115 protein-coding genes, 1 tRNA gene and 1 other annotated feature (2 of these 117 cut by a window edge) are annotated in these 114,536 nt (G+C 56.0%); of the genes, 11 read left to right on the top strand and 105 right to left on the bottom strand.

Going from position 1 to position 114,536, the window contains the following annotated elements:
* Both BLR08_RS04940 and glgB read right to left on the bottom strand, forming a co-directional pair.
* On the bottom strand, nucleotides 1–450 hold the beginning of the coding sequence (locus BLR08_RS04940; RefSeq protein ID WP_072327605.1) for a glucose-1-phosphate adenylyltransferase. 720 nt of this gene lie to the left of the window's left edge; only the first 450 of its 1,170 coding nucleotides appear in the window; the start codon lies at nucleotides 448–450; the stop codon falls past the left edge of the window.
* Nucleotides 443–2,386, bottom strand: a complete 1,944-nt coding sequence (glgB, locus tag BLR08_RS04935) for a 1,4-alpha-glucan branching protein GlgB (protein ID WP_176835440.1) — start codon at nucleotides 2,384–2,386, stop codon at nucleotides 443–445. Before glgB ends, BLR08_RS04940 begins: the two co-directional genes overlap by 8 nt.
* A 214-nt stretch (nucleotides 2,387–2,600) precedes the next feature.
* Between glgB and BLR08_RS04930 the strand changes: the two genes are divergently transcribed.
* The 3 genes from BLR08_RS04930 to BLR08_RS04920 all read left to right on the top strand — a co-directional run bounded on the left by BLR08_RS04930 (nucleotide 2,601) and on the right by BLR08_RS04920 (nucleotide 5,418).
* Nucleotides 2,601–3,737 (top strand): peptidylprolyl isomerase, encoded by a 1,137-nt coding sequence (locus tag BLR08_RS04930; RefSeq protein ID WP_072327607.1) that lies wholly within the window; start codon nucleotides 2,601–2,603, stop codon nucleotides 3,735–3,737.
* A 114-nt stretch (nucleotides 3,738–3,851) separates the two neighbouring features.
* Entirely contained in the window at nucleotides 3,852–4,715 is an 864-nt protein-coding gene (locus BLR08_RS04925) for a class I SAM-dependent methyltransferase (protein WP_072327608.1), read from the top strand.
* Nucleotides 4,716–4,719: 4 nt separating this feature from the next.
* Entirely contained in the window at nucleotides 4,720–5,418 is a 699-nt protein-coding gene (locus tag BLR08_RS04920) for an RluA family pseudouridine synthase (RefSeq protein ID WP_072327609.1), read from the top strand.
* A gap of 98 nt (nucleotides 5,419–5,516) precedes the next feature.
* On the opposite strand, the gene BLR08_RS04915 is transcribed toward BLR08_RS04920, so the two are convergent.
* Nucleotides 5,517–5,930 (bottom strand): MarR family winged helix-turn-helix transcriptional regulator, encoded by a 414-nt coding sequence (locus BLR08_RS04915; RefSeq protein ID WP_072327610.1) that lies wholly within the window; start codon nucleotides 5,928–5,930, stop codon nucleotides 5,517–5,519.
* A gap of 193 nt (nucleotides 5,931–6,123) precedes the next feature.
* Between BLR08_RS04915 and BLR08_RS30995 the strand changes: the two genes are divergently transcribed.
* Nucleotides 6,124–6,291 carry a hypothetical protein gene (locus BLR08_RS30995; RefSeq protein ID WP_176835413.1) on the top strand — a complete coding sequence of 56 codons (168 nt, stop codon included), beginning with the start codon at nucleotides 6,124–6,126 and terminating at the stop codon, nucleotides 6,289–6,291.
* Nucleotides 6,292–6,294: 3 nt separating this feature from the next.
* On the opposite strand, the gene gyrA is transcribed toward BLR08_RS30995, so the two are convergent.
* The 5 genes from gyrA to BLR08_RS04890 all read right to left on the bottom strand — a co-directional run bounded on the left by gyrA (nucleotide 6,295) and on the right by BLR08_RS04890 (nucleotide 13,746).
* Nucleotides 6,295–8,733: a DNA gyrase subunit A gene (gyrA, locus tag BLR08_RS04910; protein ID WP_072327611.1), complete on the bottom strand. Its 2,439-nt coding sequence runs from the start codon at nucleotides 8,731–8,733 to the stop codon at nucleotides 6,295–6,297.
* Nucleotides 8,734–8,746: 13 nt separating this feature from the next.
* On the bottom strand, nucleotides 8,747–10,723 hold the full coding sequence (parE, locus tag BLR08_RS04905) for a DNA topoisomerase IV subunit B (protein ID WP_072327612.1): 1,977 nt from the start codon (nucleotides 10,721–10,723) through the stop codon (nucleotides 8,747–8,749).
* 65 nt (nucleotides 10,724–10,788) lie between these two features.
* A complete protein-coding gene (locus BLR08_RS04900; RefSeq protein WP_072327613.1) occupies nucleotides 10,789–11,781 on the bottom strand; it encodes an ABC transporter permease in 993 nt (330 codons plus the stop codon).
* Nucleotides 11,774–12,754 (bottom strand): ABC transporter ATP-binding protein, encoded by a 981-nt coding sequence (locus BLR08_RS04895; protein WP_072327614.1) that lies wholly within the window; start codon nucleotides 12,752–12,754, stop codon nucleotides 11,774–11,776. The genes BLR08_RS04900 and BLR08_RS04895 overlap by 8 nt, the downstream gene beginning before the upstream one ends.
* A gap of 23 nt (nucleotides 12,755–12,777) precedes the next feature.
* The gene (locus BLR08_RS04890) at nucleotides 12,778–13,746 is read right to left on the bottom strand and encodes a GDSL-type esterase/lipase family protein (RefSeq protein WP_083536590.1); all 969 of its coding nucleotides are present in this window, start codon (nucleotides 13,744–13,746) and stop codon (nucleotides 12,778–12,780) included.
* Nucleotides 13,747–14,016: 270 nt separating this feature from the next.
* Between BLR08_RS04890 and BLR08_RS04885 the strand changes: the two genes are divergently transcribed.
* Entirely contained in the window at nucleotides 14,017–14,193 is a 177-nt protein-coding gene (locus BLR08_RS04885; protein ID WP_072327615.1) for a YjfB family protein, read from the top strand.
* Between the two features lie 19 nt (nucleotides 14,194–14,212).
* Here BLR08_RS04885 and BLR08_RS04880 read toward each other — a convergent pair whose 3' ends face one another.
* The 13 genes from BLR08_RS04880 to BLR08_RS04820 all read right to left on the bottom strand — a co-directional run bounded on the left by BLR08_RS04880 (nucleotide 14,213) and on the right by BLR08_RS04820 (nucleotide 34,874).
* Nucleotides 14,213–15,679, bottom strand: coding sequence for a M23 family metallopeptidase (locus BLR08_RS04880; RefSeq protein ID WP_072327616.1), 1,467 nt, complete (start codon nucleotides 15,677–15,679; stop codon nucleotides 14,213–14,215).
* A gap of 179 nt (nucleotides 15,680–15,858) precedes the next feature.
* Nucleotides 15,859–17,703, bottom strand: a complete 1,845-nt coding sequence (locus tag BLR08_RS04875) for an ABC transporter ATP-binding protein (RefSeq protein ID WP_072327617.1) — start codon at nucleotides 17,701–17,703, stop codon at nucleotides 15,859–15,861.
* Nucleotides 17,700–19,586 carry an ABC transporter ATP-binding protein gene (locus BLR08_RS04870; protein ID WP_072327618.1) on the bottom strand — a complete coding sequence of 629 codons (1,887 nt, stop codon included), beginning with the start codon at nucleotides 19,584–19,586 and terminating at the stop codon, nucleotides 17,700–17,702. The genes BLR08_RS04875 and BLR08_RS04870 overlap by 4 nt, the downstream gene beginning before the upstream one ends.
* A gap of 736 nt (nucleotides 19,587–20,322) precedes the next feature.
* The gene (locus tag BLR08_RS04865) at nucleotides 20,323–24,024 is read right to left on the bottom strand and encodes a dynamin family protein (protein WP_083536592.1); all 3,702 of its coding nucleotides are present in this window, start codon (nucleotides 24,022–24,024) and stop codon (nucleotides 20,323–20,325) included.
* 81 nt (nucleotides 24,025–24,105) lie between these two features.
* The gene (locus tag BLR08_RS04860; protein ID WP_072327619.1) at nucleotides 24,106–24,378 is read right to left on the bottom strand and encodes an NAD/NADP transhydrogenase alpha subunit; all 273 of its coding nucleotides are present in this window, start codon (nucleotides 24,376–24,378) and stop codon (nucleotides 24,106–24,108) included.
* Nucleotide 24,379: 1 nt separating this feature from the next.
* Entirely contained in the window at nucleotides 24,380–25,099 is a 720-nt protein-coding gene (gene nth / locus BLR08_RS04855) for an endonuclease III (protein ID WP_072327802.1), read from the bottom strand.
* A gap of 443 nt (nucleotides 25,100–25,542) precedes the next feature.
* Nucleotides 25,543–28,314, bottom strand: coding sequence for an S-layer homology domain-containing protein (locus BLR08_RS04850; RefSeq protein ID WP_072327620.1), 2,772 nt, complete (start codon nucleotides 28,312–28,314; stop codon nucleotides 25,543–25,545).
* A gap of 46 nt (nucleotides 28,315–28,360) precedes the next feature.
* Complete coding sequence (locus tag BLR08_RS04845) at nucleotides 28,361–28,942, bottom strand: GerMN domain-containing protein (protein WP_072327621.1); 582 nt, start codon at nucleotides 28,940–28,942, stop codon at nucleotides 28,361–28,363.
* Nucleotides 28,943–28,954: 12 nt separating this feature from the next.
* Nucleotides 28,955–30,628, bottom strand: coding sequence for an N-acetylmuramoyl-L-alanine amidase family protein (locus BLR08_RS04840; protein ID WP_072327622.1), 1,674 nt, complete (start codon nucleotides 30,626–30,628; stop codon nucleotides 28,955–28,957).
* A gap of 158 nt (nucleotides 30,629–30,786) precedes the next feature.
* The gene (locus BLR08_RS04835) at nucleotides 30,787–32,283 is read right to left on the bottom strand and encodes an AAA family ATPase (RefSeq protein WP_090585899.1); all 1,497 of its coding nucleotides are present in this window, start codon (nucleotides 32,281–32,283) and stop codon (nucleotides 30,787–30,789) included.
* Nucleotides 32,276–32,815: a hypothetical protein gene (locus tag BLR08_RS04830; RefSeq protein WP_072327624.1), complete on the bottom strand. Its 540-nt coding sequence runs from the start codon at nucleotides 32,813–32,815 to the stop codon at nucleotides 32,276–32,278. The genes BLR08_RS04835 and BLR08_RS04830 overlap by 8 nt, the downstream gene beginning before the upstream one ends.
* A 232-nt stretch (nucleotides 32,816–33,047) precedes the next feature.
* The gene (locus BLR08_RS04825) at nucleotides 33,048–33,548 is read right to left on the bottom strand and encodes a cell wall elongation regulator TseB-like domain-containing protein (protein WP_072327625.1); all 501 of its coding nucleotides are present in this window, start codon (nucleotides 33,546–33,548) and stop codon (nucleotides 33,048–33,050) included.
* A gap of 27 nt (nucleotides 33,549–33,575) precedes the next feature.
* Nucleotides 33,576–34,874, bottom strand: coding sequence for an amidohydrolase (locus tag BLR08_RS04820; RefSeq protein ID WP_072327626.1), 1,299 nt, complete (start codon nucleotides 34,872–34,874; stop codon nucleotides 33,576–33,578).
* A gap of 259 nt (nucleotides 34,875–35,133) precedes the next feature.
* Between BLR08_RS04820 and BLR08_RS04815 the strand changes: the two genes are divergently transcribed.
* Nucleotides 35,134–35,754, top strand: a complete 621-nt coding sequence (locus BLR08_RS04815) for a DUF47 domain-containing protein (protein ID WP_072327627.1) — start codon at nucleotides 35,134–35,136, stop codon at nucleotides 35,752–35,754.
* Between the two features lie 58 nt (nucleotides 35,755–35,812).
* Nucleotides 35,813–36,814, top strand: a complete 1,002-nt coding sequence (locus tag BLR08_RS04810; protein ID WP_072327628.1) for an inorganic phosphate transporter — start codon at nucleotides 35,813–35,815, stop codon at nucleotides 36,812–36,814.
* Between the two features lie 105 nt (nucleotides 36,815–36,919).
* Here the strand turns inward: BLR08_RS04810 and BLR08_RS04805 are convergent, their stop codons facing one another.
* From BLR08_RS04805 to BLR08_RS04740, 14 genes are all read right to left on the bottom strand, one after another.
* On the bottom strand, nucleotides 36,920–37,540 hold the full coding sequence (locus BLR08_RS04805; protein ID WP_072327629.1) for a redox-sensing transcriptional repressor Rex: 621 nt from the start codon (nucleotides 37,538–37,540) through the stop codon (nucleotides 36,920–36,922).
* A complete protein-coding gene (dinG, locus tag BLR08_RS04800) occupies nucleotides 37,537–40,398 on the bottom strand; it encodes an ATP-dependent DNA helicase DinG (protein ID WP_072327630.1) in 2,862 nt (953 codons plus the stop codon). The genes BLR08_RS04805 and dinG overlap by 4 nt, the downstream gene beginning before the upstream one ends.
* 104 nt (nucleotides 40,399–40,502) lie before the next feature.
* On the bottom strand, nucleotides 40,503–41,156 hold the full coding sequence (locus BLR08_RS04795) for a tetratricopeptide repeat protein (RefSeq protein ID WP_072327631.1): 654 nt from the start codon (nucleotides 41,154–41,156) through the stop codon (nucleotides 40,503–40,505).
* A 73-nt stretch (nucleotides 41,157–41,229) separates the two neighbouring features.
* The gene (panD, locus tag BLR08_RS04790) at nucleotides 41,230–41,613 is read right to left on the bottom strand and encodes an aspartate 1-decarboxylase (RefSeq protein ID WP_072327632.1); all 384 of its coding nucleotides are present in this window, start codon (nucleotides 41,611–41,613) and stop codon (nucleotides 41,230–41,232) included.
* 13 nt (nucleotides 41,614–41,626) lie between these two features.
* The gene (gene panC, locus BLR08_RS04785; protein WP_072327633.1) at nucleotides 41,627–42,496 is read right to left on the bottom strand and encodes a pantoate--beta-alanine ligase; all 870 of its coding nucleotides are present in this window, start codon (nucleotides 42,494–42,496) and stop codon (nucleotides 41,627–41,629) included.
* A complete protein-coding gene (gene panB, locus BLR08_RS04780; RefSeq protein ID WP_072327634.1) occupies nucleotides 42,496–43,353 on the bottom strand; it encodes a 3-methyl-2-oxobutanoate hydroxymethyltransferase in 858 nt (285 codons plus the stop codon). The genes panC and panB overlap by 1 nt, the downstream gene beginning before the upstream one ends.
* Nucleotides 43,354–43,688: 335 nt before the next feature.
* Nucleotides 43,689–44,657, bottom strand: a complete 969-nt coding sequence (locus BLR08_RS04775; protein WP_072327635.1) for a biotin--[acetyl-CoA-carboxylase] ligase — start codon at nucleotides 44,655–44,657, stop codon at nucleotides 43,689–43,691.
* Nucleotides 44,658–44,659: 2 nt separating this feature from the next.
* Entirely contained in the window at nucleotides 44,660–45,982 is a 1,323-nt protein-coding gene (locus BLR08_RS04770) for a CCA tRNA nucleotidyltransferase (protein WP_072327636.1), read from the bottom strand.
* A gap of 12 nt (nucleotides 45,983–45,994) precedes the next feature.
* Complete coding sequence (gene bshA / locus BLR08_RS04765; RefSeq protein ID WP_072327637.1) at nucleotides 45,995–47,161, bottom strand: N-acetyl-alpha-D-glucosaminyl L-malate synthase BshA; 1,167 nt, start codon at nucleotides 47,159–47,161, stop codon at nucleotides 45,995–45,997.
* A gap of 51 nt (nucleotides 47,162–47,212) precedes the next feature.
* Nucleotides 47,213–47,908, bottom strand: a complete 696-nt coding sequence (gene bshB1, locus BLR08_RS04760) for a bacillithiol biosynthesis deacetylase BshB1 (protein WP_072327638.1) — start codon at nucleotides 47,906–47,908, stop codon at nucleotides 47,213–47,215.
* Nucleotides 47,905–48,324, bottom strand: coding sequence for a methylglyoxal synthase (locus BLR08_RS04755; protein ID WP_176835438.1), 420 nt, complete (start codon nucleotides 48,322–48,324; stop codon nucleotides 47,905–47,907). The genes bshB1 and BLR08_RS04755 overlap by 4 nt, the downstream gene beginning before the upstream one ends.
* Before the next feature lie 114 nt (nucleotides 48,325–48,438).
* Nucleotides 48,439–49,245 (bottom strand): 4-hydroxy-tetrahydrodipicolinate reductase, encoded by an 807-nt coding sequence (gene dapB / locus BLR08_RS04750; RefSeq protein ID WP_072327640.1) that lies wholly within the window; start codon nucleotides 49,243–49,245, stop codon nucleotides 48,439–48,441.
* The gene (locus tag BLR08_RS04745; protein ID WP_072327641.1) at nucleotides 49,226–49,798 is read right to left on the bottom strand and encodes a tetratricopeptide repeat protein; all 573 of its coding nucleotides are present in this window, start codon (nucleotides 49,796–49,798) and stop codon (nucleotides 49,226–49,228) included. The genes dapB and BLR08_RS04745 overlap by 20 nt, the downstream gene beginning before the upstream one ends.
* Nucleotides 49,799–49,889: 91 nt before the next feature.
* Complete coding sequence (locus BLR08_RS04740) at nucleotides 49,890–50,231, bottom strand: nucleotide pyrophosphohydrolase (RefSeq protein WP_072327803.1); 342 nt, start codon at nucleotides 50,229–50,231, stop codon at nucleotides 49,890–49,892.
* Between the two features lie 148 nt (nucleotides 50,232–50,379).
* Here BLR08_RS04740 and BLR08_RS04735 point away from each other — a divergent pair, with 148 nt between their 5' ends.
* Nucleotides 50,380–51,252 (top strand): YitT family protein, encoded by an 873-nt coding sequence (locus BLR08_RS04735; RefSeq protein WP_371117099.1) that lies wholly within the window; start codon nucleotides 50,380–50,382, stop codon nucleotides 51,250–51,252.
* An 8-nt stretch (nucleotides 51,253–51,260) separates the two neighbouring features.
* Here the strand turns inward: BLR08_RS04735 and BLR08_RS04730 are convergent, their stop codons facing one another.
* The 64 genes from BLR08_RS04730 to BLR08_RS04420 form a co-directional block, all read right to left on the bottom strand.
* The gene (locus tag BLR08_RS04730; RefSeq protein ID WP_090585894.1) at nucleotides 51,261–52,154 is read right to left on the bottom strand and encodes a sporulation protein YpjB; all 894 of its coding nucleotides are present in this window, start codon (nucleotides 52,152–52,154) and stop codon (nucleotides 51,261–51,263) included.
* Between the two features lie 79 nt (nucleotides 52,155–52,233).
* A complete protein-coding gene (locus tag BLR08_RS04725) occupies nucleotides 52,234–52,893 on the bottom strand; it encodes a DUF1405 domain-containing protein (protein WP_256257350.1) in 660 nt (219 codons plus the stop codon).
* Between the two features lie 65 nt (nucleotides 52,894–52,958).
* Nucleotides 52,959–53,843, bottom strand: coding sequence for a menaquinol-cytochrome c reductase cytochrome b/c subunit (locus tag BLR08_RS04720; protein ID WP_072327643.1), 885 nt, complete (start codon nucleotides 53,841–53,843; stop codon nucleotides 52,959–52,961).
* A gap of 80 nt (nucleotides 53,844–53,923) precedes the next feature.
* Nucleotides 53,924–54,595, bottom strand: coding sequence for a menaquinol-cytochrome c reductase cytochrome b subunit (qcrB, locus tag BLR08_RS04715; RefSeq protein WP_072327644.1), 672 nt, complete (start codon nucleotides 54,593–54,595; stop codon nucleotides 53,924–53,926).
* Between the two features lie 19 nt (nucleotides 54,596–54,614).
* A complete protein-coding gene (locus BLR08_RS04710; protein ID WP_072327645.1) occupies nucleotides 54,615–55,160 on the bottom strand; it encodes a QcrA and Rieske domain-containing protein in 546 nt (181 codons plus the stop codon).
* Between the two features lie 240 nt (nucleotides 55,161–55,400).
* Nucleotides 55,401–55,859 (bottom strand): DUF2487 family protein, encoded by a 459-nt coding sequence (locus BLR08_RS04705; RefSeq protein ID WP_072327646.1) that lies wholly within the window; start codon nucleotides 55,857–55,859, stop codon nucleotides 55,401–55,403.
* A gap of 86 nt (nucleotides 55,860–55,945) precedes the next feature.
* Entirely contained in the window at nucleotides 55,946–56,179 is a 234-nt protein-coding gene (locus tag BLR08_RS04700; protein WP_072327647.1) for an IDEAL domain-containing protein, read from the bottom strand.
* A 55-nt stretch (nucleotides 56,180–56,234) separates the two neighbouring features.
* Nucleotides 56,235–56,747 (bottom strand): gamma carbonic anhydrase family protein, encoded by a 513-nt coding sequence (locus BLR08_RS04695; RefSeq protein ID WP_072327648.1) that lies wholly within the window; start codon nucleotides 56,745–56,747, stop codon nucleotides 56,235–56,237.
* A gap of 47 nt (nucleotides 56,748–56,794) precedes the next feature.
* Entirely contained in the window at nucleotides 56,795–57,928 is a 1,134-nt protein-coding gene (locus BLR08_RS04690) for a hypothetical protein (protein ID WP_072327649.1), read from the bottom strand.
* Between the two features lie 159 nt (nucleotides 57,929–58,087).
* Nucleotides 58,088–58,696, bottom strand: a complete 609-nt coding sequence (locus BLR08_RS04685) for a histidine phosphatase family protein (RefSeq protein WP_072327650.1) — start codon at nucleotides 58,694–58,696, stop codon at nucleotides 58,088–58,090.
* A 24-nt stretch (nucleotides 58,697–58,720) separates the two neighbouring features.
* Nucleotides 58,721–59,347: an anti-sigma factor family protein gene (locus BLR08_RS04680; protein ID WP_072327651.1), complete on the bottom strand. Its 627-nt coding sequence runs from the start codon at nucleotides 59,345–59,347 to the stop codon at nucleotides 58,721–58,723.
* Nucleotides 59,344–59,937, bottom strand: a complete 594-nt coding sequence (locus BLR08_RS04675; protein ID WP_072327652.1) for an RNA polymerase sigma factor — start codon at nucleotides 59,935–59,937, stop codon at nucleotides 59,344–59,346. Before BLR08_RS04675 ends, BLR08_RS04680 begins: the two co-directional genes overlap by 4 nt.
* 338 nt (nucleotides 59,938–60,275) lie before the next feature.
* Nucleotides 60,276–61,922 carry an extracellular solute-binding protein gene (locus BLR08_RS04670; RefSeq protein WP_072327653.1) on the bottom strand — a complete coding sequence of 549 codons (1,647 nt, stop codon included), beginning with the start codon at nucleotides 61,920–61,922 and terminating at the stop codon, nucleotides 60,276–60,278.
* On the bottom strand, nucleotides 61,912–63,030 hold the full coding sequence (locus BLR08_RS04665; RefSeq protein ID WP_072327654.1) for a response regulator: 1,119 nt from the start codon (nucleotides 63,028–63,030) through the stop codon (nucleotides 61,912–61,914). Before BLR08_RS04665 ends, BLR08_RS04670 begins: the two co-directional genes overlap by 11 nt.
* On the bottom strand, nucleotides 63,005–64,765 hold the full coding sequence (locus tag BLR08_RS04660; RefSeq protein WP_072327655.1) for a sensor histidine kinase: 1,761 nt from the start codon (nucleotides 64,763–64,765) through the stop codon (nucleotides 63,005–63,007). Before BLR08_RS04660 ends, BLR08_RS04665 begins: the two co-directional genes overlap by 26 nt.
* Before the next feature lie 262 nt (nucleotides 64,766–65,027).
* Complete coding sequence (locus tag BLR08_RS04655; protein WP_072327656.1) at nucleotides 65,028–66,116, bottom strand: prephenate dehydrogenase; 1,089 nt, start codon at nucleotides 66,114–66,116, stop codon at nucleotides 65,028–65,030.
* Nucleotides 66,113–67,213: a histidinol-phosphate transaminase gene (gene hisC / locus BLR08_RS04650; RefSeq protein ID WP_072327657.1), complete on the bottom strand. Its 1,101-nt coding sequence runs from the start codon at nucleotides 67,211–67,213 to the stop codon at nucleotides 66,113–66,115. The genes BLR08_RS04655 and hisC overlap by 4 nt, the downstream gene beginning before the upstream one ends.
* 220 nt (nucleotides 67,214–67,433) lie before the next feature.
* Nucleotides 67,434–68,243 carry a tryptophan synthase subunit alpha gene (gene trpA, locus BLR08_RS04645; protein WP_072327806.1) on the bottom strand — a complete coding sequence of 270 codons (810 nt, stop codon included), beginning with the start codon at nucleotides 68,241–68,243 and terminating at the stop codon, nucleotides 67,434–67,436.
* Between the two features lies 1 nt (nucleotide 68,244).
* Complete coding sequence (trpB, locus tag BLR08_RS04640; protein ID WP_072327658.1) at nucleotides 68,245–69,450, bottom strand: tryptophan synthase subunit beta; 1,206 nt, start codon at nucleotides 69,448–69,450, stop codon at nucleotides 68,245–68,247.
* Entirely contained in the window at nucleotides 69,443–70,234 is a 792-nt protein-coding gene (locus BLR08_RS04635; protein WP_083536597.1) for a phosphoribosylanthranilate isomerase, read from the bottom strand. Before BLR08_RS04635 ends, trpB begins: the two co-directional genes overlap by 8 nt.
* Nucleotide 70,235: 1 nt before the next feature.
* A complete protein-coding gene (gene trpC, locus BLR08_RS04630) occupies nucleotides 70,236–71,069 on the bottom strand; it encodes an indole-3-glycerol phosphate synthase TrpC (protein WP_072327659.1) in 834 nt (277 codons plus the stop codon).
* Nucleotides 71,059–72,105: an anthranilate phosphoribosyltransferase gene (gene trpD / locus BLR08_RS04625; RefSeq protein WP_072327660.1), complete on the bottom strand. Its 1,047-nt coding sequence runs from the start codon at nucleotides 72,103–72,105 to the stop codon at nucleotides 71,059–71,061. Before trpD ends, trpC begins: the two co-directional genes overlap by 11 nt.
* A gap of 50 nt (nucleotides 72,106–72,155) precedes the next feature.
* Nucleotides 72,156–73,697, bottom strand: coding sequence for an anthranilate synthase component I (gene trpE, locus BLR08_RS04620; RefSeq protein WP_072327661.1), 1,542 nt, complete (start codon nucleotides 73,695–73,697; stop codon nucleotides 72,156–72,158).
* A 333-nt stretch (nucleotides 73,698–74,030) separates the two neighbouring features.
* On the bottom strand, nucleotides 74,031–74,408 hold the full coding sequence (aroH, locus tag BLR08_RS04615; protein WP_072327662.1) for a chorismate mutase: 378 nt from the start codon (nucleotides 74,406–74,408) through the stop codon (nucleotides 74,031–74,033).
* A 3-nt stretch (nucleotides 74,409–74,411) separates the two neighbouring features.
* Nucleotides 74,412–75,509: a 3-dehydroquinate synthase gene (aroB, locus tag BLR08_RS04610; RefSeq protein ID WP_072327663.1), complete on the bottom strand. Its 1,098-nt coding sequence runs from the start codon at nucleotides 75,507–75,509 to the stop codon at nucleotides 74,412–74,414.
* Between the two features lie 22 nt (nucleotides 75,510–75,531).
* The gene (gene aroC / locus BLR08_RS04605) at nucleotides 75,532–76,695 is read right to left on the bottom strand and encodes a chorismate synthase (RefSeq protein WP_072327664.1); all 1,164 of its coding nucleotides are present in this window, start codon (nucleotides 76,693–76,695) and stop codon (nucleotides 75,532–75,534) included.
* A 282-nt stretch (nucleotides 76,696–76,977) separates the two neighbouring features.
* Nucleotides 76,978–77,142 (bottom strand): hypothetical protein, encoded by a 165-nt coding sequence (locus BLR08_RS30990; RefSeq protein WP_176835412.1) that lies wholly within the window; start codon nucleotides 77,140–77,142, stop codon nucleotides 76,978–76,980.
* A 95-nt stretch (nucleotides 77,143–77,237) separates the two neighbouring features.
* Entirely contained in the window at nucleotides 77,238–78,014 is a 777-nt protein-coding gene (locus BLR08_RS04600) for a CheR family methyltransferase (protein WP_072327665.1), read from the bottom strand.
* A gap of 51 nt (nucleotides 78,015–78,065) precedes the next feature.
* A complete protein-coding gene (gene ndk / locus BLR08_RS04595; protein ID WP_072327666.1) occupies nucleotides 78,066–78,509 on the bottom strand; it encodes a nucleoside-diphosphate kinase in 444 nt (147 codons plus the stop codon).
* 54 nt (nucleotides 78,510–78,563) lie between these two features.
* The gene (locus tag BLR08_RS04590) at nucleotides 78,564–79,538 is read right to left on the bottom strand and encodes a polyprenyl synthetase family protein (RefSeq protein WP_072327667.1); all 975 of its coding nucleotides are present in this window, start codon (nucleotides 79,536–79,538) and stop codon (nucleotides 78,564–78,566) included.
* On the bottom strand, nucleotides 79,535–80,398 hold the full coding sequence (locus tag BLR08_RS04585; protein WP_072327668.1) for a menaquinone biosynthesis protein: 864 nt from the start codon (nucleotides 80,396–80,398) through the stop codon (nucleotides 79,535–79,537). The genes BLR08_RS04590 and BLR08_RS04585 overlap by 4 nt, the downstream gene beginning before the upstream one ends.
* On the bottom strand, nucleotides 80,358–80,990 hold the full coding sequence (locus BLR08_RS04580; protein ID WP_072327669.1) for a UbiX family flavin prenyltransferase: 633 nt from the start codon (nucleotides 80,988–80,990) through the stop codon (nucleotides 80,358–80,360). The genes BLR08_RS04585 and BLR08_RS04580 overlap by 41 nt, the downstream gene beginning before the upstream one ends.
* Nucleotides 80,987–81,859 (bottom strand): UbiA-like polyprenyltransferase, encoded by an 873-nt coding sequence (locus tag BLR08_RS04575; RefSeq protein WP_072327670.1) that lies wholly within the window; start codon nucleotides 81,857–81,859, stop codon nucleotides 80,987–80,989. Before BLR08_RS04575 ends, BLR08_RS04580 begins: the two co-directional genes overlap by 4 nt.
* Before the next feature lie 22 nt (nucleotides 81,860–81,881).
* A complete protein-coding gene (locus tag BLR08_RS04570; protein ID WP_072327671.1) occupies nucleotides 81,882–82,616 on the bottom strand; it encodes a demethylmenaquinone methyltransferase in 735 nt (244 codons plus the stop codon).
* A gap of 13 nt (nucleotides 82,617–82,629) precedes the next feature.
* Nucleotides 82,630–83,508 (bottom strand): heptaprenyl diphosphate synthase component 1, encoded by an 879-nt coding sequence (locus tag BLR08_RS04565; RefSeq protein ID WP_072327672.1) that lies wholly within the window; start codon nucleotides 83,506–83,508, stop codon nucleotides 82,630–82,632.
* A 98-nt stretch (nucleotides 83,509–83,606) separates the two neighbouring features.
* On the bottom strand, nucleotides 83,607–84,137 hold the full coding sequence (locus BLR08_RS04560; protein WP_072327673.1) for a hypothetical protein: 531 nt from the start codon (nucleotides 84,135–84,137) through the stop codon (nucleotides 83,607–83,609).
* Between the two features lie 171 nt (nucleotides 84,138–84,308).
* On the bottom strand, nucleotides 84,309–84,530 hold the full coding sequence (mtrB, locus tag BLR08_RS04555; protein ID WP_072327674.1) for a trp RNA-binding attenuation protein MtrB: 222 nt from the start codon (nucleotides 84,528–84,530) through the stop codon (nucleotides 84,309–84,311).
* Nucleotides 84,531–84,667: 137 nt separating this feature from the next.
* Nucleotides 84,668–84,741, bottom strand: a tRNA-Pro gene (locus BLR08_RS04550).
* A gap of 187 nt (nucleotides 84,742–84,928) precedes the next feature.
* On the bottom strand, nucleotides 84,929–85,201 hold the full coding sequence (locus tag BLR08_RS04545) for an HU family DNA-binding protein (RefSeq protein ID WP_072327675.1): 273 nt from the start codon (nucleotides 85,199–85,201) through the stop codon (nucleotides 84,929–84,931).
* A gap of 193 nt (nucleotides 85,202–85,394) precedes the next feature.
* Nucleotides 85,395–86,873, bottom strand: a complete 1,479-nt coding sequence (gene spoIVA / locus BLR08_RS04540) for a stage IV sporulation protein A (protein ID WP_072327676.1) — start codon at nucleotides 86,871–86,873, stop codon at nucleotides 85,395–85,397.
* A 276-nt stretch (nucleotides 86,874–87,149) separates the two neighbouring features.
* The gene (locus BLR08_RS04535) at nucleotides 87,150–87,872 is read right to left on the bottom strand and encodes a hypothetical protein (RefSeq protein ID WP_072327677.1); all 723 of its coding nucleotides are present in this window, start codon (nucleotides 87,870–87,872) and stop codon (nucleotides 87,150–87,152) included.
* On the bottom strand, nucleotides 87,869–88,222 hold the full coding sequence (locus tag BLR08_RS04530; RefSeq protein WP_072327678.1) for a 2Fe-2S iron-sulfur cluster-binding protein: 354 nt from the start codon (nucleotides 88,220–88,222) through the stop codon (nucleotides 87,869–87,871). Before BLR08_RS04530 ends, BLR08_RS04535 begins: the two co-directional genes overlap by 4 nt.
* Nucleotides 88,212–88,865, bottom strand: coding sequence for a nucleotidyltransferase family protein (locus BLR08_RS04525; protein ID WP_072327807.1), 654 nt, complete (start codon nucleotides 88,863–88,865; stop codon nucleotides 88,212–88,214). The genes BLR08_RS04530 and BLR08_RS04525 overlap by 11 nt, the downstream gene beginning before the upstream one ends.
* A 105-nt stretch (nucleotides 88,866–88,970) precedes the next feature.
* Entirely contained in the window at nucleotides 88,971–89,264 is a 294-nt protein-coding gene (locus BLR08_RS04520) for a 2Fe-2S iron-sulfur cluster-binding protein (RefSeq protein WP_072327679.1), read from the bottom strand.
* A 17-nt stretch (nucleotides 89,265–89,281) separates the two neighbouring features.
* Nucleotides 89,282–89,461: a DUF2768 family protein gene (locus BLR08_RS04515; RefSeq protein WP_072327680.1), complete on the bottom strand. Its 180-nt coding sequence runs from the start codon at nucleotides 89,459–89,461 to the stop codon at nucleotides 89,282–89,284.
* Nucleotides 89,462–89,566: 105 nt separating this feature from the next.
* Nucleotides 89,567–89,830: a stage VI sporulation protein F gene (locus BLR08_RS04510; protein WP_072327808.1), complete on the bottom strand. Its 264-nt coding sequence runs from the start codon at nucleotides 89,828–89,830 to the stop codon at nucleotides 89,567–89,569.
* A gap of 121 nt (nucleotides 89,831–89,951) precedes the next feature.
* Entirely contained in the window at nucleotides 89,952–91,001 is a 1,050-nt protein-coding gene (locus BLR08_RS04505; RefSeq protein WP_072327681.1) for an NAD(P)H-dependent glycerol-3-phosphate dehydrogenase, read from the bottom strand.
* Between the two features lie 33 nt (nucleotides 91,002–91,034).
* Nucleotides 91,035–91,634, bottom strand: a complete 600-nt coding sequence (plsY, locus tag BLR08_RS04500) for a glycerol-3-phosphate 1-O-acyltransferase PlsY (RefSeq protein ID WP_083536602.1) — start codon at nucleotides 91,632–91,634, stop codon at nucleotides 91,035–91,037.
* Between the two features lie 14 nt (nucleotides 91,635–91,648).
* Nucleotides 91,649–92,971 carry a ribosome biogenesis GTPase Der gene (der, locus tag BLR08_RS04495; RefSeq protein ID WP_072327682.1) on the bottom strand — a complete coding sequence of 441 codons (1,323 nt, stop codon included), beginning with the start codon at nucleotides 92,969–92,971 and terminating at the stop codon, nucleotides 91,649–91,651.
* Nucleotides 92,972–93,112: 141 nt separating this feature from the next.
* The gene (locus BLR08_RS04490; protein ID WP_072327683.1) at nucleotides 93,113–93,304 is read right to left on the bottom strand and encodes a capping complex subunit for YIEGIA; all 192 of its coding nucleotides are present in this window, start codon (nucleotides 93,302–93,304) and stop codon (nucleotides 93,113–93,115) included.
* Nucleotide 93,305: 1 nt separating this feature from the next.
* Entirely contained in the window at nucleotides 93,306–94,223 is a 918-nt protein-coding gene (locus tag BLR08_RS04485) for a YIEGIA family protein (protein ID WP_072327684.1), read from the bottom strand.
* 41 nt (nucleotides 94,224–94,264) lie between these two features.
* Entirely contained in the window at nucleotides 94,265–94,891 is a 627-nt protein-coding gene (locus BLR08_RS04480) for a YphA family membrane protein (RefSeq protein ID WP_083536605.1), read from the bottom strand.
* Nucleotides 94,892–94,968: 77 nt separating this feature from the next.
* The gene (gene fni / locus BLR08_RS04475; RefSeq protein WP_176835437.1) at nucleotides 94,969–96,036 is read right to left on the bottom strand and encodes a type 2 isopentenyl-diphosphate Delta-isomerase; all 1,068 of its coding nucleotides are present in this window, start codon (nucleotides 96,034–96,036) and stop codon (nucleotides 94,969–94,971) included.
* 45 nt (nucleotides 96,037–96,081) lie between these two features.
* Nucleotides 96,082–97,314 (bottom strand): 30S ribosomal protein S1, encoded by a 1,233-nt coding sequence (gene rpsA, locus BLR08_RS04470; RefSeq protein WP_072327686.1) that lies wholly within the window; start codon nucleotides 97,312–97,314, stop codon nucleotides 96,082–96,084.
* Nucleotides 97,315–97,408: 94 nt separating this feature from the next.
* Nucleotides 97,409–97,993: a lysophospholipid acyltransferase family protein gene (locus BLR08_RS04465; protein WP_072327687.1), complete on the bottom strand. Its 585-nt coding sequence runs from the start codon at nucleotides 97,991–97,993 to the stop codon at nucleotides 97,409–97,411.
* A 3-nt stretch (nucleotides 97,994–97,996) separates the two neighbouring features.
* The gene (cmk, locus tag BLR08_RS04460; protein WP_072327688.1) at nucleotides 97,997–98,677 is read right to left on the bottom strand and encodes a (d)CMP kinase; all 681 of its coding nucleotides are present in this window, start codon (nucleotides 98,675–98,677) and stop codon (nucleotides 97,997–97,999) included.
* A gap of 123 nt (nucleotides 98,678–98,800) precedes the next feature.
* On the bottom strand, nucleotides 98,801–99,040 hold the full coding sequence (locus BLR08_RS04455; RefSeq protein WP_072327689.1) for a hypothetical protein: 240 nt from the start codon (nucleotides 99,038–99,040) through the stop codon (nucleotides 98,801–98,803).
* Nucleotides 99,041–99,106: 66 nt separating this feature from the next.
* A complete protein-coding gene (locus BLR08_RS04450; RefSeq protein ID WP_072327690.1) occupies nucleotides 99,107–99,760 on the bottom strand; it encodes a flagellar brake protein in 654 nt (217 codons plus the stop codon).
* 223 nt (nucleotides 99,761–99,983) lie between these two features.
* On the bottom strand, nucleotides 99,984–101,348 hold the full coding sequence (gene ypeB, locus BLR08_RS04445) for a germination protein YpeB (protein WP_072327691.1): 1,365 nt from the start codon (nucleotides 101,346–101,348) through the stop codon (nucleotides 99,984–99,986).
* A gap of 652 nt (nucleotides 101,349–102,000) precedes the next feature.
* Nucleotides 102,001–102,165: a hypothetical protein gene (locus BLR08_RS30985; protein ID WP_176835411.1), complete on the bottom strand. Its 165-nt coding sequence runs from the start codon at nucleotides 102,163–102,165 to the stop codon at nucleotides 102,001–102,003.
* 56 nt (nucleotides 102,166–102,221) lie between these two features.
* Nucleotides 102,222–102,914 (bottom strand): glutamic-type intramembrane protease PrsW, encoded by a 693-nt coding sequence (gene prsW / locus BLR08_RS04435; RefSeq protein WP_072327693.1) that lies wholly within the window; start codon nucleotides 102,912–102,914, stop codon nucleotides 102,222–102,224.
* A 93-nt stretch (nucleotides 102,915–103,007) separates the two neighbouring features.
* Nucleotides 103,008–104,561 (bottom strand): DnaB-like helicase C-terminal domain-containing protein, encoded by a 1,554-nt coding sequence (locus tag BLR08_RS04430; protein WP_072327694.1) that lies wholly within the window; start codon nucleotides 104,559–104,561, stop codon nucleotides 103,008–103,010.
* A gap of 196 nt (nucleotides 104,562–104,757) precedes the next feature.
* A complete protein-coding gene (locus BLR08_RS04425; RefSeq protein ID WP_072327695.1) occupies nucleotides 104,758–105,363 on the bottom strand; it encodes a genetic competence negative regulator in 606 nt (201 codons plus the stop codon).
* A gap of 318 nt (nucleotides 105,364–105,681) precedes the next feature.
* On the bottom strand, nucleotides 105,682–106,068 hold the full coding sequence (locus BLR08_RS04420; RefSeq protein WP_256257354.1) for a hypothetical protein: 387 nt from the start codon (nucleotides 106,066–106,068) through the stop codon (nucleotides 105,682–105,684).
* Nucleotides 106,069–106,192: 124 nt separating this feature from the next.
* Here BLR08_RS04420 and BLR08_RS04415 point away from each other — a divergent pair, with 124 nt between their 5' ends.
* Nucleotides 106,193–107,107, top strand: coding sequence for a polysaccharide deacetylase family protein (locus BLR08_RS04415; RefSeq protein WP_072327696.1), 915 nt, complete (start codon nucleotides 106,193–106,195; stop codon nucleotides 107,105–107,107).
* Here the strand turns inward: BLR08_RS04415 and BLR08_RS04410 are convergent.
* Together BLR08_RS04410 and BLR08_RS04405 are read right to left on the bottom strand one after the other, a co-directional pair.
* Nucleotides 107,064–107,282, bottom strand: coding sequence for a hypothetical protein (locus BLR08_RS04410; protein WP_072327697.1), 219 nt, complete (start codon nucleotides 107,280–107,282; stop codon nucleotides 107,064–107,066). The two genes, BLR08_RS04415 and BLR08_RS04410, sit on opposite strands and share 44 nt — an antisense overlap.
* Entirely contained in the window at nucleotides 107,283–107,876 is a 594-nt protein-coding gene (locus BLR08_RS04405; RefSeq protein ID WP_072327698.1) for a type II CAAX endopeptidase family protein, read from the bottom strand.
* 68 nt (nucleotides 107,877–107,944) lie between these two features.
* Between BLR08_RS04405 and BLR08_RS04400 the strand changes: the two genes are divergently transcribed.
* Nucleotides 107,945–108,856: a hypothetical protein gene (locus BLR08_RS04400; RefSeq protein ID WP_072327699.1), complete on the top strand. Its 912-nt coding sequence runs from the start codon at nucleotides 107,945–107,947 to the stop codon at nucleotides 108,854–108,856.
* 63 nt (nucleotides 108,857–108,919) lie between these two features.
* On the opposite strand, the gene BLR08_RS04395 is transcribed toward BLR08_RS04400, so the two are convergent.
* The gene (locus BLR08_RS04395; protein ID WP_072327700.1) at nucleotides 108,920–109,243 is read right to left on the bottom strand and encodes a rhodanese-like domain-containing protein; all 324 of its coding nucleotides are present in this window, start codon (nucleotides 109,241–109,243) and stop codon (nucleotides 108,920–108,922) included.
* A gap of 160 nt (nucleotides 109,244–109,403) precedes the next feature.
* Nucleotides 109,404–109,653, top strand: a binding site (T-box leader).
* A gap of 69 nt (nucleotides 109,654–109,722) precedes the next feature.
* Between BLR08_RS04395 and serA the strand changes: the two genes are divergently transcribed.
* Nucleotides 109,723–111,306, top strand: coding sequence for a phosphoglycerate dehydrogenase (gene serA / locus BLR08_RS04390; RefSeq protein ID WP_072327701.1), 1,584 nt, complete (start codon nucleotides 109,723–109,725; stop codon nucleotides 111,304–111,306).
* A gap of 148 nt (nucleotides 111,307–111,454) precedes the next feature.
* Here serA and BLR08_RS04385 read toward each other — a convergent pair whose 3' ends face one another.
* The 3 genes in view from BLR08_RS04385 to ccsA are tightly spaced (at most 40 nt apart) and all read right to left on the bottom strand, a layout consistent with a single transcriptional unit that may run on beyond the window.
* A complete protein-coding gene (locus BLR08_RS04385; protein ID WP_072327702.1) occupies nucleotides 111,455–113,311 on the bottom strand; it encodes an ATP-binding protein in 1,857 nt (618 codons plus the stop codon).
* A gap of 1 nt (nucleotide 113,312) precedes the next feature.
* Nucleotides 113,313–114,029: a response regulator transcription factor gene (locus BLR08_RS04380; protein ID WP_072327703.1), complete on the bottom strand. Its 717-nt coding sequence runs from the start codon at nucleotides 114,027–114,029 to the stop codon at nucleotides 113,313–113,315.
* Between the two features lie 40 nt (nucleotides 114,030–114,069).
* On the bottom strand, nucleotides 114,070–114,536 hold the 3' end of the coding sequence (gene ccsA, locus BLR08_RS04375) for a cytochrome c biogenesis protein CcsA (protein WP_072327704.1). Its footprint extends 781 nt past the window's final position; the window shows 467 of its 1,248 coding nt (coding positions 782–1,248); its start codon lies beyond the right edge, outside the window — the gene reads right to left on this strand; it ends in the stop codon at nucleotides 114,070–114,072.

Raw genomic sequence — 114,536 nt, 5'->3', positions numbered from 1 at the left:
GGAAGCGTCGGCGCCGTTTTTCTTATGGAAATCAAGCATCCGGTCATAGTCCATTTTGTAGATATGATCGCCGGAAATGACCAGCACATACTCCGGGTCATACTGGTCGACGAACGGAATATTGCGGTAGATCGCGTTGGCCGTGCCCTTGTACCAATCCCCTCCGCTTTGTTCCATGTAAGGGGGGAGCACGGTGACGCCGCCATGCTTGCGGTCCAGATCCCACGGTGTGCCGATGCCGATATACGTATTCAGCACGAGCGGCTGATATTGGGTCAGCACGCCGACCGTATCGATCCCCGAGTTGGTGCAATTGCTTAATGTGAAGTCGATGATCCGGTATTTGCCGCCAAAATGTACGGCGGGCTTGGCGAGCTGTTTGGTCAGCACGCCCAGACGCCTTCCTTCGCCTCCTGCCAGCAGCATGGCGACGCACTCTTTTTTACGCATCGGCTTTGCCCCTTCCTCGCTTCGCTTTGGTTGCCTTTGGTTGCGCGATCCGGATCGGTTTGAAGATGACCGTCGCGAGCGGCGGCAGCGATACGTGCAGACTGTCGGGGCGCTCATGCCACGGCAGTCCTTCCGTCTTAAGCTTGCCCTCGTTCAGCTTCCCGGACCCCCCATACTCGCCGGCATCGCCGTTCAGCAGCTCCACGTACTCGCCGGAGAACGGGACGCCGACCCGGTAATGCTCGTAATACACCGGAGTAAAATTCGTTACGATCACAAGCACATCCTCGGGGTTGCGCGATCGGCGCAGGAAGCTGGCGACGCTTTGGCCCGCATCATGCGGATCGATCCACTCGAAGCCCTCGGGGCTATGATCCAGCTCCCATAAGGCCGGCTCCCGCAAATAAAGATGATTCAGCTCGCGGACATAACGCTGCATGCTGCGGTGACTGTCGTATCCGAGCATTTCCCAGTCCAGATCCTCCAAGTCTTTCCATTCGTCAAACTGACCGAATTCTCCTCCCATGAACAGCAGCTTTTTTCCGGGATGCCCCAGCATATAGCCGTAAAGCGCCCGCAGATTGGCGAATTTCTGCCAGTAATCGCCCGGCATTTTGTTCAGCAGCGACTTTTTCCCGTGTACGACCTCGTCGTGGGAGAGCGGCAGCACATAGTTTTCGGAGAAGGCGTACATGAAGCTGAACGTCAGCAGCCCGTGGCTGCCGCTTCGGAAGTACGGGTCGGTTTCCATATATTTCAGCATATCGTTCATCCAGCCCATATTCCACTTGTAGTTGAAGCCCAGCCCCCCCTCATGCACCGGAGCGGTGACGAGCGGCCATGCGCTGGAGTCCTCCGCCATCATCAGAGCCTCGGGATGATAGCCGAACACGGTCTGGTTCAGCTTCTTGATGAACTCGATCGCCTCCAGATACTCCTCGCCGCCATGAGCGTTTTTCACCCACATATGACGCGGTTTGCCAAAATTCAAATATAACAGGCTGGCCACGGCGTCAACCCGCAGCCCGTCGATATGATAAACGTCCATCCAGAACAAAGCATTCGAAATTAAATAATTGATGACCTCTTTCTTGGAGAAGTCGAAAGCCAGAGTCCCCCATTCGGGCTTCTCGGCCATGTTGGGGTCGGCATGCTCATACAGGGCCCGTCCGTCGAACTGCCGCAGTCCGTGCTCGTCCTTCACGAAATGTCCGGGCACCCAATCCATGATGACCCCAAGACCCGCACGATGGCAGCAATCGACGAAATACATAAAGTCATGCGGCGTTCCGAAACGGCTCGTGACGGAATAATAGCCCGTAGCCTGGTAGCCCCAGGACCTGTCATAAGGATGCTCGGCCAGCGGCAGCAGCTCCAGATGGGTGTAACCCATCTCCTTGACATACGGAATAAGCTCCTCGGCCAGTTCGCGATACGAATAGTAGGAGCCGTCCTGCTTTTTCTTCCAGGTACCAAGATGGACTTCATAGATATTGAGCGGAGACTCGTAAACGGAGCTTTTCGCTTGCCGCTCTCTCCACTCCTGATCCGACCAGGAGTAACCCGAGAGGTCAAACACCCGCGAAGCCGTCCCCGGCTTCAGCTCGGACCAGAATGCGTAAGGATCGGCTTTATAGACCAAGGTACCGTCCTGGGTAAGAATCTCATACTTGTAATACTCGCCCGTGCAAACGCCGGGCACAAACACGGACCAGACGCCCCAAACGCTCCGCTTGACCAGCGAATGGCGGCTGCCGTTCCATTCATTGAAATCGCCTACTACGCGGACTTCCTTCGCATGCGGGGCCCAGACGGCGAAACGCACGCCTGGCAAGCCGTCCTCTTCGGCAGGATGCGCGCCAAGCATCCGGTAGCTCCGGTGCAGGTTGCCCTCATGAAACAGATACAAATCCTCGGGACCGGGGATCACACTCATCACTTGCTGACATCCCCCTTTATTTTTAGTATTCTGCCACTATTACACAAATACTACACGATCGACGCAAAATCCTCTCCGGCTGTTGTAAAAACTTATTGAATTTTGCCGAGAGCCTGTTTAACCGCATAATGGCAGGATTTTCGCCCCTCCGTGTGGAAGTAGTGATGCTTAGGCTGAACGACTGACAAGCCGGGAGAGGATGACTGCATTGATGAAGGATAAATTCAAAGGGCTGGTGCTCGGACTTTCGCTCGGGGCCATGCTGACGGGGACCGCCGCTTATGCGAGCGGAACTCAAATCGAGGTGTACTTCCGCGAGCTGAAATACATGTTCGACGGCATCGAGAAGAAACCGTCCGCCGAACAGGGCGCCGGCTTCATCCACAACGGAACTACCTATGTCCCGCTCCGCTTTGTCAGCGAAGCGCTTGGCAAGGAAGTCGGCTTCGACGAGGAGACCTCCACGATCTGGGTCGGCAAGCGGATCGATATGAACCATCCGGTCGCCCTGTACAAGGGCGGGCAAATCATTATGCAGGAGCTGCAAAACCGGCTGGCGCTGGACCGGGCATTCAGCTACGGGGTTGGCCAGGCGGATGAGGATGTCGAATATCAGCACTATTTGCTCGAAGAGATGATCGGCTACCGGGTTCTGGCCGCCAAACTGAGCGATGCGGAGAAAACCGCTCTGGCGCCGGACGTGGAGAAAGAGTTCGCCCTGCTCGTCTCCGAAATTACCCGCTCGGCGCCTGACAGTGCGGATGCCGCTTCCAAGCTGGCTCAGTACGGGTTGTCGGAAAAGTATCTGCACAGCTTTGCCGAGCAAACGACCTATGTCCGCAAAGCGTTGACAAACGCAGTGACCGATGCCCAGCTCAAGTCGCGTTACGAAGAGCTGGCCGCCGCCGGAGAGTATCATCGTGCCAGTGTGCGCCACATCCTGATCGGTTTCGAGGATGCCTCAGGCAAGGCGCGCACCAAGGCGGATGCCAAGGCCAAAGCGCAGCAGCTCGCTGACAAGCTGCGCCAAGGAGCTGATTTCGCGGAGCTGGCCAAACAGGAGTCCGATGACCCGGGCTCCAAGGAAGACGGCGGTCTGTATGAAGACGCTCCGGTGAACGGCTGGGTCGAGCCCTTCAAGAAGGCTACGATGGAGCTGAAGCTGAACGAAATCTCCGAACCGGTGGAGACGGAATACGGGTATCATCTTATCCGTGTGGAGGCGCGCACCGTATCAAGCTTTGAGGACGAGAAAGAAAATTTGCTCGGCGAAGCGATGGGCGATCGGTACGCGGCGTTTATCGAGAAAGAGCTGCCCGGCCTGATCGAAAAGATCGATCTCCCGTAATGCCGTGAGTGGATTAGCCGGCTTAATTCATGTAAAATAAACAGAATGACTGCGGCTGGAGTTACGACTGGCCGGCCGCAGGCGACTAAGAGAGCAGAAGGATGGACTGAACGCATGTTTCAAGCAACGGATTGGAAAGATTACGAATTGCTCGATACGGGAGATGGCGATAAGCTGGAGCGCTGGGGAGATATCGTGCTGCGCCGGCCCGATCCCCAGATCATCTGGCCGATCGCCCGGACAACGGCCGATTGGCGGGGCGCGGATGCGCATTATCACCGGAGCTCCAGCGGAGGCGGCCAGTGGGAGTACAAGAAGCAGCTTCCGGAGAGATGGACGATCGGATACCGCGATCTGTCATTCCATATTAAGCCGACCAGCTTCAAGCATACCGGCCTGTTCCCGGAGCAAGCGGTGAACTGGGCGTGGATGATGGATAAAATCCAGGGAGCAGGCCGCAAAATACGCGTCCTGAATTTATTCGCCTACACCGGCGGAGCCTCGGTTGCCTGCGCTTACGCCGGGGCCGAGGTTTGCCATGTGGATGCTTCCAAAGGCGTCGTCACCTGGGCCAAGGAAAACCTCCAGCTGTCGGGGCTCGCTGACCGGCCGGTCCGGTTCATAACGGATGATGTGTTCAAGTTCGTCCAGCGGGAGATGCGCCGGGGCAGTAAATACGATGCGATCATTATGGACCCGCCTTCCTACGGCCGCGGACCGAACGGCGAGACATGGAAGCTCGAGACGAACCTGTATCCGTTCGTCGAATCCTGCATGAGCATCATGACCGACAAGCCTTTGTTCATGCTGATCAACTCCTATACGACCGGCATCTCCGCGTCTGTGCTCAAGAATGTGTTATCCCTCTCGCTTGGCCGCTCCTATGGCGGGCAGATTACCTGCGGCGAGATCGGATTGCCGATCACAGCGTCAGGTCTGTCGCTGCCCTGCGGCATCCTGGGGCGCTGGGAGGCTTGAGGCGATGAGCGGCGGAGCCCCTGCTGTACCCGTGCTGTACGAGGATAATCATATTATCGTAGTGGTCAAGCCCCCTAATGTCCCTACCCAGGAGGACGAGTCGCGCGACCTTGATCTGCTTACGCTGATCAAGGCCGACCTCAAGCATCGCCACGGCAAGCCTGGCAATGTGTATCTCGGCCTCGTCCACCGGCTCGACCGGCCGGTCGGCGGCGTCATGGTGTTCGCCAAGACGTCGAAGGCCGCCTCCCGGCTATCCGACGCCGTCCGCACGCGCGCCATCCGCAAGCAATATCAGGCCGTTGTCTACGGGAAGCCGACGGCCGCAACCGGCACGCTGAGGCATCATCTACTGAAGGACACGCGCACGAACATGGTAGCCGTCGTACCTGCCGATCGGACCGGCGCCAAGGAAGCGATCTTGGACTATCGGGTGCTGTCCGCGCAGGAAGGAATGTCGCTCGTCGAGATCGAGCTGCATACCGGCCGGCCGCATCAGATTCGCGTCCAGTTCGCGGCGATCGGCTGTCCGCTCGTCGGCGACCAGCGCTACGGGGGCAGCCGGGCCGTGCCCGGGCAGCAGATCGCGCTTTGGTCTACCTCGCTCAGCTTCGAGCATCCGGTCGGCAAGGAGCAGCTTCGCTTTCAATCCCGGCCCCCCGCAGCCTACCCATGGCTGCTCTGGGGAACGGCCATTACGTAGCGTATGTCGGCAGCACTTTCTAAAAATAACAGCCTGAAGCCAATGCGGCCTCAGGCTGTTTAAGTTACGTATGACAGCGCGGCGCTAGTCGGCGCCGCTCAAGCGTTGGCAACTTTGCCGAGCAAATAGACGAGCAGCTGCTGGTTATGGGAGGAGATCCGACCCAAGTACTGCTGCAGAAACTGCTCCCGTATATCCATCCCTCGCGCGCACTCCGCTCTTCCCCTCTCGGTGACCCGCACCCAGACGATGCGCCGGTCCTTCGCGTCGCGCTCCCGCTCGATCAGACCGTTTTTCTCCATCCGATCCAGTAAAGTCGTAATCGCTGCGGGCGTAGTCGTCAAATATTCGATGAAATCAGAGGGCTTCATCTTGGGCGCGCCGGAGTACATGAGCAGCTCCAGCACAGTCAGCTGACCTTCCGTCAGCCCCGGGGAAAGCTCTGTTTCCATATGCGTGCGCAGATCCTTGGACAACTTCCACCACAGCTTGGCAAAATCTTGAGTTACCATAGTCATCCTCCCGAGCATCCTTTGTTTCCCTAATTATAACATTCCTCTCGCTCCTTTTAAAGGTTAATGACATAAATATTTTAAGACATCAAACGATAAAATGAGGTACCTTTTGACGGGCTTCAACATATATTGCAGACAGGATATTCGCCTAACGGCGCAGCTTGTCAATCCGTGTAAAGGAGTGGGTGACGTGGAGGACTGGAAGCAAAAAATCGGGGAGCGGGCTTTGCAAAAAGGCATCATCAAAGACCCCTACTTGCTCGATCGCCTGGACGAACCGATGCCGGTATGGGCCGTACTGGAGATGATGCTGGAGCTGCTCGAGCGGCAGGAGCCGCCCTACTCCAGCTATGATTAACAATTAAGTAAGCTTCAACAAATCAACGACGCCATTGGTTTTGCCGGCCGCAGGCACAAGCGCCTTACCCTTGGATTTGCGGTCCTCCAGCGGCGCGAGCTCCGTCGAAAAACTCGCCTTCTCGCCGTTCTTGAGAATAACGATCACATCGAAGGGGTCCTTTACGGTGAAAGCGCCGCGCAGCTCCGAGCCGTTCGGCTTGACGCCCTTGCCCTCCTTGAACTCGAAGGTGATGATGCCCTTGCCTCCGCGTCCCTGAAGCTGGTAATCCGCAACGAGCGAGCGTTTGGCATAGCCCAGATCCGTAACAACGACCACTTCCCCTTCGTAGCCTTCGATCAGCTCGGCGGATACAATCTCGTCATCCTCCTTCAACGTCATGCCGCGAACGCCCGCGGCGACTCTGCCCATAGCGTTGACCTCCTCTTCCTTAAAGCGGATGGCCATCGCCTGTTTGCTGACGAGAAGAATATCCGACTGGCCGGAGCTGAGCAGCACCTGCATAACCGCGTCCTGTTCGCCTACCTTGCAGGCGACGATACCGCTTGAGCGGTTGGTCGCATATTCCTTCAGATCCGTCCGCTTCACCTGCCCCTTGCGGGTGACGAAGAGAAGCGATTTGCCCGGGTCATCGAAATCCTTCAGCGGAATGACATTGACAATCCGGTCGTCCTTCGGAATCGGGATGACATTGACGATAGCCGTTCCGTTGTCCTTCCACTTGTACTCCGGAATTTGATGGACCGGCAGCAGGAAATATTGTCCCTTCTGCGTGAAGATCAGCAGATTCTCCAGCGTGTTCACATCCAGCAAATACCGCAGGTAGTCGCCTTCCTTCAGACCGGTCTTGTCGATTTCCCCGCCTGAGCGAATGAAGGAGAGCTTGCCTGTACGCTTGATATAGCCTTCGTTCGACAGCGTGACGAACACATCCTCCGCCGTCACCATCACCTGAAGGTTAACCTTCAGCTCCTCCACCTCGTCCTGGATGCCGGAGCGGCGGGCGATGGCGTATTTATCCCGGAGCTGCGAGATCTCTTCCTTGATGACCGCCAGCAGCTTCTTTTCGCTGCCCAGAATGCCGCGCAGATAAGCGATATTCTTCTGCACATCCTTCAGATCTTTCTCCAGCGAATGAATCTCCAGATTCGTGAGCCTGTAGAGCTGGAGCGTCAAAATCGCGTCGGCCTGCCGCTCGGTGAACCCGAACTTGGCCACGAGGTTGTTCTGGGCGTCCTGTCTGTTCTTCGACGCCTTGATGGCGGCGATAACCTCGTCCAAAATATTAAGCGCCTTGACCAGTCCCTCGAGCACGTGGGCGCGGTCCTCCGCTTTCTCCAGCTCGTACCGCGAACGGAAAGTGACAACTTCCTTCTGATGCGCGATATAGGCATGCAGCATATCGAGCAAGCCGAGCTGCTTGGGCGTCTTGTTGACGATGGCGACCATATTGAAGTTATAGGCTACCTGAAGGTCCGTCTTCTTGAACAAGTAAGCGAGCACGCCTTGGGCATCCGCTTCCTTCTTCAATTCGACGACGATCCGCAGTCCTTCCCGACCGCTCTCATCGCGAACCTCGGCAATTCCTTCGATCTTCTTCTCCAGCCGGATGTTCTCCATCGCCGTAACCAGACGGGATTTCACGACCTGATACGGAATTTCCGTAATGACGATCTGCTGCCGGCCTCCGCGCATATCTTCGATGGCAGTTCTGGAGCGCAGGTAAATCCGCCCCCGGCCTGTCCGGTACGCGTCGCGTATCCCTTCCGAGCCCATAATAATGCCGCCCGTCGGGAAATCAGGACCTTTGACGACCGTCATAATCTCTTCAAGCGGGCTGTCAGGACGGTCGATCAGCGCGATGCAGGCATCGATGACCTCACGCAGGTTATGCGGCGGAATCTCCGTCGCGAAGCCTGAAGAAATTCCGCTTACGCCGTTCACAAGCAGATTCGGGAAGCGGGCCGGCAGCACGACGGGCTCCTTGGTCGTATTGTCGAAGTTGTCCTTGAACTGGACCGTCCGCTTCTCGATGTCGCGCAGCAGCTCCAAGGCGATCTCGGACAAGCGCGCTTCCGTATACCGCATGGCCGCAGCCGGGTCATCGTCCATCGAACCCCAGTTGCCGTGCCCGTCCACCAGCACATGTCCCATCTTCCAGGGCTGCGCCATCCGCACCATGCCTTCATAGATAGAAGAATCGCCATGCGGATGATAGTTGCCCATCACATCGCCGACCGTTTTCGCCGACTTGCGGTACGGCTTGTCCGGCGTATTGCCTGCATCGTACATCGCGTACAAAATACGCCGCTGCACAGGCTTCAATCCGTCGCGCACATCGGGAATGGCGCGGTCTTGAATAATATATTTGGAATACCGGCCAAAACGGTCGCCCACAACCTCTTCCAGAAAGGCCGGCAAAAAGTTTTCAAGTATGCTCACTTATGGCCCTCCGTTATTCTTCATATTCCGTAAAGTCAACATTTTCGATAATCCAGCGCTTGCGCGGATCGACCTTGTCGCCCATCAGCGTCGATACCCGGCGCTCTGCCTTGGCCGCATCCTCGATCTGCACCTGCAGCAGCGTGCGCGTAGCCGGGTCCATCGTCGTCTCCCACAGCTGATCCGGATTCATTTCGCCGAGTCCTTTATACCGCTGCAGCTCCAGATTTTTGCCCAGCTTCTTCGTCAGCTCGGCCAGCTGCTCGTCGGTCCATGCATAATTCACCGTGCTCGCCTTGCCCGACTTCTTGGTCACTTTGAACAGCGGCGGCTGGGCGATATAGATCCGGCCCGAGTCGATTAGCGGCTTCATGTACCTGTAGAAGAACGTCAGCAGCAGCACCTGAATATGAGCGCCATCCGTATCGGCATCGGTCATAATAATAATTTTGGCATAATTGCTCTCCGACACCTCGAACTCCGGCCCCACTCCCGCTCCGATCGCCGAGATGATTGCCTTGTATTCGTCGTTTTTCATAATATCGAGCAGCTTGGCTTTCTCCGGGTTCATCGGCTTGCCCTTCAGCGGCAGGATCGCCTGATGCTTGGAATCGCGTCCCTGCTTGGCCGAGCCTCCGGCCGAATCCCCTTCGACGATAAACAGCTCGTTGCGGCTGGCGTCCTTCGATTGCGCCGGCGTCAGCTTGCCGCCGAGATTCGAGCTCTCGCTTTTGCCCTTCTTGCCGCTGCGTACTTCTTCACGCGCCTTGCGGGCAGCTTCGCGCGCTTTGGCCGACTGAATGGCCTTCTTCATCACCATCTGGGCCGTCTGCGGGTTTTCTTCCAGAAAGACGGACATTTTGTCCGCGACGATCGAATCCACTGCGCTTCGCGCCGAGGCGCTGCCGAGCTGATCCTTCGTCTGGCCGACGAATTCGACCTCGCCCATCTTGATATTGATGACCGCCATCAGCCCTTCGCGCAGGTCCTGGCCGTCCAGATTTTTTTCCTTCTCCTTCAGCAGTCCCATCTTGCGGGCATATTCGTTCATCGCCCGGGTGTAAGCCGTCTTGAAGCCGGTCTCGTGCGTACCGCCGCCGCGGGTCGGGATCGAGTTGACGAACGATACGATCGTCTCCGTATAGCCGTCATTATACTGCAGAGCAATCTCGACCTCGATGTCGTCCTTCTCCGCAGCGAAATGAATGACGTCATGCAGCACGCCCTTTTCTTCGTTCAGAAATTGCACGAACTGACTGGCGCCGCCTTCATACTGGAACACTTCTTCCTTGTCGCTGCGCTGATCGGTCAGGACGACCTTCAGCCCGGAGTTCAGAAAGGCGATCTCCTGCAGCCTCTCCGCCAGCGTATCGTAGCTGATCGTCGTCCCGCCTTGAAATACGCGTTTATCCGGCTTGAACGTGATCTTGGAGCCCGTTTTGCGGGTGTTTCCGATAATCTCCAGTCCTGTTACCGGCTCGCCGACATGCTCCTTGCCCGCTTCGTCCACCCAATATTCGAACCGCTGGCGATGCACCTTGCCGTCACGGTAAATTTCAACCTCAAGCCACTCGGACAGCGCATTGGTCACCGAAGCCCCGACGCCGTGAAGACCGCCGGACTTCTTGTATCCTCCGCCGCCGAACTTGCCCCCCGCATGCAGCATTGTAAAGACGACCTGCGGCGTCGGAACTCCCGTCTTGTGCATGCCCGTCGGTATGCCGCGGCCATTGTCCTGCACCGTTACGGACTGGTCCTTGTGAATCGTCACGTCGATTTGGGAGCAGTGCTTGGCAAGATGCTCGTCCACCGCATTATCTACGATTTCCCAGACCAGGTGATGCAAGCCCGATGAGCTGGTGCTGCCGATATACATCCCCGGACGCTTGCGGACCGCAACGAGCCCTTCGAGCACCTGAATATCGTCCGCCCCGTAGTCGGCAGCCGCCTTTGTCTGTGTATTTTCAATCAAATCGAGTTGATCCGTCATCGAAAGCCTCCTAAAACCTGTTAAGTCAACCATTCAACTATGAAGCATTATATCATTTGAACGGATTAGTTCAACACATCTTTTTTCGTAAATACGGCAAAAGATACGAAGACCGACAGCAGGACCCAGATGCTTAAGACGGTCAACGAGAACGGAAGATCCATGCCTTGAATGGGAGGAAGCCCCCCCGATAAATAGGTGGTCAGATTCAAATTCACCATAAAAAAGTACTTGGCTGTCTCCCACGAAGATACCATATTTGTCAGAATCGTCCCCGAAATAAGCAGGGCCAGCATGATCCCCATCCCCGCCGCCGTCGAGCGCACGAGCACCGATACCATCAAAGTCATCAGCGCCACCGACACGGCCGCGAACCAGACAAGCCCCAGCTCCAGAAGCAGATAAAACCACTGCTGCACGACATGCACACGGGAGAAATCGACATCGGTGCCGGAGACCGAGAAACCAAGCAGCCTCGGCATATCCCATCCGCCGTAGCCGAAGAAAAGGCCCGAGATGAGATAGCTAAGCACCGCCGTAGCGACCACGACAACCGACGTAAACAGCACCAGGCAGATCAGCTTGCTGAGCAGCACCCTTCGCCTCGGAACAGGTCTGGTCAGCAGCAGCTTGATGGTGCCGCCCGTATGCTCCCCCGATACGATATCCGCGGCAATGACCATCACCATCAGCGGAATAAACAAGCCGACCGCGTTCTCCACGAATTCTACTGTAAAGGTTACCCCGTTCGGCGATGCGGGATTCACATCTTTATCCAGATAATATTGCGCGATCTTGACCTCAACCTGCACCCGCTGCTTCCATTCGTCGGGCAGCCGGGCGCTGCTCAGTCTTCGGGTGAAGTCCGTGATTTTCTGGCGCTGCTCCGCTCTCCAGTCCGTTGTGCCGAATTGCTTCAGCGTATTTTGGGACACTTTCATCTGCGCGTATGTGAACATCGGGATGATCGCCGCGAGAATAAGCAGGACGACAAGCAGCCGCTTTTTCTTGACCATCTTGATGCTTTCGTTCATAACAAGGTTGTACAAGCTAGCCAATGCGTTCGCCCTCCGTCAGCTGCAAAAATAAATCCTCAAGCGTCGGATTCCGCCGTTCGATGCCATGCAGCTCCACCCCGGCCTCGATCAGCCGCCGGGACAGCAGCGGGATCACCGAATCCGCGAGCTGCATGACAATACGCGCCGCGCCGCTTGCGGTCCCTTCCTCCGCCGCCCGGTCCCAGGCAGGCTCCTGCCCCTGAGCATGCTCCGACGACTTCAGCACCTGCCAAGCCAGATCCGGCGGACTGACAGTCCACACGACCGTGGCATGCCCCGAGTCGACAAGCGCATCGACCTCGCCGACCTGAATCACTTCGCCGCGGCTGATGATCGCCACCCGGTCGCACAGCTGCTGAATCTCGCTCAGCAGATGGCTGGAGACGAACAGACTGAGCCCGGTCTCCGACAGCCGGCGGATGAAATCCCGCAGCTCCTTGATCCCCTGCGGGTCCAGCCCGTTCGTCGGCTCGTCCAAAATAAGCAGCTTCGGATCGTTTAACAGCGCCTGCGCGATGCCCAGCCGCTGCCGCATGCCCAGCGAATAGGTCTTGACACGGTCATGAATGCGCGCATCCATCCCGACGATATCGACCACCTCGCGGATGCGGCGTTCGCCTACGCCAGGCAGCATTCTGGCGAATTGCTCCAGGTTTTCCCATCCGGTCAAGTACGGATACAGCTCCGGATTCTCGACGATGCAGCCGACGTACTGAAGCGCTTCCTCATGCTGCTTGAACACATTGTAGCCGCATATATGAATCATACCCTCCGTCGGAGCGATAAGACCGACGAGCATCCGGATCGTCGTCGTCTTGCCCGAGCCGTTGGGGCCCAGGAAGCCGAAAATTTCCCCTGCGCGCACATCGAATGAAATGCCTTTAATGATCAGCCGCTTCCCGATTCTCTTCTTCACGCCTTCCACCGACAAGACGATATCGGCGTCTCTGCCCTTGCGTGCCGCCTGCTTCATGCCGCCTTCTCCCTCCGCATTCCTTATTGCAAAATATCCGTGATCCTCTCGGCTATCCGTTCGTAGCCCTGCTGGTTCGGGTGAAAATGATCCGTGTATAAAAATCGGGTCCCCTGCAGCGCAAACAAGTCATAGGTCGGCACGAACGTTATGTTCGGATAACGGCTGGCGATGTTGAACGCTTCCGTATTCCAGCGCTGGACGATCGGCGCTCCTGCCCGGTCCGGGTCCATATCCAGAAACGGGTGATACAAGCCGATATACAGAACGCGCGCATCCGGATTGGCCCGGCTGATCTTGTCGAACAGCTCGCCCAGCCGCTTGGCCGCTTCCGGAATGCGGTCGGCGGCCGCCTGCGGATTAAAGCCCTCGCCAAACTGTATGCCTCCCGGAGTCTGGGCCTCGGCCTGCGCCGGCGTCTGATCGGGCGCCGCCTGCCCGCCCTGGGCCGTTCCGCCCCCGGCGCCCGGGCTGGCCGCTGGCTGATTGCCGCTTGCACCGAATAAACCTTGTCCGCTCAGAAATAAATCATTGCCGCCCGCCGTCAGCAGGATCAGATCGGCCTCTGCCATTGACTTGGCGATATCCGGCTTGGCCTCCCAATCCCCAAGCAGATCGCTTGTCCGATAGCCGGGAATCGCAAAATTATTGTACACAAACACGGGCTTGCCGAGCTGCGCTTCCAGCTTGTCACGGACTCCCCGGACATATCCTCTGCCCGTAAGATCGCCCGTCCCCGCCGTCAGCGAGTCCCCCCAGGCAACAATCCGGATCTGTTCCTTCGCCCCCCAGCCCGCGTCAGCCGCCTGGCCCTTGCCTGACTCCGGTTTTGTCGGAGTTTGAGGCTCATTTATTGCCACTCCGGCATCGAAAGAGCCCGGCTTCGGGTACATAATATGATTCACGGCATAGGCGAAGCCTGCCGCACAGACCACAGTCGATACGACTGCGCTCAATCCGGCCGTCCGCCACAGCCAGCGCGTAGAACTCATCTTCCGTCCCCCTCTGTCATATTGCCTCTGTTTCAGCAAATTCGCTTACATTTTAGAGTAGCGGTTCGCCGCCTGATTTGCAAATTCAGGCGGAGCTAATCCGGGCTTTTTTTACGAAAACGGCCAATAAACCTGACCGGTGGCCAGGCTCGATGAGCCGGATAAGCGATAAGAGACGGCTCGCGGCAAATTTTTCATTCCCCTCCTCTCATACACCAAGCCTATTCTTCCGATATATGAACCATTGACCATAAGAGGAGGATAAAGCATTTGGATATCGCACAACTTTCAATGAACATGTCTCAGGCTAATTTAATGCAGCAGGTAAGCATTCATGTATTAAATATGACCAAGCACACAGCAGCAACACAAGCACAATCCTTAATTAAGGCCATGGAACTAAGCGTTCAACCGAATCTTGGCGGAAATATTGACTTTAAAGCTTGAATGATCGCAATCCATACCGTCAGCTTAAAAACTTCAGCGGGTTTTTCTGCGCGCCATCCTGGATAATCTCGAAATGCAGATGAACCCCTGTCGAGTTCCCCGTGCTGCCCATAACCCCGATTTTTTCTCCTTTGGCGACCGGATCGCCTTTCTTCACCCCAATCTTGCTTAAGTGGCCGTATAATGTCTCATACCCGTTCTTATGATCGATAATGATGCAGTTTCCGTAGCCGCTTTTCCACCCGGCGAACGTGACGGAGCCGCTGTCCGAAGCCATGATGCTCCGCTGCTCGGATACAAAATCAGTGCCCTTATGCGTTTTCCCCCAGCGCAAACCGAACTGGCTCGTCACTTCGCCGCGCAGCACGGGCATGGCGAATTGGCCCGTGCCGGCGCCGGGCGCTTTGCGAGTGCCTTGCTTGACCACAGTTTGTACGGGCGTCTCCAGCAGCTCCTCCTCCACAATCCGCTCTTCGGCAAGCTCGCCATTGACATGTACCGATTGGATCGTCACCTGCTTCAGACCGGGCTTGCCTTGAGCGACGATTTGAATGACGCCGGCTTTGAGACTGTCGTCCTTCTCATATACGACGCCGCTCGGCACCTTCGACTGCTCGGTTCTAAGCACGGTGCTCTTCACCGACAACAGCGGCTGCTGGCGGGCGATATGCAGCTGCTCCCCGATCCGGATCAAATTCCCCCGGAGCTGCGGATTATTCGCGCGAAGCGTCTCCAGCGAAATCTGATGCTTCTGGGCGATGACGGACAAGCAGTCGCCGGCCTGTACCGTATAGGTCCGAGCCTGCTCCTTGCCTGCCCGGATCCGCTCCAGGATAGCGGAGGCGGACTCGACTTGACCCGGTCCGGCGGTCGTTTCGATCAGATGAACCTCTTCCACAAATGCAATTTCCGTCCGCACAGTACTCGTATCTTTCTCCATGCGAGACTTGTTATCGGCAGCCAGCGCATGGACTTCTTTGCGTTTACCGCTCCCCGGGACCCTAGCGCCCAAGCCGGCAGACACGCCGACATCCCCGGCTATATAAGCGTCCTTGATCTGCTCCAGCAGCTCGGCAGCCGTGCCCGTATCTTTGACGTAGCCGATTGTTCCCCCGTCGATTCGTATTTCCGTGGCGAATAAATAATACTCGATATGAGAGCTCAGCAGCGCCAGCACCGCTTCATTATCGACGGCGCCGGAATTGCGGGTATGTACGAAGTGAAGCTTTTCCAAATTGGATGTAACCCGGGCTTCCGCGTATTCCCGCTCCAGCTCCCGGTATTTCTCCGATTTCCATTGTTTGACGACATCGGGATCGCTCACCGTCCCGAGCAGCTGATCGTCCAGAAAGACATCGAACCGGCTTACCGCTTGGGCTTTGACGAACCAGCGCCCCGACAGCACGACGGCGGCAATGACCGCAAAGGCCGTGACCCACTGAATGGTTCCTAACGTTTTCTTCCACCTGCTTGAAGGGTTTTTCAACGTTATCTCCCCCTTGTTCGTGTTCGGCCCCCCTTACGCCCACTCCCCCCTTGCTGACGCCCTCCTCATGTATATGACGCTTGCGCCCGAATAAGACAAAAACGCGCAAAAAACACCCCCCGACCGCCTTATTCCAAGGCAAATCGGGGGGCTATGCCCGCCTTCGCGTCCAGGTTTCCTCAGCCTGTTTCCTGAAGAAAACGGTACTGCGCCTGAATCAATCCGTAGTAGACGCCTTGCTTCGCAATCAGCTCTTCGTGGCTGCCCTGCTCCTTGATTTCGCCGTGATCCAGCACAACGATCTGGTCGGCATGGCGAATCGTGGACAACCGGTGAGCGATAATGAATGACGTCCGCCCGGCCAGCAGAATTTGCAGCGCCTCCTGGATTTTGACTTCCGTCTCCGTATCGATGCTGGCCGTAGCCTCATCCAATATGAGCACTTGCGGGTCAGCCAGCAGCGCTCTGGCGAACGACAGCAGCTGCCGTTGTCCCATGGACAGCACATTGCCCCGCTCTTGAACTTCGGTATCGTAGCCAAGCGGAAGATCGACGATAAAATCATGCGCACGGACTGCTTTCGCCGCGGCCTCCACTTCTTCGTCGGTCGCATCCAGACGTCCGAAGCGTATATTGTCGCGAATCGTGCCCGAGAAAATAAACGTATCCTGCAGCACGATGCCGATCTGGGAACGCAAGCTGTGCAGCGTCACATCCCGGATATCATGGCCGTCGACTTCGATGCTCCCTGCCGTCACGTCATAGAAGCGGCAGAGCAAGTTAATGATCGTGCTTTTGCCGGAGCCCGTATGTCCGACCAGAGCGATCGAGGAGCCGGCCTTGACGCTAAGATCGATGCGCTTCAGCGCGTGGCGGCCCGGCTCATATTCGAACTCGATTCCCCGAAACTCAATATTGCCCTGGATCGGCGGCAGATCGCGGGCATTGGGCCGCTCCGCCACGTTCGGCTGCTCGTCGATGAATTCAAATATCCGCTCGGAGGAAGCCATGGCGATCAGCATCTGCGAATACATCTGGCCGAGCCGGTTGATCGGCTCCCAGAACTGGCTGATGTACGCGCCGAAGGCAACCAGAATCCCGACCGTAATCTCGCCCTTCATCACTAGATAAGCGCCGAAGATGAAGAGGATAAAATAGCCGATCGCCCCCGTCACCTCGATAATCGGGTTGAACGATTGGTTCAAGGTCGAAGCCTTGTTCCAGGCGCGATGGTTGTCCTTGTTCATGTCGTCGAAATAAGCCATGTTCGCCTTCTCTTGCGCATAAGCCTGAGTCACCTTGATCCCCTGAATGCATTCGTTCAAGTGGGAGTTGATGCGCGACGTTTTCAGCTGGACAACCTGCCATGCGCGGCGAATTTTCAGGCGCACCTTCGTCGAGATGAGAAACATAATCGGCACCGTCACCATAATAGCGAGACCCAGCTTCCAGTTGTAGACCAGCAGAATAACGATGATCCCGATCAGCTGCACGCAGTCGATCATCAGGTTGACTACGCCGTTGGTCAGCAGGTCTTGAAGCGAGTTTACGTAGTTCACGATGCGAACAAGTATCGAGCCAGCCGGCCGCTTGTCGAAGAAGCGGAACGACAGCTGCTGGATATGGCTGAACAAATCGTCGCGCAGGTCGTAGATCACCCGTTGTCCGATCATATTCGTGTAGCGGATGCGGTAATTATTGGCCAGCCATTGCACGATGTACAGCCCCAGCATGCCGAGCACGACATACCCGAGCTGCGCGCTGTTTTTGTCCTTGATCGCATGGTCGATAGCGAATGCCAGCAGCATCGGATTGAGCAGCTTCGTGATGGCGCCGACCACCATCATGACCAGAATAATCGGCACCATCTGCTTGGCATACGGCCGCATATATTTCCCGACCCGCTTTACTTGAACCCAGTCAAAGCCTTTATCCATATCCTCGTCGTCCTGGTAGACAAATCTTGAACTTACTTTTTCTTCGGCTTCCGCCGATTTGCCTTTAGTAGTCGATGTCCTGCTCACGTGGCCAGTCCCCTCCGTTTCGTGTACGCGCTGGAGGCGGCGGATTCCCGCATAGCCTGCCGTTCTTCAGCCTCTGCCTCCTGCTGCGCAGGCATGCCGGATGGAGACGTTTTGCCGATGGCGGCAGGTTCCGTATCCACCGCCAGCACAGGCTGATCGGAGAACTGAATGTTGTAGGTGTCGAGGTAAGGGCCGGGCACTTGCATGAGCTGCTCGTGAGTTCCTCTCTGCACGACTTTTCCGTGATCCAGCACGATAATTTCATCCGCATGCTTGAGCGAAGAAATCCGGTGGGCAATGATAAACGTCGTTCTGTTCTTCATAACCTCCTGGAAGCCCTGCTGAATCTCGTGCTCGGTTTCCATATCGACGGCGCTTGTCGCGTCATCTAGTATAAGCACCTTCGGATTCAGGAGCAGTGCCCGGGCGATCGCGATCCTTTGTTTTTGTCCCCCGGACAGTCCCAGTCCCCGCTCTCCCACGACTGTGTCGTAACCTAGCGGCAGCTCCATGATAAAGTCATGCGCCTTCGACAACCTTGCCGCCTGCTCGATCTGCTCCTGGGTCACATCCCCTACGCCATAAGCGATGTTGTTGCGGATCGTGGAGGAGAACAGAAACGTCTCCTGAAACACGACGGCCATCTGGCTTCGCAAGCTTTCCAGCGTAATATCGCGGATGTCCTGTCCATCTAGCAAGATGCGTCCCTCCTTGGCCTGATAAGCGCGGAACAGCAGCTGAATAACGGTTGACTTGCCTGAGCCCGTTCCGCCGAGCAGACCGATTACGGAGCCTGGAGGGGCATCGAGATTGAAATCCTCGACGGCCGGTTTTTGCGATTCGCCGTAAGCGAATGTCACGCCTTCAAAGCGGATATGCCCTTGGACGGTATCCGGAGTCAATACGCGCGCATTTTCTTTGTTTTTCACATGCACATATTGATGCAGAATCTCCAGCAGCCGTTCGCCTGCCGCTTTCGACTGGGTAAAGTTATTGATATGGAAGCCGATGCCCCACATGGGCTGAATAATATAGCCGATCAGGCTGTAGAACGCGACCAGCTCGCCCAATGTAATTTTGTCCTGAATCGCCATCCAGCCGCCCGCTCCGAGCAGCAGCACGATGCTGAGATTGGCGAACAGCTCCATCAGCGGGAAAAACTTGGCCCATATGCCTGAAGTGACGACGTTGTTATCCTTGTAGTCCGTATTGCGCTCCGCGAACTTCTCGATCTCGTGGGGCTCGCGAGCGAATGATTTGACAGTGCGCACTCCCGTAATGTTTTCCTGCACCGTTGTCGTCATGCTGCTCATCGATTTCCGGATCAGCCGGAAAGCCGGGTGGATGCGTCCTTCAAAGCGGACAGCCGTGAACACGAGAAACGGCATCGTAGCCAGCGTAATGAGCGTAAGCTGCCAGTTGATCGACATCATCATGATCATGCCGAAAGTAAACATCATGAACACGTTGATGATCTGGACAAACCCAAAGCCGATAAAATCCCGCACAGCCTGCAAGTCTGCGGTAAGCCTGGACATCAGGTCCCCCGTCCTGGCCTTATCGTAGTACTGGAATGACAGAAACTGCAGCTTGCGATACAGCGCTTCCCGCAAATTAAAGGCGGTCTGATTGCCCAATCTGGCGCTGAACGCCCCGTGCAGGAATTGGAAAGTGGCCTTCAAAGCCATGACGCCAAAGACGGCGGCAGCCAGCAGCGGCACTTCCTCATAGCGGCCGTTTGCGATCACGCTGTCGATCAGATACCGGAACAGATTCGGGTACACGAGCCCCAAGCCTGTAACCGTAATCAAACAGAGCATCGAAATGACAAAAAACCTTCGTTCCGACCAGTAATACTCCCTTAGCTGTTTAAATACATTCATCTTCCCTGCTCCTCCTCCTGTGCGCCCGTCTATGTATAGGTGAAGCAGACGGAGCCGCCCCTGATAACCGTCGATTTCCTGCACATGCCGTCAAGCTCTATGATGTCTGAATGGCCCAAAGCCGATTGATCGGCTTCGCAGCGCGTATTGCCTCCTTAGAGATGATTTCACACTGTAAATCGATAAAGCATAAGGCGATTAACGCAGGGGAAATAACCTGCGCTTAGCGGTGCAGTCCTCCGCTGCGCAGCTTCGGTTCGGAAGCCACTGATAAAACGGCTGACGGCATCTTGCAGGCGCCGTGCGTTAGTCAAGAACTCGAGCCGCTTCTCCGGGCAGCCATTTGCCCTTTTTACCCCTGTTGACTTGGCTTTTGCAAGCTTGAAATAAAGTAGATCGTTCTCCCCCTTGCCGAAAGTGTGACAAAAATCGTAAGGTTTTGCTTTGTTGTTAGGAGTTTACCATCATCGATGGGAAGCGGCAACAAGGTTCCTCTGCGTAAAGTTGCGTAAGTCCGGGAAAAACCCCAAATGCAGAGGTTTAGGGGAAGGAATCCATCTTTTTCTCCCGAATGATACCGATTCATGCCAATGAAAGCCCTTTCAAGAAAACAGCGTTTTTTCGTGATTTTTACGCTTCGGCGCAAGCCATTTTCTTGCCTGTGAAACAGAAAATGCGCGCAAGCCGGATCATCCCGGCCTGGCGCATTTCTCTCTTCCTAGTGTCTGATCTCCGATCAGGAAGAAGCCAAAAACGTAAGCAGACGTTCATGCTTCTGCTGCATTACCTTCAGATCAAGCTTCATGTCGAGCGCCTCCAACAGACCGGCCGCATGCTCCTGCAGATCCGTCTTCCACTGCTCCGCCAGCTCCGTCATGACGCTGCGCAGCTGATCCGTGTAAGCCGCCTCCAGCTCGGCCGCCTGCATGTCGGCGAAGCGGGTCATCGGCTGCACCAGCTTGGCTTCGAGATCGCGTCTGAGCTGGGCCTTGCCCTCTCCTTCGAAAAACTGCTTGGCGTTCTTGAAATAGGAGGTCAGCCATTTCATCTGAACTTCCTCGGCCTGCAGCGTGCCGCCAAGCTCCGGCGTTGCAAGCTTGAACGCCTCGAAGCCCGCAGGCTCGAAGGATGGGATTTCCTCTCTCAATCTGGCTGTCCATTCGTCCGCAGCCAGCCGCGCCATCTGGTTGATCTTGTTCTCCACGCGCAAAGTCGTGGCGAGCACTTCCTGAGACAGATCGAAGGCGATCATCCGTCTCAGCTCCTCCCAAGCCGATTGCAGCACAGCCTTGCTGTCGCGCGGATCGTCATTAAACATGGAAGGATTGAACGCCACATTAAACAGATCGCCGAAGCGGTAAGTCGCCCGCTGCTTCACGTAGTACAGAAGCTCCTGAATCTCCTTGGCCAGCTCACGGGTATCCGCTTCGCGGGAAGAACGCTCCAGCCTCTCCAGGCCGCTCTGCAGAGCGGCGCGCAGCGCATCGCTTTGCTTAGCCCGCTCAGCCGCATCGGAGCGGGCGCTGTCCGTCCAGCGCTGCAGCGTCTCGGCCGCGCGCCGGATGTCCGACTTGCCGGCTCTGACCGCCATCTCGGTCAGCTCCTCGAAGGTAAACCGGACAAAATCCCGCTCGAAAGCGGTGACGCCCGACTGGCCGGCTAGCGCCTCATCCCCCTTCAGCTTGCCCTCCAGCGCATAATAGCTGGATAGCGGGTAAATCCGAGGATGCCGGATGCCGTGCTGCAGCAGATTGCTTTCCACATGGCCGACCACCCCTTCGAGCTCTTCGGCAGAGGAGGCCAGATCCGCAGCGTTGACGATGAAAAACATTTTATCCAGCTCGAAGCTTTCCTTCACCCGGCCGAGCTGCAGAAGAAACTGCTTGTCGGCATGCGAGAACGCATGATTGTAATAAGTGACGAACAAAATGGCATCGGCATTTTTGATATAATCAAAGGCTACGCCCGTATGCCGGGCATTGATGGAATCCGCTCCCGGCGTATCGACCAGCACCATCCCCTGCTCGGTCAGCGGATTCGCATAGTAGAGCTCGATCAGCTCCACGAAGCATGATTTTGTCTCCTCGGCCGCATAGGCACCGAACTGCTCGGAGGAAATTTTCAGCTCCTGGCCGAGCAGCCCGTTCATCTCGTTCCAGCCTTGCTGCACCGCGCGAAGAAAGGCGTAATGCGGCTTTCCTTTGCCGGGAATCCGATCGGCCTTCAAGCCGTCGATTGCCTTCAGCGCCTGCTCGATTGTCGCTGCCTGAACGCCCAGCGCCTCCAGCGAGTAGAGCGCATCGGCAATCAGCCGCTCCCGGCTTTTCATCCGCACCTTGGCTGTACCGTGCGGCCAGCCGGCCTCCGGCTCGGGCGGCATGATCTTGTTGATCGCCGCCGTCGTCGGATTCGGCGACACCGGAAGGATGCGTTCGCCGATCAAGGCATTGGCGAACGACGACTTGCCCGCGCTGAACGCGCCGAACAGCGCGATCGTAAACCGGTTGCCGGCCAGGCGCTCGGCCTTCTCCAGCAGCGAGCGGCGCACCGACTGCAGCGCCGCCAGGCCGTCAAGCTCGCCGGCAGCCGCTTCCAGCTGCGCCGCCGTCTCGCGCAGCCGGCCGCGGTGACCGCTGGCCGCCAGCGTCGGCGCTTCGCCGCCTGCGGTGTCCGCGCCTTCGGCCAGCCAAGACAACGCGGGCGCCGCCTCGGCTGGCGACCCGGACTGCTGCGCTGCGCCGGAGCCGGCGTTCGCCGCAGGCGCCGCCGCAAGCGGCGGCAGCTCGGGCGCCTCGCTGACGGGCAGCTGCGCCAGCAGCCCGTCGCGGTACGCCGCCTCGGCCTGCTCCATCCGCTCCAGCTCGCGGTATGCGCCGAGCCGCGTATCCAGCTCGGCCAGCTGAGCGGCCAGCGCCTGCCGTCTGCCGGCCAGCGCCGCATCCAGCTCCGCGGTCAGCCGCTCGGCCGCAGCTATCGCGCGCTTGCGGTAAGCGGCCTTGATCTCGGCTGCGATCTGCCGCGAATAGGTCAGCGTATACTCCCCGCCGAAGACAGCGGCGTCATTGACCTGGGCGGCCAGCCACTCGGGCGTAACCTCGCACACAATGCTTGCCGCCGCCTCGTCGATATGCTCCAGCGGCAGTCCCTGTCCTTCCAGACGCTGCTTAACCGTCTGCTGCACATGCCGGGCAATCTGTGTCTGAACCTGCCCGGCGAAATCCTTCGCCAGCGCTTGCAGACGCTGGTCCCGCTCTGCCGCCGTCTTCGCCGCCGAGCCCAGCCAGCCGACCTTGAAGCCGGGCCTCCGGCTGTCCAGATACGCATGCGCCAGGTCGCGGGTCACGGCCGGCGTTACGTTTGCATTGTCCAGCAGCGCGTTAAGCTCCCCGCGCAGCTGCGACAGGAGCTGGGCAGGCAGCGTCTCCAGCCTGCGCAGCTCGCCGCTGGCTTCGGCATATTCCGCCTGCGCCGAACCGGCCGAGGCATCCTCGCTCAGCCGCAGCCGCAGCGCTTCCTTGGCAGGCTCCGCCTCCTCGGCCTGCTTGGCTGCATGGGCCAGCGCCAGCGCGCGGGCCGACTTCTCCAGACTTTGGCGGACAAGCGCCTCGCGGCGATCGATCAGTCCTCCGATCAGCCAATCGAGCTTTGCCCACTCGCTGGCCGGATGATCGGGCGCCTTGACCGACGTATACAGGATGCCGTCGGGATAAACGCCCCAGCTGGCGAATGCTTCCTGTACGCCTCGTTGATACGCCTCCAGCGTCACTTCCTGCTCTCTATGCTTGTCGATCATATTGACGATCAGGTACAGCGGTTTGCCCCATTCCGTCATTTTTTTCGTAAAGCCCAGGTTGACCTCGGACAGCACATGGTTGTAATCCATGACGTAGAATACGACATCCGCCAGATGCAGCGCCGATTCCGTGGACAGCTGATGGGCATCGTCGGTCGAGTCGATGCCGGGGGTATCAAGCAGCGCCGCTTGCTCACGCAGCAGCGGGATCGGATAAGTGATCTCGATCGTCCTGACGGCTTCCCCGTTCCGGCAATGCTCAGCCAGCTGCTCCAGAGGCACCCGCTCGGAACGGGGCTCCCCGCTTTCCGTTGTCCGGTGATACCAGACGGTAGCTCCGGCCTCCCCGCTTGCTATGCTCACAATATTGGCGCTTGTCGGAATCGGACTGGAAGGCAGCAGCTGATGTGCGCACAGCCGATTGATCAGACTGGATTTCCCTGCCGAAAAATGACCGCAGAACGCCAGATGCAGCCGTCCGCTATCCGCCTTGGCCAATAGCTCGGCAACCTTCTCCGCATGGTCCGGGTCCCCGGCCTGACTCATGCGCTCGCGCAATACGCGAATAGCCTCCGTCGTCTTCGCAGACTGAGCTTCTCCGCCTTGCTGCTGCGGTTCTAAAGTTGGTGTAAGTATGCTTCTCATCCTTCTCCCCTACCTGCCCTCTCTATATCCATGCTGATTCCAATCCCATGACAAAAAGAAAAAACCGAATTGCTTCGGTTTTTAGTGTACCACATTTTCTTTCTCGGGGATAAATATTTCAAATACGTCGCGATGCTGCAAAATGGTGATATCCTTGTCCTTGACCTTCATCACGACAACCTCGGGACGCTGCTTCATGCGAGTCAAGTAGTTCTCGGGCACGCTGCCGGACTCCGATACGACGACGCCTTCCACTTGCATCTCTTCGTTTTCCTGGAGAGGGGTTTGGAGGATTCTCTCGTAAATGTCCGAGAACACCTCAAAATCATTTGTATAAACGGATATGCATTTCATTTCATCCTATCCTTTCTTCACTCGAATCCTTAAGCGTTGCTTTAGCTTTTTCGCCCTTTGGTATAGGTTTCCTTTTGGAGCCGGTTTTCATACGTTTTTTGCCTTCCGGGCACATGCCGATCAGCGGACAAATCTCGCACTTCGGCGATTGTGCCTTGCAGTGGTACCGTCCGAAAAAGATAAGACGATGATGCGTATCCGTCCACTCCTCCCGGGGAACGAGCTTCATCAGCTTCTTCTCGACCTCCAGGACGGAATCGTCTGCTCCTGCAATCCCGAGCCGTTTCGATACTCTTTCCACATGAGTATCAACTGCGATCGCCGGAACGCCAAAAGCATTGGACATGACCACATTCGCCGTTTTACGACCGACTCCGGGCAATTCGATCAGCTTCTCATGCTCCTTGGGCACTTCGCCGCCGAACTTGTCCAACAAAAGCGCACACAGGGCCTGGATATTTTTGGCTTTGTTGCGAAACAGCCCGATGCGGCGTATATCCTGCTCCAATTCATCAAGCGGAACGGCTAAATAATCTTCCGGCCGCTTGTACTTCTGAAACAAAGTCGCCGTTACTTTGTTGACCGTCTCGTCCGTACATTGGGCTGACAGCAAGACAGCGATCGTCAGCTCAAAGGGGTTGGAATGATTCAGCTCGCAGTGAGCGTCGGGAAACATGCCAGCGATGGTCTCAAGTATCGTTCGAACCTTAGCTCGATTCACATGCAGCCCGCCTCTCATCACGCTTATGTTCCTTAGTTTACCGAATCGGAGAAGCCGAATCAATGAAATATGTCTGTAATTTGCGAATTTTTTCCGAAATCCTCGCAAATCGCCGAGAAAAGCCTAGCAAGCGGCAAGGTTCTTGAAGATCTCCGCGTGAGTCTCCCTGCTTGGGTGCGTGGGGGGGAATGCATATACGGTTCCAATCGCTCTTGAAGTCGTGTCCAATTGAAATTTATGTATGAGGTGAGGACACGACTTCAAAGGCGGACGCTTTCGCTTTTCCACCGCATATCCATTCCTTGTCATCTACTCCGTGCTTCTTTCGACTTCTCTAACCAGCGCTTATTCGCTCTGAAATTTCAAAAAAAACCGCCTCAGCAGCGGCAATCTGCGCACTACTAAGACGGCTTGGCCAAGCGAAAAGTTGCATGTTTTATAGATTAGGGCTGTTCGATTTCATAAATTTTATCTTCCAACACGTAAATGGTCACTTCGTTGTTCTCGGCTAAGCTGGATGCGTTGACAACTTGTGTTCCCTTATGCACATAAACGCGTCCGAACAAAGCGTAACGGTCCTTGCTGTTCGTGCCGGCAGGCTTTAACAGCAGATGGCCAAGAATCGTATCGTAGGAGGCCACCGTCCGCTTGTGCGCAGCAGCCTGATGGATGATCGTTTTTTCCGTTGCGTCTTTAAGCAATTGGACACGATCTCCTGCTTTGAGCTCTGTGAGCGAGGAGGACAACGTCCCATCCGCTTTTTTGACCGTAAAGTTTTGTCCGAGAGGCAGCACATGAATCCCGCCTTGGAAATCCTGTACGGTGAGGGTGCCGAGCGACGCATCCACGGTGTTGACTTTGCCGCGGATCGTATTCACGATGGAAACCATCTCCATCTTGTTGCCGATAAAGCTCGCTTTGACGTATTCGTCAACCAGCAAATCCTCGAATGCGGCAGTAGCCTTGTTCGGGTTATAGAGCTTGTCCAGCGAGTCGATGGTAAATGTAAACGTCGCCGAACCGTTCTCTTCCTTCACGGTTACCTGCTTAGTCGAAGGCGTGACGACAAGTATCTTGAACACGCCCGATTTCTTCACGGCAAATGAGCTGAACATATCTTGTGTGAAGATCAGATTCGCCCGCACCGAATCGCCTACCTTCAAATCCGCGAGTACGCCGTTCGTTTTATTCTGCAGCTCGACAGCAGCGCCCGGCGCTTTAAGCGTCAAGCTTTTGCCGCCCGTCGTCCGCAGCGTAACCTCGCTTAGCGTCGAGTTGATTTGCGATACGACGCCGTCCAGCGACTGCGTCATCTCGATCGAGATGATTTTGTCCTTGGAAACCTTCATATTTACTTTTTTGTTCCGATCGGTGTTGGTAGCGCCTGCCTGCGTGCCGAGAAACGAGGTTTGGAAGTTGGCTACCGGAATCGTCGTCCCCGCATATTTGATCACAGTCGCATCCGTAATCTGGTAAGCGCCGAACCCGCCGTTATCTTTGGCCACTGTAAGCACCTTGGAGGTTGATTCATAGTTCACGATACTGGCAAACTCGTAGTTTTCAATCTGGCGGTTGTTTACCGTAACCTTCACGATCTTGTCGTTCAGTAGATCAAGGGTCACTTCATCGCCCTTCTCCAGATCGTACATACTCGCCATTGACGTGCCGCCGATGGAAACAAGCGCATTATCATTCACATAATAGGAAGACAGGGAGCTGCCTCCGCTTGGCGTAATCGTCAGAATCCGGGAATCCTTGCTCACTTCCGTCGTCAGCGTGCCCTGGATCGTGGTGACTACATCCGCCTGCTTTTTCACGGTAACCGAGTTCAGCTTATTGGCTTTGATCTCGTAGCTGACGGCGTCGCCGATATGCAGCTTCGACAGCTCGGACACGGTTCCGTCCTGCAGCTTGACCGCTATTCCTTCCGCCGTCGAGTACGTTTCGCCCTGGCCGCTTGACGCCTCCAGGAAGCTGATCTGATTCTGCGCCGTATCGATGTTCGTTATCGTGCCTTCCGCCGTTTTGCTAATCGGAGCCTGCTTCACGACGATGTGCGTAATCTTCGTCTCCTTAAGCAGCGTGTTGCGCTTGAGCTGAACGATGCTGCCGAGCGGGATGGAGCCGATGCTTTGCCCGCGGCCCTCGTTGTCGGTTACCGCCACATTGGCCGCGATTTCCATCAGACGGCGCGTTCCGCCAACTTGCACGGATACTCGCATCTCGTCGAGGAACACGTCGTTCAGCGTCCCTTCGGTTACTTCCATTTTCTCCTCTTCATTCGTCAGCTCGATGTAGAGGGCGTTGTTCAAGTTCTGAATCACATAAACTTCATTGGTCAGCTTGATCTGGCTGAGCGGAATCCGGCTGTCGTCCTTTGCGCTGTACAATACCGTGTCCGCCGAAAGATTGTATGTAGTTGTATCGCCCTTTGCATTCAATACGCTGATCTTCTTGTCCGTCAGCTCCATCACATACCCGATATCGACGCGGCTGGAACGGGTGGTCAGTTCCTTGTCCGCCCGGCTGAGGAAGGTCGCCATCTGCGCGCGCGTCACCTTGCCCGACGGTCTGAACGTATCATCCTCGAAGCCTTGCACGATGCCGAGCATAACTGCAGCATTGATATAGCCTTTGGCCCAGGAAGAGAAGCTTTCCGCATCATTGAAGCTGGAGGCCGAAGCCGCCTGCTGCGAAGCCAGCGAATTTTTGCCGATCGCGCGGATGACCAGCTTGGCCACCCACTCCCGGGCAGCGTCGCGGGAGCCCCACGCCGTCTTAGCCGATGCGTTTTCGACTTCTTCCGCCGCCGTAATCAATCCGCGATCGAATGCATAAGCCACATAAGGCTTCGCATAATCGCTCACCTGGACAGGGAGAACCGTTTCCGCCTTGTTGGCCAGCGCCTCCGTTTCCAATCCCATCATCCGGATCGCCATAACGATAACATCCTGCTGGGACACCGTATTGTCAGGCCGGAATTCATTTTTCTCATACCCTTGGATAATGCCGAGGGCTGCAAGCTTCGTTACGTGCTTGATCGACCAGTGAGCGCCGTCGACGTCCGAGAAGCGCAGCACAAGATTTCCTGCCGCCGAAGTCGAGGTTGTATTAGGAGCAGTCTCCGCCGCGAAGGCGGAGCCGCTGAATGCAAGTGTAAGCGCCAGTGCGGCTGCTGTCATCTTGCGAACTTGCTTCTGTCTCTTTCTCTTCATGTATTTGCATACTCCTCTCGGTCTCTTTCGATGTGTTTGCCTGCCGTTAGCGCTTGAAAGGATGCTGCAGCTCCATATGCCCCATCAGACTTTCGACTTGTTTGCCTTCGAGCAGGATTTCAAGCGTCTTGACCTCTTCGAATTGAAAAGCGGTTTTCTGAAGAGCCGTCAGCAGCATTTCCTCGCCGCCCGCTCCAAGCCTCGCTTCCGCAGGCATGACCAGATCAAGCGTAAGCTGACCGTCTTTCAACGTCGCAGACTTGAAGGTCAGATTTTTGGCCAGCGATACGGACTTGTCGTCAGGCGTTTTCTTCAGTTCCTGAAAGGCTGCCAAGTATTTGTCCTTATCTGCCGTAAATTCGATTGTGGTTTCTCTCTCCAGCAGCTTCTCCAGATTCGCGTCCGCATAATAAGACTTCACGGACTTCGATTGCTTGGAAGGCTGAACGGGCTGAACCGGCTGTCCAGCTTGTCCGCTCGACCCGCCGCTGCCGCTTGCCTGGCCGGTCGATTGGGGAGTTTCAGGGGCCGGCGTATTCGGCTGGACGGCGGGCTTCTGTCCGCAGCCCGACGCTACCAGCGCGAAAAGCGCGGCTGCGGTCAACATTTTGCACCAATGGGTTTGCATCAGAAACACTCCTTATTCCAGATTAAGCTGCGTCTTGATGCCTGCTACGATGGATGCGGCTACCTGGTCTTGAAAAGCTTCTTGAAACATCTGACTTTCTTCCGCGCGATTGCTCATAAACCCGATTTCCAGCAGCACGGAAGGCATGGTTGTATTGCGAATGACATGGAATGCGCTCTTCTTTACCTTGCGGTCGGGGAAGCCGGTGCCTTGCAGCAGTGCCGCATGCATCGTTTTGGCAAAGTCGACGCTTTGATCCGTGTAGTAATACGTCTCGGTACCGCGAATCGTTTCTTTATCCGCCGAATTGGCATGGATGGACACGAACAGATCCGCATCGGCCTGATTAGCCAGCGCTACGCGTTCAGCAAGCTCCAGGAAGGTATCGTCTCCCCGCGTCATCCTGACCTGGATCTTTTTCTCCTTCTCCAGCAGCGCAGCTACCTTCTTGCCCAAGGCAAGAACAAAGGTTTTTTCGTAGCGGCCCGTATGCCTGGACACGGCTCCGCTGTCCTTTGCGCCATGGCCGGGATCGATATACACCAGATACTCCGATCTCGGAGGTGTGATGCGCAAGGCGAATTGTCCCGGGGTTTCGCCGGGAACAAGCATGAACTGGGCTTTTTGCGCCAAGTCTATTACTATTCTAACGATAGATTCTTCTTTTGAAAATAGCGAGTATCTGATTTTCGCAATATTGCCGTTCGAAATAGGGAGCGTTCCTTCGGTTAGGCTGCCCATATGATCGGCCAAGGCAGTGTCCAGCTGGACGCCCGGGATGTCGACCACCAGACGTTCAGGATTGCTTAAACGAAACACTTTCGGTTCGAGCTGATCCGTTCGCGACGTCTTGACGATTACCGCTTCATTATCCAGGGTAATAGAATACAAAGAGTTGATCAGCGGAGGCATCGTCGGCGTGGGAATACCCGTCTCGCCCGCCTTGATCGGAGGAGCCGTTCCGCCTTTTCCCGCTGAAGCTCCCGCGCCTGCCGACCCTTCACCGCCCGCCGTTCCGCCTACCGGTATCGCTTGACCCTGGTTCTTGTCCTTCGGCGAAGTGGAGGTTTGCAAGCTTTCGGAAGGCTTGCCGTTATTGCCCGCCACCTTGCCCGGCGTCTCCGATGTCTTGTCTCCCGGCTTGCCGGTGCCGCCGGCGTCCGTCTTGCCTTCTCCTGATGCGGGCGGAGCCGCGGGATCATTCGGGGACGGCTTCTCTTCGCCCCCGACGGCTACGCCAGAAGTCGAGTCATCTTGCGGCTTTTTCTGGTACATAAATACCGACTGCGTAAGGCCGTCCCACTCGACTTCCGTATTCAGTTGTTCAACCACAAAGCGCAGCGGCAGCATCGTATTCCCGTCGATAATGACAGGAGCCGCTTCCAGCGTGTAAGCCTTTCCATTGACAGTGGCGGACGTTTTGTCGATAAACAATTGAATGCTGGTGGAACCCTGGTTCACGCTGACTTTGCGCTGCTTCGGATCCCAGGAGACTTTCGAGCCGACCGCTTCGGCAATGATGCGCACGGGCACTATCGTGTTGCCTTTTACAATCTGCGGAGGCACCTCGGGAATTAACTGCTTGCCGTTCATAAACAACTGGATCGACGACGTTTCGGCAAAGGCGACCGGAATCAACAACAGCGACAGTAATAAACATGTGAACCAAGCCGTTATAAACCTCATCTTACACCTCGAAACTCAAAAATTTGACAAAATCTATCACTCTATTAGACTATACTGCGGCCAAAAAGTTGCAGCATTTGCGATATTTTTTGAGATTCGCCGGCAAATAGGAAAAAAGAGAGCAATCCGCCAGGATTACTCTCTTCGGCTTAACGCCCTTATGCGATTTGCGGCTGCTCAAGCCGCAGGAGAAGCTCGCGGAACTGCTCGCCCGACAACACTTCCTCTGCGATCAGAATATCCAGCGACTGCTCGAATACGCGACGGTGCCGCTCCAGCAGCGTGCGGGTCGAATTCGTGATCTCATCAAGAATTGCGGCGTTTTCTTTCATCAGTTCCTGCTTGGTTACCATGTTCCGGTCGATGATCCCAAGGCGCGTCAGTCCGGAATCCATCATCGTCCGCACCATCTGCAGCGCCTGCTCGAAATCGTTACGCGAGCCGGTGCTGCGCCCGCCGTAAAACATTTCCTCGGCGACAGAGCCGCCAAGCGCGATCATAATCTGCTCTTCGATCTGCTTTTTCGTGTACAGGTACTGGTCGGCCTGCGGGTTATGACGCACGAAGCCGAGCGCTTTGCCGCGGGGACTGAGCGACACCTGCGAGACGGAGCCGGGGCGCACCCGCTCCGCCACGATAGCATGTCCGAGCTCGTGCAGTGCGACGCGCTCGCGCTCCTCCTTCGTCGATTCGCGGTCCGTTTTCTCGCCCAGCATAACTTTATCCACGGCAAGCGACAAATGCTGCTGTCCGATCGTGCTGGACTCCTCGCGCATCGCATAGATCGCCGCTTCGTTCATTACGCTTTCCAGCTGCGCGCCGGAGAACTGGAACGTTTCCTTCGCGATAGCTTCCAGATCAATTCCTTCCGCCAGCGGTCTGCCTTTGGCATGAATATTCAGGATGTGCAGCCGGCCCTTCTTGTCCGGCAGATCGACATCGATATGACGGTCGAAGCGACCCGGACGCAGCAGCGCGCTGTCCAGCATTTCCTTGCGGTTCGTAGCAGCCATGATCAGAACGCGAGGGCTTTCGCTCGTATGAATCCCGTCCATCTCCGTCAGCAGCTGATTCAGCGTCTGGTCGTATTCGCGATGCTGTCCGCCGTCCCGCTTTCCGCCGATCACATCAATCTCATCGATAAAGATGATCGCGCTGTCCTTTTTCTCCTTCGCGGCGCGGGCTCTCGCTTCTTTGAACAAGTCGCGGATACGGCTTGCGCCGACGCCAACGTACATTTCTACAAACTCACTGCCTGAGGCTGCCATAAATACCGAATTGGTGTAATGAGCCGCGGCTTTCGCCATCAGCGTTTTGCCCGTTCCGGGAGGTCCCGTCAGCAAAATGCCTTTGAGCGGTCTGATGCCCAGACGTTTAATATCCTCATACCGGATCAGGAAATCGAGCGCTTCTTTCAGCTCCCGCTTCGCTCTGTCCTGCCCGCCGATATCGTCGAAGGTCATGAAGCTCGGAGCTTTTGCCTTGGACTTGCCCGCGCTGGCGCTCATGCCGTTGCGCGTACGATTCATATAAAAGAAGGCCCCGAGAATCGCAGCCATAAACATGACCGGAATAATATTCACACCGAGAAAGTACAGAAATACGATGACGACCGGAGCCGCACCGAGCAAAATCTCTTTGCCGTATTTACTCATTCGGCCACACTCCCATCTTAACCGGCGTTCTAGGCAGCATCACGTACTTGCTGGCTTGTCCGTCCGTCAGCGTAATATAGACGAAGCGATCATCCATCTCCGTAATCGCGCGAATCTCAGACGCCGGGTCTGCTTTCGTACGGACTTCCAAAGTAGCCGGTATCTGGGCATATTGCTTGGTCTCCATTGCCTGCGCGACCTCGAACAAGGTGGACGCCCACCAGTCATCCAGCTTGGCCGAAGGCTCTTCCACAATCTTGAGGCGCAGCTCGCGGCTTCCGATGACCTGACGGCCTTCGCTTTGGATACGCTGATACACTTCACGCACGCTTTTGCCGGATGCGAGCTTGACTTGAACCTCCGCACCGTCAGAGCTCAAATGAGTGGACACCAGCTCGACGCCTTCAATCCCCGAAACGACCTTCTGAAGCGGACTCTCCATGGCGTAGCTCTGATAAGCGAAATAACCGCCGAATAGGAGCGCTGCTGTAATGACTAAGCTGAGCAGTACCGGGAAAAGACGTATTTTCATATCTATAACTTCACCCTCTCCATCATTGTGATATCCAAGGAAAATAAACGATGCACGAAACATTCTCAACAAATATACTATACAGTATATCAACTAATCTGTATAGAAAGTATATCACATAATATATACGAAATGACAATGAAATGTGTGGCAGCTTTGCGAACAAAACAAAAAACACCCCGAAATGCGCCTGTTTCGCCATTTCGGAGTGTTTCAAAATCCCGGTGCTTGTTTATTGGATGGACAATCTCCATGTATCGATCCACGCACCGTCATAAAATTGATAATAATCGTAGAAATGCTGTTCCTGCTTCTGGCCCTCAGGCGTATACTTATAAAAAATCTCCCACACGGGCTTGTCGTTCTGTATCCCCGGCGTCACCCTCAATATTTCCGCTCCGGCATGCTTCGCCTTCACCTGCTCGGCCAAAGCTTGGCCGTCCACTCCGCTTGCCGCCATCTCCGAGCGAAGCTCGCCTTCGCCGCCAACCCACACATACAAAGGCCGTCCCAGCTTGTCTTCACCCGAGATGACGGTATAAGTCTTGTCGCCGACAAAGCGCTCGACCCAGTTGGTCTTGGTCAAAGCCGTTTTCTCGTAGGCAACGGCCACCGCGGCGCGCTGGATGTCCCACTCGTCCCTGGAGACGGCATGATATATCCAGTTTACTGCCACGAGGGCCAGGATCAGCGCTGCCGCGGCGCCAATACTGTATTTCCATATCTTCCGCACGGCAGTTTCCCCTCTCTCCCTGTAGCGCTAGGCTCCTGTCAGCCTCTCGAAGCTCCGCTGCGCGTCGTACATGATCCGTTCTTCGTCCAGCGTCAGACACTCGCCGCCCCGCACGATCCAGCGTCCGTCGACGCACACATCCGTCACATCCCTGGAGCTGCCTGAGTAAACGATGTGAGAGATCAGATTTGTCCGCGGATAATAATGCGCCTGCTCTATATCGAGCGCAATAAAGTCCGCCTTCATGCCCGGAGCGAGCGCTCCCACCTCGTCCAGCCATATCGATTTCGCGCCGTCCAAAGTACCCATGCGCAGCGCATCCGCTGCGGCAACCGCAACCGGGTCTCCGCTGACGCCTTTATGAATCAGCGCGGCCAGACGGATTTCCTCCAGCATATCCAGGTTGTTGTTGCTGGCCGCCCCGTCGGTTCCCAGTGACACGAGCACACCCGCCTGCAGAAGGTCCGGCACCCGGGCTACGCCGCTCGCCAGCTTCAGATTGCTGCCCGGATTATGCGATACCCGCACATCATACTGCTTGAGAATCGCAATCTCTTCGTCGGTCAGATGAACGCCATGGGCGATCAGGGTCGGCCGGCCGAATACGCCCAGCTTCTCCAGATGCTGAACCGGACGCAGTCCGTATTGGTCCACATTGTCCTGAACCTCCCGCGCCGTCTCGGACATATGGATATGTACCGGCAAATTCAGATCATGAGCGGCTCCGACGATTCTTTCAATATAGTCGGGCGGGCATGTATAGGGACCATGCGGCGACATCATCGTCGTGATGCGGCCATCGGCCGCGCCATGCCAATCTTTGGCGAATGCGACAGCCTCCGCAAGCTTCGCGTCCTGAACCTCGCGCGGACAAAGCCCGATGACGCCCCGGGTCAAGCACCCGCGTATCCCGCTTTCCTCAGTCGCCTTGGCCACTTCATTCATATGATCGTACATATCAACGAAGGTCGTCGTTCCGCCCTTCACCATCTCAAGAATGGACAGGCGAGTGCCTACCGCTACATCCGCAGCCGTAAACTTAGCCTCCATCGGCCACATTTTATCCTGAAGCCATACCTGCAGCGCCATATCGTCGCCATAACCGCGAAGCAGCGACATCGCCGCATGGCCATGCGTATTGACGAAGCCGGGCAGAAACAGCTTGCCGCGTCCGTCAAACCTCTCGTCGAATGTTTCCTCTGCGGCCGGCTCTCCTTCAGCCACACGAATAATGCGGTTTCCTTCCATTACCATATGTCCTTGAACCCATGGAGTCCCAGCTTCCATTGTGACAAATGTACCATTGGCAATCAGCGTTTTTTTCACGGCTTTCGTTCCTTTCCATTGACATGCAAGTCCAACCTTCAATGTACAATTTCACCGCCCGGAAATCAAGCGGGCCAATTGCCGCCGCTGCGAATGTTCACCAATCGAATGGTTAAACTAACTTTACTCAAACTAGCATTGCATGGGGCGTTCGGTTATGTTATTTTTAATTTTGTGTGAATTTGCTCCATTTTTCTACATATTTCTACGTGTTTAATGAAGAATTTGTAAATTAAAGATATAATAGGAGGCGAAAGCCATGCTGTTTACGAAAAAAAATGATACCGATTTTCTGCTGCTGCTGATCAAGGCATCGGAGAACACCCTGCAGGCAGCACAAACGTTCCGCACTGCGATGATGGGCAATGAGCCGCCCGCTACGTTTTACCCCCAGCTCCGCGATCTGGAGCATGCCGGCGACCAAATCACACACCAAATTTTCAAAGGGCTGAATAAAGTATTTATAACCCCGATCGACCGCGAAGATATAATGGAACTTGCCTCCAAAATCGATGACGTGCTTGACGGCATCGAGGCCTCCATCGCCCGCTTCGACTACATGAACATAACGTTTACCGATAAATATATGAAAGAGTTTTCCGCCGTGCTTGTCGCCAGCTGTCAGCATATTCTGGATGCGGTCAAGCTGCTGTCCAAGAAAAAATATATGCAGCTGACCGAGCATACCGTGCAAATCAACAGCTTGGAGAACGAAGCCGACCGGCTGATGCGCGAAGGGATTCGCGAGGTGTTCACCAATCCGAAGGAGCCTTACCATGACTTCAAATTAAAGGAACTGTACGAACGCCTCGAACAGACAACGGATGCCTGTGAGGACGTTGCCAACATCCTGGAAAGCGTTGTGCTGCGATACTCGTAAGCCGATTTTCCTATTACTTATCGCTTATGAGATCCGCATGGAAATTTAGGAGGAATTTATGTTAACCACCTTAATTATAGTTGTGGCCCTGGCGCTAATTTTCGACTTTATCAACGGCTTTCACGATACGGCCAACGCCATAGCTACGTCCATTTCCACCAAAGCCTTGTCCCCGAGGTTTGCCATCTTGTTCGCGGCCGTATTGAACTTCATTGGGGCTTTGTATTCTTCCGAGGTGGCCAAGACGGTCGGCGGCAGCGTCGCAAACCCGGCTACCATCGAAAACGGTATTTATGTCGTCGTAGCCGCACTAATATCCGCTATATTCTGGAACCTGCTTACCTGGTATTACGGGATTCCTTCCTCGTCCTCGCACACGCTGATCGGATCGCTCGCCGGAGCCGTTATCGCCAGCGCGGGAATGGGCGCGCTCAATTGGTCGGGTTTCGGCGAGATTATTCTTATTCTCATCTTGTCGCCGATCGTTGCCTTTGGCTCAGGTTTCATCATTATGTGGATTCTCAAAAGGATCATCCTGGCGAGCGGCAACCAGTCGCGCACGAAGATGAACCGCACATTCCGCTCGTTTCAGGTGCTGTCGGCCGGCCTGCTTTCGTTCTCCCATGGCGGCAACGATGCGCAGAAGGCAATGGGTATTATCGTGTTCGCTCTCGTCACCCTGGATATTCAAAGCACGCTTGATGTCCCACTGTGGGTCAAGCTTTCCGCCGCTACGGCCATGGGGCTCGGCACCTCCATCGGCGGATGGAAAATTATCAAGACGATGAGCCGCAACCTGCTCAAGATTGAACCGATCAACGGATTCGCTTCAGACTTGAACTCCTCAATTATTATCCAGGTGTCCACCCATATGGGGATGCCGCTTTCGACCACTCAGGTCATCTCGTCCTCCATCATCGGGACAGGCTCCGTGCTCCGCTTCCATGACGTCAAATGGGCCACGGTCACCCGGATGGTTATGACCTGGTTCATCACCATTCCGATCAGCATGCTGATTGCTTTTATCATCTTCAAGATTATTTCTTTGCTTCTCTTATAAACCGTTGAACCGCAGCCGTCCTTGGGACGGTTTTTTTGTACCCCAAAAAGACCCGCGCCTGCCGGCACGGACCTGAAATAATCGTATGAGGGAAAAGCCTAGTTATTAATCGAGATAATAAGCCAAGCTTTGGAGCTCGGTCGTAAAATCTGCGTGATGTACGCGGACTTCAGCAGGCACCTTGATAATGACCGGAGCGAAGTTCAGAATCGCCTCCACGCCCGCTTCGACAAACTGATTGGCCACATGTTGAGCTTCCACCGCCGGGACGGTGATAATGCCGATTCTTACCTGCAGCGAATGGATGACATTTGGCAGTTCTTCCATCGGCTTGACCTTCAGGTTGTTGATCGATTCTCCAATTTTGGAAGCATGAGCGTCGAAGATCGCCACGATCTTCATGTTATCCTTCAAATAGGCGTTGTAATTGCACAACGCCCGCCCCAGGTTGCCCGCCCCGACCAGCGCTACGGGAATCACCTTATCCAGCTTGAGGATTTGCCTGATCTTTTCGATCAAATAATCGACATCGTAGCCGATGCCTTTTTTGCCGAATTCACCGAAATAAGCCAGATCCTTGCGGATCTGCGCGGGATTCAAGTCCAGCTTCTGTCCAAGATCCTGCGAGGAAACGGTCGAGATGTTTTTTTTGCTCAGCTCATTCAGAAAACGAAGGTAAATGGGCAGCCGGCGGACGACCGCCTCGGATATTTTAATGGTCTTCATGCTTGTTTTTCCTCCATCCACTGCTTAATACGCGGTACCAGCTGACTCGCATTCATATGCTCGATCTTCGGACCCGGCAGCGAATACAGGAAGTACTTGCCATAGTTCGTGTCGATGACCCGGGTATCGTATATAATCACGATCCCCTTGTCCGAAGCGGTCCGTACCAGCCGGCCGAATCCTTGCTTGAACCGGATAACGGCCTGCGGCACGGACAGCTTCATGAACGGATTCATATTTTTTTGCTTAAGCTTCTCGATCTTCGCTTCCACGATCGGGTGCGTTGGCGGCTGAAAGGGCAGCCGAACGATGGCAAGCGCAGTCAAAGCCTTGCCGGGGATGTCCACGCCTTCCCAGAAGCTGCTCGTTCCCAGCAGCACGCAGGCCGGGCTGCTTTGGAACATCCGCGTCAGCTTGCTTCGGTTGCCGCTGTCGACGCCTTGGCCAAGCACATGGACGCCGAATGGCGCCAGCATATCCTTCAAGCCCGTATGCACGGCCTTCAGCATCCGGTTGGAGGTAAATAAGACGAGCATGCGCCCTTTCGTCTCCAGCGCGATCTCGGCGAGCGAAGGGATCAGCGCATCGACGAACTCCTTCTCGCCGCTCAGGCCGCTTTTCAGCGTCGGAAAGTCGCGTGGAATGACCACGAGAGCCTGCTCCCGGTAATTAAACGGGGAAGGAAGCTGGACCGTTTTGAGCTGCCCTTGCGGCTCCGACTCGCGAAGCCCCAGCTGCTCGCTGATATAATCGAAGGACTTGCCCACGGACAAGGTCGCTGAAGTCAGGATGACGCTGTCCTTCGGCTCGAAGAAATGCTGGCGCAGCATCGAGCTGACATCGACCGGCACGGCGCACAATTGCAAATACCGGTTTTTGCCGTATTGCCCGCCTTCCAGCCAATAGACGAAATTATCGTCAGGCATCGTCATAAAGAAATGCAGCTCGTCCTTATGGCGATGCAGCTCCTTCACTGTTCCCGACATATCCGTGACCAGGCTTTGCGTCTCAAACTCATCCTGGACTTCCTTCAGGTCGGACAGCAGCTTATCCATCTGCTTCAGCGCCTCGCCGGCGTGCAGCTGCAAATTCTCTTCCAGCACGTTCAGCTTATCCCAACCGCGCGGCAGCGATTCTTTCTTCAGTCGGAGCACGAGCGAGCTGCTCTCGCCTTGACCCGCGTCGCTGCTGCGCGCGGACAGCAGCTGGAACAGCAGCTCATGGAGCTGATCCCATTCCTCTTTGACTTCTATCAGATTTTCGACTGCCCGGTCGATAGCCGCGCACCATTTCGCTACCCTCGGATCGTCCTCGGCCAGCTGCAGCTTGAGGCGCAGGTTCGATAATTGCCCCGACCTGCTGTCCTTGTACAGCCATTGCAGCGTGCCTAGCAGCGTTTGGTAATGGAGCTCGATGCCCAGATGCTTGCTCGCCACTTCTTCGAAGTGATGGGCTTCATCGATGACCAGATGCTTGTAAGCGGGGAGCAGCCGATTTTCGGCCTTCATATCCGTGAAGAGGAGCGAATGATTCGTAATAACGACATCCGCCGTGCCGGCCTGATGACGAGCCCGGTGGTAGAAGCATTTTTTGAACCACGGGCAGGCGCGATTCAGACAAGAATCCGTGTCACTTTCCACCGTATGCCAGAACTGCTTGCCTTTGCCGGCGAAATACAGCTCTTCCTGATCGCCATGCTTCGTCTCGCCGAGCCATACAAGCATCTGCCCGGCGGTTATGCGATCTTCCTTGCCTTGCTCAAAGTCCAGCATGGTGATCTTATGCTCAAATTTGCGCAGGCACAAATAATGACGCCGTCCCTTCAGAACAGACGCCTGAAATCCCACGGGAAACAGCTCATGGAGCAAAGGCACATCCCGCTCCCTCAGCTGCTCCTGCAGATTGATCGTATGGGTGCTTACAACGACTTTCTTATCATGCTTCAACCCATAATAAAGCGATGGAATCAAGTACGCGAGCGACTTGCCTGTGCCGGTACCCGCTTCCACCATCAGATGACGGCCGGACTCGAAGGCGTCCTCCACCTCGCTCAGCATCGTCACTTGCGCTTCGCGCTCTTCGTACGCCTGGAATCTCTTCCTAAGCACTTCGCGCATCTCGTTGTAAAATTCCTCGAAGGAGGCCGCCATCGCACGAAGCTCCTGCTCGTCGCGCACAGGCTCCTCATCGCCCCAGTCGCGCACATTCAGCGCAAACTGGCGGAAATACCTGTCGGCATCGGGGTCCATCGGCTGATGCAGCTCCCGGTAAGTCAACGCTTCATGGATCAGCCAGCCCAGATCGCTGGTGGAGTCGGCAAATATCATATCCAGCCGCTGCAGAGTCAACAGCGGCAGCCCCTGCAGACGCTCGAGGCAGCCCAGCCAAATAAGTGCAGTCACCTCGGCATCGCTATCCGCCTGATGGGGCCTGTCATGCTCGATGCCGAAGGCGTCGCTTACCATGGACAGCTGAAGACTCGATAATCCGGGGTACAGGATGCGGAGCAGATCGATTGTATCGAGGGTGCGCCCGTCAAAGGCAAAGTATCCGTTCTCATCCAGCGCCCTCTGCAGAAATGCGAGATCGAAGCCGATGTTATGGCCTACAAGCGCCGTATCCTGCAGCAGCGGAACCATCTCGGCCATCACGGCGTCAAGCCCCGGGGCCTCCTTCACCATCTCATCATCGATCCCTGTCAAAGACGTGATGGAAGGCGGTATCGGAACGCCCGGGTTGACAAGCGACGCGTAGCGGCCCGTAATTTGCATATCGTCTATAAGTACAAGTCCGACCTGAATAATCCGGTCTGTCGACGCGATACCGGTCGTCTCAAAGTCCAAAACCGCAAATTTCATCGGTGACCAGTTCAATCCCTTCGCTTTCGCTTCTTCTCCCTAGCATACCACACTGCGTGGAAAAGGAATAGCCAAAGAGCCCAGGAAGCCGCTGCAGACAAGCTCTACAGCGGCGGGCCGGGGGTTCGCGTGCCTATCCAATTAAACTGCAAGCCGCCTTGTTTGTCCGCGCATATGCCCATATCGAGCAGCGGCTCCACGCTGGCCGGATCGGTGCGGTAAGCCTGGGCGAACAATTCGCAGGCTTTATCCAGATTGTTTTGCTGAACCTGGATGCAGCCCATGGCGTTTAGCGAGATCGCCTTAAGCTGCACGTGCTCCGTCAGCTGAGACAGCAGGTGAAACTGCGAGTAGCTGTCCTCCCTCAGCCCTTGATGCAGATAAGACATCGCGAGGTATACCCGAGCCAGTGTTAGATCAGGCTGCCGGCGGAGCAGCTCGGAGAACTGGCAGGCGGCTTCTTTATACATATGAAGCTTATAATAGCCTTGAGCGCGTATAAATTGATCCGAGCGCTGCTCGGCGAACTCCGTCTGGGGCTTGCCGGCCTCCGGCCGGGGAGCGATGCCGGTCTCCTGCATCGTACGGCCCAGCTTTTCTTCAAACAACAGCCAATCCTCAATGCATTCGTCGCTCATCGCTTTAAGCGACTTGAGCTTATCCATCAGCTGCTTGCGCTTGCGTCCGGTTGAGGCAGGGTATTCCGACAGCACTTCATCCAGCATATCGTTCATCGAAGCAAACAGATGCTTGAACATACGCACATCCCGCCTTTGCTCGCTTGGTATGAGGTATCTTCATTGTGCGTCTCCCCGTCCGGTTTCATGCGGCTTACAGCACGGTGGAATGAATTTCTTCTTTCAGGATGCTGACAATTTCATTGTCATCCCCCATGATGGCGATATTCGGAACATGGCGCCGCGCTTCTTCGTCCGTCATCATCGCATAAGAGAGGATGATCACCTTGTCGCCGGGCTGCACCATGCGCGCTGCAGCGCCGTTCAGACAGATGACGCGCGAGCCGCGCGGGCCGGGAATGATGTAGGTTTCGAACCGGGCTCCGTTATTGTTGTTGACGATCTGCACTTTTTCATTGGGCAGCATATCTACCGAATCGAGCAAATCCTGGTCGATCGTAATGCTGCCTACATAATTCAAGTTGGCCTCGGTCACGGTGGCGCGGTGGATTTTCGCTTTCAGCATAGTGCGGAACATAGTAGTTTCCTCCTCAGGATTGGATAGGAATCACAATATTGTCAATCAGCCGGGTATGTCCAAACTTGACGGCAACGGCCACGATGACCCGCTTGCTCCCGGCAAAGGAATGAATAGGCTGCAAGGACGGATAGTCCAGCACTTCCACATAATCGATGACGGCAAGCGGCGCCTGCTCAATCTTCGAGCGAACCTGCGCGGCCGCCTCCTCAGGAGCCAAACGGTCCCCGGCCGCTTCAATAAGCGGACCCGCCTCGCCCAGCGCCTCGCTCAAGACGACCGCCTGACGGCGCTCCTCCGGATTCAGGTAGACGTTGCGGGAGCTTTTGGCCAAGCCGTCCGCCTCTCTGACGATCGGGCAAGGGCGGATGCGCACCGGCATATTCAGATCCAGCACCATCTGTTCGATCACTGCCACCTGCTGGGCATCCTTCATGCCAAAATAGGCGTCGTCCGGCTGCACAATGTTCAGAAGCTTCGTTACGACAGTAGCGACGCCGTCGAAGTGGCCGGGGCGGGACGCTCCGCACAAGCGAGAGGTCACCTCCGCCACGGACACGATTGTCCGCGTAGGCAAAGGGTACATATCCTCCACCTGCGGCATAAACACGATGTCCGCTCCCGCTTCAGCCGCTGTAACAAGATCCCGCTGTTCGTCGCGGGGGTATCTTTCGAAGTCCTCTCCGGGCCCAAACTGCAGCGGATTGACGAAAATACTCAATACGACCAGATCGCAGTCTTTCCTTGCCGCCTTGAGCAGCGAGGCGTGGCCCTCATGCAGGAAGCCCATGGTGGGAACAAATCCGACGCGAAAGTCCTCTCTGCCTGCCCTTGCGGCGCGTATACAGGCTCTGAGCTCCGATATGCGATGAATAACCTGCATCAGGAATGTCCTCCTCCGTATAGATGGCTGGCTACTTCCTCCGGCCTGTGGAATGTATGCTGTTCGGCTGGAAACTGCCGGTCTTTGACTTCCTGCACATATTGCTTCAGCGCACTTCGTATCATATCGCCGACGGCCGCATATTCCTTCACCATCCGCTTGGGGTGCGCCTCTCCCGCATAACCCAGCAGATCGTGGAACACCAGCACCTGCCCGTCACAGGATGCGCCGGCTCCGATGCCGATCGTCGGGATTGCAAGCTGGCCGGTTACTTCGCGCGCCAGCTCATCGGTAACAAGCTCGAGCACAAGCGCGAAAGCTCCCGCTTCCTCCAGCAGCTTGGCATCCTGCAGCAGCCGCTGAGCCTGCTCGTTCGTCTTGCCTTGCACCTTGAAGCCGCCGATTTGATGGATCGACTGCGGCGTCAATCCCAGGTGCGCCATCACCGGAATGCCTGCGCCGGTAAGCGCCCGAACGGTAGGGGCAAGCTCAGCCCCGCCTTCCAGCTTCACCGCTTTGGCCAGCCCCTCCTGCATGAGCCGAGCGGCGTTTCGCAAGGTCGCGTCAAGACTTCCATGATACGTCGCAAATGGAAGATCGGCCACGACAAAGCTCGTACGGGCGGCCCTTGTGACCGCCTTGGTATGATGCACCATATCATCCATCGTGACCGGCACCGTCGTGTCATAACCGAGCACCACATTGCCCAGCGAGTCGCCCACGAGCAGCACATCCACGCCGGCCTGCTCCGCCAGCATCGCGGACGGATAGTCATAAGCGGTCACTACACTGATCGGAGTCCGATCTTCCTTCATTTTGCGCAGCTTGGCTGTCGTCATCGGTTTGCGCGTTTCCATGCAGCACCACCTGCTCTCTTCGTATAGTTGTATGCCTTAGTATTGCGCTTGCTAGCCGGATTGTTGCGGATAAGCAAAAAACCTTCCAGATCCCGCGGGCGCGAGAGCTGAAAGGTTCACATGACAAATTCATCCTATGATCCTTCTGTCTCGGTCCCTTAGGGCTCAGAGCAGAATCCGATATCATATGTTGCGTAAAAAATTATTGGGTTCGTAAAGCTAAAGCTATGATCCGCTCGCCTATCAGGTGCAGCTCCGAATCCGGATGCCGCCCGTCAAGCCGAATAAGCAATTTTACTGTATAAACACCATTTTATCAAAAATGATCCCGGTTGTCACTTGAAATCGATATCTCCCGAATACAGGGTTCGAGCAGACCCGTCCTCAAGCTTCAGAATCAAAGCTCCCTGTTCGTCGATTCGTTCTGCGATCCCCTCTATCCGGCCTTGAGGCGTCGTACAAACGATCGGCCTGCCGAGCGATACGGCCAGCGCCTCCCAGAGCAGCTTGACCGGCGCGAAGCCTTCCTCGCGGTACAGCTTGTACAGCCGCTCCCATTCGGAGAGCACGGCCGCCAGCAGCGCGGACCGGTCGACCCGGCTGCCGCGCGCAATGGCCAGCGAGGTTGCTTTCTCCAGCAGCTCCGGCGGAAAATCTTCATGCGTCAGATTGACGCTCAATCCGATGCCTGCGATCACATGAAGCAGGGCTCCATTTTCAATGCTGGCTTCCAGCAAAATGCCGCCTATTTTTTTTCCGCCGACGAGCAAATCATTGGGCCACTTGATGCCTGCATCCAAAGAGGTAACGGAGCGAACCGCCCGGCATACGGCGACGGCCGTCAGCAGCGTCAGCTGGGGGGTCTGGGCCAAATTAAGCCACTCCGGCTTCAGCACAACGCTGAACCACAGCCCCTTGCCCCTAGGGGAATGCCAGCTGCGTCCGAGCCGCCCCCGGCCGGCCGTCTGCTCTTCGGCAAGCACCAGCGTCCCCTCGCGGGCTCCCGCCTGCACCAGCTGCTGGGCAACCGCCTGGGTCGATTCCACTTCTTCGTAATAATGAAGCTTCCTGCCGAAGCTCTCCGTCCGAAGCGCTGCCATGAAAGCGGGCAGCGGAAACGGCTCGGGAGCCGACACCAGACGGTAACCTTTGCGTGGCGCCGCCTCAAAGATATAGCCCTGCTGCTTCAGCCGCTCGATCTGCTTCCAGACGGCCGTGCGGCTCACGCCCAGTTGTCCGCTAAGCTGCTCTCCCGATACGAAGCCGTCCGATTGCTCGAACAGCTTGATTAAGCGGTCAGTCATGGTTAGTCCGTCTCCCGGTATTCGTGATATAGCTCTTCCGCCGCATCCAGAAGAGCGTCCTTCTCATTGGGCAGCAGTCCCACAGCCGTCTTCTCCAGCAGATCATGAAGCAATTGGCCTGTCCAGGGCCCGCCCCTCAGCTGCAGCCTGTGCAGCACATCCTGGCCGGTCACGGCCAGCCCGGCCAGCGTGGCGACCGGCATCCCCTCCAGCCAGGAGGCCCCGCTGCCCGTCCAGGCATTGACGAACGGCTCAGCCGCGCCAGCAGCGAAAGAAGGGTCCAGCCGCAGCAGCCGCAGCAGCGAGCCCAGGGCCGGCTTGCCGAAGCGGACAGCCGCGCGCAGCCAGAGGACGCGCGCGGCGGAACGCTCCGGCGCGGAGCCGGCGTCCTCGGCCGCCCGGCCCTGCTCCGCCAGCCAATCGCGCGCTGCCAGAATAGCCGTCATAAAGCCGATCTGCCGCCCGGAGAAGGTCAGCAGCTTCATGTCTGCCTGGCACTGCTGAGGCGTGGCGGACAAGCGTCCGTAAACATATGCCAGGCGATGCTCCGCATCTGGCAACGGGTCCAGGCCGGGCCATGCGGACGGCTCCTCGGGACCGGACAGCTGCCCCCACAGCAGTGGGCTTTTCGAGTATCGCAGAAGCTTGCTGCCCGCCAGCAGCCGGAGCGCCCGGTTCGGATCGCGTCCGGCCATCATCCTCTCCAGCTCGGCGCGCACCCGCTCCATGGCAATATGCGCCAGCAGCGGGGCCGATTTTGTGAGCGCCGCCCAGGATTCCTCTTCCACTTCGAGCCCATACTCCGCCGCGAACCGGATACAGCGCAGCATGCGCAGCGCATCCTCCGAGAAGCGCTCGGCCGCCGAGCCGACACAGCGCAGGAGCCCCCGTTCCAGGTCCTCCCGGCCGCCGAACGGGTCCACGATCTGACCGCGCACATCCATGGCCATTGCGTTCATCGTAAAGTCGCGGCGGCGCAAATCCTCTTCCAGCTCGGTGATATATTCAACCGACTGCGGACGCCGATAGTCCGCATAGCCGGCTTCCTTGCGGAACGTCGTCACTTCGAACGGCTGCTTGCCGAGCACCACCGTAACGGTCCCATGCTGGAGGCCGGTCGGTACCGTTCGCTCGAATAAGGCTACGACACGCTCCGGCACTGCCGAGGTGGCAATATCATAGTCCTTGACCGGCCGCTTCAGCCATTCGTCCCGCACGCAGCCTCCGACCAGATAAGCTTCATAGCCTGCCTCTCCGAGTCTGGCGACGATCTGCAAGGCATGCTCCTTCAGCAACCGCTGCTTCTCCAGGCCTGATTCAGCCATTGGTCGGGTCCTCTAGCACTGCAAGGGCTTCTCGCGAAGCTCAAGGGGAACAGGGCGGCCCAGCACTTGATAATACAGCTCTTCATATTGCCTTGTTATTACGTCATTGCAGAAGGTGAACCGCGCGCGGTGCAGGCAGGCTTCCCTCATCGTCTGATAAGCGGATTCATTTTTCAGCAAAGCGATCGCGAGCTGCGACATGAGGTCCACATCGCCGATCTCGGCCAGATAGCCGGTCTCGCCATGGGTGATCAGCTCCGGGATGCCGCCTGCGTTCGAGGCGATCGTAGGCACCCCGCAAGCCATGGCCTCCAGCGCCACCAGCCCGAAGCTTTCCTTTTCCGAAGGAAGCAGCATAAGATCGGCAAGGGAGAGCAGCTGAGCCACATCATCCTGCTTCCCGCAGAAGGTGACTCTGTCCAGCAGCCCCCGCTCCTTGACCTTGCAGAGCACCTTGGACAGCTCGGGGCCTTCCCCTACGAACAACAGACGAGCCGGCACTTCCTTGCGGACCTGATCGAAAATTTCAACCACATCGGTAACCCGCTTGACCGGCCGAAAGTTCGAGATATGAATCAAAATCTTTTCATCCGGATGGGCAAACTCCTTGCGCAAGCCCGTAACTTCACGCGGGTAATACACCCGCTTGTCGACAAAGTTATACGCCAGCTCGATCGGCTTCTCAATTCCGAGCAGCTGTCTCGTCTCGCGGATCAAATCATCCGATACGGCCGTCACCGCGTCGCTGCCGTTAATCGCGTACCGGATCAGATCGCTCAGCGATTCATCCTGCGCCAGCACCGTAATATCCGTGCCGTGCAGCGTCGTTACGACCTTAAGCTGGTCTCCGACCATCTGCTTGGCGAGCAGCGCGCAGACGGCATGGGGGATCGCATAATGAACATGGAGCAGGTCGAGCTTTTCTTGCTTGACCACCTGGGCCAGCTTGCTGGCGAGCGACAGGTCATAGGGCGGGTATTTAAACACGTAATAGTCGTTGACTTCGACCTCGTGATAGAAAATGTTTTTGTCGAATTTGCCAAGACGGAACGGCATGCTGTGCGTGATAAAGTGTACCTGATGTCCTTTCTCAGCCAGCAGCTTGCCAAGCTCGGTCGCCACGACGCCGGAGCCTCCGAGTGTCGGATAACAGGTAATGCCGATTTTTAACCGATCCATGGGTGCTGCCTCCTTCCGGAATTGGAATCTCGTGCTTGGCCTGTGCCCGTCTTATTGAAAGCGAACAGGCATATAAGGCAATTTCGTTATAAAACCTTCTGCATAAGCTACGGAACGCTTTTGTCCGAGCAACGAATCGCGGGCTTCGACCCGCTCCAGATAGCCTTGATTGAGCGGCGTGCGCACGACATCCGCGCCGGATGTCTCGAATTGCGAGCGATAAGCCCGCAGCGAAGCTTGCTTGGAAGCATAGACCGAGGAGACGTCGATCATCACGTCCGGCTCCGCCGTGTCATTAATGAAATAAAAATACGTCTCTTCTACCGTATGCGCCGGCAGCTCAGGCATATACTTGCGCAGCTTCGCATTGAAGACCGCCTCCTGGACAAGCCGGCTGCACGCCGTATGGTCCGGATGGCGGTCCTCCCAATACGGCGCGAAGACAACGCGTGGCCGGTGGAGCCGGATTTCGGCAACGATGCGCTGGATAAAGGCCGGGTCGGACACCAGTCCGCGGTCCGGCAGCTCCAGGTTGCTGCGCGAGGCGAGACCGAGCGCGCGCGCCGCCTCTTCGGCCTCCGCCCGCCTGCGCTCTATCGTGCCGTTGGACGACATCTCAGCGAGCGTAAGGTCGCAGACTCCGATCCGGCAGCCTGCTTTCGCATGCTTCGCTATCGTCCCGCCCATGCCAATCTCCGCATCGTCCGCATGAGCGCCGAAGACGAGAAAATCGAGCTTGAGCGTCATTCCTCCACACCCGGCTTATACTTATGTACAAGCTCACGCCAGGCGAAATCTCCGCGATCCAGCGCCTTAACGAGAATTTCTCCGGTTGCAATATTCGTCGCGCAGGGGATGCCCTGCACATCGCATAATCTCAGCAGCGCGATAATATCAGGCTCATGGGGCTGCGCCATCAGCGGATCCCGGAGGAAGATGATCAGATCCATCTCATTGGTCGCTACGAGCGCGCCGATCTGCTGGTCGCCTCCAAGGGGCCCGGACATAAAGCGATGCACCTGAAGATTCGTTTGCTCCATGATGCGTGTTCCGGTCGTGCCTGTCGCATATAGCTTGTGATGTTCGAATACATGCTCGTAGGCAATAACGAAATTGACCATTTCGTCCTTCTTGCGGTCATGCGCGATTAGCGCGATGTTCATAGCCATGAACGGCAATCCTCCTTAGGATATCCTGCTTTCCGTATGGAAACACGAGGCAAGCGGATCGGTTCTGACAGACACCGCATCCAGCCGCCTCTATGCTCAGCTCACTCTTTAGTCGATGAAATGCTCAAAGCCGTAGACCAGTCCCTCGTAGGTCATGACCTTCTTGACGGCGACATTCACTCCCGGCATATATCCGGCCCGCTCGTAGGAATCATGGCGGATCTTCAGCGTCTGGCCGAAGTCGCCGAAGACGACTTCCTGCTGCGCAAACACGCCGGGCAGACGAACGCTATGTATGCGGAATCCGTCGTAATACCCGCCCCGCGCGCCCTGGATGGTCTCCTCCTCTTTGGGATTGCCCTGACGCAGCTCGCCGCGGACCTGGGAGATCATCTCGGCCGTCTTGACCGACGTTCCTGAAGGCGCGTCCAGCTTCTGATCTCCGTGATACTCGATAATCTCCACATGAGGCATATATTTAGCAGCCTGGGCTGCGAATTTCATCATGAGAATAGCGCCGATCGAGAAGTTCGGTGCGATAAGGCCGCCGATCCCGCCGGCTTTGCACTGCTTGTCCATCTCCTCGATATCCTGCGGCGTGAACCCCGTCGTGCCGATCACCGGACGAACCTGATGCTTGATGGCAAGCCTTGTGTTGGCCACAGCCGATTGCGGCGTCGTAAAGTCGACGAGAACATCGGGCTTAGCCTCGACAAGGGCCAATTCCAGATCAGTTGTCACTTCGACGCCGCACGGCTCCATCCCGACCAGTCGGCCTGCATCGATTTGCCGGGCAGTTTGGGCTACTGCAGCCACCAGCTCTAATAGCGGGTCGGCCAATACCATTTTTACAACCTCACGCCCCATACGGCCGCTTGCTCCGGCTACCGCCACTTTAATTTTCATCTGCTCCATCCTTCTGCTTCCTCTCCTTCTGCACTCCCGTTGTTGAATGACGCTGCATATCCTTTTTCCACTTAAGCTCATATTCCGAGAGCAGCCGGCTGCCGATCGCATGATCCGGGTCCAGCTTCAGCAAATCTTTAACGGCCCGGATCGCCAAATGCATTTCACCCAGGCGCGCATACGCGACGGCCAGCAGCAGGAATGCTTCCTGAGACAGCGGGTCCATCTCTACCGCTTGTTGGACAAGCGAGACAGCCAGCCATAGCCGCTCATCCGATTCCTCGAACAGCTTCTCCGCTTGAACGAGCAGCGCCTTCGCCTGCAGATGCTGCAGGTGAAAGAAATAATGCTCATCCTGCGGCTCCAGCGCAGAAGCCTGACCCGCGTGGTGAATAGCCTTCTGCAGCTTGTTGCTGCGGGCATACGTAATCGACAGCTTATAATGATACGAAGCGCACTCCGGCTTCAGCGCGATTGCGGTCTCGAACCAGCGGATCGCTTGCTCGAAGTCATGCTGCAGTATCGACTCATAGGCTTTCTTAATCGCAAATTCCCCGTCCATGCCGTCCTCCCCTTTCTATACAAAATTGCGGGAGAAAAAGCCGGCTGCCGGAACGGCCGTACGGTAAGAGGTGTGATACAGCATATGTCGCTTATTGCGAATCGGTGTTCAATTTCGTCCAGCGATTCGCATCGCGGGTCTGGAATTTATGCATGACCTGGTCATGCGCCTTCGTCAGATCAATCCCCATCGAGTTGGCGAAGCAGATCGTGATGAATAAGATATCGCCGAGCTCAAGCTCGATTGAATTGTCCTCCTCCGAGGCCTTCTTGGGCTTCTCCCCGAACTGGTGGTTCACCTCTCGGGCCAGCTCTCCGACCTCTTCTGTCATGCGCGCGAGCATGGACAACGGACTGAAATAACCCTCTTTAAATTGAGATATGTAAGCATGGACCTCATCCTGCAGATCCCTTAACGTGCGTTCTTTCTCCATATCCGTATTGTTCACCAGCCTTAGCGTTCATGTTCTGACATTGCCCGGTTTTCCGCGAAACGTCAACTCCATGTTAACGCAAACCAAGGCGTCATGACAAATTTTTTTTGCAAAACCAGGAGATGCTACGGATAAAGGAGGGACTGCATTGAAGAGCTTACGATACGGGGAGCTGCTGCGGAATCTGCTTCCTATCATGGTCGGTACGGCAATTTATGCCTTTGGCCTTCATTATTTCGTCATAGCCAACGAGCTGATGGAAGGCGGAATTACCGGCGTAGCGCTGCTGCTTCATTATATAGCGGGAATCCCCCCTTCCATCACGACACTAGTCATCAATATCCCGCTGTTCGTACTCGGCTGGAGGCTGCTCGGCAAAGCTTCGATATTCTACACCATTTGCGGCACCTTGCTGCTGGCCGCTTTTTTATGGATCATGGAGCGGCTGATAGGGGCCGGGCTTATCGTACCTTTCCGAACAGAAAGCGATACGTTTCTTGTGTCCGCCTATGCGGGGCTCACTTTGGGGATCGGTTTGGGGCTCGTATTTCGTTATGGGGGGACGACGGGAGGGTCGGATATCGTGGCCCGGATCTTGCATAAGAAGAAGGGGTGGAGTGTCGGCCGGCTTATTCTTGCGACCGACGCGGTTGTTCTTGGCGCCTCCCTCCTTTTTTTGCCGAAAGAAAAAATCATGTACACGCTCGTCGTCGTTTTCATAACGGCCAAAATCATCGATATCCTGATCGAAGGCGCTTATGCGGCTAGAGCGTTCACCGTGATCTCCGACCATACGCACCGCTTGGCGGAAACGATCACAGCGGAGCTGGACCGGGGAGTCACGTTATTCCCGGCTGTCGGCGCCTTCTCCGGGCAACCGAAAGATGTGCTTTATTGCGTCGTCGCTTTAAGTGAAATCAAAAGGCTTAAAGACCTTATCCACGCCATCGACCCCCGTGCGTTTGTCATTATAACGGAGGTTCACGATGTTGTCGGCGAAGGCTTTAAGCCTGTATCGTGACAAAACAGCTAAATGCTCTGCCTATATTCGTTATTTTTTTCGCGCTTGACGGCTACGAGACCATTGTTTTTTTTCGACAGCTTCCAACCGGCGAAGCCCAGAGCGGCCAGAATGAATGAGCCGAGTCCCAGCGTCCAGAGGATAGGATTTTGCGGCTCGGGATAAGGCAGATAAGCCGTCGTTTCGCGTTTCATAAACAGCTTATCCAGCATTTGGCGCATGGGCGGCACCGCATTGAGCACATTGCGGGTCGAGGCCTGCTGACTGGAAATTTGGGCTCGTACAAATGTGAGAAGCGAATCCATCTTCTCCACATCCTCGGCCGGACGGCTGATCACAAGACTCGGATGAACCACCGCATAATGCTGATCCAGATGCTGGAACTTGTCCTGCAGCGTATGCCTCTCATTGGCTTTGGCGGCCAGCTCCATCGCGTCCAGATCGTCCTGGAGAGGCTTGTAAAGCTGCAGCCACAGCGGCTGGCTCGTATGGGCCAGCGCATCGGCAGCCAGCCTGATCTTGGCGGCGGCTACCTGCCCGGCCGCCGAATCGAACTTCGCGGCCGCCAGCACTCGCTTGGCCTCGGAGACGGTTTCCGTCAAGGCATTCATGCCTTCCACCGTCGTCACGCCTTCGAACGGGATTTGCGTGACTTGATCGCCGATCTGCTGCAGCACGACAAGTCCGCCTTGCGCATCGCCTTTTTGCATCCGCTGGTACAGCTCTTCAGCGGTCTCATTCAGCAGCTTGATATGCTGCTTCTGCTGCTCGTCCCGCTTAATCGCCGGCTCCGGCTCAGCGCTTGACGATTGCTTATTGAGCAGGCTGCAGCCTCCAAGCCATGGCACGAGCATCACCATCAACCCAATTCCAATGCCTATCCTTCTCCATCTTCCGCTCATGGACATCCCCTCCTACATAAATCCTATGGAGGGGATGTCCGCTTTAGACCGAATTTGCGAGTTTCACCGCTTAGCGTCTTTACTTTCGCGTACGCATCAGCCAGACGGCTGTGGCGATTGCTATGCCAATCAGACTAAGGCCGACGGTAAACCATTGAATGGTTGTCAGATCATCCTGGAGCACCTCGGCCAGCCAAGGAAACACGCCGACTCCGTAGTCCATCGCATCATTCCAGAGCGACCATGCGCCAACGATCACGACCGCGCCAAGCGAGAACCGGTAGAAGCGGACGTAGAGCAGCGCTTCGGCCGCCATCCCCAGATGGGACAAAGTCAGCATCCAGTCTTGACCGCTTACCGCCTCCCCCTGCCACGCGCCGGCCCAGATCATGGCCACAGCCCAGATTCCATACTTAAAGGACGTGATTAAAGCGAATGCCTCGACGACACCGCGGCCCAGGCCGACCCGCTCGGGCGGAATGGCAAATCCGCGGCCGGCATCGATGTCTTTCAGCAGATACAGCAGGAACAAGGAAAAGAACAAACTGGCCGTCGGACTGTCCGGTACAAACGGCAGCAAGGCGGGACCGAATGCTTCCCAAGTAAAAGCAAGCTGATTGCCGTACCAGATGTACCCGTAGACCGTACCCGGCACGTTAACAAGGAGCATGAGAAGCAGCATCAAGCGTCCGCCCAGAAAAGCGCGGCTTACGAAATAGGACAAGCGCCAACCGTCCAACTTATAGCTCCCCTTCTTTGTGGTATACAAAAGCCTGACCGTTAACTGACGGTCAGGCTTTGTGTTTACTTTTTCTGTTTGCTAAGCCAGTCAGCCAATTTGTCGATATCATCGGCAGTCAAGCCTTTGGCGATATTGGCGTCGTACTGAGCCTGCATGTTGCCTTTGCCATTTTTGATAATGTCCAGAATGGCCGCTTTGTCATGGCCGTCGCCTACGCCGCGCAGCGCCGGGATTTTAGCGGAAGGCATACCCTTCAAATCTCCGCCGTGGCATTGCAAGCAAGTGGACTTCTGGTAGATCGAAGCTGCCGGATCATCAGGCGCCACGATAGCGGCGGCCTGCGAAGCTGCCGGCTTCTTGACCGGACTTCCGCCGCCTTCGCCTCCGGACGCGTGCATCTCCTGCTCGCGCTTGATATGCTCCGGGATCAGGTTTTTGGCAGCCAGCTCGTGCTGGTAATGCTGCCAGGAGTAAACCGTCAAATAAGTTACCGCGGCCAAGCTCAGAAACATCAGCGTGCTGGCAATCGGACGCTTGTAGAATTTTCTTTCCTTGCCCGTATCCAGGAACGGAGCGAGCAGCAAGGCGCCGAACAAAATTCCCGGAACGCCTACCGTACCGAGCACGACCCAGCTTCCGGACGTGTAAGGATATTTGAGCAGCTGGTACATAAACAGGAAGTACCAGTCAGGCATCGGGATGATTTCGGTGTTCGTCGGGTCAGCCGGGTAACCCAGCGGCGCCGCTTCGGACATAACAAGCACCAGAATTCCCATCAATACGACGACCCCTACCATCCATTCCTTCAGCAGGAAGTTCGGAATAAATACTTCCGATTTCCCCGGATAAGCCGAGAAGTCCTGCGGGATCATTCTCGAGCTTTTCGCTTGAACGCGGGAATCGCCAACATAAACGATTTTTTCGTCAGATTTATGACCGTGAGCCACGTATCGCCCCTCCTTCTTGTGTTCTCATGAGCCTGCCTAAGCAGCTTGGTAAGTCCGTGCGATCCTAGGAAGCGTATGGCTTAGAGCGGACCGGAAATCCCTTGCTTACGGATCATGATAAAGTGACCGGCGAGCAGAGCAAGCAGCGCACCCGGCAGGAAGAACACGTGCAAGGCAAAGAATCTCGTCAACGTCTGAGCCCCGACGATCTCGCCGCCCTGCAGCAGCGTCTTGGCATACGGACCGATGTACGGTGCCGATTCAACAATTTTGAGCGTAACGCTTGTTGCAAAGTATGCTTTATTGTCCCAAGGCAGCAGATAGCCTGTCAGCCCGAGACCCAGCATAACGAAGAAAATCAGCATGCCGACTACCCAGTTCATCTCGCGCGGAGCTTTATACGAACCGGTAAAGAAAACGCGGAGCGTATGTAAGAACATCATCACGATAACCAGACTGGCGCCCCAGTGATGCATACCGCGTACGATAACGCCGAATGCCACCTTATGCTGCAAGTAGTCAACGCTTGCATAGGCATTAATAATATCCGGTACATAATACATCGTCAGGAACATACCGGACAGGATTTGAATAACTGTGATGAAGAACGTCAAGCCGCCGAAGCAGTACACGAACGCAGAAAAATGATGCGCGGGGTTAACGTGCTCGGGCACCTCATGATCCGCGACATCTCTCCACAGCGGCGTGATATCCAGGCGTTCATCGATCCAGTTATAAATGCTTTTAATCATCTGATGCTACGCCTCCTTTCTACACCCGTTTGTTCGGACCAAGCTGGCCGACATATACGAAGCCTTGCTCCACTTTGACTTCATACTGGTCAAGCGGTGCGTTCGCAACAGCCAGATGCTTGCCGTCAACCGTGTAATGCGCTCCGTGACAAGGACAGTAATACTGATCCTTGAACTCGGGATTCGAATTCCAGTTAACCGTACAGCCCAGATGCTTACAGGTCGGATTCAAAGCAAACACTTGTCCGTCGCTGCCTTTGGCAATCCAAGCCTCAAGCTCCGGTTCGCTCGCATACCAGCCGTCGACTTGCTGAACCTTGAACTTAAACACTTTCGGTTCGTTCGTAATCTTGGAATCTTCCACAACCTTGACCCAATCCGCTTGCTTCTTGGGCTGAAGGACCGGGTCCACTGCAAACCGAATCATAGGCACAAGCATACCCGCGCCCATGAAAGCTCCTGCTCCGCCAAGGGTGTAGGAAAGAAACTGGCGTCTGGACATTTCCCGACGTTTCACCGGCTTCTCGCCATGATGCGGCGAATCGTGATTCGTATGATCGTTCATTCTCGTTCTACCCCCTTTTGCAACATATATCAGTCGTTCGACATAACTTTACACCAGATACTAGGACATAACTAATAATAGCCTACGTCACTGGGTGCGTCAAGAATGGAGACAAGACTTCGCACCGTGGAAAACAAGGGGTTCAGAACAGTTTTAACATAATTGTCACAACTGTCCCACAGCAGCGCGAAACCGTGCTCCTACATAGAATTAACACCCTTGGCACAGATCATACATGGTTCACACGGATTCCCTGCCCAGCCAAAGTTTCGTCAGGCTTTCCGCAATCGACCGCTTCGCATCCGCCCCAAGTCTCGCCATGTCCTCCCGCGTCAGCCGGAGCACCAGATCCGCTTCGGACGCCCGCAGCCCGGCCTCCAGAGCATCGTCCGGGGATGCGGTAACGAGCACGACATAGCGGAAGCCGGCAAGCTTCATCCGGGCGCAGGCGTCCTGAACAAGCAGCTGCGCCGCCGCCGCGGCTTGTCCCCCGCCCGTATAATGCATGGCCGGATATGTGACGGTTCTTCCCTTGAACGGAATTTCGATCAGATCCAGCACATCTCTGAGCACCTCGAGCGCATCCGCCGCCTCCACAGGGGATTCGGAGCCCTCAAGGCCTGTCACCGGGATCAGCGCCGTATCCAGATAAGGCTTCAGCTCGGGCCAGGCCGCCGTTTCGATTTCACTAAATTTCACCGTTTCACCTTCTTTCCGCTTCTAACTTTAACACAGAAAAAAAGACATATGAATGGTCCTCATATGTCTTTTTAGCAAATTATCAATTATTTGTTCTCTATCTGGCCCGTTTCTTGTGTATGAAGAGATCCTTTGACCTGGGAGCGCAGCAAATTGAGTTCGGTCGTGAGGGCAAGAAAGGATGATTCGTCTCCCGCAGCCAAAGCCTGATCGATTTCATGATACAACCGCTTTTCCCTGTAGCTGCGAACGGCTTCATCCAGCACCATTTCAGCAAACAAACTCAGCATCATGTCATTTGTCACGTTCATTTTGCCCATGAGTACCTACCTCCAAACCGGGTCATATGAGAATCTTTCTCCGTCAAGGCGAGCGTTACTCTTGGCCCTTCCGATACTCCTCGGCCTTCTCGCAATAGCTCTCCGTCGTCCGTTTCATCCTGGCCAGATCCGCATCCGTCAACGTTCGGACCTGCTTGGCCGGCGACCCGAGCCACAAGCTATTGGAGGGCACCGAGCGATTCTCGGTAATTAGCGACCCCGCCCCTATTAAAGCATATTCATCAATCTTGGCTCCGTTAAGTACAATAGCCCCCATGCCGATTAATGTACCCTTGCCTATATGGCAGCCGTGAATAATGGCCCCATGTCCGACTGATACCTCGGATTCGACGATCAGGGGCTGGTCCGTATTTACATGCCCGATACAGCCGTCTTGAATGTTGGAGCGCCTCCCGATGCGAATTGGAGCCAGATCGCCCCGCAGCACCGTGTTGTACCAGATACTGGCTCCTTCTTCAATAACTACATCACCGATCAGTTGTACGCCCGCTGCCAGAAATACGCTCGGATGGACCTGCGGATACTTGCCATTATAGCTGTGCAGCATGTTCATCGCTCCCCGGTTCAATTGTCGGAGAGATTGTAGCAAGCCGCCTACTTGTTGTCAATCGGAAGCACAATCTGCTCATTGTCGGCCACATAGGTTCCCTCAATGATCCCTGCGCCCAGCCGTGTTACCTGCAGCACCCTGCCTTCCCGTTCATCCTCCCCGATGCGGATCAATCCCAGATGCATCATCATCTGAAGGATGCGCTGCTCCAGGATCGAGTCCGGGGTATCGTAATAGAACGGTCGGATCAGCGGCCCCAGCGTGCTTCTGACGGAGCTGAGCGTAACCCAGGAAGAAGCCAGCTTCTGCAGCCAGTGCACGATCGACTGCAGGCCGGGAACCGGTCCTTTATAGAGCCTTAACCAGAATCGAAATAGTTGAACCGTGTCTTCCCGGCGCTCCTCGCGGACGGCTTCCCGGCCTTTTTCGGTTAGCGCCAGCACCTGGTGATGCTCGGTAATCAGATCATTGAAGTAGCAGTAATCATAGATGAAGGAAAAGCGGTTCGGGTAATCACGGAACATGCGGCCGTAGCCGAAGCGCCATGCCGTTTTGCCGACAGGCTCCTCACGGACGGCCAGACTGTCTAGGATTTGCTGCAAATTCCGCTTGTACATGACCGACTCGCCCGTCAGCATCATATCTTGTCCCTGCAAAATGCGGAGGAATCCCAGAATATCGCCAGCAAGCAGCTTCTGTTCATCCCGGTAGGCAATCGGCTCGTCCGTTCGCACAAGCGTCTGCTCGAAGCGCTTGCCCAGCGCTGCAACAAATCTTCGCCTCAGGTCCGCGGGGACTTCGAACAAATACCGGGTTTGCTGGGAATAACCGTTGAACAGCCAGCCGCGGTGTTTAAATCGCGCGATCATGTCCCGCGGATTCCACTCTGCCGGTCCTTCTCCCTGGTCCTGGTCGAAGCGGCTTTGCCGGACTCGGGCGAGCAGCTCCTCCAGACTGAAGGATCCCCTTTGATCGAACAGCAGCGAATTCAGAAAACGGATATCTTCCATCGACAGCTCCTCCACGAACCGGTCCAGCACATCGCGCCGTCCGACACGGGAGAGGATGGATTGGATCAGCTCGTGCTTGGAGTGGCCGTTGCATTCGCATTCATAGGTTCCTGCAATCCGGCCCAGATCATGAATGTCAGCGTAGCTCAACATATCGGCTAAATTCATGCTTGACGCTTCCCTTCGCAGCTCCCTTCCGAGGTCGGGAGGCATTTCAATCTTACTAATCAGTATGGGAATTTGTTCAGAATTTAAACGTGCGTCCGACAAAAAAAAGCCGCCATGCTCCTCGTCACGAGGTTCATGAAGGCTTAACGTTCATGCGGTTCAGAGCGCCTGGGCTCCCTGTTTATCGGTATCCGTCTGCGCCAGATGGGCGGTGCAATTGAGCAGCTGAAACTCCCAACCCGCGCTCGTCCGCTGCATAACGGTAAACGATGTGTTCATCAGATGCGTATCCAGCGCCTGTCGGCGGATGGATTCGATAACTGGAGCGATGTAGCCGCCATGGCTGACGATCAGCAGCCTCTCACCCTGATGCTCCTGCTCCGTATCCGCCAGAAATGACTGCCAGCGCTGCAGCAGCAGCGCGTCGGGCTCCATGCCGACATCGGCCGTTCTCCACTGCTCGCCCCATCTGGCGATTCTTTCTTCGAGCGTCGTTCCTTCGATCAGACCGAAGGAACGTTCCCTTAGCCGGGCGTCAACCTTCAGCAAAGGAATGCCGGTTACGGCCTCGATCCGCTGCGCCGTTTCCTTGGCTCTCTGCAGATCGCTCGCTATAATGCCGTCCCAGCTCTCTCCCTTGAGGCGGCCCGCGAGACGGTCGGCCTGAAGTCTTCCGATCTCTGCCAGCGGCGTATCCATCTGGCCCTGCATGCGTCCCGCCAGATTCCACTCCGTCGTTCCGTGGCGGATAAATCCGATACTGATCATAGCCGCTGCCTCCCGCTTGTAACTCTAATGTCTTGTTCGTGAGAACCAATTCATGATCAGCAGCGTGCAGGTAAGTCCAAGCAAGGAGAGGAACAGCAAATACTCGCCCATGCTGTGGATCGGCCCAACCTGATACGTGAACGGCTTGTTAAAGCCCTTCAAGCTTGCTACCGCCGTCGGCATCGCGTGTACGTTCAGCGATTCGGCCTGGCTGCCGGATGCCGCTACCACCGGATCACCGATCCGTCCGAAGACCGGAGACTCAGGCAGCGCAGCTTCGAATGACTGGTTGTAGTTAACCGAAATCCAGAAGGTAAATAAAAATGCCATCATACAAACGGCGATCGCGGCCGTCATATTGCGTCTGAGCTTGGACGAAAACTGATACAGCCGATCCGTCACTGGCACTCTCCAGGCTTCGTCCCGATAGATCCGATCCATGACCGAGGAAGACATTCCTTTGCTGGGCAGCAGAGGCTCCTCGTTATCGGCGATGGCCCGAATAAGCATCGTGCTCTCCTGCCACATGTCGAACTCTTCGGCGCAGGCGCTGCAATGGATCAGATGCTCATCCACCTCCCGCCTTCTCGGATCCTCTTCGGGCAGATCCCAATAAATCCCGAACCTCTCCTGAATATGTTCGCATGTCATCGTTGATTCATCCCCTCATACTCCTCAAAAATCGGTTCAAGCAGGTAAGGCTCGAGCTGAAGCTTCACGCTTGCCCTCGCTCTGAACAGCAAGGACTTGACGGAGCTCACAGTCTGCCCCAATATATTCGCGATTTCCTGATAATCCAGCTGATCGTATTCGCGCAAAATAAGCGCGCTCCGCTGCTTCTCCGGCAAATTATTGATCGCTTCCCGGACCATGGTCACCTTCTCGTTGCGAAGAGCCGTCTGCTCCGGCTGCGCCTCCAATGCCGTTTGCGGCGTATAGCCGCTCTGCTCCAGCGATACTTTCACGTTCTTATGCTTGCGCAGCTCGCTTAACACCGTGTTGCGAGCGATGGTATACAGCCAGGTAGAGAACGTCGCCTCGACCTCGCGGAACGAATGCAGGCTGCGGTAAGCCTTGTAGAACGTTTCGTTGCACAGATCCTCGGCCAGCGACTCCATCTGCGAGCTTTTGAGCATATGATAGATGAAAGCTAATATTTTACGTTCGTAACGGCGCATCAGTTCATTGTACATCTGTACATTGCCGTCCTTTATTTCTCGGATCAACTGGGAATCGGTCATGCCTTAGGCGACCCTCCTTGTGATTCCCGCTTGCTCCCTGTGACGACATCCCATTTTACCGGAGGAGGAGCAAAAAGTTGCGGTATTTCTTAAAATTTTTTTAGAAATTATTCCATCCCTCGTAGTATTCGAGACGATGAGTCAAAACTCCTGCTTTGTCGAACCATGTTTATCCATTTCCTGCAAAAAAAAAGACCGCCTGATCAATCAGGCGGGTGCACAGTGTGCAAGTTTTCGGATAGGAGTGGAGAGAAACCATACTGTACTTTTATTATATGTATCCGTTTTCAATTTGTCAACGCTTTTTTTGAAAACGTTTCCCTGATTCAAAAAAACATTTATGGGCTTTGCCGGTCCCATTCGTTAACCTCGCGCGTAATATCGGCTCCTCCGAGCGCAAACCATTGTTCAGCGAACTCGTCTAACGCATCCGCCTTCGCTTTGCCGTACACAATCTTCAAATAGGTTTCCTTCTCCAGCTTTTTCAGCAGCGGCCATTTCAGCGCCATCGTCCGGGTATGGGGGCCTACGAACTGATCCCGCTGGGAATGCTCCGTCTGCTTGGCGCCTACAATTCGCCCCTCCAGATACAGCTTGGAAGACGTCGCTGCGAGCCGCTGCTCATAGGGCGTTTCCACATGCCCCCGGTATACCCGGCTCTCCAGGCTTTCTCCCTGTATCACATGCGGCGGCGTGCTGCCCGGTCCGAACAGCAGATAGCTGGAGATCGAATGATTGGAGCCGGGAAAATCGAACACCGGCTTGCCGTCCTTCATGATATAATCGTACCCTTCCCCGAAGCCGTAGCGGAAATCGGACTCGGGATCTTCGATAAATGCACCGTACACTGCATCCCAATAAGCGAACACGGCATCCATGCGCGTAAATCCCGCACGGAAAAAATAGCTGCCGTATGACATCTTGGAACCGACCCGGCCAATCTTTCCTTCGGGGCCGCTCGGATAGGGAATCGGCTTCATCACCGCCCCCGGATTGGCTGCCGCCGTCTCGACAAGCGGCCAGCCCCCCATCCAGCCAGGCCCCGAGATAATCCCGGCCACGCCTGAGGTAACCAGCGAAGCCGCCTTGTCTTCATCATGCGTGCCGAAATCCGGATCGATATAGCCCTTTTCGTACCAGTCGTTCAACTTGATCAAAGCCGGCTTGACCTGCGGCTGTACCGACCCGTAAGAGAGCGTGCCGTCCTTGGTCCGGTTCCACTGATAAGGCTGGTCTCCGTAGGCGCCGAACAGAAAGCTCGCATCCCCCATCCAGCCGTTCAGCGTATTTTTACCGGCAAGCGCCAATCCTCTCGTATCGGCTTTCCCGTTGCCGTCAGGGTCCCCGTAAGTGAAGGCGTCCAGCACTTGCTCCAATTCCTCGATGGTGGCGGGCGGCTTCAGATTCAGCTTGTCCAGCCAATCCTGCCGCACCCATAAGATCGGATCACCCACGACGCCGTCGGAGATTTGCGGCAAGCCCCATGCCTTTCCATGCACCATCACCGTTCTCCATACCTCCGGATTTTTCTCATAGGCTTCCTTGACTCGAGGCGGGGCATACGTTTCGAAGGCCTGCTCGATATCCATGATTTTACCGGAATCCACGAGACTCTCGAGCAGCTCGGGGATATCGTGATTGGTTAGAAACAGCACATCCGGCAACTCTTCCCCTTCGGATAAAGCCAGCTTGATCCGGGTTGTCAACGCTTCGTTTTGTTCCGTAACGATCCATTTGTTTTTCTGTATGATTCCGAGACGATCCTTCGCCCAGCGGGTGATCGGATTATTTTCCGTCGTATCGCTCCCGCTGAGCGCGCCGAAGTCCCGAAGCGCTTTGGCCGTCGTGATGACTACCGGGGGATCGAAGAGCGGCCGCTGCCCGGTCGGCTGCTGCTCCTGCACGCTGCTCTCTCCCCGGCAGCCCGTGATGAGTATAGCCAGCAATGCGGCCGTACCGATCAGACGTATTGGCTTAACCCTCATCTTTCCTACCCTCCTGCCTTTGTCCGAGACGGGCCAGCGGAACTCGAATATGGAGCAGCGTCCCGCTCGGAGCGGAGCTGGCGGATAAGGTCAGCACGCCTCCCAGCGGCTTCAGCCGCTCCTGCATCGCCGTCAAGCCGAAGCCGTGCGCGCGTCCGTCGTACGGCTTGCCGTCATTCCATAACGAAAACCGGAGCTCGTCTTCCTTCACTTGCAGCCGGAACTGAAAATAGCCGCCCCGCCCATGCCTGACCCCGTTCGTAATCCCTTCCTGCAGCGCCCTGTACAGCACTTGGCGCAGCCTTTGGTCCAAGACAGCCTCCGGGAGCTCGATACTCGCCTTGATCGTAATATCCGCCGTCCGCTCGGCTTCGCCGATCAGCTGCAGGAGCTCCGACTCCAGATTGCCTTGCGCCTCAGGCTGCCTGATCGTCCAGACGGTCTCGCGGATATCCTGCAGCCCCTTGCGCACCAGCTCTTGCGACTGCTCCAGGCGCTCCAGCCCCCGTCTTCCGTCGATGGCCCACAAACGCTTCGCAGCTTCCAGCTGCACCAGCGTTGCCGTCAGCGTGTGACCGAATATATCGTGAATATCGTAGGCGATCCGCTCCCGTTCCGCAGCCACGGATTGCTCGGTGCTCGTCCGCGCTTCGAACAAGTCCGCCTTCAGCTGAGGCAGCTGCCGATCCAAAGTTTCCTTCGCCCTCTCCAACTCGGCTTCCTTAAGCAGACGTTGGCTGCGCTTGTCCGCCAGCGTACGCACGACGTTCAGCAGTTCTTCATCGCGCACAGGCTTAATCAGGTAGCTGACGGCCTGCAGCTCGATCGCCCGCTTCGCGTACTGGAATTCGGCGAAGCCGGTCAACAGAATGCAGTCGATATGCGGCCAGCGCTCCCGCACCTGCTCCACCAGCTCCAGACCCGACATAACCGGCATCCGGATATCGGTAACGACCACATGGATGTCATGCCCGGCGATCCGCTCCAGCGCCTCGTGGCCGGAATACGCCTGATACACGTGCTGTACCCCGTGCTGCCGCCAATCGATTGTCGTCGCCATACTTTCCACCAGATGCTTATGATCATCCACGAGCAGAATCGACAGCATGCTCCCCACCTCCTTCTACTTGTAACTGCTTGCGCCATTGCAGACGCGCCCGGACGCCCCCGAGCGGCGAGGGCTCCATGCGCAGTCCCGATTCCTTGCCGAATTGGTAACGCAGCCGCTGGTTGACGTTCCACAGCCCGAAGCTGTCGCCCTGGGCTTCCTCCGCCGCTAGCTGGGCGTTCAGCCGCTCCAGCTTGTCATCTGTCAAGCCGCTTCCGTCATCCTCGACCGTGATGGTATAGTACTCCTGCTCTTCAGCGGCATGAATGCGGATTTCGCCATTCTCCAGCTTGGTTTCCAAGCCGTGAATGATGGCATTCTCCACAATCGGCTGAATCAGCAGCCGCGGGATGACCAATCGTTCCATCGTCGGGGGGACGGATACCGTGCAGCGGATTTTGTTCAGCTGATCGTTCATGATCCGGATGTACGAGCTGACGAAGTCCAGCTCTTCCTTGAGCGTCGTTGTCATCGTGACATTCCGGGCGGTATATTTATAATAATCGGCCAAACTGTAGGCCATTGACACTACCGGCTCGCTGCGCTTCATTTTGGCCATGCTGATGATGTAGGCCAGACAGTTGTACAGAAAATGCGGATTGATCTGGGATTGCAGCTGCTTCATCACAGCCTCCTTGGCCCGGATTTCCTCGAAGTAAACCTTCTCGACCAGATGCTGGATTTGCTCGGCCATCTCATTAAACTGGACGCTCAGCTCGTGAAACTCCTGCTTCGGATTCAGCTTCACCCGGGTGGAGAAACGGCCCTGCTTCAGCTGCCGTACGCTGGCCGTCAGCAGCTTGATCGGAATCTGCAGATGCACATACATCAGAAATACCGCTACGCCGCCCACCAGAAGCAGCATCGCCGCAGTCACATAAAATAAATACCGGCTGCGGGTAACCGGCGCCAAAATGTCCTCCAGCGGCACGTAGTCCACCAACGTCCAGTTGATTTTGGGAGAGGTAAAGAAATAGACCAAATATTTTTTATTATCCAGTATAATCATCTCGTGCTTTTTGTCGGAGCTGCTCGCCGACCAATCATAGGCCTCCGTAATTTGCCTGGCCATCGTCTCATTCGAGCTTCCGTTCATGATAAACTGGCCGGGGGCTTTGAATAGAAAAGGATCATTATTGCCCTTCGTCTTGAAGCTGTCCAGCAGAGCGACGATATTATCTTCCATCAGATCCACCTCTACGATGATGGAAGCCTTCTTCAGATCGGATATTCCCGCGTAAGGCTCGACGAAAAAACGGGAAAACGCCCGCTTTTCGATCCCGTTCACGCTTACCTCGCGAAATCTCCATTCACTGGTCATCCGCTCCCGCAAATAAGCTTCATCATACTGAATCGCCGTATGCGAAGAAAGCGCCCTGCCGCTGGCGGGAAAGTACAAATTGATGCGGCTCATCCAGTCGGAGGAAAGTCCGAATAGGCCGAGTTTCCTTTCCACCGCTTCCGCCAGAGTCGAATAGTCATACCGGTTGGCTGGAAGCGCATTCGCCGCCAGCTCGGCAAAATCGGAATCTTTGGTTAGAATATTCGAGTATTTCGACACCTGATCCAGCGTATCCTCGATTTCCTTGATAAAATGCTCAAGCCGGTCCTGATTCGCCAGATTGATCTGGTCCTCCACTACCCCGATGCTTTGCTCATTGGCATAAGTATACAGCACGATAACGGCCGCCATCAGCAATGTAATCAACAAGATGATTTTTGTAACCAGATTCATATGATTTACGGCGACCCCTTCTCCCGTATTCCTGTCTCTTAGAGTCAGCTTAATGGAAAAGCGGTAGAAATTCAATGACTTTGGGGTTGAATTCATCTCGGTCCGAGCATAGCCGCTTGATAATTTCTTAAGAAAAATCTATCCAACGGCAGATCCTTAACTATCTCCGCGTGCTGCTCCTCCGCTGCGCTCCCCCTCCTCCTGTACCCTTTCCTTTGGTAGTTGGGAAGTATCCACATTTTCTGCTACGCAAAAAAAAAGACTACACGTAAACCGCGTAGTCTTTCTTCAACAACTCAATCGCCTTGTCCATATCGCCTTCCTCGCGGAAGGACAAGCGAAGCACGCCAGGCACGTTCTCCCGGCTTTCGATGACCTGGATGTTGCTCAAGTTCACCCGGTGGCTGCCGAGCAGCATCGTGATCTGCCCGATCACTCCGGGATGATCCGGAACATCCACATAAATATCGTAGAACGATTGCATAACGCCTTTGCGCCGTTCCGGCAGGCTGCTGCGGAATGTGCCGGCCTGTTGAAACTCCCGCTCGATTCCGCTGCCGTCTTCGTCTTCGATCAGCTTGACGAAACCGGCGATCTCTGCATTCCAGTCCTTCAGCAGCCGAAGCACCGCCTCTTTATTGGTCAGCAAAATATCGCGCCAGATGATCGGATCGCTGGACGCGATCCGGGTAATATCCCGGAAGCCGCCGGCGGCCAGAATCTGATACAGCTCGTTCGATTCGTTGTAGCGCGCAATTTGATTGACCAGCGCCACCGCGATAATATGCGGAAGATGACTGATCGCTCCGACAATCTCGTCATGAAGCACCGGCTCCACCTTGACCAGATGCGCCCGCGTATGCTCGAGCAGCTTCGCCAGCCGGTCGTAGGCGTCAGGCGGCGTATCCGCTGCCGGCGTCAATACGTAAAACGCGTTCTCGAACAGACGTGAGCTTGCCGCCTCGACACCGGACTTCTCCTTGCCCGCCATCGGATGTCCGCCGATGAAATACGCTCCGCCAAAATCTAGAGCCGCTGCGCCGGACGCCACGGCGGCCTTGGTGCTGCCCACATCGGTGATCACGCAGCCCGGCTTCAGCTTCAGCTCCGCCAGCTTATGCAGGTACTGTTCCAAATTGCCTACAGGGACGCATAAGAAGATAAAATCGGCGTCCGCCGCAGCCTCTTCCAGAGAGGTCGTTGCGTAATCTACGACCTCCCTCTTCATGTATTTCTCTACGGAAGCCGGGTTATTGGAATGACCGACGATGTGCAGACCGGGCTTGCCCTTGAAGGAAAGCGCCAGCGAGCCGCCGATCAGGCCGACTCCGAATATCGCGATTTTCGTCATGAAGCGTTCACTTCGCCCAGCGTATGACGGAGAGCGTCCAGGAATTTGGCATTTTGCTCGTCGCTGCCTACCGTTACCCGGATTTTCGTCGGATAACCCCAGCTCGGATCGTGACGCACGATAATGCCTTGGCGAAGAAGGCTTTGGAAGACGGCGCCGCCCGGACGCTGCACATCCACCATGACGAAGTTGCCATGCGCGTCAAAATAGGAAAGCCCCAGCTCGTCGAATGCGGACTTCAGCTGCTCGATTCCTTTGGCATTGGCCTCGCGGCAAGATGCAAGGAAGTCGGTGTCGCGAACCGAAGCAAGCGCAGCCTTTTGCGCGTAGGTCGTCGTGTTGAAAGGCTCGCGAACCTGATTAACAGAGCGGATCAGCTCCGCGGACCCTACCCCGTATCCGATGCGCAGCGAAGCAAGTCCGAAAATTTTCGAGAACGTGCGCAGCACGACGATGTTTTTGTATTTGTCCAGCAGCTTGATGCTGTCCGGGAATTGTCCGCTGACATTATACTCGACATACGCTTCGTCAAGCACGACCATGACCCGATCCGGCACCGCGTCCAGGAAAGACGTAATCTCGCTTGCTGTCAGCATCGTGCCTGTCGGATTGTTCGGATTGCAAACCCAGACGATCTTGGTCTTGTCCGTAATCTTCGCCAGCATCGCACTCAGGTCATGCTTGCCGTCCGCATCGACCGGCACTTCAATGACCTTGGCGCCTTCGACCTCAGCGTTGTGCTTGTACTGCGGGAAGGTCGGAAATGCGGTAATCGTCTCGTCCTCGGGCGTCAGGAAAGCGCGCGCGATCATCAAAATGACCTCGTCCGAGCCGGCGCCGAAGATGATCTGGTTCGGCTGAACGCCAAGCTCCTGCGCGACTGCCTGGGTCAGCTCCACGGCTCCGCCGTCCGGATAGATGCTCGTCTGCTCAACGGCCGCCAGGATCGCTTCCTTTGCCTTCGGCGAGCAGCCGAACGGATTTTCATTGGACGCCAGCTTGATGACTTCGGTCAAGCCAAGCTCGCGTTTGACTTCATCGATCGGTTTGCCCGGCTGATAGACCGGGAGATGCACAATATTTTTTTTGGGCTGCATGCTAGTAGTCACCTCATTGAAATGGGTTCGATGAACAAATGCTCGTTAGACTATGTACAGGGAAACAGTCGGATACCATTTTACCTCATTTGGCAGAGCCGTTCCAGCCATTTTTTTCTGTGAAGCGGTGAAGGACGACAATAGTGAGGCGCAAGTAACAGAAATCCCCCGGAATCATCGGATTCACGGGGGATTTCTTCCGCATGAGGATAGCGGACGGCTAAGAGATCATCTCCTGCACGAACCGGCGAAGCAGAGCAAGCCCTTCCTCCTTCGTGGCCGGATCGGTGAGCTGCGGCTGCAGCTCTTCGATTTTGCGGACAAGCGCGCTGCCGACTACAATCCCGTCACAAACGCCTGAGAAGCGGACAAACTGCTCCCGGCTTGAGATCCCGAAGCCGATGGCGATCGGCACATCGCTGGACGCTTTCACCGTGGCCAGAAACTCATCGATGCCCGTGTGGAACTCGGTTCTGGTCCCGGTCACGCCAAGCGATGAAACGCAATAAATGAAGCCGCTGGCGCGGGAGACAATCCGCTGAACGCGCTCCTTCGAGGTCGGAGCGACGAGCGGGATCAAATGGATGCCGCGGGCCAATGCGGCGGAGCGCAGCTCCTCGTCTTCCTCCATCGGCAGATCGGGAATGATCAGACCGCTGATGCCGCTCTCCTCCAGCAGCGGAAACAAGCGATCGAATCCGGTCTGCAGCACCGGATTGTAGTACGTGAACAAGATGAACGGCAGCTCGCAGCCTTCACTGCGCGCTTGCCGGGCCACTTCGATGCAATCCAGAATCGAGATGCGCTGGCTGCTCAGCGCGCGCATGGACGAGCGCTGAATGACCGGGCCGTCGGCCAGCGGATCGGAGTAAGGCACGCCCAGCTCGACGATGGCCGCACCGGCCTCCTCCAGCGTATGGATGATGTCGACCGTAGTGCGCAGATCCGGGTCTCCGACCGTAATAAAAGGAATGAATGCGGGCTGCCGCTTCTCGCGCAGCTCGGCGAATTTCCGGTCAATACGATTCAGCTCAGTGCGATTCATTGGCAGAACCCCCCAAATAAGTCATGATCGCTTCCACGTCCTTGTCGCCGCGTCCGGACAAGCTGACGACGATGACCTGGTCCTTGCCCATCTGCGGCGCCCGCTTGATCGTTTCGGCAATCGCATGCGCGCTCTCCAGCGCAGGGATGATGCCCTCCTGACGGCTGAGCAGCTGCAGTGCGTCAAGCGCTTCTTTATCCGAGATCGGCACGTATTCGGCACGCCCCGTATCCTTCAGATGCGAATGCTCGGGTCCGATCCCCGGATAATCCAGGCCGGCGGAGATCGAATGCGCCTCCTGGACCTGGCCGTGCTCATCCTGCAGCAGGTAGCTGAAGGAGCCCTGGAACACGCCGGTCGTGCCGCGCGTCATCGTAGCCGCATGCTTATCCGTCTCGATTCCGTGACCGGCGGCCTCTACCCCGATCAGCCGGACGCCCTCGTCCTGCACGAACGGATAAAACATGCCGATCGCGTTGCTGCCGCCTCCGACAGCCGCAATGACCGCATCCGGCAGTCTTCCTTCCAGCTCCAAAATCTGCTTGCGCGACTCGTCCCCGATAATGCGCTGGAAGTCGCGCACCATTACCGGGTACGGATGCGGTCCCGTAGCAGAGCCGAGGATGTAATACGTATCCTCAACATGGCTGACCCAATAACGGAGCGTTTCGTTGCACGCGTCCTTCAGCGTCCGCGTCCCCGAGGTGACGGGAACAACCTCCGTGCCGAGCAGGTTCATGCGAAATACGTTCAGCTGCTGGCGCTTGATGTCTTCCTCGCCCATGAACACCTTGCATTCAAAGCCGAACAAGGCGGCTACAGTCGCCGTAGCGACGCCGTGCTGGCCTGCGCCGGTTTCGGCGATGATTTTCTTTTTGCCCATCCATTTGGCGAGCAGTCCTTGAGCGAGCGCATTGTTGATTTTGTGAGCGCCTGTATGGTTCAAATCCTCGCGTTTCAGATATATTTTCGCACCGCCCAGATGCTCGGTCAGCCTTCCCGCATAATACAGCGAGGTCGGACGGCCCGAATAGCGGTGAAGCCAGTAATGCAGCTCCTCCTTGAATTTCTCTTCCTTCGTATAGGTCTTGAACGCATGCTCCAATTCGATCAGCGCATTCATCAGGGTCTCGGGTACGTAGCGCCCGCCGAATTTGCCGAAGCGGCCTTGCTCATCCGGTCCGTTAAACAATTGATTTCACCCTTTCGACAAACCTGGTTATTTTCGATATATCTTTTACTCCATCGGTCTCCACGCCGCTCGACACATCGACGCCGCTTGGGGCGAACCGCTCCAGTAAAGCGCCCACATTGCCCGGCTGCAGTCCTCCGGCCACCAGCAGCGGCAGTCCGGCCTGGCGGCACCAGGCGAGATAAGGCGGGATTGCGCTCCAGTCAAATGCATGGCCGGAGCCTCCGCCATATACGGGGTCGAGCGTGTCCAGCAATACGCCGTCGATCGCGCCCAGATAAGGATTCAGCCGGGCGTAAACCGCCTGATCGGCTTCGGTCTGCGGCCCGCTGTCAGCGAGGAGTGCTTGAGCCCGGCTTCCTTCTACGGCTGCCGTTATTGTCGGTTCGGCCTGATTCTCTCCGGCTGCGCCGGCCGGCGAACTGCCTGAAGCAGATCCGGCACTGAGCGATACCGCCTTGAGCACCTCCACGCCAGCATAGCGGGCTTTCGCCGCCCGGCAAAATTCCGGCGGCTCCTGCCCGTGCAGCTGAAGCACATCCAGCGCCGCCTCCCGCATCACCGCGTCCAATTGCTCCAGCTCGGGATTGACGAACACGCCCGTCACCTTGATTCGACGGCCCCCGCTCTCCTGCCGGATCGCCGCGATCAGCTCGGCCGCCTGTGCCGGGCTGACCTGACGCTTGCTGCGCGCAAACACAAGCCCGATATAATCGACGGGAAGCCGGGCTGTCTGAGCCGCCTGCTCCGGGGTAAGCAGACCGCATATTTTGACCAGCGCCATCTTATTCGCCCTGCCCCTGAGCCTGAACCTGAGCGGAAAGCTCAGCGTCTGCAAGAGGCCCCAGCAGTCCATGCACGGCTTCGCTCACATCCGGCTGGCGCATAAAGTGTTCCCCGACCAGTACGGCATGGGAGCCGACCGATCTCAGCCAGTCGATCTCCGCCGCCCGGGAAATCCCGCTTTCGCTGACCACCGTTACCCCCGCCGGTATGTAAGCGGCCAGTTCCTCCGTCGTCTTCAGATCCGTGACGAACGTCTTCAGGTTGCGGTTGTTGATGCCGACCATCGACGGCCCCAGCTCCAGCACGCGCTCAAGCTCCTCGCGGTCATGAACCTCGATCAGCACATCCAGGCCGATCGAGCGGGCAATCGACTGAAACTCGCGCATCTGCGCCGTGGTCAAAATCGCCGCGATCAGCAATATCGCATCCGCGCCGATAGCGCGGGCTTCGTAAATCTGATGAGGATCTATCGTGAAATCCTTGCGCAGCAAAGGCACGTTCACAGCCTCTCTGACACGGGTTAAATAGTCGTTGGCTCCCTGGAAGTACTGCACATCCGTCAGAACGGAGATGCAGTCCGCTCCGGCGCGCTCGTATTGAGCCGCCAGCGATACCGGCTCGAAATCTTCCCGGATCAATCCCTTGGACGGGGACGCCTTCTTCACCTCGGCGATCAGCCCCATCGGGCGTTTACGCCCGGCGCCCAAGGCGCGCTCGAAGCCCAGGCAAGCGGGCATATCGGCAATCCGGCGCTCCAGCTCGGCGATGGACACCGATGCGCGGAGCAGGGCGACCTCTTCTTGCTTCATTGCTACTATGCGATCAAGAAACATGGCTCAACTCTCCCGTACATTGAACTAACTGCTCCAGCTTCGCCGCCGCGCGGCCGCTGTCTATCGTCTCAGCCGCCAGCTTCACGCCGTCGAGCAGCGTATCCGCCTTGCCTGTGACGTAGAAGCAGGCCCCTGCGTTGGCCAACACGATATCCCGGCAGGCCCCCCGGGCGCCACCGAATATCTCATGGACGATTGCCGCATTCACCGCCGCATCGCCGCCTATCACTTCTTTCATCGCATACCGCTGCAGGCCGAGCTCCTCCGGAGTAATTTCCGTCGTGCGGATTTCTCCGTCCTTCAGCTCGGTCACCTGAGTGGCATCCGAGATGCTGATCTCGTCCAGCCCGTCATGGCTGGCGACGACAAGCGCGCGCTTGACGCCCAGCGCCTGCATGACGTGCGCGATCGTCTCCGTCTTGCCGCGGTCGAAGATGCCGAGCACCTGGCGGTCGGCTCCGGCGGGGTTCGTCAGAGGACCGAGCAGATTAAACACCGTGCGGAAGCCAAGCTCCCGCCTTGATGCCGCCACATGCCTCATCGACTGGTGATACAGCTGGGCGAACATGAAGCAAATGCCCGTCTCCTTCAGGCATGCGGCCGCCTGCTGCTGGTTCAGCTGGATGTTGACGCCAAGCGCCTCCAGCACATCCGCGCTGCCGCTCTTGCTGGACATCGCCCGGTTGCCGTGCTTCGCCACCCGGATGCCGCCCGCGGCCGCCACGATGGCGGCCGTGGTCGAGATGTTGAACGTGTCCGAACCGTCGCCGCCCGTCCCGCAAGTGTCCAGCAGGTTGAACTGCTCGGCCACGACGCGGCACGATTTGGCGCGCATCGTTTCGGCGAAGCCCGCAATCTCCTCAATCGTCTCGCCTTTCATCCGCAAAGCGGTCAGCAGCGCGCCGATCTGCGTCTGGGTCGCGCCGCCCTCCATAATCACGTCCATCACATCACGCGCTTCCGCCCGGGTCAGATGCTGCATGCCGATGAGCTGCTGAACAGCATGCTGGACCGTCAATTTCACCGATTCCGTCATGACCTTCTATCCCCTCTCCTTGGCTGAGTGTCAAGCCGCCGGCACAGCGGCTACTCGTAATAATCGTGATTCGTAACCGCCAGCTCGCGCGCTTTCGGAGCGAACACCGCCTCCGCCACGCGGATCGCCTTCAGCATGCCCATCGACTTGTTTACAGTCTCCTGATATTCGCTCTCCGGCACCGAGTCCCATACAATGCCTGCTCCCGCCTGTACGTAGGCTTTGCCGTTTTTGAAGATGATCGTTCGGATCGTGATGCACGTATCCAGATTGCCGGAGAAGCCCAGGTAACCGATCGCTCCCGCATAAGCGCCGCGCGCTTCATTCTCCAGCTCGGCGATAATTTCCATCGCTCTCAGCTTCGGCGCTCCCGATACCGTGCCTGCCGGGAGACAAGAGATAAAGGCATCGTAGAAATCCTTGTTGGGAGCCAGCTTGCCGGAAACGTTGGACACGATGTGCATCACGTGGGAATAGCGCTCGATCTCCATAAACGTATCGCATTTCACCGTGCCGAATTCCGAGACGCGGCCAATATCGTTGCGTCCGAGATCGACCAGCATCAGATGCTCGGCGCGCTCCTTTTCGTCTGCCAGCAGCTCTTTTTCCATCGCCGCATCCTCTTCCGGCGTCTTGCCCCGCGGCCTTGTGCCGGCGATCGGCCGGGTTTCCACCTTCTCGTCCTCCACCCGGACGAGCAGCTCAGGGGACGTGCCGACGATGACCTGATCGTCCATCTTCAGCACGTACATATAAGGAGAAGGATTCAGCGTCCGCAATATCCGGTACACCTGCAGCGGGGAAACGTCCGTCTCGATCTCGAAGCGCTGCGACAGCACCACCTGGAATATATCGCCCGAGCGGATGTACTCCTTGGCCTTCTCCACGTTGCCGATATATTGTTCCTTGGTCAAATTGGACTTGATCTCGCCCAGCGGCACATCGTCCGGAATGGCGCGGTGCGACATGGACAGCGTCGGCAGCGGACGCTTTAGACGTTCGATCGTCGCTTCGATCTTCGCGCAGGTCGCTTCATAAGCGGCCGCAATATCCGCATCGGTTCCGTGCTGCGGCACATGCACATTGGCGATGACCTTCAGTTGCTGCTTGAAATGGTCGAATACGATAACTTGATCGCAGAACATGAATTCCACGTCATTCATTTGCAGATCGTCATGGCGATGAGCCGGCAGCTTCTCGTAGTACTGCAGCAGATCGTAGCCGAAGAAGCCGACGGCTCCCCCGGTGAAGCGCGGCAGCCCGGGAAGCGAAGGGCTGCGGTAATCGCGCAGATAAGCCTTCAGCACCTCCAGCGGCTTTTCCCGCACCACTCGCGTGCCTTCCGGTCCTTCGATAATCGTCTCGCCCTGCTTGGCGCGGAACATCATGAACGGGTCCGTCCCGATAAAGGAGTAGCGCGCCCACTTGACTCCGCCCTCGACGCTTTCCAGCAGGAAGGAGCGTTTCTCCTCATAGAAATGCTGGAATACGCGAATCGGGGTTTCCGTATCGGCCATCAACGTGCGCACAACGGGAATCAGGTTATACGTTTTGGCCAGCCGAATCACTTCTTGGGCTTCCGGTGTATACATCTTCATCTCTCCTCTACTCGTCCGCGGCGGACTCTGCTTCTCACATATAAACCAGTTCAATAAAAAAAGCCTCTACGCAAGGTAGAGGCGGCGATGTTTCAGTAGGGATCGTACGCTGATGGCATGGTTTACTGTTAAACCGGTAGCTGTCCGGGAAATCTGCGCGCAAAAAAATAAAATACATATGCCGTTACGCCTCGCACAGACTAACTCCTCACATCGGTCAAATCAACCTGCCAAACTCTGCTCATCTCTACTGAACTATACTCTGCTCTACTCTGCTCACAGCCCGTGACTCTCACAGGCTCGTTGAAGATCACTATACTACCTCAGCTATGCGTTTGTCAAATTCGATAAATCGGGCCGCAAACGCATCGCTTCCCGGAGATACACATGATGAATCTCGGATTGTTTTTTCTCGGTATTGACGGTCACCATCAGCCGGATACAGCGAGGCAGTCCGCCTTCCACCGGAATTTCCACCGAACACATCAAGGGCACCAGCTCCCAGCCTTCCATCTGACGGATAGCCCGGGCCGGGAAGGTCGCCGTCAAATCCTGCGTCACCGTTACGAAGACGTTCGCAATCTCTTCCGGTACGATGCCGTTCTCCTGAACGATCTGGTTAAGCAGCTCGATCGTCGCGTCCAAAATCTCTTTCTCCTCATTGTGCTCTACCGTAATCGCTCCGCGAATTCCCCGTACGAACATCGGTCAATCCTCCTGTTTTAGCCGCTCCACGATGTCTCTGACGAGCTCTGCGGACACGTTTTTATTAATCTCCACCCGGCCGATCTCCGTCGGCACAATATAGACCATCCGGCCTTCCTTGAACTTCTTGTCATGCATCATCGCGGACATGATCGCATCCGTATCGTAATGGACGGGTATGCGTACCGGAAGTCCGAACCTCCGGAATATCCGTTCGGTTACCGTATGAATATGCTCCGGATTGCCCAATCTGACCGACAGCATAGACGCGCCGACCATCCCGATTGCGATCGCTTCCCCGTGCATCAGCTCGCCGTAACCTGCCACCGCCTCCAGCGCATGGCCGATCGTGTGGCCCAGATTCAGAATCGCCCTCAGATCGTTCTCCCGTTCATCCTGCGAGACGACCGCCGCTTTCACGCCGCAGCCCTTGTACAGGCCGTACTGGAGCGCTTCGGGATCAAGCCCGGTCAGCCGCTCCGCGTTGTCCTCGCACCAGGCCGCAAACTCCGCATCCCAGATCAGACCGTGCTTGATCATCTCGGCAAGCCCGGAGCGCACATCGCGATCAGGCAAGGACTGCAAGGTCGAGGTGTCATACAAGACAAACTCCGGCTGATAGAACGCTCCGATAATGTTCTTGGCCAGAGGATGATTGACGGCCACCTTGCCGCCGACGCTGCTGTCATGCGCCAGAATCGTCGTCGGGATCTGCACGAAACGGACGCCGCGCATATAGCTGGCCGCCACGAATCCGGCCAGATCGCCCACCACGCCGCCGCCCAGCGCCACGACCGCAGACTTCCGGTCCAGTCCGGCTTCGAGACAAGTGGTGACAACCTCTTCCAGCACCCGCAGCGCCTTCGACTTCTCCCCGGCACCGACGATATGGGATACCGGCTGGAAGCCGGCTTCCTTCAGACGTTCGGTCACGGGCTGCAAATAATGACCGGCCACATGCGTATCCGTCACGATCAGAAGGGGCGAAGCTTTGGATATGCCGTGCTTTTCGAAATAACTTGCAATATCATGCAGCAGTCCTTGGCCGATATAGATCGGATAGGAACGCTCGCCCAGATTTACCGCCAGCTCTTTGATCATCGGCTTGTACCACCCGCTCTTTCTAGTAGCTCTTGATTTGTTCCAAGTAGCTGTTATAGTTGTTGCGGATTTCTTCGATCGAATCGCCGCCGAATTTCTCCATGAACGCGCTCGCTACTTCCCAAGCGACGACGTTCTCCAGAATGACGCCCGCCGCGGGAACCGCGCAAGTGTCGGAGCGCTCCACCTGTGCCGTGAACGCTTCCTTCGTATCGATGTCCACGCTCTGCAGCGCCTTGTACAAGGTCGAGATCGGCTTCATCACCGCACGCACGACGATCGGTTCGCCGGTCGTCATCCCGCCCTCGAAGCCGCCCGCGCGATTGGTAGCCCGGAAGAATCCGCGGCCTTCCTCATGCATAATCTCGTCATGAACGGCAGACCCGCGGCGTTTGGCCGCCTCGAAGCCGATGCCGAACTCCACGCCCTTGAACGCCTGAATCGACAATACCGCTTGAGCGATCCGGCCATCCAGCTTGCGGTCCCACTGCACATGGCTTCCGAGGCCGGAAGGAACGCCCTCGATGATGCATTCGATGATGCCGCCCAGCGTATCGCCGTCCTGCTTGGCCGCGTCGATAGCCGCGATCATCCGCTCTTCCGCTTCCTTATCGGTCACGCGCACCGGAGATTCCTCCGTAACGCGGATCAGCTCGTCGATCGGCAGCTCCTGGCGCTGAACCTCAACCTCGCCGATGCGGATGACTTGTCCGGCCACCTTGATGCCGAACTCCTTCAGCAGCTCGCGGGCCATCCCGCCGACCGCCACGCGCATCGTCGTCTCGCGCGCGCTGGACCGCTCCAGAATATTGCGCAGATCGCGCTGGTTGTATTTCAAGCCGCCGTTCAGATCCGCATGACCCGGACGGGGACGATTCACTCTGCGCTTCGTCTCGTCGCTGCCTTCGATCGGCTCTATATTCATAACGGAAGTCCAGTGCTTCCAGTCGTTATTCTCCACCACCAAAGCGATCGGAGCGCCCGTCGTCTTGCCATGGCGCACGCCGCCTACGATGCGGGCGGTATCCTTCTCAATCTGCATCCGGCGGCCGCGTCCATAGCCTTTCTGACGTCGCGCCAGCTGCTCGTTGACCGCTTCAAAATCCACATTCACATTGCTCGGAAAACCTTCGATAATCGCCGTCAGCTGCGGCCCGTGTGTTTCTCCTGCTGTTAAGTATCTCATCAGAAATGATCCCCTTTCGTTCCCTACCCATGAATCCCATGAACCACAAAACGCTTTAGCGCTTTTATGTACTGATTCTTTTGCCTCATTATAGTATAGGCTTGCTGCTTTGGCAAGGAAATGCAGGCACAAAATCCCCCCGCCAAGAGGTGATCCTTCTTCGAAGCAAGCTGCGGTACTTGGCGGAGACTTCACAAAAACAAACAAAAATACGCCGTCAACGGGGCTGCCCAGCCACGTGCGGCGTATTTGCGGGGTGCGCGCCTTCGCCAAGCTGGCCGGCTAACCGTTCACCGGCAGCTTGCGAAGTGCCCGCACCGCTTCCTTGCTTGGCGGATCGTCTACCATGCCCATAACCTGCAGCGAATCGATCCCGAGAATTTGCGCGCATTCCTGCATCGTAATAAATCCCCGGCGATAGGCCGTAATCACTTTGCGCTTGTCCATTTGACGCCCCCTGCTGTCTCTGTCGCTGACTATAGCCAATCGGCTTGTTTGCTACTCAGTATGGGATTGTTTGGCAGTGATTATTCATGCGCCGGTCATAATTTTCGATAGAAAAACGTTTCCGCCGACTCCATCCCGTATTGTCCCGGGTTAAAGATCTGTTCCGTGCTGCCGACAAACAGAATCCCGCCGGGCCGGAGCGCATTCGCAAACTTCTGATACAGCAGATGCTTGGCGTCTTCCGTAAAGTAAATCATCACATTGCGGCAAATGATCAGATCATAACCTGTATCGAACCGGTCGGTCAGCAGATTTCCCTTCTGAAACTTGATCGAACGCTTAAGCGAGTCGGCTATTTTGTAGGTCAGATTATCCCGTATGTAATATTGCTGCAAATATTTGGCCGGCACATCGCGGACCGAACGGTCGGAATACACCGCAAGCCTTGCTTTCTCCAGCGCCCCCTCGTCGATATCAGTCGCCGTCACCGTGCTTTCGCCAAGTACGCCGAGCTCCGCAAGGATCATCGCCAGCGTATACGGCTCTTCCCCAGTCGAGCAGGCGGCGCTCCAGCATTTCAGCCGACGGGACCGCCCCGCCATCTCCGGAAGAAACCGCTTCTCCAGCACCTCCCACCGATTGGGATTGCGCCAGAACTCGGATACGTTAATTGTCATCCGGTCCAGAAACTCATAAAACAGCGCCTTGTCCTTGGTCATCGCATCGAAAAATGCGGCGAATGTGTTATAGCCCTTCTTCATCCGCAGCGTAGTAAGGCGCCGCTTCATCTGTGCCTCTTTGTATTGGGCCAGGTCGATGGATGTATAGTCTTTCACTTTCTTGATGAATCCGAGGAAATCATGGTCCTCCATACTGTCATCCCCACCTCGTCAGACTCCGCCTTCAATCACAATCGATACGTGTTAAACCCATTTTTGAACGGACTTTGTGTAGGAGAGCACTTCCTCTGGACGGAAAAAATTAGCGATTTCCCGTTCCGCGCTTTCCGGAGAATCGGAGCCGTGAATCAGATTCAATCTCGTATGTACGGCGAAGTCGGCTCGTATCGTTCCAGGCGCCGCTTCCAAGGCGTCGGTTTTTCCGATCAGGCTGCGGGAAAGTCCGATTGCCCGGTCACCTTGCCATACCATGGCGAATACCGGCCCCGATGTGACGAATTCCACGAGCGGCTCGTAGAAATCTTTGCCCTCATGCTCCGCATAATGCCGCTCAGCCTGCTCGCGGCTCACCTGCAGCAGCTTGGCAGCCATAAGCTGGAGCCCTTTGCGTTCAAAGCGCTTTACAATTTCTCCGATCAGCCCCCGCTCGATGCCGTCGGGCTTAATCATCAAAAACGTTCTTTCCATATTCGTTTCTCTCCTCTCTCCTGGCATTGCCCACCCTCCGGCTGAATTGCATGATTAGTAAGAGCGGTTTCCAATGAAGTGGGCAAGGCCGGTTAAATCTTTCTTCGCCTGAACATCCGGCAATTCCTGCAAGACGGCGATCGCTTTATCAATATAAAGCGAAGCCAGAGCTTCCGCGCGGGCAATTCCTTCGCTGCCGCGGATCAGCTCGATAAACCTTCGGACATCAGTTTGCCCGTCGGCCGCCTTGATCCTCTCCAGCTCCTCCAGCAGAGCCGGGCGAAGCCGAGGGTTCTGCAGCGCGAAAATAACCGGTATCGTGATGTTTCCTTGCTTGATGTCGCTCCCGGGCGGCTTGCCGATCTCCTTCTCCGTCCCGCACAGATCAAGCAGATCGTCCCTCACCTGAAAGGCCATCCCGACAAAATATCCGAATCTGAAGAGTAGTCCGGACGTCCTCTCGGGAGCTTCGGCCGCCATCGCGCCCAACTGGCAGCTGATAGCCAGAAGAAGCGCCGTTTTGCGCTTGATGCGCAGCAGATAGTCCCTCACCGTCTGCTCCGTATGATAGAAAAAGCGGATCTGCTCCATCTCCCCGATGCTCATCTCCACGAGCGCCTTGGACATGATCCGGTGGATCGCCGGATTTTCCAGCTGCGTCACGATGCTGAGCGCTTTCGCGAAAATGTAGTCGCCCGTGTACATCGCGATCCGGTTGTCCCATTTGGAGCGCACCGTCAGCTGCCCCCTCCGGGTAGTGGCATCATCGATGACATCATCATGGACGAGCGAGGCCATGTGGATCAGCTCCAGCGGAACGGCTACATGCTTGATCCGCTCCAGATCATAGCGGCCAAACTTCGCCCCCAGCAGCACAAACACCGGACGAATCCGCTTTCCTCCCGCTTTGAGCAGATGAAGCGAAGCGTCGCGAAGCATCGGATGATCGACATCGATGCTCCGCTCCAGCTCCTTTTCGATGCTATTAATATCTTTTTTTAGCTTGGCGTACAAATCCAATAATTTCATTCCGTCACCTGTGCTACCGAATTATCTTGCCATATTTGGAGGCGAACCTCATGTTTCAAGAATCCGAGCTCCACCGCATACTGATAGTAAAGCTGAAGCCCTTCCCATTGCTTGGGCCCGAATTCATAACAGAGATTGGAGAAATACTGCTGCCAGTACTCCGCCGTTCCTCCGATTGACTGCCGGGCATCCTCCACCAGCGAGGTCAAGTCGGCCAGCGACTTGCGCTTGCTCTCCAGAAAGGCATTGTAAATATCGCGCACCAGCTCCGGCTGCTCCAGCGCTACCTGCTTGCGGATGGTGCACACAGCAAACGACATCCAATGACCCGTCAGCCGCGTCCACTCCTCCCCGAGATCCGTCACCAGGTAACCATGGTCCTCCCAGCTGGCTTTGATGGCATGATCGCCGATCAGCAGCCCGGCGTCGGCGCGGCCCATCATCGTATCCAGATGAGGCTCCTCATCCACATAATCGACTTCCACCCGATAGAATTTGGCCAAAATGATTTTCAGCAGATTCACCGTCGTGGCCGACGTCGTAGGCAGCGCAATTGTCGAGCCGGCCAGCTCTGCAAGCGGCTTCCGGTGAAACAGCAGCAGCGAATGCACATGGCGGTAAGCGCTGACTGACATATGAGGAAACAGCAGATAGTCTTCCGCATGCTCGGCATAAGCGAAAGAAGAGATCGGACCGATATCGATCCGCCCTTCGGCCATCGCCCGGTTAAGCTGGGTCGGAACCTGCTGGAAAACCTCCAGCCGATCTCCGAAGGCTGCGAACGGAAAATAGTAAAACAGCGGCCATACATTTGTAAAGTCAATGCGTCCGATCCGGATCGGCTTGTTGTTCGGTGTCATGTGGCATACCCCATCTTTTGTACAAGTGATGTTCGATTTCCATAGCGTCGAGCACTTTGCCCACGATAAAGTCGACCATATCGTCCACGGTCTGCGGCCCCTGATAGAAAGCCGGCATCGCGGGTATCATACGAACGCCCATACGAGCCAGCTTGAGCATGTTCTCCAGATGTATCGCATGAAGGGGGGTCTCGCGGGGAACCAGAATCAGCTTGCGCCCTTCCTTCAGCATGACATCCGCCGTCCTCTCCAGCAGATTATCCGAAGCTCCGCCGGCCAGGCTGGCCAGCGTTCCCATCGAGCAGGGGAGAATAACCATGCCTTTCGTGAGGAAGGAGCCGCTGGCTGTTTTCGCCCCGATATCCTGCACCGGCACATAGTCCAGCTTCCCGGAAAGCCCCTCAAACTGCCTGGCGATCGCAGCTTGGCGCTTCGCGGCGTCCCAGCCCAGCTCTTCCTTCAGAACGCGCCAGCCTGCCTCGGTTATGATCAGATGCACGTGCTCGTCCTGCGAAAGCAGGAATCGGCATAAGCGGACCCCATAAGCGGCTCCGCTGGCTCCCGTTATCCCGATCACCCAAGGCCGCTTCATGTGGAGAACACCACCAGGTCGATAAGCGTAAAGACGAACATCGCCACGCTAAGCATACTGTTCATCGTGAAGAAAGCCGTGTTGACGCGGCTCAGATCGTTCGGCTTGACGATGAAATGCTCGTAGAACAGCAAGGCGAATGACAGAAGCACGCCAAGCAGGTACAGCCAGGTCAGGTCGGTCAGGAAATACAGGCTGAGCAGACCGGCAGCCGTCACCATATGAAACAGCCGCGCCAGCACTAACGCTTTCGGAATGCCGAACCGCGCAGGAATCGAATGCAGCCCTTCCTTGCGGTCAAACTCGGTATCCTGACAAGCATAAATGACATCGAAACCGGCCAGCCAGAACACGATGCCAACGTAGAAAACCATCGCGGTCCATGTAATCTCTCCCGTCACCGCCACCCATCCGCCAAGCGGAGCGAGTGCGATGGCTACCCCGAGGAAAATATGGCAAGCCCATGTAAAGCGCTTGGTGTAGGAGTAAAACACAAGGAAGAATACGGCGATCGGCAAAAGCTTTACGCATAGCGGGTTCAGATTGGCTGCAGCTACAAACAGCAGAACAAAAGACAGAATAATGAATATAATGGCCTCTTTCGAAGAAATAAGCCCAGCCGGAATGGCCCGCATGGCCGTCCGCGGATTTTTGGCGTCGAACACCTTGTCGGCCACGCGGTTAATTCCCATCGCTGCGCTGCGCGCTCCGACCATCGCCAGCAAAATCCAGCCGATCTGCGCCCATGAAGGCAAGGTGTGGAAGGTCACGACCGATCCGACCAGCGCCCCCATGAAGGCGAACGGAAGCGCGAAAAGCGTATGCTCAATTTTGATCATTTCCATAAAAATACGGGTCTTTCTCCACATGCTGTTCAGTCTCCCTTGATTGTCATTCTCCTGCAGTCAACCGGTCTGCTTGCGGCTTGATGCCGATATGCAGGGCGGCGATTCCGCCAAATAGCGGATACACGCGAACGTCGGTCAAACCTGTTGCTCGGAAAATGTCCGCAAGCTGCTTATGGTCCGGAAAGTGAACCAACGATTCAGGAAGCCATTTGTACTGATCGTATTTCTTGGCGATCAGCTTGCCCAGCAGCGGGAGAATTTTCTGAAAGTAGAAGTAATAAATGGATTTAAACGGCTGCCATGTCGGCTTCGACAGCTCCAGCGACACCACCATGCCCCCGGGCTTCACCACCCTCTGCATCTCCTCGATCACCTTCACCAGATCCGGGACGTTGCGCAGAGCGAAGCCGATCGTCGCGTAATCAAAGGAACCGGCCTCGAACGGCAGCTCCATCGCATTGCCCCGGACCAAGCTGATCTGGTTATCCAAGCCGAGCCGGCTGATTTTATCCGCCCCTACATCAAGCATGTTCTGGCTGAAGTCCAGCCCGACTATGGGACCGGTACGGCTCGCCTGCGCGAGACTGATCGTCCAGTCGCATGTGCCGCAGCATAGATCGATGGCCGTGTCGCCGGTTTTAACATTCATCTTGCGCATCGTAAACTCCCGCCACGCTTTATGGCGCCGGAAGCTTATTATGTCGTTCATCAGGTCGTATTTCGGAGCGATGCTTTCGAATACGGAATGAACGAACTGCTCTTTCGTTTTGCCATCCATCCTCATGGTCACCTCAAATTTCCTGTATCGCTCGTGGTCTCATCTCTTGTACGCCTGACAAGTAGCCGCGGAAAGTGTCTCCGATCGCCGACAGCTCCTTGCCCCACTGGTCAGGCTCCACGGACAGAAGCTTGTCCTGCAGCTCCCGCGCGCTGTTCTCCAGCATCTGCCGCAGCTCCGCGGTCACCTTGTATTTCAGCCAGAGCGCCTTAAGCTTCGTTTGGTCGGGCTCCTCCTGCAGAAGCAGCTTCTTCTCTTCCTTAGTCCCCCGCTGCAGCACATGCCAAAAGCCCCAGCTCTCCCTGCCGTGCTGGGAAGATTCGGAGCGTATAACCTCTTGCAGCAGCACTTCGCAACGCGTGATCAATTCGAGCAGCTCCGTCCAGAGGGGGTACACCCGGGCCTCCAGAATAGGGTTAAATGACTGAAACAGTCTGTTCCTTATCTCAACCGACTGTCTGATATATTCATCCGAGGTCAGCTTGAACTGCTTCATCAGCAGATACAAGTTCATCTTCAACCGGTTCGCTTCACAGATGGCAGCCGACAGAAGCCGGATCAGCTCGATCTGTCCGGCCTGCGACAGCAAATAGTAAAAGCGGCTGCTGAAATAATCGCCTGCAAGCACCTTAAGCTGCCTGGAGCGCGCTGCTTGTACGCCTTTGTCATCATTGGTGATGCTCACGGTATCATGGGTATCGAGACCGAGCTGCACGAGGCCCGTAACGAGCGTGTACAGCTCGCGGTACCCGGCAAGCTTGCTGTGCTTCTCCAGAAAGGCATGCAGAAGTCGGGCTTGATGATCGGGAAATGCGGGCAAATCAGTGTAGGTCCGTATCATATCATAATCGATATAGGGTCTTGCCATTTCGGGAATTCGGTAAGTATTCATATGTAAGCCTCCGAACCGTGCAAAAAATCCTGCCACTCAATCCAAATCATTATAGCATAAACAATTTCGTTTCGCATGCCGGGTTCGGCAGACAAATGTTACAGCTTGTCATCCTTAGAACGGTGCCGTTCTTTCCATATCGGCGTATACGTCATCTGGTAATGCGAATCGACATACGCCTGGATCTCCTCCAGGCCGACCGGCGTATGCCGGTCATCGCCTTCGGCCGCCTTATCCCGCTTGGCGCTCGCGGCTACCAGCAGCTGGCCTCCGCCCCTCTGCTCGCCCGATACATCCAGCACGCGAACAAACACCTGATTGATATTCGTCGAGGCGGCGAACATGGATCGCGGGATTTCATATACATCCTGCATCGTGTCTCCCTTATCCGTGGTCGTAACTGCGATCAGATCGATCGATACATAGGTGCGGCTGACCTCCACGCTTCGGATGCGCAGATGCAGCGGCATGCGCGAGACGATGTCTACGATATTCGCCTCCGTCACCTGAACCGGCTTGTTCATGCGGAATACGGCGGCGCTTTCCTCCAGCTTCAGCACATAGGACAAGCCGACGGCGATGCCGGCAGAGAGCAGTGTCAAGATAAGCAAACGCGGAATCCATCTCATCACGGCGCGTTCCTCCTCGGTCTGTTGTCGTCTCACAGCGGGAAAGATGCGACCGGCTGAAGCCGCGCGCCCCTTGGACGCGCGGCCGGGCTAAACCAATGCGCCCATGGCCTGTCTGTTATCATTGTACAACGAAAAAAAGCAGGCTATGCCTGCCTCTGCCAAAGAAAATTATTCCTGCGTCTCGACCGTGCCGAACTTCGTCATGACGACAGCTTTGCCGCGTATTTTGACCGCTGAGGTATGATCGGTAAACTGCGCGATCATAATCTCTCCCTTGTCCAGCTTCTCCGTATGATGAAACCGCGTATCCTGCCCGCGGGTCAATCCGATCACCTGAACCCCGTTTTCCTTCGCTTTGATCACGAAATAATCATTCTGGCTTGCATCCATCCCACTACGACCTCCAGCCCCGCGATTGATTTACTTAATCATGACTAAAAAACAATGAGATGTCAACTGCAGCCGCAAAGAGAAAAACCGTTATATCTGCGCCGGCGCAGCATAACGGTTTTCTGAAAAAAGCTAACTCGGAGTAACACGATTCGAACGTGCGACCTCACCCACCCCAAGGGTGCGCGCTACCAGGCTGCGCCATACCCCGATGATCCATTCGGTGTTTGTTATTATAGCATGCGTTTCCATAGCCTGCAAGACTATTTATGTATCTTTTTCCACCCGCCGGACGGACAGATATAACGCCTGAATCATCGATTCAGGCGCTTGGAATCTCGGACCTGCTATTTTGAACACGGGCCCTCTTATGTAGAAGACACGAGTGCCGGCCAATCTTATTGAATACCGTCGCGAAGAGCTTTACCTGGCTTGAACGCCGGGATTTTGCTCGAAGGAATTTCGATTTCTTCGCCAGTTTGCGGGTTGCGACCTTTGCGGGCGGAACGTTCGCGCACTTCGAAGTTTCCGAAACCTACGAGCTGCACTTTATCGCCGCCTTGAAGCGCCTCGGAGATCGCTTCGAAAACCGCTTCTACGGCTTTGGTCGCATCCTTCTTCGAAAGCTCGCTGGTTTCGGCGACTTTATTGATCAGATCAGATTTATTCATGCCATTCACCTCCCCCCACAGATACGATAAGTCTTTATTCCCTTTGTTAACGGATTACAAGCAAATTATACATACCATGTTAGTTTCTTCAGCAAATCAACCTTATAGTAATACAGGAGTTCTGACTTTTCAAGTAAAAATGCAAAAAATGCACCCGGACGGGTACATTTTTTGTCGTTTTTTGACTTCCGAGCTACAAAATAATGGCAATTAAGCCTCCTGATCCCTCATTGATGATGCGGCCCAGCGTCTCCTGCAGCTTGTAGCGGGCATTATCCGGCATCATCGCGAGCTTGCCCTGGATGCCTTCGCGCACGATGGAATGCAAGGAGCGGCCGAAGATGTCTGAATCCCAAATCTTAAGCGGGTTGTCCTCGAAATCCTGCATCAGGTAACGCACAAGCTCCTCGCTTTGCTTCTCCGTCCCGATGATCGGGGAAAATTCCGATTCCACATCCACGCGGATCATATGAATGGAAGGAGCGGTCGCCTTCAGCCTTACGCCGAACCGGGAGCCTTGGCGGATCAGCTCAGGCTCATCCAGCGCCATCTCGGCCAGCGTAGGCGGCGCGATGCCGTAGCCCGTCGTTTTCACCATCTCCAGCGCCTCGGCGAAATGGTCGTACTCCCGCTTCGCATGCGTAAACTCCTGCATAAGCTGCAGCAGATGATCCTTGCCGCGAATTTCGACGCCGACAACTTCCTGCAGAATGCCGTCGTACAGCTCGTCAGGCGCGTACAAATCGATCTCGGCCACGCCCTGGCCCATATTCATACCGGCAAGCGCCGCTTTATCAATAAATTCGTACTCCTCAAAGTTGCTGACTACCCGGTCCACATCGCGGAGACGACGAATATCCTGCACCGTGTCCCGCACGGAATTTTCGAAATTGGAGCGCAGCCAGTGATTTTCCTGCAGCACCATGACCCAGCTCGGCAAATTCACATTCACCTCATGGACCGGGAATTCATACAGCACTTCGCGCAGTACGGACGTAAAGTCGTCCTCGCCCATATTCGCTACGCTGACCGTAACGACCGGTACGTCATGCCGGGTCTGCAGCTCGCTACGCAGCTCCTGGGCGGCATCGCTTTGCGGCTTGGTCGAGTTGACGATGACGATAAACGGCTTGCCTACCTCTTTCAGCTCATTGATGATACGGTCCTCGGCATCGATATAGGAAGCGCGGGGAATTTCTGCGATGGAGCCGTCTGTCGTGATCACAACCCCCAGCGTCGCATGCTCCTGAATAACCTTGCGGGTACCGATCTCCGCCGCTTCCTGGAACGGGATCGCTTCATCGAACCACGGAGTGTTGATCATCCGCGGCCCGCTTTCATCTTCATACCCCTTGGCTCCTTCCACCACATAGCCGACGCAGTCCACCAGCCGCACATTTACGTTAAGTCCTTCGGCCACATGAAGCTGGACAGCGTTGTTCGGGACGAATTTCGGTTCTGTGGTCATGATCGTGCGTCCAGCCGCGCTTTGGGGCAGCTCATCGGTAGCTCGTATGCGATCCGCTTCATTCTGAATGTTCGGCAGAACGATGGATTCCATAAAGCGTTTGATGAACGTTGATTTTCCCGTACGGACCGCTCCAACGACCCCCAGGTAAATATCCCCGCCAGTACGCTCTGCAATGTCCTTAAAGATATCCACTTTTTCCAATGAGAATCCCTCCTACAGGTTGTTAAAACGAAACTCGTACATGCTTTGGACTAGTACAAATATATGTATGAGCGCTAAAAATATGATGACACCCTCTCAAAAATATTTGGACCCACTCCTTATCTATCCGTCTTCCGCCTATTAACCGGGCACGACCGGTGTCCGTCCTCGACCAATATATGCCGCCTTGAGGCCCGTTATTCGGTCTCCGACAAAAAGAAAAGCCCCTATCACCTTGTCAAGGTTAATAGAGGCTTGCCGGGCTGTCAGTTCCGTCTATGGGGCCGTGATCGGCTCCGGAAGGCCGCCCGCCCACCGGTAGGCGAACGATCTGGCCGGGACGAAATACGATTCTTCCACAAGCAGCGCACGCAAATCCTGTTCGGCCGTCAGCTTGGACTGAAGCTGTTTTCTGTCTATCAGACGCATAATCTCGGGCGCATAATCGATGGTAACCGTGCCGGAGTCATGGAGCAGGAACGGAAGCCGAACTTGGGGCGTATACACGCTCCGTGCATCGGCCGGCTTCCGGTTCAGCTTGGCAAAGTCAATCGTATAGAAGCCTTGGGCCACGCGCTCGCCGGCAGGAAGCGCGGCATGTTTGGACCGGTATTCGTTAACGGCCTGCTGCAGATCAAGCGCCTGCTGAAAGGAGGTCAAGTCGAGCATTTTGACGGTCGGCTTCGTTTCGACATCGACCAGCACATAGATTGCGGTTCCGCCGCTCTCGAACGCATTGGCGGGCACGGCGCTCAAGAACCTGCCCTGCAGCTTCTTGAAATCAATCGGATATTTCTCATAAAGCGGGGTCGCTTCCTCGCTGTTTTTGATCGGCAGCACCCCGGTTTTCGTCTTAAACTGATCGACGGCATTTTGCACAAGCACGACATATTCGCCGCTCGCCAGCTGATTTTCCTTGCGCAGCTCGTTCGGATACATGCAGCCGCTGAGCAAGCCGACAAGGCCAAGCAGTACGACGAGCCGCTTCCAGCCCCTCATAGCCATTCCTCCTCCTGTTGACGCTCCAGCTGTCTGCGTACGGCGCTTTTGAGCGGGTCCTCCGGCACCAGAACGCATACGCCGGCCTTGCCCGTTGCCTTGGCCTGACAGGCCAGCCTGAAGCCTTCCTCCGCGAGCGAGCCAAGCTTCAGGCTTTCATTCGTATTCATGGGCTGGAGCCCTTGCTGAGCGTCCGGAGCCACTTGAACCTTGCACATAAGACAGGCGGCTTTGCCGCCGCAGCGGGTGCGGATGGCTACGCCCGCTCGGCGGGCCGCATCAAGCAGAGACGTGCCCGGTCTTGCCTGCACCGTCTTACCGTCAGGCTTGAATAAGATTTCAGCCTTCATGCGGCACCTCCTCCTCCTTCTCAGCGCCAAGCAGGGCGCGAAGACGCTCACGGACCGGGTCAGCGAACCGGTTGCGCGCCGTCAATTCCTCCAGCAGCCGGCAGTGCGCCTCCCGAGCCGTTTGTCTGCATAACGCCGCCGCAATCTCATAGCGGTCCGGCCGATCGCGCAGCACGTTGAAAATCAGCTCATGGACAAGCGGCATCAGCCGCAGCTTCCCGTCGCTGTCAGAACGTGCATTTCCCCCCGAAGCGGGAGCGAGCGCAGCGGCTCTTTGAAGCAGCAGCCGGGTTTCCACGACATATTGGCTGGCGCAAGCATGAACCTCAAAGGCTCCGACCAGCTCTACGCTAACCCCTTCAATCTCGTAATGGCTTAATAACGAGCGATAGATCGGGGTTTCATTATGCTCCTGCTCATCGACCGCATAGTGCCTCAGCGCCGCATGCACCGCCTTGGCATCCGCCTCGTCGGCGTATATGTCCAGATCGCGCGGCTGCGCAGCCAAGCTGCCTCCCTGCAGAAGCAGGCCGGTGCTTCCGCCCACAGCCCAAACAGCCCCGGACGGCCGGAGCGTCTGCTCGAGGAAGCGCAAAGCCGATTCCGCCTGCTTCGACAATACGATATTGCTTTCTATGTTCACTTTCTCAGCCTCATTCTTCTGGTTGAGCCTGCCCATCTAGCGGAGGTTCGCCAGAAGGCCCGTCCTCCTCCGGAGCAGCTCAACGTTGCAAATTCTATTGAACGCTCAAAACAATGGCTTAAGCGCAGCCGATACATGCCCGGGAGAGCGAACAACCGTCTGGCAGCCAAGCCGCAAGCCCTGCTCAAACTCTTCGGGCTCCAGATTATCCAGCTCCGCATCCGTCGGTTCGTTCAGATGCTCGGCTCCCTCTTTCACGATACAACGGCAGCGGGAGCATGTCCCCCGCGTGCAGGAGAAGCTCCAGTCCACTTTATGCTTGATGGCCAGGTCCAGCAAAGTAAGCCCAAGCTCAGGCTCCACCGTTTTTTGGACACTGCGGCCTTTTAGAGTAATCATCGTGCCAGTCTTCCTCCCTAGAGCATAGATGCCATCATGTAGATGAGAATAGGAATAAACAATATAAAAGCCAGAAGCGACAAAAGAATCCGGGTAACTCCCTTTGTGCGCGTCCGGGCAAACGTGATGAGCAGCGAAGCGGCGATCATCAATCCGATCGCTACAAACGACGCCCACATCTTGTCCAAAGGTGACATGCCTGACTCAACCTCCACTATACCAGCATACGGCAAACTTTTTTAATCATCATAACATAAAAAAAGCACAAGCGCCGCATTACGGGCACTCATGCCATCAAACTGTTACTTTTTCATTATCATCTTCATAAGCTGCTCCATATTGGTCGTGCTCATCTTGCTGCCCTTGATCGCCGAGATCAGCTCGTTCATCGTCTGCTCCGAGACCGGCACGTTGACCAGTCCGGACACTTGCTTGATCAGCTGTCTGAGCTGGGCATCGCTTTGCATCGTCGAAGGCTTCACGCCGCTGGCGAGCTTATAAATATCTTTCTCAGAGACGTTTTTGCCTGTCTTCTTTTTAACAACGCTGAGCACGTCCTTGGACATGTTTTTGCCTGGCACGTCACAACCTCCTCAGACTCGGTATAGACATAGCCGTCTGCCGGGCTAAGCCGAGTAGTCTGAGGTATTATATGTATAAGGTCTCTCAGCCGTGTAGGCGATTGCCCTAGTGCAGCCAACCCGTTTGAGAGGAATCGGCGATCTCTTCAATCTCATGGGTACGACCGCGTCCCATCAGATCCTCCACAGCTTCACGAGGCGTTTTCCCGTCGAACAGCACATGATGCAGCTCCGCCGTGATCGGCATCGCGATTCCGTAGCGCTCCGCCAGCTTATGCGCCGCTTGCGTCGTCTTGACGCCTTCGACAACCATCCCCATCCTGGCCAGAACTTCATCCAGGCTAAGCCCTTGCGCCAGCATGGACCCGGCTCTCCAGTTGCGGCTGTGCTGGCTGGTGCAGGTCACAATCAGGTCGCCGATGCCCGCCAGGCCGGCAAAGGTGAGCGGGCCCGCTCCCATCGCCGTCCCGAGTCTGGCGATCTCAGCCAATCCGCGGGTCATCAGAGCGGCCTTCGCATTGTCCCCGAAGCCGAGACCGTCGGACAGCCCGGCGCCCAGCGCGATTATATTCTTCAGCGCTCCGCCCACTTCGACCCCGATCACATCGGGATTCGTATAAACCCGGAAGCTGTTGTTGATCAGCACATCCTGCGCCTGCTCAGCCGCTTCCTTGTCCGCCGAAGCCACCACGACAGTCGTCGGACATTGCCGGATGACCTCCTCGGCATGGCTGGGCCCGGACAGGACGACGATCCGTCCCGCATCCATATGCGGCAGCTCGTCCGCCAGCACTTCGCTCATCCGTTTGAGCGTACCGGCCTCGAAGCCCTTGGTTGCATGGATAAGCAGCGTCTTCTTGTCCAGATGCGGCCGCAGCTGCCCTGCTATGGCGCGCATCGCCGAGGAAGGAGCCACAACAATGACTTCCTCCGCCCCGCTCACCGCCGCAGCCATGTCGTCCGTAGCGCGGATCGCGTCCGGCAGCCGCGCATCGCCGAGAAAACGGGAATTTTGATGCCGCTCATTGATTTCCTTTACTTGCTCCGCATTCCGGCTCCAGAGCGCGACTTCCCTGCCGTTCTCGGCGAGCACCGAGGCGATGGCCGTTCCCCAGCTTCCGGCTACGAGCACGGCTGTTTTCGAAGCGTGTGCCATAAGCGAGACCCACCTTTACATTTTCTGTGAACATCAGGCTTGCCGTTTGGCGCCCAGCTTGTTCTCCTGTCCTTTCATCAGCTTGACGATGTTGCTGCGGTGCCTGAACCAGGCGAACACAAAGAGAAGCAGGCTTAACCATAATATTTCTGCGGGACGCCCCAGAAGCCAGATAAATAAGGGAAGCAATGCGGTAAACAGAAGCGATCCCAAAGAAACGTAACGCGTCCATACGATTGAGAGAATGGCAACCACGCCGGCGAGCAGCGCGGGAAGAAAGGCCAGCGACACCATCACCCCGATGGTGGTGGCAATTCCTTTCCCCCCGCGAAAGCCGAAAAAGATGGGCCAGTTATGTCCGACGATCACACTGATGCCAGCGAGCACCAGGATCAGCGGCTCTCCGCCGCTAAGCACATGGCCGAGCCAGACTGCGGCAACGCCTTTCAGCATATCGAGCACCAGCACCGCGATGCCCGGCCCTTTGCCAAGCACCCGCAGCGTATTGGTCGCCCCTGCATTGCCGCTGCCATGCTGGCGGATGTCAATCCCCTTGAGCAGCTTGCCTGCCAAAAAGCTGAAGCTGATCGAACCAAGCAAATAACCGATAATTAGTGAACTCCAAGCCCACACAAGCGCCACTCCTGTCAATCGTCCTCTGACTTACGTCGGGTAAATATGCGTAACGGCGTACCTTCAAAGCTGAACGCAGCCCTGATCTTGTTCTCCAAATACCGCTCATAGGAGAAATGCATCAGTTCCGGATCGTTCACGAACAAGACCATCGTAGGCGGCTTGACCGATACTTGGGTCGCATAATTGATCCGCATGCGCCGTCCTTTATCGGTCGGAGGCGGATTGATCGCGACCGCATCCGAGATGATCTCGTTTAATACATGCGTCGGTATACGCTGCGCGTGCTGCTCGGCCACATGATTGACCAGCGGCAGCAGCTTGTGCAGCTTCACCTTCGTCTTGGCGGACAAATAAGTCACCGGCGCGTAGGTCATGAACAGGAAATGATCGCGGATTTTCTGGGTGAACTGATGCATGGTCTTATCATCCTTCTCCACGACATCCCACTTGTTCACAACAAAAATGGCCGCTTTGCCCGCCTCATGGGCGTAGCCGGCAATATGCTTATCCTGCTCGATGATGCCTTCCTCGCCATTGAATACGACCAGCACGACATCGGCGCGTTCGATCGCCTTCATCGCGCGCATCACGCTGTACTTCTCCGTATTTTCGTACACCTTGCCTCGCTTGCGCATCCCTGCCGTGTCGATGATGACATACTTCTGCCCGTCCTTCTCGAACGGCGTATCGATCGCATCCCGTGTTGTGCCTGCCACATCGCTGACGATCACACGCTCTTCGCCGAGCAGCGCGTTGACGAGCGACGACTTGCCGACATTCGGACGCCCGATCAGCGCGACCTTGATGACATCCTCGCCATACTCGTCTTCGGTCGTATCCGGGAAGTGGTTCGCAACCGCTTCAAGCAAATCCCCGATCCCCGTCCCATGGGAGCCCGAGATGCCGATAACCTCGCCGAACCCCAGGCTGTAAAATTCATAAATGTCATCCATCCGGCCCAAATTATCGACTTTGTTCGCCGCGATAATGACCGGCTTCTGCGCACGGAACAGCATCTCCGCCACTTCGCTGTCCGCCGGTGTAATGCCAGCCTTCGCGTCTACCATGAAGACGATGACATCCGCTTCCTCGATCGCAAGCTCCGCCTGCATGCGGACGGAGCGCATGATCTGATCCTCGCCCTCAATCTCGATGCCGCCGGTGTCGATGATGCTGAACTCCCGGTCCAGCCACTCTCCGCGGCCGTACAGCCGATCCCGGGTAACGCCCGGTTTATCTTCTACGATTGCCAGCTTGTCGCCGATAATCCGGTTGAATATCGTCGACTTCCCCACGTTCGGTCGGCCGACAATCGCCACTATTGGCCTTGCCATGAACTTCAGTCCCTTCGCTAAACCGCTTCAGTCGATCCAAAATCTGGTGTAATATCAACAACATATTATATCAAAGGAAACCAGGCAAGTAAACCGAGTGCCCGATTTGCGGTCCTTTAGGCCGTTTGGCAGGCCGGAGCGCTACTCCGTCCCGCCGCCGTGCTGGACGATAATCATCGTTCCATTTTGCAGATCATGAGCGGCTGCATCCAAAATTTTCTCCAGCCGGAAGGCCGTTTGCTGCCGCTCCTGCTCATTGTCCACGATGAAGATCGGAGCCCCGCCTGCCACTTGCTCCTTGTGAATGGTCACAATAGCCCGAATCTTCCCCATCTCATCCACCCGCCTTTCCGTCTGCAGTCTGTTGGTCGGCTTCCGACGGCATCCGCACGGCGCTCTCCAGGATCGGCGAAGCAAGCCCTACGCGCCGTGCCTTTTCAGGGTTGCGCTCCTGCGGCAGAAGCAGTACAGCCAGCCTCCCGTCCTTCATATCCAGCTTGGCCAAAGGCAGCAGCGACGGCTCCCCTTCGTCCCGGTAAACCCCCATAATCGTGGACAGATCATGCAGGATAGCCTGGCGCTGACCGGGGTTGGCCAGCGTCACTCTGGCGTTTCTATTTTTCGGCGTAAATACGAGACCCAGCGCATGCTCACGGATCGCCTGCTGCGTATTCTCCAAGCCGACATTCATGATGTAGATGGAATCAACGAACAGATTCGGCCCGTCCAGCCTCACCTCTCCGATCGCTACATCGGCGATGTGGGACAGATTTTTGCCGGTTTTGAAATAGTTCGTGACCGCCATCGCTGCGAGTCCAGCCGCTATGCCCCAGTACCAGGCGAAGACGATACTGATGAAGGACGTCACGAACGCCGTAAAAATAACGAGATAGTTACGCCCTTCGAACACCATCGCGATCCCTTCAATATACGTCGCGCCGCGGGGGACAAGCTCGAGACTGTCAATCTTGCTGAGCGTATTGCGCTCCATATTGCGCACGTCCCGGAACTGCTGGGCCGCCATAGCCAGAAAAGTGACGGCCGTATAATTTTTCTCCAGCAGCGATGGTACCGCCACCGCTCCCAAGCCCGCAGCAATAACGCCAAGAGAGAGATGGATGATTTTCCCGTGCGGGTAAGTCGGATACTGCCGGTAGTCCGTCCGCAGCATCAAGATGCGGGCTCCGATACCGAACACGACGCCCATGGCTATCCCTACTGTCAATTGTTGTTCAATCATCCAAGTCCACACTTGAGACACCTCCGTGATTTCGCCGTGCGGGACGTATCCTTTCAACGGATCTTCAGCAGGCCGCTGATCATACGCCACACCCGTCTCAGGCTTGCTGCGAGAGCTTCCAGAACAAGCGAGCCGGCTCGCGATATGAACGCGCTCAGCCACCAGAGATCGTGGAACGCCGGCGTTCCCAGTTCGCCCGCTGCCATGCCCTGATGCATATACAAGCCTACGGCTTCGCCAAACAGCAAACCTCCCGACACGGCGGCAATCTGCATGGCCGGCAGCCGAAGCAGCATCGCGTTCAGCAGACCGATGCACAGGGAGACCGTCAGCGGCACATTTCCTATGATCAGAGTGGGCATCAGGTGCAGCATCTCGGTCAGGAAAAAATACAACGCGCCGAGCAGCATGGAAACGGACAACAGATGGAAGCGCAGCAGGCCGCCCCGGGCTCGAATCCACATATACGCAAACAAAGCTCCGTATACCCACGCCGGACCATGAAGGCGAATACCGCCCAAGTGCGAATCTACCCGCAGCAGCGCAAGCGCAATCCAGGAAATAAAAAAAAGAAGTAGACTCGTAGGAGTAATACCTCTTATAAGATAGTCCTTCCAGCCGCTGGCGAACAGGATCATGGCAATGAGTGCCAGCAGCAAGGAAACATACCCTGCATTCATCATTCGCGTCACCTTGGAAAAAGCTTAAGTCCTCTCTTTTTCCTTAGTATGGCTTTCCGTATGAAGTTTTATGAAGGTTAGCTGTAGCTGTAACCGTTGCGGCTCGCAAGTGTGCGGATATCGATTCCCCTGGCTGCGCACCATGCCGCCGTCTCCCCGCCGACAACGACCGGCACATGGTGAAGCGCCGCCAGATCAGGCGCTCCGAGTGCGGTCATCACAAGGCCCAAATCTTCGTGAAGCGCCCGAATATAAGCGATAAGCGCTTCGGTGCCTTCGGCCCGCTGGACACGCAGCATCGCCCCGGCCATCCCTACGGCCGAAGCGCCGAGTATGAGCGCTTTGGCAATATCCAGCGCGCCGACGATGCCTCCGGTGGCGATAACGGACGGCTGGATCTGGCCTGTATGGTTCATCCGCCGCACGGCTTCCAGCACTTCCAGAAGAGAAACGGATGTGGTCGCCCCCCAGTCATTCAGCCAATTATAGGGCTGCTTGCGGCGGGCATTCTCAATAGCAGCGAAGTTGGTTCCTCCCCTGCCTCCGACATCTATGATCCGCACTCCCGCTTCGAGCAAAGCCTCCGCGCTTTCCCGCGCCATACCGAAGCCGACTTCCTTCACTATTACGGGTACGCCGACAGTTTCTGCGATGCGCAGGATTCGCTCCAGCATCCCGGTAAAATGACGGTCTCCTTCCGGCATGATCAGCTCCTGCATCACGTTCAGATGAATCTGGAGCGCGTCGGCTCGGATCATGTGAACGGCCCGCTCCGCTTGCTCGGCCGTAGCCTCGCTGCCCAAATTGCCGAATACGATCCCGCCCGGATTCATCTCGCGGACGACGCGATAGCTGGAAGCAACCTCTTCGTTGCGGATTGCCGACATCTGCGAGCCTACCGCCATGGCAAGACCTGTTTCCCGGGCGGCGATAGCCAGCTCCCGGTTGATTTCCTCCGTCTCCCTTGCACCGCCAGTCATCGCATTAATAATAATCGGCGAACTCAGAGAGAGTTCGCCGATTCGAGTAGACCATACGATTTGTTCCGCCGAAGTGCCGGGGAGGCAATTAGGAATAAGCTTGATGTCATCCAGCCCATGACGGCCGCTCTGACCTAGCTGGAGAGCATGATGAACATGCTCCATCTTCCTTGGAATGCGCACCCTGGTTCCCTCTTTTCGTCCTAAACCTTATTTGAACTTGCTCAGCTTGTCACCGAAACGCTCGCCGAGCGTCAGGTTCAGACCTTGCATTTCTTCATGGGAGACAGACTCTCTTTCGCGTCTCGGAGCGCGCTCGCGTTCTTGCTTCGGCTCGCGTGCAGGTGCTTCTTCCGTTTCCTTGATGCTGAGAGAAACGCGTTTTTCGGCTGGATTCACATCCAGAACTTTAACTTGAACCTCTTGACCTTCCTTCAGCACTTCATGCGGAGTGCCGATGTGACGGTGGGAGATTTGGGAAATATGCACAAGACCTTCCACGCCCGGAGCCACTTCGATAAATGCGCCGAATTGAACCAGACGCTTAACCGTACCGGTTACGATATCTCCAACATTGATGCTGCCTGCCACTTGCTCCCAAGGACCAGGCTGAGTCGCTTTGATGCTGAGCGAGATGCGCTCGTTAGCCGGGTCAACCTTCAGCACTTGCACTTGTACTTGGTCGCCTTCCTTCACAACTTCGGAAGGAGTTTCCACATGATGCCAAGCCATCTCGGAGATATGAACCAGTCCGTCTACGCCGCCGATATCGACGAAGGCGCCGAATTGCGTCAAACGCTGAACCGTACCGGTCAGCTGTTGTCCAACGCTCAATTGGCCCAGCACTTCGTGTTTCTTGGCTTCGAACTCTTCATCCAGCACGTCTTTTTGGGAGAGAATCACTTTGTTTTTCTCTTTGTCCATTTCCTTCACGCGCAGGCGAAGCGTGCGGCCTTTGTAATCGCTGAAATCTTCGACAAAATTACGCTCGACCATCGAAGCCGGCACAAAACCGCGCAAGCCCACGTCTACGACCAGACCGCCTTTGACAACTTCGGCAACCTTGGCTTCCAGGATCGTTTTGTTTTCCATGTCTGCAGAGAGCTTCTCCCAGGCTTTTTCGCCTTGGATGGCACGCTTGGACAGGACCAGCGTTTCTTTATGATCATTGATTTGGAGTACCTTCAACTCGATCTCTTGACCGATTTCCACGCCTTCGCCGGCATTGTCAAGCGTTACGGAAGACAGCTCGCGAAGCGGAACGACGCCGTCATATTTGTAGCCTACATCCACAACGGCTTGCTCGGCTTCCACCTTGATCACTTTGCCTTTGACGATATCACCCTTTTTCAGGATGTTCACATTGGCCATCGATTCCTCTTGGGATACCTCGACGTTTTGTTCCTCTTGAAGCTCTTGGTCTACTTTGATTTCATCAGACATGGTTAGTTTCCTCCTTAACGACCTAAACGACAGGTGATGTGTATTTAAATAAAAATAAAGCTTGTTTCCTCATTTTCTACAGTATGCCACCATTTCACAGGTTCGATGCGTGCTGGCGGACCATCTGTCGAATCGTGCTCATAATCTTATCGGTCGCCTGCTCCAGACCTTCGGAGCCGGCGTCCGCAAACTCGCTAAGATCAATCGGCGGGCCGTATACGATCTTCATCGGACGAAATAATGAATAATTGCCGATAATCGCCGCCGGTATCACGGCAGCACCCGATTTGATCGCGAGAGAGGCCGCACCTTTTTTGCCCATACCGCCCGCATTGCTGCGCGTGCCTTCGGGAAAGACGCCGATGATCTCGCCGCTTCTGAGAAGCTGCAGCGACAAGCGGATGGAATCCTTGCTGACGCCGCCTCGCTTGACAGGAAATGCGCCGATACGGGGCAGCACCTGCTTCAGTACCGGAAGCGCGAATAATTCCGCCTTGGCCATGTAATGAACCTTGCGCTCGAGCGGACTGCCAAGCATCGGGGGATCCCAATTGCTCGTGTGATTGGCGCACAGCACCACGCCGCCCGTTGCCGGGATATGCTCCTGCCCTTCCGCGCGCACGCGAAACATCAGAGAGAACATCAGCCGGAAAATGCCTCGCAAAAAGCGATACAACATAACTTATTTCCCTCCACCGACTCGGCTGCCCGCCAATTCCAGAATACGGTGAACAACTTCGTCAATCGACAAGTCGCTCGTGTCAATCAGAACCGCATCGGGCGCCTTGACCAGCGGAGAAGCTTCACGCTGCTCGTCCATGCGATCGCGCTGGGCAATGTCGCTCATCAACTGCTCCAGGGTGACGCCCGGCTGGGAATCACGAATTTCCTTCAGACGCCGCTCTGCCCGGATACGGACGCTTGCCGTCAGGAACACCTTCACTTCCGCGTCAGGCAGCACGTGGCTCCCGATATCGCGGCCGTCCATGACGATGCCCAGGCCCGCGGCCATTTCCTTCTGCTTGCGGGTCAGTACAGCCCGTATGCCGGCAATTGCCGATATACGAGATACATTACCCGTAACTTCAGGAGAGCGAATCATCCCCGTTACCTCTCGCCCGTCGACAAATACGGCTTGTCCGTTCTGCCCGGGAGCAAGACGAATATCGGTCTGCTGTGTAAGCGAGATCATCTCATCCGTCTGATCGGGTTGAAGGCCCTCCTCTAAAATCCTCCAGGTCACCGCTCTGTACATAGCTCCGGTATCCACATACACGAATCCGAGAGCCCCCGCCACCAATCGGGCGATCGTACTCTTGCCAGCGCCTGCCGGACCGTCGATTGCGATGTTAAACTTCTCCAAGTTGCGGCCTCCTAACCTCATTAAAAACGGACAAACAATCTTAAAAAAACAGGCCGAGGCCTTGAACGAAGAAAATTATACCATAGGTTTCTCGAAAAATGCAAAAGACAACGTTCGACGCGCCTAATCAGCCTCTCCCCGCTCTTGAGAAAAAGAGCCGTACGTATAGGAGCGCCCCTCCAATTTCTCCACCTTCACGAGCATCTCCCGGACCGGAGGAAACAGCAGCAAAAACTGGGAAACAAGCAGCGCGGCAAGAAAGACGATCAGCAGACCGGCCAGCGCCTTCTCCACCCGTCCTGAATATTGAACAAACAATTGCTCGTAGCTTTCTTGCCTGCTTTCGTAGTTCTTTCGACTCATCTAGGCCATCTCCAACTTTAAGGTTGACTGTAGTGTCCCCCCATAAACTGGATATTATGTCACCGGTTATTTTTTACGGAAATCGAATTGCCGCTCAAAACAATAGCGAATAACCTTCTGCCGGTCGCTCTCCGCAATCTCCGAGAAACGGAGCATTACCTGCTGCCTTCCCGTCTCCAGCGGTTTAACCCGGACAACTTCGCTTTTGAACGGCACATGCTCGATCGTTCCGTTCTTGAACGGGAGCAGAAGCCAGCATCCGACCGCCTGCGCATTCCTGACAGGAATATGGCCTTCGCATACGAATGAAATGCCGCCGCCGCCCACATCGTCCGTCATGGCGACAAATTGATAGTTATCGCTTAGACGGACGGCAATATCCACTTCCGCAGGCACGCGAAGGAAATTGCGGCGTTGAATCTTCGTGATCGATTCCGCAGCCGGCTTCTTGATCTGGACAAGCCGGATGACATCGTCGTTGAATCCGATAACGGATGAGCTGAAATAATTTTTGACTCCGCCGTCCGTAATAAAGTAAATCGAAAGCTCGTCGCCGGGATACAAGCGCTTGAGCCGGCCTGATGCCTCATGCAGCGGCACCTCCATGCTGATGTGATCCTCCGTCACATCGGCGATGCGAGACTTGTACTCCTGCCGGGCCTCCTCCTCGTCAATGGAGTTCACCTGTATATGTAAAATGGAATTGACCTTGGGAAGCAAGCTTGGAAACCTCCTGACCGAATCGTTAACAGTACTTTAGAACTATAAGTATCTTCTATTATAACATGCCTTCGGAATATGGAAAGATCAATTTGTCCGTTCTGCCGGAACTAATTAATCCGCCGCTGCCTGCATCATAACCGGGTCCCGGGCCCCTCTCCGCCGCATGCCAAATAATCCGCAGCAGCTGCCGCGGATTATTGTCCGGAGTGGGATTCGGCCATCAGGTTTGCGTGACTTGGGCTTCCTCCGTACGTATGTGATCGATCTTCTCCTGAGCGCCGCTGTCGGCGTTGACATAGATCCGGTAAAGCCCTCCGTTTACCCGCCCGATAAACTGGTAGCAGAGCACCTCTTCCTCAATATCGTTGCGAATCAGGGCCATTCGTACGCTTTCCGCTTCGAATTTCGGACTCAGCGTCTGTCTGGCCTCCTCCTGAGAGAGCTTGGGAGGAGCAAGCTGGCGGTCTTTCTTGTCATATACATAATCCGATGCTTCCAGACCGGTCACTTCTCCGTTGTCCATCGCAACTTTTACCGCCACTTTCTCCAAGTAGTTGATCACTTCGTTATTGCGCGACGCAAACGTGATATTGGCGACATTGCTGTACTCGTCATAGCTGACCGCGGTCATGCCGGGATAGCCATGGTCGTCCAGAAACTGCGCCGAGATGTCGCGCGCCTGCCTGAGGTCCAACTGCTTGGTGCCTACATCGCGGGCCGCGCTGTACCAGAGAAGCTGGCCGCCTTTTTTGGAATAATCAAGATGCGCGCCGTCCTGCGTGCCTTCCTTCGGAACATAGGCGCTGTACGATTGATATTCCGTGCCCGTGCCGTTCTCTACCACCTGAACCGCTCCCGCGTCGGCGAGCCCAAGGAACTGGGCGGCTTTGGTCTTGATCTCATCCGCGCTCACTTCGCTGCCGCTGAGCATGGTCATGTTGCGGTTCAGACTTTGCTGCATGCTCATGATCGCAGGGCTCCAGTTAATCTCCGGATATTCGCTTACCTTCTTGTCCACCGTTGCGAAGCCGTCGATAATCGCGTTATCCTGCGGCTCCTTCTCCGTAGCCAGAGCAAGCTCAACATCCATCCAGCGCAGGTTCTGCTGCATGACCGTAGATTGAACCTCGCGCAGATCTTTCGCTATCTGGCTCGAATGATCGTAAAGCGCCGTCAGCGTCTTCATCTCATCCTCGGACAGGGGCTGCTTGCTGAGATCGCGTACGGCCGCCCGATAGGCAAAGTTCGAAATATTCGCCAGAAATTCCTCTGTTTTGTTAAAAGGAAGCAGGGTCAGCGGCAATTGGCTGATTTCATTTTGAGCCTGACTCGTAATGCGCCAGACATTGATGAGCCCTTTCTTATAGGCGTCCTGCGACGTGGAATTGACAGCCAGCGTATTTCCCAGCTCATTGTGCAGCTTGTCCACATGGAAGGACAAATCGTGGAATGCCCGCTGATATTGGTTCTCCGCCTTGATCAATACCGAGTTTTTCTCCTGATGCTCCAAATACCCCCAAAATCCGGTTCCGATCAAGGCGATCAGCAGAATCGGGAACATGACGATGCTTAGCCGTTTGTACATATGCGTGAACTCTCCCTTCTTCAGCCATTGTTGGGCTTAGTTTGCGCTTGAAGGCAGTTTCTTTATGCACTGGCGAAGCGGCAATCCGTTCTCTTAGGGTGAGTATCCGAAAAAAACTGGCCGTCGGCCAGGTACTTGAAGATCTCCGCGTGCGAGTCCATGCTTTTGGCGCGTGGGGAGGAATATTTGTATCCATGAATCTTCTGCTCATACTTTTTGGCTGAGATACCAAGGAAACCGGCTTATGGTATTTTTCACACACACACGGACGAGAGGTAGACAGCGCTGGTGACCTCTAACGGAACTCACAGGCCCTTAAAGCCGCTTTTTTCATGACCTGCCCCTGCTTAGGGAACTCAGCGAACCTTACAAGGCCAACAGGAGCGAAACATGGACGGTTTGGCTCTATAAGAGGCTCTGAATTCCGTAACAAATGGAATTCGGTCGATTTCGTGCGCTAACGGTCGCTGAGTTCCGTTACAACTCCGCTCCGGTACGTTCACCCTGTTTCTGCACCTTCTTCTGCCCAAGGGTTATTCGTATTAGAACCAATACTCTGATGCTTTCGTTCAGTAAATTAAACTTTAGTATTATAACTTTCTGAGTAAATTGAAAAAAGCCGCCCTTATGGACGGCTTCCTTCAGCAGCAACCTATACGTCATTGGTTTCGATCTCAAAGTCATGCTCATTATCGCAAATGCAGCGCTTGAAGCCCGTATCGATCTTCCCTTTGTCCATACGGCCTTTCAAAATAAACTTTTCCCCGCAGCTGTTGCAGCGGATTCTGACCTTCAGGCGAGTTTGAACGGCGTTCATGAGGCTCCTTTCGGTTACATAACGGGATCTGTTACTTCCCATTATGGACAGCCCCGTCAAATTTTAATCCGGTCCTCTCGCGTTACCATCCGCAGCGGAGACTTGGCGTTCGCCCGCTTCACCTTCAGCAGACTGCGCAGCCAGAGAAACACCATCAACGGAACCATAAACCAGATCCAATAGCCCTTGGCGGCGTACAGCGTGTAGTCGAACGCTCCATGCCAAAAAAATGGAAGAAAAAAAGCCATGGCCAGATGCTTAAACGATCCATTCGGATCAAACTTTGCCCTGCCGAAATGATAGCCCATCATCACCCCAAACATCGCATGCCCCGACACCGGCAAAAACGCGCGCATCAGCAGGGAAGCGAAGTCCATCGAATTGAGCAGCGCGTACAGCACATTCTCCAGCGTAGCGAAGCCAAGCGAGACGGCGACCGCATAGACGATGCCGTCATACGGCTCATCGAAATTCGTATGCTTGAATATGACGAAATACACAATAAACCATTTCATAAATTCTTCAGGCAGCGAAGATGAAATAAAGGCAAACACAAAAGGATGATCCCCGAATCCCTGCATAAACGCACGCTGCAGCACGATCACGGGAAACACGATCAGCACGCCGAAAAAAAACAGGCGGAGCACCAGGGATATGGGCTCCGGATCATACCGGTCCTTCAAATAAAAATAGGACAGCAGGGCAGCACCCGGCGCTACGGCAGTGATTAAAATTGAGAGTATGCTCAGGGCGCTTTCCCTCCCGTCCGAGTTCTTTTACTTTATTATAGAGCGTTTCGCCATGAGATGCCATGCCAAATCCGTTCAGTCTTGGGAGAAGCCTTAAGCCCCTTCGGACTTTGCCGTCTCCTCTGCGGTCCGCTCCGGTGCAGACTCCTCAAAGCATGCCTGACGCTGAAGAAAACGCAGCGGTACGGTTGCGAGCGAACCGTTGCGATGCTTGATCAGCCGCAGAGCGCAGGGCAGCTGGCCCGTCCCCCCTTCGGCCGGTTCCTCTTCCTGGGTGAGGGAGAGGATAACGTCTGCCGAAGCCTCCGCCCCTTCCGGCAGCCTCTCGGCGCCCAGATCGATCGGAATCGCCGATATGACCGGCGTGTCATTTTCCCTCGACCACTGCTTCAGCACATAAGCCAGCATCGTCTGATGCTCGGCCACCGTCTGGGGCTGCCGCTGCAGGCCGGTCGTCGGGATGCGGTTAAGATGGTCGATGAATACGACCGGCGTTCGGCCGGCGATGCCGGCGATCCGCTCGATCGTGGCGAATACCCGGTCCATGGTCGTCTCCAGCGAGCATTCGATGGTCCACATCCACTTGCTGATCGGAACATATTGCTTGTTCGCCCGGCTGACATCATCCGGGGAGGCTTGACCGCTCAGCACCAGCTGCGGCTCCGTGCCGATCAGGCGGGCGATGCTGCGGGCCCACAGCTCGAAGGAGGTCATGTCCCAGGAGACGTAAACGACAGGCGTCTGCCTGGAGGCGATCTCATCGGCTATTTGCTTCATCAGCATGGTCTTGCCCGAGGAGGCGCAGCCGGTGATGAAGTACAGCCCTGTGCGCAGTCCGCCGAACAGCGCCTTGTCGAGCAGCTCGAAGCCCGTCGGCAATCCCGTGGACTGACCGCGGTACCGCTTCATATATTCTTCCGTATACGCCGTAATATGCTTGACATCCGGAGAGATCGGCAGCAGCAGCGATTCCTCCATTGTTTCATTAAGCAGCTGGATAAAGGTGTCGAGCGGATTTTGCACCCGTACAAAGAAATCGTTCACATCCTTGATCGACTCCGGCAAATTGACGATAAACGTGTCTTTGCTCACGCCCTGCAGCAGCTCTTGAATCCGCGAGCTCTCGCGTCGACCCAGCTCATCGTTGCCGAGGCATACGAATACGCGCTTGCCTTTGAACTTCTCCGCATAGGTTTCCTTGAACGTCATCCAGGCGGGGGGACAGACAGCCGGCAGACGCGACTGGGCCAGATTGAGCACATCGAACAGCCCTCCGCACAGCACCACATCCTCCGTCTGCTCCAGCACCGATTCGTTGAATAAATAACCGTCTTCCCCTACCAAGGTTTTGTACTTCGGCTCACGGCTGTCAATCGAACGTCCGATCAAGTCGATAGGGAGACCCTGCTGATCGACGATGGGAATGATAACACGATTCTCAAAGTACCCGCCGATCTTGCCGGACTGCACATAAAATCCGATTTTCCCAGGCTCGAAGCCGATGCGGTACTGCTCGGCGGTCTCCTGCTCAATCCCTCTGCGCTGCAGGTAGTAAAGCGCCTCCCCCGACAGCTGTCTCTGATAATGCGCGACAAGTTCCTCCAGGTCGAACGACGGTTTCGCCGCGCTTCTATTTACACCCGTCATCTTTATGCTCCTCTCCTGCTTGGATAAACGCCTTGCAGCGTCTATCAAAGCGGTGCGTTTGCCAAAAATAGATGATTAATCGTTGAAGCTCCTGCTTTCTGAGATTTCAAAAAAAGCATTCTCAAAAACGGATCGTTTTTGCGAATGCTTTACCATGTATCGTATGCACGAAACGGCTTTACCCGCTATGGCTTGCTTACTGAAATTTGGCGCAAAGCGTTCCGATCGCGTTCTCGGCAATAACTGTCTTGCCGTATTCTTCAAGCACGGCGTGCGTAACCGACGTAGACTCCCCGTATTCGGACAAAACCGCTACAACCGCTTGCAGCTTCTTCTCATCCATCGATTCGGCGTCGATCAGCAAAATCCACTTGTTCTTATATGCGTACAACGTTCCTCCGTCCGCAAGCATGGGCTCCATCACCTTGGCCAGACGAAGCAGATCCTCGAAGTCGGCAAACGCATAAGTGACCTGATCGGTTTCCTCAAGGGTCAACTCGAGCTCGTACACTTCTTCCTCCAGCTCGTCATCCATGGTGTCCTCACCGGAGTTGAAGTTCATCTTGCCTCGGGTGACAATGACTACCATCCCCTGTGCCGGCATGGCAAGAACTTCAACAGCGAGCGGACCGCTGGCATCGAATCCGAGTTCCATATAGGCTTGATCCATCATTTCACTGAACAGCTCATGAACCTTCGGGATCTCCCGCCACATGTCATCCTTCTGAATGCCGCGCTCTGTTAAGTCATCGAATGTGAGGAATATCCGTATCTTGTCCTGACTTAAACGCTCCATTTTCATACTGGATTCCTCCCTTGCCGACTGTATTAACAGCTTATGAAGTTTGGGTCACAAAGGTGTGCCGCGTAGTAGTGCTGCAGCTGCCTGCCAAGCCGGTCCGTCCCGGAAGCAAGCAGAGCATGGACATGGCCCTGCAACAGCTTGTATTCCATGTTACGACTATTATATCACATTCCGCCAAGAAAAGAACGCTTCCCCGCCGAAAAAAGGCTTATAACTAAAAAATCCGCTCTCCTGCGGCAGAGAACGAAAAAAGACGCAAGTCGCCTCTTCGAGAGAAGCGGGACCTGCGTCTTTGCGGCCCGATCCGAGCCTGGATCAGTGCGTATGCGATTCCTTGTCCGCCTGCTTGTCTTTGGCCGAGGAGCCTGCCAAGATTTCATCCACGGCCTCCTTCAGCTTCGGATCTTTCTGGATAAGCTCATTCACCGTGCCCAAGCCATCGGCTCCCAGCGATGCATCGCCGATCGATGAGTCCTTCTTGCCTTTCATCGAACCCTTCACCACATCCGCAACTCCCGCCCCGAACGAGTGGGAATCCGCGGATTTGCCCGACTTGCCTGTGCGGCTGCCCAGCAATCCGGATGCCGCATCGTTGCTTGAGAGCGCCGAGAAGAGCATCGGCTTGGCCCGCTTCGACACATAAACAGCCGCAGCAGCCCCCACGATTCCGCCAAGTAAAAAAGTACCCAATTTCATGGCCATCCCTCCATCCTCTTGGTCTTCGCTTATATATTCCGCTAGGTACCGGGCAGCCATACATGATAAAATCAGGAAGCGGCCGCGTATGCGGTCTGTACTAGACTTCTCAGAGAAGGGGCTGACACCCATGAAATCGAATAAGTGGACGAGCCTGCCGGTCGCTCTGCTGATGGCAGCCGCGGTTACCGCCTGCCAGTCGTCCTCAGGGACGCCTGCCGCCACCCAGGAGCCGTCCGTTCAAAACCAGCCTCCGGCGGGGGGACAGCAGGAGCGCGCTGCGGAGCAGCCGGCTCCAACACCGACGCCAACGCCAACACCAGCTCCAGGCGAGCCAGCCGCGAAGGAAAATATACCGCCCGTCAGCGTGAAAACGTATCGGATGAATCCCAAAACCTACGATATCGTCCCCATTGATCCTCAGCAGCATTCCAAGAAGGTGGTGCTCCTGACCTTCGACGACGGGCCAAAGGACTGGGAGATGAACAACGCCCTGCTGGATACATTGGACAAGCATAAGGCCAAGGCGATCTTTTTCCTGAACGGCTACCGGATCAAGCAAAAGCCCGAAATCGTCAAGCTGCTCGATGAAAGGGGGCAGACGATCGGCAATCATTCCTGGGATCACATCGATCTGAAGAAGGAAAGCAAAGAAAAAGTCGACCAGCAGCTGGCCGACGTACAGAAAGCGGTCAAGGATATTATCGGCAAAGCGCCGGCTTTTTTCCGTCCGCCTCACGGATCGGGAAGCGACATTGTCAGAGCCAAGGCCAAGGAGGAAAACATGCTGTATATGACCTGGTCCAACGGCTCCAAGGACTGGGAGATGTCGACCAAAAACCACAGCTCGGATCAAGTAGTCGCCAATGTGCTGGAGCAGCTCCATGCAGGCAGCAACATCTTGATGCACGAGCTACCATGGACAGTCGAAGCGCTCGACAAGCTGCTGACGCAGCTGGAAGAGAAGGGTTACGGCTTCGTCGATCCGCAGTCGATTGAGCTTACGGATTCAGCCGCTTCCACCCCCACAGCAGCAGCCCCGTAACAAGCAGTATAAAAATCCACAGCAGCGACCGATAAAAGATACGAAGCCACTTCTCTTTCTCGGTCGGATGCACCGACTTGCGCGGCGGCAGATAATGCTCCTCGGGGAGCGGAATCTCTTCCATGTCCGTCCGCCGCGCGTACGTGGGTTCTTCCTGCATTCGTTTGGCGTTCATCTAGGCCTCTCTCCTGTATCTTAGGATGCACCCCATCACGAAATCGATGAGAAAGTGAGCAAGGATCGGCGTCCAAAGCGATCCGGTCTGGATGTAGATCCAGCCAAGCCCGTAGCTGATGCTGAATACGAGTCCTGTCATCAGCCAGTGCTGCAGATAGCGAAAATGGATGGCGGCGAACAAAATGCTGGTCCAATACGGCCCCCAGGCTGCCTGGATCGCGCCGCGAAACAGCAGCTCCTCGCAGATGGCGACCGCAAGCGACATCACGGCGATATGCCACAGCGGGCGATTGCCGAACAGCTTCTCGTTGATGCCGCCGTCGTCCGTAATTTCAGGCGGCACCCACTGCGAGATCAGCATGTCGATCACAAGCACGGCGACGGCATATACGGTTCCCCACAGCGCTATCTGCCACATCGGCTGCACAGCGAACATGGACAGGAGGTTTGGCTTTTGAAACCATAAGATGACAGCCGCTATCAGCAATACGACCGCTTGAGTAACATACAGATTGATGATCAGAAGCCGGTCCGTCAGTTCGTCTGCCCGGACGCGGTTCAGCTTGAATTGCTTGAAGTTAAATTTTTTCATGAAGATTCCCTTTTTCGACAAATTCGCCTATACTAGCTGCATAGAATAGAGTTGAGGTGCCTTCGCTTATGGAAAAACGTTTGAACCGGACAGACTATGTATTCGCCGTCACATTCATCTTTATGCTGGTCGTAGCGCTGGGCGCATTTTTCTACGGACTGCAGCTCGGCCAGCAGCGCGCCTCCGCCAAGTATGAAGAACTGCTCGTCAAGCAAACAGAACAGAACGGCGGCTTTGCGGCCTATCATCAGCAGTATCTGGTCTCCTTCTATCATACCATTTATCAGCCGTACAGGGAATTTCATAAAGCATGGTTCGACAAGCTGGATCAGCTCCAGTCGAATCGCGCCTCCGACGCCTCACTGCTGCTGAAGGAATTGGCCAAGCAATCGCAAGCCGTTTACAATGATCTGCAGCAGAAATCGACCCCGGCCTCTTCTCCGCTGCTGCAGGAGGCTCACAAGGACTATATGAAGAGCCTTAAGCTGTTCAGCGAAGCGCTGCCGGGCTTCGCTTCCAGAGCCAACGCCATGCCAAGCGGAGAGCTGATAGCCCAGTTGCAGTCTGACGCTTATCTGACGGAGGCCAGGAACTTTGCCATGAAGGCGGAGAACGAATACTACAGCTCGATTATCAAGTGGGCGCAAACCTCCGCTCCGCCGTTCAAAGAGGTGGATGTAACCAAGCCGATTTCCGTTCAGGAATGGGGCACCTTGACGCTGAATATGAAAAACGCCTATATCACGAGCATGCTGCTCGCAGGCAAGCGATATCAGGCCTTTACCCCGCAGGATCTAAGCGGCCGGATCGACGATATGATCGCTGCCGGTCAGGCCAAGAAGATGAATCTCAGCGATATCGGAGCGGTAGCCGATATGCTGATCGCTACGGACGCTGTCCGCGAAGGAGATTTCCTCCGGGTCAAGGGCAAGCTCTATGCGAATGAAACGCTGCCGCAGCTGCCCTTCTTCACCAACTGAACCAAGGCCGCCTTTCCAAGTAGAGGATAGGCGGCCTTCTCTGTCCCGCTCTCGTTTCCCGCCTCAATCGTACCGGAAGCCTCGGACAGCGGCCAGAGCAGCCATGCCTCCCTCTACGTTCACGGCGTTGTCGAAGCCTCGCTCGCTCAAATACCGGCACACATGCTCGCTGCGCACTCCATGCGCGCAAACGACATACAGCGGCTTGTCCTTCGGAAGCTCCTCCAGCTTCTCGGGGATGGTCATCATCGGGCAGAGCTCCATCTCCTCCCAATGATAATATTCCCATTCCTCCGGCTGCCTGACATCGATGGTTAGCGTATCCGCCAGCTCGCCCTGCGCCTGCTTCCTGGCATACGCATCCGGACCGATTCTGCCAAATGTCATACGGCATTCCTCCCTCTCTGGTGCTGACTCTCGTTCATTGTACAGCCGCCCTTCCGAGTTGGCAAACCGGACCGGCCGTCCGACATCCTGTGTCGAAAACCCTCTTGACAACCCAGAAAACTCCATGATAAGCTAGTGAAAAATTTAACAGACATATTTAAGACAAACGATGACGGAACCAAGCATATAGGCGAAACGTACAGAGAGCCGGTGGAAGGTGCGAACCGGACGTAGACGCTATGCGGAGCACTCCCGAGTTGCTGCCTCGAACGTTCAAGTAGTTGCAGCCGGCTAGACGCCGTTACCCATCTCGGTCTGTCCTTAAGCTTTAAGCAGACCTATGAAGGCCGTATGCGCGAGCACGCGGCGAATTAGGGTGGTACCACGAGAATCAGCTCCTCGTCCCTTGTATACGCTAGACGTATCGGGATTGAGGAGTTTTTGGTTTGCTAGAAAAAGGATAACGGAGGGAAATGGAAATGTTTAAAGTGCTTGTTATGGATGGAATCAGCGACATGGGGATTCAGTTGTTGTACGATGCCCCGGATGTTGAGGTCGACAAGAAAGTAGGCTTGTCCGAAGACGAGCTGGTTGCCATTATTCCGAATTATGACGCGATTCTCGTCCGCAGCGCGACCAAGGTAACCGAGCGCATCATGAGCGCAGGCAGCCGCCTGAAGGTTGTAGGCCGCGCTGGAGTCGGCGTGGACAATATCGATCTCGAAGGCGCTACGAAGCGCGGCATCGTCGTTATCAACGCACCTGACGGCAATACGATCGCCACCTGCGAGCTGACCTTCGCGATGATGATGTCCACAGCCCGGATGATCCCGCAAGCCTACAAGAAAACGGTCGGCGGCGAATGGGACCGCAAAACGTTCGTCGGCGTCGAGCTGCGCAACAAAGTGCTGGGCGTGCTCGGCATGGGCCGGATCGGCAGCGAAGTGGCGAAACGCGCCAAAGCGTTCGGTATGGTAGTTCTCGGCTACGACCCGTTCCTGACGGAAGAGAGAGCCGAACAGATGGGCGTGAAGCTTGGTTCGGTCAACGAAATTTGCAGCAAAGCCGATTTCATCACCGTGCATACTCCGCTTACCAATGAAACGAGACATATGATCAGCCGTCCGCAATTCGAGCTGATGAAAAAAGGCGCACGCATCATCAACTGCGCGCGCGGCGGCATCATCGACGAGATGGCGCTCGTGGAAGCAATCGATGCTGGCATCGTAGCCGGAGCCGCCTTTGACGTATTCGAATCGGAGCCGCCTGCCGCGGATCATCCGTTCCTGAACAACCCGCGCATCATCGTGACGCCGCATCTCGGCGCTTCGACGGTCGAAGCTCAAGAGAACGTGGCCATCGACGTATCCGAGGAAGTGCTGCACATCCTGCGCGACGAGCCGTTCAAAAATGCCGTCAACATGCCGCCGGTACCGGCCAATGTGCTCAGCGCGCTGCAGCCTTACTTCAACCTGGGCGAGAAGCTCGGCAACTTCCTCGGCCAGACGATCGACAGCGCCGTCAGCGAGATCGTCGTCAGCTACTCGGGCGATCTGACCGAAGTGGATACGTCGCCGCTTACCCGCTATATCGTCAAGGGAGTGCTCCAGCATCAGCTCGAAGGCGTCAACGTAGTGAACGCGATGCATCTGGCCAAATCCCGCGATCTGAACATCGTAACCCAGAAATCGACTGCAGCCCAAACATTCACGAACCTCGTGTCCGTTACGCTGAAGACGAAAAACGAACAGCGCACGCTGGCCGGCACCCTGCTCTCCGGCTACGGCGAGCGGATCGTCCAGATCGACCAGTATCCGGTCGACTTTGCGCCGGAAGGCACGCTGCTGCTGATCTCCCATAACGATAAGCCGGGCATCATCGGCAAGGTCGGTACCCTGCTCGGCACGAACGACGTTAACATCGCTACGATGCAGGTGGGACGCAAGGTCATCGGCGGCTCGGCCATCATGGTGCTGACGATCGACAAGCACGCTTCCCAGCAGGTGCTCGATCAGCTGTCCGCGCTGCCTGAGCTGACTCAGGTTCGCGAGTTGTCGCTGTAAGCTCCTGCCCTCCGCAAATATTCTGCCGGCCCATGCCCTCCGGCCTGGGCCGGCATTTATGTTCCACGGACAACAAGATTTGCCAAGTTTTTTCTACAAAGCAAGCTCGCGCAAAACCCCCTTCGGCAGCGAACCGAAGGGGGTTTTGTTAGGTTTTCCCGCTATAGCGCGGCAAAATAATAGAAAATGTCGTACCTTGTCCGGGCTGGCTTTTCGCTTGTACGGTTCCCTGATGCGCCTCCACAATGTTCCGTACGATCGACAGCCCGAGTCCCGTCCCGCCCGATGCGCCTCGCGTACGGGCCTTGTCGGCCTTGTAGAAGCGTTCGAAAATATAAGGCAGATCCTCGGCCCCGATCCCGTAGCCTTGATCCGCTACCTCGATCAGCACCGCCTCCTCGCCGCGCAAGCGGGTGCTGGAGGCGGTTATGCTGATTTCCGCTTCCGCAGGGGTATGCCGGATCGCGTTGTCGAGCAGATTCGTAAGCACCTGCTCCAGCCGGTCCTCATCGGCCCGCTCCAGCTCCAGCTTCTCTTCCGGCAGCGAATAGGTCATCGCGATGCCCTTTTCCTTCGACAGCGCTGCGAACTTACGATGCATGCGCTTGATGAACGAGTGAACGTCCAGCTCACGCAAGTTCAGCTCCATATGACCATTCTCCATTCTGGCCAGATCCAGCAGATCATGAACAAGCCTGCCCATGCGTTTCGATTCGTCATAGATAACCTGAGCCAGCTCCTGACGATCCTCAGGCGTTGCCGCAATGTCGTCCAGCAGCGCTTCGCTGTACCCGTGAAGCATAGAGAGCGGCGTGCGAAGCTCATGAGAGACGTTGGCGACAAAGTCCTTGCGCAGCTTCTCAAGCCGGTATTCCTCGGTCACATTCCGCAGCACGGCGACCACGCCGCGCACCGTATCCTGCACGTACAGAGGAGCCATGACGACCGACCACACCTCGCTGGTCACGTGGAGCTTGGTCGTCATCTCCTTGGGATGACGGGTGACTTCCTCGAAGAGCGGCTTCAGCGGTTCGGGGATACGCCTCCATTCCCGCTCGCTTTGGTCTCGGCCGGCAGGCGTGCCGTTCGGGTCGTCCTCCAGCCACTCCAGTTCATTCCAGGCGCGGATGATGCGTTCTCCCTCAGGATTATCCAGGATGACATTCCCTTCCGGGTCAAAGGTGACGACGGCGTCGGCCATGCTTCGCAGCACGTTGGATAGATGCTCCTTCTCATGGCTTAGCGCCCTGATCGTATCCTGCAGCTGCTCGCCCATATGGTTGAACGTCTTGCCCAGCTCCCCGATCTCGTCCGAGGACTGAATCGGAACCCGGCTGCCATATTCCCCCTCCGAGATCAGATCGGCCGCCTTTTTCAGATTCAGCAGCGGCTGAGTGATCCGGGTAAGCAGGAAGAAAGCAAAAAACGTCGTCATCAGAAAGCCCGCAACGCCCACGACGACGAACAGCTTTTTCACATAATCCTGGGTCACCTCGGACGACTGCGTCAGCTGATACATGATGAGCGCTCCGGCTACCTCCGCCTGATTCTCGCTCATGAACGGCACGGCGACCGCTGCATAAGCGCGTCCGAGCGGCGTGCGGGCCGCGACCATCGGGCTCCGGTTGTCAACCGACTGGCCCGCGAATACTTTGGCCAGCTCATTTTTCGTGAACAGATCATCGTACCGGATCCGCTTCTCATCGCCTTGTCCTACGGGAGTGGTCTGCAGTTCATAATCCTTGGTCACAACAAGCACGCTCGCGCCCTGGGCGTTCAGCAGCTCATTGACGACCTGCAGGTAGCGGCGCTCTTCCTTATGCAGCGATATCTCGCTCGCTACCTTCGTCGCCAGCCGGCTGAGCGTTTCGACCTGATCCTTCGACTTGGGGAAGGAGGTCTCGATAAATTTGAACAGAAACGCCCCTACCGTCAGCAGAACGACAACTACAAGACCGATGATCGTAATCCACAGCTTGCCGACAATGCTTTTGAAAATAAACACGTTATTTCGGCACCTCAAGCTTGTAGCCGACGCCCCATACGGTCGTAATCATAGCCGCTGCGTCCGGCGAAACCTTGTTCAGCTTCTCGCGCAGCCGCTTCACATGCGTGTCGACCGTGCGCAGGTCGCCGAAAAATTCGTAGTTCCATACATCCTTCAGCAGCTCTTCCCGGGAGAAAACCTTGTCCGGCGATACGGCCAAGTAATGCAGCAGCTCGTACTCCTTGGGCGTAAGCGCAACCTCTTGCCCTCCTGCACTGACCCGGTGAGCGTCATGCTCGATCACGAGATTCGGGAAGACAATATTGTTGCTGGAGTTGACCTCCTTGGACAAATAGGCCGTCACCGACGATCGCCGCAAAATCGCCTTGACCCGGTAGATCACCTCGCGCGGACTGAACGGCTTGACGACATAGTCGTCAGCGCCCGACTCAAATCCCTGCACCCGGTTCGTTTCCTCTCCCTTGGCTGTCAGCATGATGACCGGGGTTGACTTCACCTGGCGAAGCCTGGCGCATACTTCATTGCCGTCGATGCCGGGAAGCATCACATCCAGCAGGATCAGGTCATAGTCGACCTCCAGCGCCTTGTGGAGCGCAGTCTCCCCGTCCTCGGCTTCGTCAATGCGGTAATTCTCCTTCTCCAGATACATCCGAAGCAAACGGCGGATTCTTTCCTCGTCGTCCACTACCAAAATATTCATCTTCATATCCGTCATGGCTTTGCACCTCTTTCCATCAGTATGAACCTTGTTCGTGTTACGTTCCTGAATACGAATGCAAGCCTGCGATGACCAGGTTGACCCCGATGAGGGTGAACATGACGACTAGGAAGCCGATAACCGACAGCCAGGCGGAGCGCTTGCCCTGCCAGCCTCGCGACAGCCTGAAGTGCAGGTAGGCTGCGTAGAAAAGCCATACGATCAGCGCCCAAACCTCTTTCGGGTCCCAGCCCCAGAACCGGCCCCACGCCTCATGCGCCCAGATCATGGCGAAGATGAGCGCGCCAAGCGTAAAGATCGGATAGCCGATGGCGATGGACCGATAGCCGATCTCATCGATATCGTCGGGGTCTACCCCCTTCATAAGCGGATTAAGCGCCGCTCCCAGCGGCTTGCGAGCGATCAGCCGAAGCAGCCCATACAGCACGATCCCGCCCAGGAGCGACCATATCACCGTATTCAGCTTGCGTCCGGCGTTGGCTCCCTTCATCCATGACGGAGCTT

The sequence above is a fragment of the Paenibacillus sp. cl123 genome (assembly GCF_900101595.1).
Classification (GTDB): Bacteria; Bacillota; Bacilli; order Paenibacillales; family NBRC-103111; genus Paenibacillus_G.
This window is presented reverse-complemented; position numbering and strand designations above follow the sequence as displayed.

Excerpts from the sequence above, each read along its gene's own strand:
- glgB (WP_176835440.1), bottom strand. The coding sequence starts at position 2,386 with ATGAGTGTGATCCCCGGTCCCGAGGATTTGTATCTGTTTCATGAGGGC.
- BLR08_RS04930 (WP_072327607.1), top strand. The coding sequence starts at position 2,601 with ATGAAGGATAAATTCAAAGGGCTGGTGCTCGGACTTTCGCTCGGGGCC.
- BLR08_RS04925 (WP_072327608.1), top strand. The coding sequence starts at position 3,852 with ATGTTTCAAGCAACGGATTGGAAAGATTACGAATTGCTCGATACGGGA.
- BLR08_RS04920 (WP_072327609.1), top strand. The coding sequence starts at position 4,720 with ATGAGCGGCGGAGCCCCTGCTGTACCCGTGCTGTACGAGGATAATCAT.
- BLR08_RS04915 (WP_072327610.1), bottom strand. The coding sequence starts at position 5,930 with ATGGTAACTCAAGATTTTGCCAAGCTGTGGTGGAAGTTGTCCAAGGAT.
- parE (WP_072327612.1), bottom strand. The coding sequence starts at position 10,723 with ATGACGGATCAACTCGATTTGATTGAAAATACACAGACAAAGGCGGCT.
- BLR08_RS04895 (WP_072327614.1), bottom strand. The coding sequence starts at position 12,754 with ATGAAGCAGGCGGCACGCAAGGGCAGAGACGCCGATATCGTCTTGTCG.
- BLR08_RS04890 (WP_083536590.1), bottom strand. The coding sequence starts at position 13,746 with ATGAGTTCTACGCGCTGGCTGTGGCGGACGGCCGGATTGAGCGCAGTC.
- BLR08_RS04870 (WP_072327618.1), bottom strand. The coding sequence starts at position 19,586 with ATGAATGTATTTAAACAGCTAAGGGAGTATTACTGGTCGGAACGAAGG.
- BLR08_RS04865 (WP_083536592.1), bottom strand. The coding sequence starts at position 24,024 with ATGAGAAGCATACTTACACCAACTTTAGAACCGCAGCAGCAAGGCGGA.
- BLR08_RS04860 (WP_072327619.1), bottom strand. The coding sequence starts at position 24,378 with ATGAAATGCATATCCGTTTATACAAATGATTTTGAGGTGTTCTCGGAC.
- BLR08_RS04850 (WP_072327620.1), bottom strand. The coding sequence starts at position 28,314 with ATGAAGAGAAAGAGACAGAAGCAAGTTCGCAAGATGACAGCAGCCGCA.
- BLR08_RS04845 (WP_072327621.1), bottom strand. The coding sequence starts at position 28,942 with ATGCAAACCCATTGGTGCAAAATGTTGACCGCAGCCGCGCTTTTCGCG.
- BLR08_RS04840 (WP_072327622.1), bottom strand. The coding sequence starts at position 30,628 with ATGAGGTTTATAACGGCTTGGTTCACATGTTTATTACTGTCGCTGTTG.
- BLR08_RS04835 (WP_090585899.1), bottom strand. The coding sequence starts at position 32,283 with ATGAGTAAATACGGCAAAGAGATTTTGCTCGGTGCGGCTCCGGTCGTC.
- BLR08_RS04830 (WP_072327624.1), bottom strand. The coding sequence starts at position 32,815 with ATGAAAATACGTCTTTTCCCGGTACTGCTCAGCTTAGTCATTACAGCA.
- BLR08_RS04815 (WP_072327627.1), top strand. The coding sequence starts at position 35,134 with ATGCTGTTTACGAAAAAAAATGATACCGATTTTCTGCTGCTGCTGATC.
- BLR08_RS04810 (WP_072327628.1), top strand. The coding sequence starts at position 35,813 with ATGTTAACCACCTTAATTATAGTTGTGGCCCTGGCGCTAATTTTCGAC.
- BLR08_RS04805 (WP_072327629.1), bottom strand. The coding sequence starts at position 37,540 with ATGAAGACCATTAAAATATCCGAGGCGGTCGTCCGCCGGCTGCCCATT.
- dinG (WP_072327630.1), bottom strand. The coding sequence starts at position 40,398 with ATGAAATTTGCGGTTTTGGACTTTGAGACGACCGGTATCGCGTCGACA.
- BLR08_RS04795 (WP_072327631.1), bottom strand. The coding sequence starts at position 41,156 with ATGTTCAAGCATCTGTTTGCTTCGATGAACGATATGCTGGATGAAGTG.
- panD (WP_072327632.1), bottom strand. The coding sequence starts at position 41,613 with ATGTTCCGCACTATGCTGAAAGCGAAAATCCACCGCGCCACCGTGACC.
- panC (WP_072327633.1), bottom strand. The coding sequence starts at position 42,496 with ATGCAGGTTATTCATCGCATATCGGAGCTCAGAGCCTGTATACGCGCC.
- panB (WP_072327634.1), bottom strand. The coding sequence starts at position 43,353 with ATGGAAACGCGCAAACCGATGACGACAGCCAAGCTGCGCAAAATGAAG.
- BLR08_RS04775 (WP_072327635.1), bottom strand. The coding sequence starts at position 44,657 with ATGACTGACCGCTTAATCAAGCTGTTCGAGCAATCGGACGGCTTCGTA.
- BLR08_RS04770 (WP_072327636.1), bottom strand. The coding sequence starts at position 45,982 with ATGGCTGAATCAGGCCTGGAGAAGCAGCGGTTGCTGAAGGAGCATGCC.
- bshA (WP_072327637.1), bottom strand. The coding sequence starts at position 47,161 with ATGGATCGGTTAAAAATCGGCATTACCTGTTATCCGACACTCGGAGGC.
- bshB1 (WP_072327638.1), bottom strand. The coding sequence starts at position 47,908 with ATGACGCTCAAGCTCGATTTTCTCGTCTTCGGCGCTCATGCGGACGAT.
- BLR08_RS04755 (WP_176835438.1), bottom strand. The coding sequence starts at position 48,324 with ATGAACATCGCGCTAATCGCGCATGACCGCAAGAAGGACGAAATGGTC.
- dapB (WP_072327640.1), bottom strand. The coding sequence starts at position 49,245 with ATGGAGCAGATGAAAATTAAAGTGGCGGTAGCCGGAGCAAGCGGCCGT.
- BLR08_RS04745 (WP_072327641.1), bottom strand. The coding sequence starts at position 49,798 with ATGGACGGGGAATTTGCGATTAAGAAAGCCTATGAGTCGATACTGCAG.
- BLR08_RS04740 (WP_072327803.1), bottom strand. The coding sequence starts at position 50,231 with ATGGAGAAAGAACGCACGTTAAGGGATCTGCAGGATGAGGTCCATGCT.
- BLR08_RS04730 (WP_090585894.1), bottom strand. The coding sequence starts at position 52,154 with ATGAGCGGAAGATGGAGAAGGATAGGCATTGGAATTGGGTTGATGGTG.
- qcrB (WP_072327644.1), bottom strand. The coding sequence starts at position 54,595 with ATGATTAAAAGCATTTATAACTGGATCGATGAACGCCTGGATATCACG.
- BLR08_RS04710 (WP_072327645.1), bottom strand. The coding sequence starts at position 55,160 with ATGAACGATCATACGAATCACGATTCGCCGCATCATGGCGAGAAGCCG.
- BLR08_RS04700 (WP_072327647.1), bottom strand. The coding sequence starts at position 56,179 with ATGGGCAAAATGAACGTGACAAATGACATGATGCTGAGTTTGTTTGCT.
- BLR08_RS04695 (WP_072327648.1), bottom strand. The coding sequence starts at position 56,747 with ATGCTGCACAGCTATAATGGCAAGTATCCGCAGGTCCATCCGAGCGTA.
- BLR08_RS04690 (WP_072327649.1), bottom strand. The coding sequence starts at position 57,928 with ATGAATTTAGCCGATATGTTGAGCTACGCTGACATTCATGATCTGGGC.
- BLR08_RS04685 (WP_072327650.1), bottom strand. The coding sequence starts at position 58,696 with ATGATCAGTATCGGATTTATCCGCCACGGAACGACGGAGTGGAATCTG.
- BLR08_RS04680 (WP_072327651.1), bottom strand. The coding sequence starts at position 59,347 with ATGACATGCGAACATATTCAGGAGAGGTTCGGGATTTATTGGGATCTG.
- BLR08_RS04675 (WP_072327652.1), bottom strand. The coding sequence starts at position 59,937 with ATGACCGATTCCCAGTTGATCCGAGAAATAAAGGACGGCAATGTACAG.
- BLR08_RS04670 (WP_072327653.1), bottom strand. The coding sequence starts at position 61,922 with ATGAGGGTTAAGCCAATACGTCTGATCGGTACGGCCGCATTGCTGGCT.
- BLR08_RS04665 (WP_072327654.1), bottom strand. The coding sequence starts at position 63,030 with ATGCTGTCGATTCTGCTCGTGGATGATCATAAGCATCTGGTGGAAAGT.
- BLR08_RS04660 (WP_072327655.1), bottom strand. The coding sequence starts at position 64,765 with ATGAATCTGGTTACAAAAATCATCTTGTTGATTACATTGCTGATGGCG.
- BLR08_RS04655 (WP_072327656.1), bottom strand. The coding sequence starts at position 66,116 with ATGACGAAAATCGCGATATTCGGAGTCGGCCTGATCGGCGGCTCGCTG.
- hisC (WP_072327657.1), bottom strand. The coding sequence starts at position 67,213 with ATGCAGCCCAAAAAAAATATTGTGCATCTCCCGGTCTATCAGCCGGGC.
- BLR08_RS04635 (WP_083536597.1), bottom strand. The coding sequence starts at position 70,234 with ATGGCGCTGGTCAAAATATGCGGTCTGCTTACCCCGGAGCAGGCGGCT.
- trpC (WP_072327659.1), bottom strand. The coding sequence starts at position 71,069 with ATGTTTCTTGATCGCATAGTAGCAATGAAGCAAGAAGAGGTCGCCCTG.
- trpD (WP_072327660.1), bottom strand. The coding sequence starts at position 72,105 with ATGACGGAATCGGTGAAATTGACGGTCCAGCATGCTGTTCAGCAGCTC.
- trpE (WP_072327661.1), bottom strand. The coding sequence starts at position 73,697 with ATGTATACACCGGAAGCCCAAGAAGTGATTCGGCTGGCCAAAACGTAT.
- aroH (WP_072327662.1), bottom strand. The coding sequence starts at position 74,408 with ATGTTCGTACGGGGAATTCGCGGAGCGATTACGGTAGAGCACAATGAG.
- aroB (WP_072327663.1), bottom strand. The coding sequence starts at position 75,509 with ATGATCAAAGAGCTGGCGGTAAATCTGGGCGAGCGTTCCTATCCGATC.
- aroC (WP_072327664.1), bottom strand. The coding sequence starts at position 76,695 with ATGAGATACTTAACAGCAGGAGAAACACACGGGCCGCAGCTGACGGCG.
- BLR08_RS30990 (WP_176835412.1), bottom strand. The coding sequence starts at position 77,142 with ATGGACAAGCGCAAAGTGATTACGGCCTATCGCCGGGGATTTATTACG.
- BLR08_RS04600 (WP_072327665.1), bottom strand. The coding sequence starts at position 78,014 with ATGGAGGACCATGATTTCCTCGGATTCATCAAGAAAGTGAAAGACTAT.
- ndk (WP_072327666.1), bottom strand. The coding sequence starts at position 78,509 with ATGGAAAGAACGTTTTTGATGATTAAGCCCGACGGCATCGAGCGGGGG.
- BLR08_RS04590 (WP_072327667.1), bottom strand. The coding sequence starts at position 79,538 with ATGAAATTATTGGATTTGTACGCCAAGCTAAAAAAAGATATTAATAGC.
- BLR08_RS04585 (WP_072327668.1), bottom strand. The coding sequence starts at position 80,398 with ATGACACCGAACAACAAGCCGATCCGGATCGGACGCATTGACTTTACA.
- BLR08_RS04580 (WP_072327669.1), bottom strand. The coding sequence starts at position 80,990 with ATGAAGCGGCCTTGGGTGATCGGGATAACGGGAGCCAGCGGAGCCGCT.
- BLR08_RS04575 (WP_072327670.1), bottom strand. The coding sequence starts at position 81,859 with ATGTGGAGAAAGACCCGTATTTTTATGGAAATGATCAAAATTGAGCAT.
- BLR08_RS04570 (WP_072327671.1), bottom strand. The coding sequence starts at position 82,616 with ATGGATGGCAAAACGAAAGAGCAGTTCGTTCATTCCGTATTCGAAAGC.
- BLR08_RS04565 (WP_072327672.1), bottom strand. The coding sequence starts at position 83,508 with ATGAATACTTACCGAATTCCCGAAATGGCAAGACCCTATATCGATTAT.
- BLR08_RS04560 (WP_072327673.1), bottom strand. The coding sequence starts at position 84,137 with ATGAGATGGATTCCGCGTTTGCTTATCTTGACACTGCTCTCTGCCGGC.
- mtrB (WP_072327674.1), bottom strand. The coding sequence starts at position 84,530 with ATGGATGCAAGCCAGAATGATTATTTCGTGATCAAAGCGAAGGAAAAC.
- BLR08_RS04545 (WP_072327675.1), bottom strand. The coding sequence starts at position 85,201 with ATGAATAAATCTGATCTGATCAATAAAGTCGCCGAAACCAGCGAGCTT.
- BLR08_RS04535 (WP_072327677.1), bottom strand. The coding sequence starts at position 87,872 with ATGAGGGGCTGGAAGCGGCTCGTCGTACTGCTTGGCCTTGTCGGCTTG.
- BLR08_RS04530 (WP_072327678.1), bottom strand. The coding sequence starts at position 88,222 with ATGAAGGCTGAAATCTTATTCAAGCCTGACGGTAAGACGGTGCAGGCA.
- BLR08_RS04520 (WP_072327679.1), bottom strand. The coding sequence starts at position 89,264 with ATGATTACTCTAAAAGGCCGCAGTGTCCAAAAAACGGTGGAGCCTGAG.
- BLR08_RS04515 (WP_072327680.1), bottom strand. The coding sequence starts at position 89,461 with ATGTCACCTTTGGACAAGATGTGGGCGTCGTTTGTAGCGATCGGATTG.
- BLR08_RS04510 (WP_072327808.1), bottom strand. The coding sequence starts at position 89,830 with ATGTCCAAGGACGTGCTCAGCGTTGTTAAAAAGAAGACAGGCAAAAAC.
- BLR08_RS04505 (WP_072327681.1), bottom strand. The coding sequence starts at position 91,001 with ATGGCACACGCTTCGAAAACAGCCGTGCTCGTAGCCGGAAGCTGGGGA.
- der (WP_072327682.1), bottom strand. The coding sequence starts at position 92,971 with ATGGCAAGGCCAATAGTGGCGATTGTCGGCCGACCGAACGTGGGGAAG.
- BLR08_RS04490 (WP_072327683.1), bottom strand. The coding sequence starts at position 93,304 with ATGGGGAAGATTCGGGCTATTGTGACCATTCACAAGGAGCAAGTGGCA.
- BLR08_RS04480 (WP_083536605.1), bottom strand. The coding sequence starts at position 94,891 with ATGAATGCAGGGTATGTTTCCTTGCTGCTGGCACTCATTGCCATGATC.
- fni (WP_176835437.1), bottom strand. The coding sequence starts at position 96,036 with ATGGAGCATGTTCATCATGCTCTCCAGCTAGGTCAGAGCGGCCGTCAT.
- rpsA (WP_072327686.1), bottom strand. The coding sequence starts at position 97,314 with ATGTCTGATGAAATCAAAGTAGACCAAGAGCTTCAAGAGGAACAAAAC.
- BLR08_RS04465 (WP_072327687.1), bottom strand. The coding sequence starts at position 97,993 with ATGTTGTATCGCTTTTTGCGAGGCATTTTCCGGCTGATGTTCTCTCTG.
- BLR08_RS04455 (WP_072327689.1), bottom strand. The coding sequence starts at position 99,040 with ATGAGTCGAAAGAACTACGAAAGCAGGCAAGAAAGCTACGAGCAATTG.
- ypeB (WP_072327691.1), bottom strand. The coding sequence starts at position 101,348 with ATGTACAAACGGCTAAGCATCGTCATGTTCCCGATTCTGCTGATCGCC.
- BLR08_RS30985 (WP_176835411.1), bottom strand. The coding sequence starts at position 102,165 with ATGAACGCCGTTCAAACTCGCCTGAAGGTCAGAATCCGCTGCAACAGC.
- BLR08_RS04430 (WP_072327694.1), bottom strand. The coding sequence starts at position 104,561 with ATGACGGGTGTAAATAGAAGCGCGGCGAAACCGTCGTTCGACCTGGAG.
- BLR08_RS04425 (WP_072327695.1), bottom strand. The coding sequence starts at position 105,363 with ATGAAAATGGAGCGTTTAAGTCAGGACAAGATACGGATATTCCTCACA.
- BLR08_RS04420 (WP_256257354.1), bottom strand. The coding sequence starts at position 106,068 with ATGGCCATGAAATTGGGTACTTTTTTACTTGGCGGAATCGTGGGGGCT.
- BLR08_RS04415 (WP_072327696.1), top strand. The coding sequence starts at position 106,193 with ATGAAATCGAATAAGTGGACGAGCCTGCCGGTCGCTCTGCTGATGGCA.
- BLR08_RS04410 (WP_072327697.1), bottom strand. The coding sequence starts at position 107,282 with ATGAACGCCAAACGAATGCAGGAAGAACCCACGTACGCGCGGCGGACG.
- BLR08_RS04405 (WP_072327698.1), bottom strand. The coding sequence starts at position 107,876 with ATGAAAAAATTTAACTTCAAGCAATTCAAGCTGAACCGCGTCCGGGCA.
- BLR08_RS04400 (WP_072327699.1), top strand. The coding sequence starts at position 107,945 with ATGGAAAAACGTTTGAACCGGACAGACTATGTATTCGCCGTCACATTC.
- BLR08_RS04395 (WP_072327700.1), bottom strand. The coding sequence starts at position 109,243 with ATGACATTTGGCAGAATCGGTCCGGATGCGTATGCCAGGAAGCAGGCG.
- serA (WP_072327701.1), top strand. The coding sequence starts at position 109,723 with ATGTTTAAAGTGCTTGTTATGGATGGAATCAGCGACATGGGGATTCAG.
- BLR08_RS04380 (WP_072327703.1), bottom strand. The coding sequence starts at position 114,029 with ATGACGGATATGAAGATGAATATTTTGGTAGTGGACGACGAGGAAAGA.